This is a genomic window from Microbulbifer sp. JSM ZJ756 (assembly GCF_044383805.1).
Taxonomy (GTDB): domain Bacteria; phylum Pseudomonadota; class Gammaproteobacteria; order Pseudomonadales; family Cellvibrionaceae; genus Microbulbifer; species Microbulbifer zhoushanensis.
This window is the reverse complement of record NZ_JBISER010000001.1, coordinates 171,364-286,706: the sequence shown is the minus strand read 5'-3', so window position 1 is coordinate 286,706 and position 115,343 is coordinate 171,364. Positions and strand designations below refer to the sequence as shown.

The 115,343-nt window shown below is 61.6% G+C and carries 96 protein-coding genes and 1 tRNA gene (2 of these 97 only partly in view); 49 read left to right on the top strand and 48 right to left on the bottom strand.

The annotated features are described in order from the left end of the window. Positions 1-915, bottom strand: the start of a protein-coding gene (locus ACH6CX_RS01245) for a DNA translocase FtsK (RefSeq protein WP_396674384.1). Its footprint begins 1,428 nt before the window's first position; the window shows 915 of its 2,343 coding nt (coding positions 1-915); its start codon is at positions 913-915; its stop codon lies off the left edge, out of view. A 441-nt stretch (positions 916-1,356) separates the two neighbouring features. Here ACH6CX_RS01245 and trxB point away from each other — a divergent pair, with 441 nt between their 5' ends. The 4 genes from trxB (at position 1,357) to infA (ending at position 4,249) form a co-directional block, all read left to right on the top strand. Continuing rightward, a complete protein-coding gene (trxB, locus tag ACH6CX_RS01240; RefSeq protein WP_232942447.1) occupies positions 1,357-2,301 on the top strand; it encodes a thioredoxin-disulfide reductase in 945 nt (314 codons plus the stop codon). A gap of 156 nt (positions 2,302-2,457) precedes the next feature. Next, the gene (aat, locus tag ACH6CX_RS01235; RefSeq protein ID WP_232942445.1) at positions 2,458-3,186 is read left to right on the top strand and encodes a leucyl/phenylalanyl-tRNA--protein transferase; all 729 of its coding nucleotides are present in this window, start codon (positions 2,458-2,460) and stop codon (positions 3,184-3,186) included. After that, positions 3,183-3,902 carry an arginyltransferase gene (locus ACH6CX_RS01230; protein WP_396674381.1) on the top strand — a complete coding sequence of 240 codons (720 nt, stop codon included), beginning with the start codon at positions 3,183-3,185 and terminating at the stop codon, positions 3,900-3,902. The genes aat and ACH6CX_RS01230 overlap by 4 nt, the downstream gene beginning before the upstream one ends. 128 nt (positions 3,903-4,030) lie before the next feature. Beyond that, on the top strand, positions 4,031-4,249 hold the full coding sequence (infA, locus tag ACH6CX_RS01225) for a translation initiation factor IF-1 (RefSeq protein ID WP_010130378.1): 219 nt from the start codon (positions 4,031-4,033) through the stop codon (positions 4,247-4,249). A gap of 85 nt (positions 4,250-4,334) precedes the next feature. Here infA and clpA read toward each other — a convergent pair whose 3' ends face one another. Both clpA and clpS read right to left on the bottom strand, forming a co-directional pair. Continuing rightward, the gene (gene clpA, locus ACH6CX_RS01220; RefSeq protein WP_232942441.1) at positions 4,335-6,611 is read right to left on the bottom strand and encodes an ATP-dependent Clp protease ATP-binding subunit ClpA; all 2,277 of its coding nucleotides are present in this window, start codon (positions 6,609-6,611) and stop codon (positions 4,335-4,337) included. A gap of 112 nt (positions 6,612-6,723) precedes the next feature. Next, positions 6,724-7,101 carry an ATP-dependent Clp protease adapter ClpS gene (gene clpS / locus ACH6CX_RS01215; RefSeq protein WP_233006747.1) on the bottom strand — a complete coding sequence of 126 codons (378 nt, stop codon included), beginning with the start codon at positions 7,099-7,101 and terminating at the stop codon, positions 6,724-6,726. A gap of 276 nt (positions 7,102-7,377) precedes the next feature. Between clpS and cspD the strand changes: the two genes are divergently transcribed. Further along, a complete protein-coding gene (cspD, locus tag ACH6CX_RS01210) occupies positions 7,378-7,656 on the top strand; it encodes a cold shock domain-containing protein CspD (protein ID WP_305080392.1) in 279 nt (92 codons plus the stop codon). A gap of 267 nt (positions 7,657-7,923) precedes the next feature. Here the strand turns inward: cspD and icd are convergent, their stop codons facing one another. Continuing rightward, positions 7,924-9,174, bottom strand: coding sequence for an NADP-dependent isocitrate dehydrogenase (gene icd, locus ACH6CX_RS01205; protein WP_232942439.1), 1,251 nt, complete (start codon positions 9,172-9,174; stop codon positions 7,924-7,926). Positions 9,175-9,327: 153 nt separating this feature from the next. Here icd and ACH6CX_RS01200 point away from each other — a divergent pair, with 153 nt between their 5' ends. From ACH6CX_RS01200 to ACH6CX_RS01170, 7 genes are all read left to right on the top strand, one after another. Further along, entirely contained in the window at positions 9,328-9,915 is a 588-nt protein-coding gene (locus ACH6CX_RS01200) for a pseudouridine synthase (RefSeq protein ID WP_232942437.1), read from the top strand. Between the two features lie 106 nt (positions 9,916-10,021). Continuing rightward, positions 10,022-11,158, top strand: coding sequence for a tRNA 2-thiouridine(34) synthase MnmA (gene mnmA, locus ACH6CX_RS01195; protein ID WP_237061435.1), 1,137 nt, complete (start codon positions 10,022-10,024; stop codon positions 11,156-11,158). An 80-nt stretch (positions 11,159-11,238) separates the two neighbouring features. Next, complete coding sequence (gene hflD / locus ACH6CX_RS01190) at positions 11,239-11,874, top strand: high frequency lysogenization protein HflD (RefSeq protein ID WP_396674376.1); 636 nt, start codon at positions 11,239-11,241, stop codon at positions 11,872-11,874. Positions 11,875-11,889: 15 nt separating this feature from the next. Beyond that, positions 11,890-13,263 (top strand): adenylosuccinate lyase, encoded by a 1,374-nt coding sequence (gene purB, locus ACH6CX_RS01185; RefSeq protein WP_232942431.1) that lies wholly within the window; start codon positions 11,890-11,892, stop codon positions 13,261-13,263. Positions 13,264-13,273: 10 nt separating this feature from the next. Next, entirely contained in the window at positions 13,274-14,440 is a 1,167-nt protein-coding gene (locus ACH6CX_RS01180; protein ID WP_396674374.1) for a cupin domain-containing protein, read from the top strand. Positions 14,441-14,459: 19 nt separating this feature from the next. Then, on the top strand, positions 14,460-14,879 hold the full coding sequence (locus tag ACH6CX_RS01175) for a GNAT family N-acetyltransferase (protein ID WP_237061433.1): 420 nt from the start codon (positions 14,460-14,462) through the stop codon (positions 14,877-14,879). After that, the gene (locus tag ACH6CX_RS01170) at positions 14,872-15,396 is read left to right on the top strand and encodes a hypothetical protein (protein ID WP_396674372.1); all 525 of its coding nucleotides are present in this window, start codon (positions 14,872-14,874) and stop codon (positions 15,394-15,396) included. The genes ACH6CX_RS01175 and ACH6CX_RS01170 overlap by 8 nt, the downstream gene beginning before the upstream one ends. Positions 15,397-15,534: 138 nt before the next feature. Here ACH6CX_RS01170 and ACH6CX_RS01165 read toward each other — a convergent pair whose 3' ends face one another. Beyond that, positions 15,535-17,712 carry a malate synthase G gene (locus tag ACH6CX_RS01165; RefSeq protein WP_232942423.1) on the bottom strand — a complete coding sequence of 726 codons (2,178 nt, stop codon included), beginning with the start codon at positions 17,710-17,712 and terminating at the stop codon, positions 15,535-15,537. 335 nt (positions 17,713-18,047) lie between these two features. Between ACH6CX_RS01165 and ACH6CX_RS01160 the strand changes: the two genes are divergently transcribed. Then, positions 18,048-19,163, top strand: a complete 1,116-nt coding sequence (locus ACH6CX_RS01160) for a cyanophycinase (protein WP_396674370.1) — start codon at positions 18,048-18,050, stop codon at positions 19,161-19,163. A 78-nt stretch (positions 19,164-19,241) separates the two neighbouring features. Here ACH6CX_RS01160 and ACH6CX_RS01155 read toward each other — a convergent pair whose 3' ends face one another. After that, the gene (locus ACH6CX_RS01155) at positions 19,242-20,177 is read right to left on the bottom strand and encodes a LysR family transcriptional regulator (protein ID WP_232942420.1); all 936 of its coding nucleotides are present in this window, start codon (positions 20,175-20,177) and stop codon (positions 19,242-19,244) included. 115 nt (positions 20,178-20,292) lie between these two features. On the opposite strand from ACH6CX_RS01155, the gene ACH6CX_RS01150 reads away from it, so the two are divergent. Further along, a complete protein-coding gene (locus ACH6CX_RS01150; RefSeq protein ID WP_232942418.1) occupies positions 20,293-21,891 on the top strand; it encodes an isocitrate lyase in 1,599 nt (532 codons plus the stop codon). A 510-nt stretch (positions 21,892-22,401) separates the two neighbouring features. Next, the gene (aceA, locus tag ACH6CX_RS01145; RefSeq protein WP_232942416.1) at positions 22,402-23,736 is read left to right on the top strand and encodes an isocitrate lyase; all 1,335 of its coding nucleotides are present in this window, start codon (positions 22,402-22,404) and stop codon (positions 23,734-23,736) included. A gap of 56 nt (positions 23,737-23,792) precedes the next feature. On the opposite strand, the gene ACH6CX_RS01140 is transcribed toward aceA, so the two are convergent. From ACH6CX_RS01140 to ppsA, 5 genes are all read right to left on the bottom strand, one after another. After that, complete coding sequence (locus ACH6CX_RS01140; protein WP_396674367.1) at positions 23,793-26,018, bottom strand: acetyl-CoA hydrolase/transferase C-terminal domain-containing protein; 2,226 nt, start codon at positions 26,016-26,018, stop codon at positions 23,793-23,795. A 48-nt stretch (positions 26,019-26,066) separates the two neighbouring features. After that, the gene (locus ACH6CX_RS01135; RefSeq protein ID WP_232942412.1) at positions 26,067-28,310 is read right to left on the bottom strand and encodes an acyl-CoA dehydrogenase; all 2,244 of its coding nucleotides are present in this window, start codon (positions 28,308-28,310) and stop codon (positions 26,067-26,069) included. Positions 28,311-28,623: 313 nt separating this feature from the next. After that, complete coding sequence (rraA, locus tag ACH6CX_RS01130) at positions 28,624-29,103, bottom strand: ribonuclease E activity regulator RraA (RefSeq protein WP_396674365.1); 480 nt, start codon at positions 29,101-29,103, stop codon at positions 28,624-28,626. Positions 29,104-29,257: 154 nt separating this feature from the next. After that, positions 29,258-29,827: a L,D-transpeptidase family protein gene (locus tag ACH6CX_RS01125; RefSeq protein ID WP_232942408.1), complete on the bottom strand. Its 570-nt coding sequence runs from the start codon at positions 29,825-29,827 to the stop codon at positions 29,258-29,260. A gap of 530 nt (positions 29,828-30,357) precedes the next feature. Continuing rightward, positions 30,358-32,727: a phosphoenolpyruvate synthase gene (gene ppsA, locus ACH6CX_RS01120; RefSeq protein ID WP_232942406.1), complete on the bottom strand. Its 2,370-nt coding sequence runs from the start codon at positions 32,725-32,727 to the stop codon at positions 30,358-30,360. 170 nt (positions 32,728-32,897) lie between these two features. Between ppsA and ACH6CX_RS01115 the strand changes: the two genes are divergently transcribed. From ACH6CX_RS01115 to ACH6CX_RS01085, 7 genes are all read left to right on the top strand, one after another. Further along, positions 32,898-33,725, top strand: a complete 828-nt coding sequence (locus ACH6CX_RS01115) for a pyruvate, water dikinase regulatory protein (protein ID WP_232942404.1) — start codon at positions 32,898-32,900, stop codon at positions 33,723-33,725. Positions 33,726-33,810: 85 nt separating this feature from the next. Then, positions 33,811-35,148 carry an aminodeoxychorismate synthase component I gene (pabB, locus tag ACH6CX_RS01110; RefSeq protein WP_232942402.1) on the top strand — a complete coding sequence of 446 codons (1,338 nt, stop codon included), beginning with the start codon at positions 33,811-33,813 and terminating at the stop codon, positions 35,146-35,148. Between the two features lie 164 nt (positions 35,149-35,312). Then, complete coding sequence (locus ACH6CX_RS01105; RefSeq protein ID WP_237056531.1) at positions 35,313-35,615, top strand: hypothetical protein; 303 nt, start codon at positions 35,313-35,315, stop codon at positions 35,613-35,615. Positions 35,616-35,796: 181 nt separating this feature from the next. Beyond that, positions 35,797-36,447, top strand: a complete 651-nt coding sequence (locus tag ACH6CX_RS01100) for a TetR/AcrR family transcriptional regulator (RefSeq protein WP_396674362.1) — start codon at positions 35,797-35,799, stop codon at positions 36,445-36,447. After that, on the top strand, positions 36,440-37,492 hold the full coding sequence (locus tag ACH6CX_RS01095) for an HlyD family secretion protein (RefSeq protein ID WP_232942396.1): 1,053 nt from the start codon (positions 36,440-36,442) through the stop codon (positions 37,490-37,492). Before ACH6CX_RS01100 ends, ACH6CX_RS01095 begins: the two co-directional genes overlap by 8 nt. Further along, on the top strand, positions 37,482-38,435 hold the full coding sequence (locus tag ACH6CX_RS01090) for an ATP-binding cassette domain-containing protein (RefSeq protein WP_396674359.1): 954 nt from the start codon (positions 37,482-37,484) through the stop codon (positions 38,433-38,435). Before ACH6CX_RS01095 ends, ACH6CX_RS01090 begins: the two co-directional genes overlap by 11 nt. Further along, positions 38,432-39,538, top strand: coding sequence for an ABC transporter permease (locus ACH6CX_RS01085; RefSeq protein WP_232942392.1), 1,107 nt, complete (start codon positions 38,432-38,434; stop codon positions 39,536-39,538). Before ACH6CX_RS01090 ends, ACH6CX_RS01085 begins: the two co-directional genes overlap by 4 nt. A 10-nt stretch (positions 39,539-39,548) precedes the next feature. On the opposite strand, the gene cysB is transcribed toward ACH6CX_RS01085, so the two are convergent. The 5 genes from cysB to ACH6CX_RS01060 all read right to left on the bottom strand — a co-directional run bounded on the left by cysB (position 39,549) and on the right by ACH6CX_RS01060 (position 46,321). Then, the gene (cysB, locus tag ACH6CX_RS01080; RefSeq protein ID WP_232942390.1) at positions 39,549-40,520 is read right to left on the bottom strand and encodes an HTH-type transcriptional regulator CysB; all 972 of its coding nucleotides are present in this window, start codon (positions 40,518-40,520) and stop codon (positions 39,549-39,551) included. Between the two features lie 239 nt (positions 40,521-40,759). Continuing rightward, positions 40,760-41,644, bottom strand: a complete 885-nt coding sequence (locus ACH6CX_RS01075; RefSeq protein ID WP_370636828.1) for a 5'-nucleotidase — start codon at positions 41,642-41,644, stop codon at positions 40,760-40,762. Between the two features lie 20 nt (positions 41,645-41,664). Next, positions 41,665-42,351: a TetR/AcrR family transcriptional regulator gene (locus tag ACH6CX_RS01070; protein WP_232942386.1), complete on the bottom strand. Its 687-nt coding sequence runs from the start codon at positions 42,349-42,351 to the stop codon at positions 41,665-41,667. A gap of 132 nt (positions 42,352-42,483) precedes the next feature. Further along, complete coding sequence (locus tag ACH6CX_RS01065) at positions 42,484-44,844, bottom strand: TonB-dependent receptor (protein ID WP_334078898.1); 2,361 nt, start codon at positions 44,842-44,844, stop codon at positions 42,484-42,486. A gap of 169 nt (positions 44,845-45,013) precedes the next feature. Then, on the bottom strand, positions 45,014-46,321 hold the full coding sequence (locus ACH6CX_RS01060) for an FAD-binding oxidoreductase (protein ID WP_232942382.1): 1,308 nt from the start codon (positions 46,319-46,321) through the stop codon (positions 45,014-45,016). 220 nt (positions 46,322-46,541) lie between these two features. Here ACH6CX_RS01060 and ACH6CX_RS01055 point away from each other — a divergent pair, with 220 nt between their 5' ends. Together ACH6CX_RS01055 and ACH6CX_RS01050 are read left to right on the top strand one after the other, a co-directional pair. Further along, positions 46,542-47,876, top strand: a complete 1,335-nt coding sequence (locus tag ACH6CX_RS01055) for a glutamine synthetase family protein (protein WP_232942380.1) — start codon at positions 46,542-46,544, stop codon at positions 47,874-47,876. Positions 47,877-48,323: 447 nt separating this feature from the next. Further along, positions 48,324-50,465, top strand: a complete 2,142-nt coding sequence (locus tag ACH6CX_RS01050) for a pre-peptidase C-terminal domain-containing protein (RefSeq protein ID WP_334078899.1) — start codon at positions 48,324-48,326, stop codon at positions 50,463-50,465. Between the two features lie 91 nt (positions 50,466-50,556). On the opposite strand, the gene ACH6CX_RS01045 is transcribed toward ACH6CX_RS01050, so the two are convergent. The 21 genes from ACH6CX_RS01045 to ACH6CX_RS00945 all read right to left on the bottom strand — a co-directional run bounded on the left by ACH6CX_RS01045 (position 50,557) and on the right by ACH6CX_RS00945 (position 68,313). Beyond that, positions 50,557-52,215, bottom strand: coding sequence for a sodium:alanine symporter family protein (locus ACH6CX_RS01045; RefSeq protein ID WP_232942378.1), 1,659 nt, complete (start codon positions 52,213-52,215; stop codon positions 50,557-50,559). A 119-nt stretch (positions 52,216-52,334) separates the two neighbouring features. Continuing rightward, the gene (locus ACH6CX_RS01040) at positions 52,335-53,348 is read right to left on the bottom strand and encodes a D-cysteine desulfhydrase family protein (RefSeq protein ID WP_232942376.1); all 1,014 of its coding nucleotides are present in this window, start codon (positions 53,346-53,348) and stop codon (positions 52,335-52,337) included. Positions 53,349-53,465: 117 nt separating this feature from the next. Then, a complete protein-coding gene (yajC, locus tag ACH6CX_RS01035; protein WP_232942374.1) occupies positions 53,466-53,798 on the bottom strand; it encodes a preprotein translocase subunit YajC in 333 nt (110 codons plus the stop codon). Positions 53,799-53,904: 106 nt separating this feature from the next. Further along, complete coding sequence (locus ACH6CX_RS01030; RefSeq protein ID WP_232942372.1) at positions 53,905-54,351, bottom strand: helix-turn-helix domain-containing protein; 447 nt, start codon at positions 54,349-54,351, stop codon at positions 53,905-53,907. A 565-nt stretch (positions 54,352-54,916) separates the two neighbouring features. Continuing rightward, positions 54,917-55,393, bottom strand: a complete 477-nt coding sequence (bcp, locus tag ACH6CX_RS01025) for a thioredoxin-dependent thiol peroxidase (protein WP_232942370.1) — start codon at positions 55,391-55,393, stop codon at positions 54,917-54,919. A 184-nt stretch (positions 55,394-55,577) separates the two neighbouring features. Next, the gene (locus ACH6CX_RS01020; RefSeq protein ID WP_237061419.1) at positions 55,578-56,096 is read right to left on the bottom strand and encodes a DUF2244 domain-containing protein; all 519 of its coding nucleotides are present in this window, start codon (positions 56,094-56,096) and stop codon (positions 55,578-55,580) included. A gap of 187 nt (positions 56,097-56,283) precedes the next feature. After that, positions 56,284-57,264, bottom strand: a complete 981-nt coding sequence (locus ACH6CX_RS01015) for a malate dehydrogenase (protein ID WP_232942366.1) — start codon at positions 57,262-57,264, stop codon at positions 56,284-56,286. Between the two features lie 87 nt (positions 57,265-57,351). Continuing rightward, positions 57,352-57,981 (bottom strand): dUTP diphosphatase, encoded by a 630-nt coding sequence (locus ACH6CX_RS01010; RefSeq protein WP_233006746.1) that lies wholly within the window; start codon positions 57,979-57,981, stop codon positions 57,352-57,354. Positions 57,982-58,008: 27 nt separating this feature from the next. Beyond that, positions 58,009-58,785, bottom strand: coding sequence for a TatD family hydrolase (locus tag ACH6CX_RS01005; RefSeq protein ID WP_232942364.1), 777 nt, complete (start codon positions 58,783-58,785; stop codon positions 58,009-58,011). A 7-nt stretch (positions 58,786-58,792) separates the two neighbouring features. Beyond that, complete coding sequence (locus ACH6CX_RS01000) at positions 58,793-59,143, bottom strand: PilZ domain-containing protein (RefSeq protein ID WP_232942362.1); 351 nt, start codon at positions 59,141-59,143, stop codon at positions 58,793-58,795. An 80-nt stretch (positions 59,144-59,223) separates the two neighbouring features. Then, positions 59,224-60,249, bottom strand: a complete 1,026-nt coding sequence (locus tag ACH6CX_RS00995) for a DNA polymerase III subunit delta' (RefSeq protein ID WP_232942360.1) — start codon at positions 60,247-60,249, stop codon at positions 59,224-59,226. Between the two features lie 37 nt (positions 60,250-60,286). Further along, the gene (tmk, locus tag ACH6CX_RS00990) at positions 60,287-60,907 is read right to left on the bottom strand and encodes a dTMP kinase (protein WP_237061418.1); all 621 of its coding nucleotides are present in this window, start codon (positions 60,905-60,907) and stop codon (positions 60,287-60,289) included. Positions 60,908-60,909: 2 nt separating this feature from the next. Next, entirely contained in the window at positions 60,910-62,007 is a 1,098-nt protein-coding gene (mltG, locus tag ACH6CX_RS00985) for an endolytic transglycosylase MltG (RefSeq protein ID WP_232942356.1), read from the bottom strand. Beyond that, positions 62,001-62,762: an aminotransferase class IV gene (locus tag ACH6CX_RS00980; protein WP_237061417.1), complete on the bottom strand. Its 762-nt coding sequence runs from the start codon at positions 62,760-62,762 to the stop codon at positions 62,001-62,003. The genes mltG and ACH6CX_RS00980 overlap by 7 nt, the downstream gene beginning before the upstream one ends. 63 nt (positions 62,763-62,825) lie before the next feature. Further along, positions 62,826-64,067 (bottom strand): beta-ketoacyl-ACP synthase II, encoded by a 1,242-nt coding sequence (gene fabF / locus ACH6CX_RS00975; RefSeq protein ID WP_232942352.1) that lies wholly within the window; start codon positions 64,065-64,067, stop codon positions 62,826-62,828. A 196-nt stretch (positions 64,068-64,263) separates the two neighbouring features. After that, positions 64,264-64,500, bottom strand: coding sequence for an acyl carrier protein (gene acpP / locus ACH6CX_RS00970; RefSeq protein WP_067080870.1), 237 nt, complete (start codon positions 64,498-64,500; stop codon positions 64,264-64,266). Positions 64,501-64,723: 223 nt separating this feature from the next. Continuing rightward, positions 64,724-65,479 (bottom strand): 3-oxoacyl-ACP reductase FabG, encoded by a 756-nt coding sequence (gene fabG, locus ACH6CX_RS00965; RefSeq protein WP_232942350.1) that lies wholly within the window; start codon positions 65,477-65,479, stop codon positions 64,724-64,726. Between the two features lie 17 nt (positions 65,480-65,496). Beyond that, positions 65,497-66,441: an ACP S-malonyltransferase gene (gene fabD / locus ACH6CX_RS00960; protein ID WP_396674349.1), complete on the bottom strand. Its 945-nt coding sequence runs from the start codon at positions 66,439-66,441 to the stop codon at positions 65,497-65,499. A 24-nt stretch (positions 66,442-66,465) separates the two neighbouring features. After that, positions 66,466-67,500 (bottom strand): phosphate acyltransferase PlsX, encoded by a 1,035-nt coding sequence (gene plsX / locus ACH6CX_RS00955; RefSeq protein WP_232942346.1) that lies wholly within the window; start codon positions 67,498-67,500, stop codon positions 66,466-66,468. A gap of 3 nt (positions 67,501-67,503) precedes the next feature. Continuing rightward, positions 67,504-67,695, bottom strand: a complete 192-nt coding sequence (gene rpmF, locus ACH6CX_RS00950) for a 50S ribosomal protein L32 (protein ID WP_232942344.1) — start codon at positions 67,693-67,695, stop codon at positions 67,504-67,506. Between the two features lie 75 nt (positions 67,696-67,770). Beyond that, on the bottom strand, positions 67,771-68,313 hold the full coding sequence (locus ACH6CX_RS00945; RefSeq protein WP_396674346.1) for a YceD family protein: 543 nt from the start codon (positions 68,311-68,313) through the stop codon (positions 67,771-67,773). Between the two features lie 108 nt (positions 68,314-68,421). On the opposite strand from ACH6CX_RS00945, the gene ACH6CX_RS00940 reads away from it, so the two are divergent. Then, a complete protein-coding gene (locus ACH6CX_RS00940) occupies positions 68,422-69,030 on the top strand; it encodes a Maf family protein (RefSeq protein WP_396674344.1) in 609 nt (202 codons plus the stop codon). 15 nt (positions 69,031-69,045) lie between these two features. Here ACH6CX_RS00940 and ACH6CX_RS00935 read toward each other — a convergent pair whose 3' ends face one another. After that, positions 69,046-69,690 carry an HAD family hydrolase gene (locus tag ACH6CX_RS00935; protein WP_232942338.1) on the bottom strand — a complete coding sequence of 215 codons (645 nt, stop codon included), beginning with the start codon at positions 69,688-69,690 and terminating at the stop codon, positions 69,046-69,048. 39 nt (positions 69,691-69,729) lie between these two features. Further along, a complete protein-coding gene (gene rluC / locus ACH6CX_RS00930; protein ID WP_334078904.1) occupies positions 69,730-70,722 on the bottom strand; it encodes a 23S rRNA pseudouridine(955/2504/2580) synthase RluC in 993 nt (330 codons plus the stop codon). A gap of 770 nt (positions 70,723-71,492) precedes the next feature. Between rluC and rne the strand changes: the two genes are divergently transcribed. The 4 genes from rne (at position 71,493) to betA (ending at position 79,463) form a co-directional block, all read left to right on the top strand. Then, positions 71,493-74,663 carry a ribonuclease E gene (rne, locus tag ACH6CX_RS00925; RefSeq protein WP_396674342.1) on the top strand — a complete coding sequence of 1,057 codons (3,171 nt, stop codon included), beginning with the start codon at positions 71,493-71,495 and terminating at the stop codon, positions 74,661-74,663. Positions 74,664-74,819: 156 nt separating this feature from the next. Continuing rightward, positions 74,820-74,907: transfer RNA gene (locus tag ACH6CX_RS00920), tRNA-Ser, on the top strand. A 770-nt stretch (positions 74,908-75,677) separates the two neighbouring features. Next, the gene (gene betT, locus ACH6CX_RS00915) at positions 75,678-77,744 is read left to right on the top strand and encodes a choline BCCT transporter BetT (RefSeq protein ID WP_334078906.1); all 2,067 of its coding nucleotides are present in this window, start codon (positions 75,678-75,680) and stop codon (positions 77,742-77,744) included. Between the two features lie 9 nt (positions 77,745-77,753). After that, positions 77,754-79,463 (top strand): choline dehydrogenase, encoded by a 1,710-nt coding sequence (gene betA, locus ACH6CX_RS00910; protein ID WP_334078907.1) that lies wholly within the window; start codon positions 77,754-77,756, stop codon positions 79,461-79,463. Positions 79,464-79,540: 77 nt separating this feature from the next. On the opposite strand, the gene betB is transcribed toward betA, so the two are convergent. After that, complete coding sequence (gene betB, locus ACH6CX_RS00905) at positions 79,541-81,004, bottom strand: betaine-aldehyde dehydrogenase (RefSeq protein ID WP_334078908.1); 1,464 nt, start codon at positions 81,002-81,004, stop codon at positions 79,541-79,543. Between the two features lie 127 nt (positions 81,005-81,131). Then, entirely contained in the window at positions 81,132-81,893 is a 762-nt protein-coding gene (locus ACH6CX_RS00900; RefSeq protein ID WP_334078909.1) for a TorF family putative porin, read from the bottom strand. A 221-nt stretch (positions 81,894-82,114) separates the two neighbouring features. Between ACH6CX_RS00900 and ACH6CX_RS00895 the strand changes: the two genes are divergently transcribed. The 9 genes from ACH6CX_RS00895 (at position 82,115) to ACH6CX_RS00855 (ending at position 91,057) form a co-directional block, all read left to right on the top strand. Further along, positions 82,115-82,825 carry a TVP38/TMEM64 family protein gene (locus tag ACH6CX_RS00895; RefSeq protein ID WP_237061415.1) on the top strand — a complete coding sequence of 237 codons (711 nt, stop codon included), beginning with the start codon at positions 82,115-82,117 and terminating at the stop codon, positions 82,823-82,825. After that, on the top strand, positions 82,825-85,086 hold the full coding sequence (locus ACH6CX_RS00890; protein WP_396674338.1) for a hypothetical protein: 2,262 nt from the start codon (positions 82,825-82,827) through the stop codon (positions 85,084-85,086). The genes ACH6CX_RS00895 and ACH6CX_RS00890 overlap by 1 nt, the downstream gene beginning before the upstream one ends. After that, on the top strand, positions 85,083-86,357 hold the full coding sequence (locus ACH6CX_RS00885) for a glycosyltransferase (protein WP_232942320.1): 1,275 nt from the start codon (positions 85,083-85,085) through the stop codon (positions 86,355-86,357). The genes ACH6CX_RS00890 and ACH6CX_RS00885 overlap by 4 nt, the downstream gene beginning before the upstream one ends. A gap of 19 nt (positions 86,358-86,376) precedes the next feature. Continuing rightward, complete coding sequence (locus ACH6CX_RS00880) at positions 86,377-88,836, top strand: endonuclease/exonuclease/phosphatase family protein (protein WP_396674336.1); 2,460 nt, start codon at positions 86,377-86,379, stop codon at positions 88,834-88,836. 66 nt (positions 88,837-88,902) lie between these two features. Continuing rightward, on the top strand, positions 88,903-89,580 hold the full coding sequence (locus ACH6CX_RS00875) for a Bax inhibitor-1/YccA family protein (protein WP_237061406.1): 678 nt from the start codon (positions 88,903-88,905) through the stop codon (positions 89,578-89,580). Between the two features lie 91 nt (positions 89,581-89,671). Continuing rightward, positions 89,672-90,064: a sulfurtransferase complex subunit TusD gene (gene tusD, locus ACH6CX_RS00870; RefSeq protein ID WP_232942314.1), complete on the top strand. Its 393-nt coding sequence runs from the start codon at positions 89,672-89,674 to the stop codon at positions 90,062-90,064. Positions 90,065-90,074: 10 nt separating this feature from the next. Further along, positions 90,075-90,437, top strand: a complete 363-nt coding sequence (tusC, locus tag ACH6CX_RS00865; RefSeq protein WP_232942312.1) for a sulfurtransferase complex subunit TusC — start codon at positions 90,075-90,077, stop codon at positions 90,435-90,437. A gap of 3 nt (positions 90,438-90,440) precedes the next feature. After that, positions 90,441-90,722, top strand: coding sequence for a sulfurtransferase complex subunit TusB (gene tusB, locus ACH6CX_RS00860; protein ID WP_232942310.1), 282 nt, complete (start codon positions 90,441-90,443; stop codon positions 90,720-90,722). After that, positions 90,722-91,057: a TusE/DsrC/DsvC family sulfur relay protein gene (locus ACH6CX_RS00855; RefSeq protein ID WP_232942308.1), complete on the top strand. Its 336-nt coding sequence runs from the start codon at positions 90,722-90,724 to the stop codon at positions 91,055-91,057. The genes tusB and ACH6CX_RS00855 overlap by 1 nt, the downstream gene beginning before the upstream one ends. Before the next feature lie 216 nt (positions 91,058-91,273). Here the strand turns inward: ACH6CX_RS00855 and ACH6CX_RS00850 are convergent, their stop codons facing one another. Together ACH6CX_RS00850 and ACH6CX_RS00845 are read right to left on the bottom strand one after the other, a co-directional pair. Further along, positions 91,274-92,356, bottom strand: coding sequence for an alkene reductase (locus ACH6CX_RS00850; RefSeq protein ID WP_396674332.1), 1,083 nt, complete (start codon positions 92,354-92,356; stop codon positions 91,274-91,276). 395 nt (positions 92,357-92,751) lie between these two features. Further along, positions 92,752-93,156, bottom strand: a complete 405-nt coding sequence (locus ACH6CX_RS00845; protein ID WP_232942304.1) for a secondary thiamine-phosphate synthase enzyme YjbQ — start codon at positions 93,154-93,156, stop codon at positions 92,752-92,754. 176 nt (positions 93,157-93,332) lie between these two features. Between ACH6CX_RS00845 and trmA the strand changes: the two genes are divergently transcribed. Further along, a complete protein-coding gene (trmA, locus tag ACH6CX_RS00840; protein ID WP_334078954.1) occupies positions 93,333-94,421 on the top strand; it encodes a tRNA (uridine(54)-C5)-methyltransferase TrmA in 1,089 nt (362 codons plus the stop codon). On the opposite strand, the gene bla is transcribed toward trmA, so the two are convergent. Genes bla through rmuC form a run of 4 tightly spaced genes read right to left on the bottom strand, consistent with a single transcriptional unit; the run spans position 94,422 to position 98,219 of the window. Next, positions 94,422-95,297 (bottom strand): subclass B3 metallo-beta-lactamase, encoded by an 876-nt coding sequence (bla, locus tag ACH6CX_RS00835; RefSeq protein ID WP_396674330.1) that lies wholly within the window; start codon positions 95,295-95,297, stop codon positions 94,422-94,424. It lies immediately after the preceding gene. A 43-nt stretch (positions 95,298-95,340) separates the two neighbouring features. Then, positions 95,341-95,805, bottom strand: coding sequence for a DUF2489 domain-containing protein (locus tag ACH6CX_RS00830; RefSeq protein WP_232942300.1), 465 nt, complete (start codon positions 95,803-95,805; stop codon positions 95,341-95,343). A gap of 11 nt (positions 95,806-95,816) precedes the next feature. Next, positions 95,817-96,749, bottom strand: a complete 933-nt coding sequence (locus tag ACH6CX_RS00825; RefSeq protein ID WP_396674328.1) for an AEC family transporter — start codon at positions 96,747-96,749, stop codon at positions 95,817-95,819. A 6-nt stretch (positions 96,750-96,755) separates the two neighbouring features. Further along, a complete protein-coding gene (gene rmuC / locus ACH6CX_RS00820; protein WP_396674326.1) occupies positions 96,756-98,219 on the bottom strand; it encodes a DNA recombination protein RmuC in 1,464 nt (487 codons plus the stop codon). 87 nt (positions 98,220-98,306) lie between these two features. Here rmuC and murI point away from each other — a divergent pair, with 87 nt between their 5' ends. The 7 genes from murI to ACH6CX_RS00785 all read left to right on the top strand — a co-directional run bounded on the left by murI (position 98,307) and on the right by ACH6CX_RS00785 (position 109,157). Next, complete coding sequence (gene murI / locus ACH6CX_RS00815; protein WP_396674324.1) at positions 98,307-99,239, top strand: glutamate racemase; 933 nt, start codon at positions 98,307-98,309, stop codon at positions 99,237-99,239. A 46-nt stretch (positions 99,240-99,285) separates the two neighbouring features. Next, positions 99,286-102,054, top strand: coding sequence for a PD-(D/E)XK nuclease family protein (locus ACH6CX_RS00810; RefSeq protein WP_396674322.1), 2,769 nt, complete (start codon positions 99,286-99,288; stop codon positions 102,052-102,054). Then, complete coding sequence (locus tag ACH6CX_RS00805) at positions 102,051-105,569, top strand: UvrD-helicase domain-containing protein (RefSeq protein ID WP_396674320.1); 3,519 nt, start codon at positions 102,051-102,053, stop codon at positions 105,567-105,569. The genes ACH6CX_RS00810 and ACH6CX_RS00805 overlap by 4 nt, the downstream gene beginning before the upstream one ends. A gap of 202 nt (positions 105,570-105,771) precedes the next feature. Further along, a complete protein-coding gene (locus tag ACH6CX_RS00800; protein ID WP_232942289.1) occupies positions 105,772-106,845 on the top strand; it encodes a 3-deoxy-7-phosphoheptulonate synthase in 1,074 nt (357 codons plus the stop codon). A 133-nt stretch (positions 106,846-106,978) separates the two neighbouring features. After that, positions 106,979-107,434 (top strand): thioredoxin TrxC, encoded by a 456-nt coding sequence (gene trxC / locus ACH6CX_RS00795; protein ID WP_232942287.1) that lies wholly within the window; start codon positions 106,979-106,981, stop codon positions 107,432-107,434. Between the two features lie 137 nt (positions 107,435-107,571). Beyond that, entirely contained in the window at positions 107,572-107,715 is a 144-nt protein-coding gene (locus tag ACH6CX_RS00790) for a DUF3096 domain-containing protein (protein WP_232942285.1), read from the top strand. Positions 107,716-108,164: 449 nt separating this feature from the next. Next, complete coding sequence (locus ACH6CX_RS00785) at positions 108,165-109,157, top strand: endo alpha-1,4 polygalactosaminidase (protein WP_396674317.1); 993 nt, start codon at positions 108,165-108,167, stop codon at positions 109,155-109,157. A gap of 74 nt (positions 109,158-109,231) precedes the next feature. Here ACH6CX_RS00785 and nfuA read toward each other — a convergent pair whose 3' ends face one another. Then, positions 109,232-109,834: a Fe-S biogenesis protein NfuA gene (gene nfuA / locus ACH6CX_RS00780; RefSeq protein ID WP_232942281.1), complete on the bottom strand. Its 603-nt coding sequence runs from the start codon at positions 109,832-109,834 to the stop codon at positions 109,232-109,234. 296 nt (positions 109,835-110,130) lie between these two features. Between nfuA and metH the strand changes: the two genes are divergently transcribed. The 3 genes from metH to ACH6CX_RS00765 all read left to right on the top strand — a co-directional run. Next, complete coding sequence (metH, locus tag ACH6CX_RS00775) at positions 110,131-113,826, top strand: methionine synthase (protein ID WP_232942279.1); 3,696 nt, start codon at positions 110,131-110,133, stop codon at positions 113,824-113,826. A 23-nt stretch (positions 113,827-113,849) separates the two neighbouring features. Continuing rightward, positions 113,850-114,107, top strand: a complete 258-nt coding sequence (locus ACH6CX_RS00770; RefSeq protein ID WP_237061390.1) for a DUF2970 domain-containing protein — start codon at positions 113,850-113,852, stop codon at positions 114,105-114,107. Between the two features lie 510 nt (positions 114,108-114,617). Beyond that, positions 114,618-115,343: the 5' portion of a nitrite/sulfite reductase gene (locus tag ACH6CX_RS00765; RefSeq protein ID WP_237061388.1), read on the top strand. It continues 933 nt past the right edge of the window; 726 of the gene's 1,659 nt are visible here — the first part of the coding sequence; its start codon is at positions 114,618-114,620; its stop codon lies beyond the right edge, outside the window.

The following is a 115,343-nucleotide window of genomic DNA, read 5'->3' as shown; positions in this document are numbered from 1 at the left end:
CAGCGCTTCCAGTGACTCGCGGGAGAAACCGGCTTTCTTGTTCTTGTCCGGGGGGTCCAGCAGCGACAGCGGCGGCAGTGTGCCGGTCACCGGTCCGCTGGAGAACAGCTCGCCCTGCTTTTCCTTGGCGGCCCGCGGACTGGGCTTGGGCGCTGGCAACGTGGGTTCGATTTTCGGTGGGATACGTTTCGCGGTGCGCTGCTTCTCCTCAGCCACCGCCGCTTTGCGCACCACGACAGCCTGCTGCGCCGCCCGCTTCTCCGCACGTTCCTGGCGCGCACGCTGGTAACGCTGGCCAAGCCAGGCGAGCAAACCCAGCAGGTTGCGGCCAATACTGTCCGCCAGCTTCAGCCAGGACAGGCCGGTAAATACGGTAATGCCAATGGCGAACAGCGCCAGCAGCAGGATGGTGGCGCCGACATACCCGAGGCTGGTTTCCATTGACTGGGCCATCGCCGCCCCGACAATCCCGCCATTGGAGAACGGCAGGGGATCCTCGGCCTGGGCAAAACAGAGGGTGGCGAGGCCGGCGCCGGTGGCCAGCAACACCGCCAGTCCGGTGACGCGCAGCGTGAAGAGGGGCCCGTGAAAGCGGGCGTTGCGATCCCGCAGGATCCCGAATGCGCGCCAGCCGATCAACAGGGGAAAGAGGTAAGCCATCCAGCCCAGCAGGGACAGGCACACATCCGCCAGCCAGGCTCCGGTCGGGCCGATGGCGTTGTGTACCGACCCGCCCTGCCCGGTGTGGGACCAGCCCGGGTCCTGGGGGCTGTAGCTTGCCAGGCTGATGGCCATCAACAGGGCCCCGGCCAGCAGTGCGATCAGGGCACCCTCGCGCAAAAGCCGGGCGATCAGCGACTCGGGCAGGCTTCCGTCCTCGGTTTCTGTTTTATCGGTTGCGCTCTGGGCCTTCACTGGCGTACCTCGATGATTCTTGTATTGGCCCCGGGGCATCGCCTGCCCCGAGGAAGTGCTCTGTGTACTACAGAGACGCCTGAAATACCACTCTCATGCTGCCTGAGAGTTTACTTTAAGATAGTTTTAATTCATACAAATCAATACGTTAGGGGATTTTCCTAAGCAGAATTGTGAGACAGTTCAACAAGTCTCTCGCCTGGCCCCACTGCTGCCCCGGGCTGCGGCCCCGAATGCGGCCATGCCGGCTGGCGCCGGGTTACCAACAGCGGGATAGTGGCGTGCAATCATTGAAATTGAGGCAAACTATTTCGCTACCCCCTGCCCTTCCCCTATGATACCGCTCAACCTGATAGCCTCGGCTGATCAATTATTGGCCGACTGCCGCCCGCATAACGGAGCGGATACACTGTTGTTAACGGATTTGTTGAAGAGCCATTTATGAGTGACAAGCATCATCAGCTGATTATTCTCGGTTCCGGCCCGGCCGGTTACACGGCGGCAATCTACGCCGCTCGCGCCAACCTGAAGCCGGTGGTAATTACCGGCATGCAGCAGGGTGGCCAGCTGACCACCACCACAGAAGTCGAGAACTGGCCGGGCGGTGTTGCCGAGCTACAGGGCCCCGACCTGATGGTGCAGATGCAGCAGCATGCCGAGCGCTTCGAGACCGAAATCATTTTTGACCATATTGATTCGGTAGACCTGAAGCAGCGCCCCTTCACACTCAAGGGCAATGAGACCTATACCTGCGATGCCCTGATCATCGCAACCGGCGCCTCCGCCCAGTACCTGGGCCTGCCGTCGGAGGAGGCGTTCCAGGGCCGCGGCGTTTCCGCCTGTGCGACCTGCGATGGCTTCTTCTACCGCGACCAGAAGGTCGCCGTGGTGGGCGGCGGCAATACCGCCGTGGAAGAGGCGCTCTACCTGTCCAACATCGCCAGTGAAGTTACCCTGATCCACCGCCGCGACGAACTGCGGGCCGAGAAGATCCTGCAGGATCGCCTGATGGACAAGGTCGAGAACGGCAATATCAATGTCTGCTGGCACAACACCCTGGACGAGGTACTGGGCGACGACAATGGTGTGACCGGTGTGCGCCTGCGCAGCACCAAGGACGACAGCACCCGGGAGCTGGAGGTTTCCGGTGTGTTTATCGCCATCGGCCACAAGCCGAACACAGACATCTTCGCCGACCAGCTGGAAATGAACGGTGGTTACATCATTGTCCAGAGCGGCCTCGACGGGAATGCTACCCAGACCTCCATCCCGGGCGTATTTGCCGCCGGCGATGTGTCGGACCACATCTACCGCCAGGCGGTCACCTCTGCCGGGACCGGCTGTATGGCTGCGCTCGACGCGGAGCGCTTCCTCGACAGCCTCTGAGCGCATCCCGGCGGCGCCGGTAAACGCAAACCAGTTAAAGGGCGATCTTTGTGATCGCCCTTTTCTTTTGTACGCTTTAGGTAATACAACGCCAGGTAATACAACGCCGCCAGCTGGCATTGTGCGACCAGTCCCGAGGAGCACATACGGAAAGAGATGACCGCGAACAGTGAAGAGCGCCTGAGCCTGCTGGGAGATGGGCAGCCGGAGTTCCCCCCCACCCACCTGGCACTGCGGGAGCCGAATGGCCTGCTGGCCGTCGGGGGGCGACTGAGCCCGGAATGGCTGCTGGCCGCCTACCGGCGTGGAATCTTCCCTTGGTATTCGGATGGCCAGCCAATCCTGTGGTGGTCCCCGACCCCGCGCTGCGTGGTGCTACCCGACCAGTACTCGATCGGCCGCAGCCTGCGTAAGACCCTGCGCCGGGGCCGCTATTCCGTAACCTTCGACCGCTGTTTCAGTGATGTGATCGATGCCTGCAGTGAGCCCCGCGCGGACGATGAGGGCACCTGGATAACCGGCGAAATGCGTGACGCCTATGTTGAGATGCACCGGCTTGGCCACGCCCACTCCGTGGAGACGTGGGAGGGAGACCGCCTGGTCGGCGGGCTTTACGGGCTTGCCATCGGCCGCGTATTCTTCGGTGAATCCATGTTCCACCGGGCTACCGATGCCTCCAAAGTGGCTTTTGCCCACCTGGTCCGCCAGTTACAATCCTGGGACTGCCCACTGATTGATTGCCAGGTAAGCAATCCGCACCTGGCCAGTCTCGGCGCAGTGGAAATCGAGCGCACGGCATTCGAACGGCTTCTGGCCAGGGGAACAGCAATGAGTGGGTTCCCGCGCCCCTGGACACTGTCGTGGAATATTGAGCAGGACTTATGAGCACGTACTCCCAGCTGGATTCGGTGCGGTTACTGGCCACCCTGCCCCACCCCTGCGGCTACCTGCCGGGGCGGGAAGCAACCACGGTATTTATCGACCCCCAGACGCCGGTCAACCAGCGACTGTACAGCCAGCTCTCAGAGCTGGGCTTCCGGCGCAGTGGCGAGTACCTGTACCGGCCGCAGTGCGCCAGCTGCAAGGCCTGTGTCCCCGCCCGGGTACCCGTAGGCCTGTTCGTGCCCGACCGCAGCCAGCGACGCTGCTGGAAGCGCAATCGCGACCTGGATGTCTTCCATGTCGACACCATCGATACCGACGAGCACTACCAGCTGTACGCACGCTACATTGAGCAGCGCCACCGGGATGGGGAAATGTACCCTCCCAGCCTGGACCAGTTCCGCGACTTCCTGTCCCCCGCCTGGGGCAGCACCCGCTATATCGAGTTCCGCGCCCGCGGACGCCTGGTGGCCACTGCGGTGACCGACCTCCTCACCGCGGGGCTGTCAGCGATCTATACTTTTTTCGACCCGGACGAGACCCGGCGCAGCCTGGGCAGTTACTGCATCCTCTACCAGGTCGAATGGGCCCGACGCCTGGGCCTGCCGAGCCTGTACCTGGGCTACTGGATCGAGGAATGCCAGAAAATGGCCTATAAAACCCGCTTTGAACCGGTGGAATTGCTGCGGGATAACCGCTGGCGCCTGAAGTCGGGCTAGCGGTCCCGGCACGGGGTTTTGCCCTGCCGTCTTTTTTCGTGCAAAATACGCGCCCGTCGCACCGCGGCCCGGCCTGTGTGCCGCCGGGGTAAAAGGTCAGATAAAGTTATTTTGAAGGTTACTGCCGCATGGCGAAAGACGATTACATTGAGATGGAAGGCGAGGTGATCGACACCCTGCCGAACACCACTTTCCGCGTAAAGCTCGAAAACGGACACGTGGTGATCGCGCACATCTCCGGAAAAATGCGCAAGAACTACATCCGCATCCTCACTGGCGACAAGGTCAAGGTAGAGCTGACTCCCTATGACCTGAGCAAGGGCCGCATCACTTACCGCGCCCGCTGAGGAAGCCGGTAACAGGCATGAAAAAGGCCACCCCTGGTGGCCTTTTTCGTTTGGGGGGCGTCGCCCCGCCCGGTCCGGGACCGGTTCAGGCGGGCACAGCGGTCTTGATCTGCAACTCGTCGTTCTCGACAGTGACCTCGACGCGACCGCCCTCCTCGGACAGGTCCCCGAACAGCACCGCCTCTGCCAGGGGCTTGCGCACCCTGTCGCGGATCAGCCTGGCCATGGGCCGGGCACCCATTTTCTCATCGTAGCCATGGCGCGCCAGCCACTCCCGGGCCTCCTCGCTGACTTCCAGCGTAACACTGGACTCATCCAGCTGGGCCTGCAGCTCCACAATAAACTTGTCCACCACGGTCTTCACAACATCGAAACTGAGTGCGCCGAACTGGATGATACTGTCCAGGCGGTTGCGGAACTCCGGGGTAAACATCTTCTTGATCTGCTCCATACCGTCGCTGGAGTGATCCTGCGAGGTAAAGCCGATGGACCGGCGGCTCATCAGCTCGGCACCGGCATTGGTGGTCATGATCAGGATGACGTTGCGGAAATCCGCCTTGCGGCCATTGTTGTCGGTCAGGGTGCCGTGATCCATGACCTGCAGCAGCAGGTTGAAGACCTCCGGATGGGCCTTCTCGATCTCATCGAGCAAAACCACACTGTGCGGGTGCTTGGTGACCGCATCGGTAAGCAGGCCACCCTGGTCGAAGCCCACGTAACCGGGAGGCGCGCCGATCAGGCGGGACACCGTGTGGCGCTCCATATACTCTGACATATCGAACCGGATCAGCTCGATACCCATCACCTTGGCCAACTGACGGCACAGCTCGGTCTTGCCCACACCGGTGGGGCCGGCGAACAGGAAAGAGCCGATGGGCTTTTCTTCTGCACCCAGGCCGGCACGGCTGAGCTTGATCGAGGTGCCCAGTGCACCGATCGCCTCGTCCTGCCCGAACACCACCATCTTGAGGTTGTCATCCAGGCGCGCCAGCTGCTCCTTGTCGGATGCAGACACACTCTTCGCGGGGATCCGGGCAATCTTGGCAATGACCGCCTCGATATCCTCTACCCCGATGACCTCCTTGCGCTCTTCCGCAGGGAGCAACGCCTGGAAGGCGCCTGCCTCATCGATGACGTCGATTGCCTTGTCGGGCAGGAAGCGCTCGGTGATATGGCGGCTGGACAGCTGGGCTGCCGCCTCCAGGGCGCCATCGGTGAAGTGCACCCGGTGATGATCCTCGAAGCAGGTCTTCAGGCCGCGCAGGATCTGTACCGTTTCCTCGATCGACGGCTCATTGACGTCGATCTTCTGGAAGCGCCGCGAGAGGGCCCGATCCTTCTCGAAGATGCCTCGGTACTCGGTGAATGTGGTTGAACCGATGCAGCGCAGGTGGCCACTGGAAAGCAGCGGCTTGAGCAGGTTGGATGCATCCATTACCCCGCCCGATGCCGCACCGGCACCGATGATGGTGTGGATCTCGTCAATGAAGAGGATGGCCTGGTCCCGCTTGCGCAGCTCGGCCAGCAGGGCCTTGAAGCGTTTCTCGAAATCACCCCGATACTTGGTGCCGGCCAGCAGCGAGCCCAGGTCGAGGGAGTAGATGGTGGCATTGCGCAGCGTCTCGGGCACGTCCTCGTCCACAATGCGGCGTGCAAGGCCTTCGGCGATGGCTGTCTTGCCCACGCCGGACTCGCCCACCAGCAGCGGGTTGTTCTTGCGCCGGCGTGCCAGCACCTGGGTTACCCGCTCTACCTCGGGGCCACGCCCGACCAGGGGGTCGATACGGCCCAGTATTGCCTCCTGGTTGAGGTTGGTAGCATAACTTTCCAGGGGGTCGGAGCCACCGGGCTCGCCGCCCGGAGCCAGATCCTCGTCCGTCTGCTCGGGAGAGGGTTCGGCGCTGTGGGTGTTGTTGCCACTGGAGCCCACCCGGGAAATGCCGTGGGTAATGTAATTCACCACGTCGATCCGGGCCACGCTCTGTTGCTTGAGGTAGTAAACGGCCTGGCTCTCCTGCTCGCAGAAGATCGCCACCAGCACATTTGCACCGGTCACCTCTTTCTTGCCCGACGACTGCACGTGGAACACCGCCCGCTGCAGTACACGCTGGAATCCCAGCGTGGGCTGGGTCTCGCGCTCGGTGTCGGACTCTGGAATCAACGGCGTGGTAGAGTCCACAAACTCCAGCAGTTCGCGGCGCAACGCACTCAGGTCGGCACCACAGGCGTGCAGCACATCGGCAGCGGATTCATTGTCGAGCAGCGCGAGCAGGAGATGCTCCACCGTCATGAACTCATGCCGTTTGGCGCGCGCACCTTTGAACGCCAGATTGAGCGTTACCTCTAAATCCTTGCTGAGCATCTAAACCTCGAACCCTCGTATGCCTTAATCACCCGCCATTCACCTGTCCAGTGCGCGCCGCGGAACGGCGGTTGTGAATGCGCCCGATTCCTTTCGGGCAACGGGACCTGAATCAATCTTCTTCGCTCTCATCAGCTTCGATCTCACACAGCAGAGGATGCTGGTGGTCCCTGGCAAATTGATTGACCTGTGCTGCCTTTGTTTCCGCTATATCTCGAGTATAGACACCGCAGATCGCTTTTCCCTCTGTATGTATCTGCAGCATCAGGCGAGTGGCGCGCTCCCGGTCAGCCCCGAAAAACATCTCCAGAATTTCCACTACGAAGTCCATCGGGGTGTAGTCATCATTGAGCATGACGACCTTGTACATGGGAGGACGCTTGACTCGCGCAGGCGCCTCTTCAAGCGCCAGATCACCGTCAAAATCGTCTTCGTAGGGAATGTCATTCCCGTCACCGGAACTGAGCTCAATCACACTATTCCTGCTCATAGCTATTTTCAATATATTGGTGGCAACCTTAAGTGCCACGGGCATTCCGGGCACCTTGCTTTATGGCGGCATTGTACCCTCATTTGCCTTGCCGGGCAGGCATCCACACCCCTTGACATTAGCAGGTCAGTTAGCTACAAGAGGTAGTGCATGCCTCTCACTGAGGCTGCGCTACCGCAGGGACGCAAGCGGTAATCAAGCAACAAGCTTCGATAACGATAAAAGACACTCTGTAAGGCGGCCTGCAGTCGCCCCGGCAATTAGAGGGATTTCGCCATGCCTACCGGTACCGTCAAATGGTTCAATAATGCCAAAGGCTACGGGTTCATTCTCGCGGACGAAGGGGGTGAAGACCTGTTCGCGCATTACTCCGCGATCCAGATGGAGGGTTACCGAACCCTGAAGGCAGGCCAGCAGGTCAGCTTCGATATCATCAAGGGTGACAAGGGATTTCATGCGGCCAATATCAATGTTGGCGCAGCGGCCCAGCCCAGAAAGGACAGCTCCAGCGAAGAGAGCGGCCAGAGAGAGAAAGAGGCTGAAGCACTCGGCTGAGCCCGGGCGCATCACGCCCCGCCAACCCCACACCTTTTGCCACGAGCAGTGACTGCCGCAGGAAACCCGGCGGGCATCTTACAGCCCCGCCGGGATGAAACCCGCATCAGGCACCGCCCTCCTGGCAGGCCAGGTCACTGCACCCGGATATGCCGGGCAAGCCCGCACAACCCCCGCCCCGGCCAAGCAGGTAAATAACAGGCAAACAAAAAGCCCCGCCTCTCACGAGGCGGGGCTTTTTCGTCAGTCACTGTCGCGACTTACGGATCAGGCCATATGCTTGATCACTTCGTCACCAAACTCGGAGCAGGACTTCAGGTCGGCACCATCCATCAGGCGCTCGAAGTCATAGGTCACGGTCTTGGCAGCGATCGCACCTTCCATACCCTTGATCACCAGGTCGGCGGCGTCGTTCCAGCCCATGTGGCGCAGCATCATCTCGGCAGAGAGAATCAGGGAGCCCGGGTTCACCTTGTCCTGGCCGGCGTACTTGGGCGCAGTGCCGTGAGTTGCCTCGAACAGGGCCACTTCGTCGGAGATGTTCGCACCCGGGGCGATACCGATACCGCCAACCTGGGCTGCCAGGGCGTCGGACAGGTAGTCACCGTTCAGGTTCAGGGTCGCAATCACGTCGTACTCGGCCGGGCGCAGCAGTACCTGCTGCAGCATGGCGTCGGCGATTACGTCCTTGACCACGATCTCCTTGCCGGTGTTCGGGTTCTTGAAGCTGTGCCAGGGGCCGCCGTCCAGCGGCTGCGCGCCAAACTCGTCACGGGCCAGCTCGTAGCCCCAGTCGGCGAAGGCACCTTCGGTGAACTTCATGATGTTGCCCTTGTGTACCAGGGTCACGGAGTCGCGGTCCTGGTCTACGGCGTACTGGATCGCCTTGCGCACCAGGCGCTTGGTGCCTTCGGCAGAAACCGGCTTGACGCCGATACCGCAGTGCTCCGGGAAGCGGATCTTCTTGACGCCCATCTCTTCCTGCAGGAACTTGATGACCTTCTTGGCTTCGTCGGTATCCGCTTTCCACTCGATACCGGCGTAGATGTCCTCGGAGTTCTCACGGAAGATCACCATATCCACTTCGTTCGGCTTCTTGACCGGCGAAGGTACACCAGTGAACCAGCGAACCGGGCGCTGGCACACGTACAGGTCCAGCTCCTGGCGCAGGGCAACGTTCAGTGAGCGGAAGCCACCACCAACCGGGGTGGTCAGCGGGCCCTTGATGCCCACAGCGTATTCTTTCAGGGCTTCCAGGGTCTCAGCCGGGAACCAGTCGCCAGCGTAGGTCTCGGCAGCCTTCTCGCCGCAGTAGATCTCCATCCAGGAAATGGCCTTGTCGCCGCCGGAAGCCTTCTCGACCGCCGCGTCGATGACCTTGCGCATTACCGGGGTGATATCCACGCCGATGCCGTCACCCTCGATAAACGGTACGATCGGGCGATTCGGAACATTCAGCGAACCGTCGGAATTGACTGTAATTTTCTCGCCGTCTGCCGGCACTTGGATATGACCCATATCGTTTAAACTCCCAAAACTCTTTGACTATTTCGGTCGGGTGTTGCTTGCCCCGCCCTCTTCTTCTCCGCTGGCGGGATGAAAAATCGGCGGGATTATATCAGTATCCACTCATTTTTGTAGTTGGATTACAATACTCATTTAAACCGGCTTATGAGCAACATCATCCTTTTTAACAAACCCTACGGCGTTTTGAGCCAGTTCACGGACGAGCGGGGCCGCCCCACCCTGGCGGATTTCATCCGTCGCAAGGGGGTCTACGCCGCAGGCCGGCTCGACTTCGATTCCGAGGGGCTACTGCTGCTCACCGATGACGGGCGCCTGCAGCACCAGATCGCCCACCCGCGCCAGAAGCTGCCGAAGACTTACTGGGTACAGGTGGAGGGCGATATCGGTGCCGAGGCCCTGTCGGCCCTGCGCCGCGGTGTCGAACTGAAGGACGGTCGCACCGCCCCGGCTCGCGCGCGGCGACTGGACCCGCCGGACCTGTGGCCGCGGAACCCACCGGTACGCGAACGCAAGTCGGTCCCCACCAGCTGGCTCGAACTGACCATCCGCGAGGGACGCAACCGGCAGGTGCGGCGCATGACCGCTGCCGTGGGGCACCCGACCCTGCGCCTGGTCCGCACGGCCATCGGCAGCTGGCAACTGGGGACACTGCAGCCGGGCGAGCACCGCCAGGAAGAGGTATTCGCCGCACCGGTTGCGGCACCGGCGGCAAGACGACCCCGCCGCCGCTGAAGGATGGCCGGCTATAAGGGTAGAACAACCCAAACATGGCCACAGCGGCTTTTCGCGGTTAAAATTGCGCCCCTTTTTCAAGCAGTAACAGCCAGTCCCATCCAGCATGCCTGAATCTACAGTCAAACAGCCCCAGCGCGTCATCGTCGGCATGTCCGGCGGGGTAGACTCATCCGTGGCCGCCCTCCTGCTTCTGCAGCAGGGCTACCAGGTTGAGGGCCTCTTCATGAAGAACTGGGATGAGGACGACGGTACCGAATACTGTACGGCCAAGGCCGACCTCGCCGATGCCGAGGCCGTGGCCGCGCGCCTGGGCATCAAGCTGCATACCGCAAACTTCGCCGCCGAGTACTGGGATCACGTGTTCGAGTACTTCCTCTCGGAGTACCGCGCGGGCCGCACACCCAACCCGGACATCCTCTGCAACCGGGAGATCAAGTTCAAGGTCTTCCTGGAGTACGCGGAGATGCTGGGCGCCGACGCCATCGCCACGGGCCATTACGCCCGCCGCCGGGACATCGACGGCCACACCTACCTGCTGAAGGGCCTGGATGCCAACAAGGACCAGAGCTACTTCCTCCACGCTGTGGGCGAGGAAGAGTTCGCCCGCTCGCTGTTTCCACTGGGCGAGCTGGAGAAGCCTGAGGTGCGCCAGATCGCGGAAGAGAACGGCTTTGTAACCCACGACAAGAAAGACAGCACCGGCATCTGCTTTATCGGCGAACGACGCTTCAAGGACTTCCTGGAGCAATACCTGCCGGCCCAGCCCGGGGATATGGAAACGCCGGAGGGTGAGGTTATGGGACGCCATGCCGGCCTGATGTACCACACCATCGGCCAGCGCCAGGGGCTGGGTATCGGCGGCGTCAAGGGTGGCGGCGATGCCCCCTGGTACGTGGTGGGCAAGGACCTGGAGCGCAATGTGTTGATCGTGGCCCAGGGAGCGCACCATCCCCTGCTCTATGGAACCGGGCTGCACGCCTCCCAGACGCACTGGATCAACGGCAGCGCGCCCGGTGAGCAGTTCCGGGCCCGGGCCAAGACCCGCTATCGCCAGCCGGACCAGGACTGCAACGTCCGGGTCCTGGAAAATGGTGAGCTGGACGTCAGTTTCGATGAGCCCCAGCGGGCTATCACCCCAGGCCAGTCCCTGGTGCTTTACGATGGCGATATCTGCCTCGGCGGTGCCGTGATCGAGCGCGCCACCGGCGTCGGCGAGCGAGTGCCGGAGAAATACCGGTAAGCCCCGGGGAGCAGCAAGCAACGTTGGAGTGCGGTCGCCATGGCGATCGCCAACAGTACAGAGCAGTCTAAGGAGAGAACTTGAGCAAGTGGCGGGACCAGGCAATTGCCCTGGCGGGGATATTCCAGGCATCCATGCTCGTAGAGCGCCTGGCGAAAACCGGCAGTGCCCCCGATGAGCAGCTGCAGACGGCGGTTTACAGCCTGTTCCAGGTCAACCCCGATCGGGCCGACGATATATTCGACGGCGCCGACAAGCTCCTGCCCGGACTGCGGGTCTCCAGCCAGTTGCTGCGGACACGCCAGCATCCGGAATATACCGACTGCCTGCGCTATGCCCTGTCCATACTGTACCTGCAGCGACAGCTGGCCAAGAAACAGGACCTGCTCGCCATCATTGGCAGCCGCCTGGACAAGGCGCGGGTACAGGCCGAGCATTTCAGCCTGACTCACGAGAACGTGTTTTCCAACCTGGCGAGCATCTATACGGACACCCTGAGCACTTTCCGTTTCCGTATCCAGGTACTGGGCGATTTCAATTTCCTGCAGCAACAGCGAATTGCCAACGAGATTCGCACCATGCTGTTTGCCGGCGTGCGCGCCGCGACCCTGTGGCGCCAGCTTGGCGGCAGCAGGCTGCACCTGATTTTCCAGCGCAAGAAGCTGCTGGCCGCGACCGAGCAACTGATCGCGGAACTTGAACAAGCCAATATGTAATTTCGGAGAAATATCATGACAGTCGAGTTATCCGCGCTGACCGCGGTCTCACCGATCGACGGCCGCTACGAAAGCAAGACCGCGGCCCTGCGCGACATCTTCAGTGAATACGGCCTGATTCGCGCGCGGGTTGAAGTTGAAGTGCGCTGGCTGCAACAGCTGTCACGCCACGATGAAATCGCCGAGGTCCCGGCTTTCAGTGCTGCCACTGACCAGTTACTCGACGACATCATTGCCAGGTTCTCGGTGGAAGACGCTGAACGCATCAAGGAAATCGAGCGCACCACCAACCACGACGTAAAAGCGGTGGAATATTTCCTCAAGGACAAGATCGCCGGCAATGAGGAGCTGGCCCAGGTCAGCGAATTCGTGCATTTCGCCTGTACTTCTGAGGATATCAATAATCTCTCCCACGCGTTGATGCTGCGCGCCGGCCGCGACCAGGTGTTGCTCCCCGCGATGAACCAGATCGTCAGCAAGGTGGCCGAACTGGCCCAGGACTTCGCCGACGTCCCGATGCTCTCCCGCACCCACGGCCAGACCGCCAGCCCCACCACCGTGGGCAAGGAGCTGGCAAACGTGGTGGCGCGCCTGCGCCGCCAGCTGAAACAGATCCATGAGGTGGAGCTGCTGGGCAAGATCAACGGTGCCGTGGGTAACTACAACGCCCACCTCTCCGCCTACCCGGAAATCGACTGGGAAGCCAATGCCGAACAGTTTGTGACCTCGCTGGGCCTGTCCTGGAACCCCTACACCACCCAGATCGAACCGCACGACTACATTGCCGAACTGTTCGATGCAGTCTGCCGCTTCAATACCATCCTGATCGACTTCGACCGGGATATCTGGGGCTATATCTCCCTGGGCTATTTCAAGCAGAAAGTCGTCGCCGGCGAAGTGGGCTCCTCCACCATGCCGCACAAGGTCAACCCCATCGACTTCGAGAACTCCGAGGGCAACCTGGGCCTGGCCAATGCGGTATTCCAGCACCTGGCGGCAAAACTCCCGATTTCCCGCTGGCAGCGCGACCTGACCGACTCTACCGTACTGCGCAATATGGGTGTGGGTGCGGGCTACGCAGCCATTGCCTACGCCGCCACCCTCAAGGGCCTGGGCAAGCTGGAGATCAACCCGGCCCGCCTCGAGGAAGACCTGGACAACGCGTGGGAGGTCCTGGCAGAACCGATCCAGACGGTAATGCGCCGCTACAACATCGAGGAACCCTACGAGAAGCTCAAGGCGCTGACCCGCGGCCAGGGTATCAACCGTGAGACCCTCAAGGCGTTTATCGACAAGCTGGAGATCCCCGAGGAAGCCAGGCAGTCCCTGCACGAGCTGACGCCGGCCGGCTATATCGGCAACGCCGTCGCCCAGGCGAAGAAGATCTGAGGAGCCTGCTGTGACCACTTCCCTGCCCCGGCCGCTCACCCATCTCGGCGAGATGCCGGTGGCGGAGTTCCTGCGCGATTACTGGCAGCAGAAACCGCTGCTGATTCGCAATGCCTTCCCCGATTTCGAGCCGCCAATCACCGGAGAGGAGCTGGCGGGGATGGCGCTGGAGGAGTCCGTAGAGTCGCGGCTGGTGCTGGAGCACGGTGACGAGGGTCCCTGGCAGCTGCGCAATGGACCGTTCACCGAGGAGGACTTCCTCTCCCTGCCCCGCAGTCACTGGACCCTGCTGGTACAGGCGGTGGACCAGTGGATGTCGGAGGTGGCGGACCTGAAGGAATACTTCCAGTTCCTGCCCGACTGGCGACTGGACGACGTGATGATCAGCTACGCCGCCGACCAGGGCAGCGTGGGCCCCCACTTCGATTACTACGATGTCTTCCTGCTACAGGCTGAGGGAAAGCGCCTCTGGCACCAGGGCCCGCGCGTGGACGACCAGAGCCCCCGCGTCGAGGGAACGCCGTTGAATATCCTCAGGGAATTCGAACCGGAAAACAGCTGGCTGCTGGAGCCCGGTGACATGCTGTACCTGCCACCGCAGTACAGCCACTGGGGTATCGCCGAAGGCGGTTGCACCACCATCTCCATCGGTTTCCGTGCCCCGTCCGCAAAAACCATTCTCGAGGACCTGGCGGCGGAGCTGGCCCACGCCCTGCCGGACCACCTGCGCTACTCGGACCCCGGCCTCAAGCCCGCGACAGTGCCGGCTGAAATTGATCCCGCCGCAGTGGCACGCCTGCAGGGGCAGCTGGCGGAGTGGCTGCTGCAGCCGCAGAATATTGCCCAGTGGTTCGGCGCGGTGATGACTGAAGCCAAGTACCCGGATACGGTCGCGCTGGATGCCGGTGAAGCCACCGACTGGCGCGAACAGCTGCCCGATGGCGCCATGCTGGTACTCAACCCGGCCTCACGCTGCGCCTTCTGCCGCGACCCGGAAACGCTGTACGTCGATGGGGAGTCATTCCCGGCACCGCTGGCCTTTGCCGAGCGCTTCTGTTCGAGCCACCAGGTCGACCAGGGAGATATTGACAATTTCCCCGAAATCGGCAGCGTGGACGGTCTGGTCGACCTGCTGGTGGCCCAGGGTACGCTGATCTATCCGCCGGAGGACTTCTGAAGTGGCAAACGGGGAAACAATGCTGGAAATCCGCACCGCCGACTGGGATAGCGACCGGGAGCACCTGCGCGCAATCCGCGACGCCGTGTTTATTCGTGAGCAGGGCGTAGACCCTGCTATCGAGTGGGACGACCAGGAAGATGCCGCCCAGCATTTCCTGGTGCTGCAGGATGGCGTTCCCGTAGGGACCGGCCGGATTCTGCCGGCCGGGAAGATCGGTCGCATGGCGATCCTGCCGGAGTTGCGGGGCACCGGGCTGGGCCTGAGGCTGCTGCAGAGCATCTGCACTTTTGCGCGGGGCAACGGCCTGCCGAAGGTCTACCTGCATGCCCAGCGCCATGCCGAGGCGTTTTACCGCAAGGCCGGGTTTGTCCCCGTCGGTGAAGAGTTCGAGGAAGCGGGCATCGCACACATCCGGATGGAGCGGACACTTGCCTGACCGCGACACGGAAGAACCTAACAGCGAAGCGGGACCCACTGTAGCTGCCAGGCCGCTGGAAAACGCCGGCGATTTCCGCACTGCTCTGGTCGAGCTGCTGCAGGGCGCCCGTCGCCGCGTGTTTATTTTCTCTGGCCACCTGGCACACGAGCTCTACAGCGACCACCTGGTGGCCGGGGCTATCTCCGAATTTGCCCGACGCAGCCGCTATGCCCAGCTGCAGATCCTGGTGCGGGACAGTGACAGGCTCGCCCGAGAATTCAACCGCACCCACAACCTGGCGCAACGACTCAGCAGCCGCATCCAGTTACGTTGCATCAATGCCACGGCGGAAACACCGCAGATGGAATTTGTGCTCGGTGACACCCGGGACGTATTGCTGCGCGAGGATCGCGAACAATGGCTTGGGGTTTACGCGGCGGATGACCGGGTGCGTGCCCGCCGGCTCGCAGAAACATTCCAGCAGCAGTGGGAACAGGCATCAGAGGATCCCGCCCTGCGCAGGCTGTTTCTCTGACTGGTGCGGGATAACAGGACGGTGGCCTGCCCGATGCCCATCCCTGGACGTCAGCCCCCGTTTTTACTGCAGAGCTTTCACCGTCCCCGCCCACACCGGCCGCAGCCGGTGCATCCGGGCAGGAAAAAGCCGGGGTTATCAGGCGCGCTGCCTGGACTTGAACTCCCGGCGGCGACGATGCAATACCGGCTCGGTGTAACCATTGGGCTGTGCACAGCCCTCGAACACCAGTTCACAGGCCGCCTGGAATGCCACGCTCTGGTCAAAGTCCGGGGCCATATTGCGGTAGTTGTCGTCACCGGCATTCTGCCGGTCAACCACCGCTGCCATCCGCTCCATGGTTTCCCGGACCTGCGCCTCGCTGACAATGCCCTGCTTGAGCCAGTTGGCAATATGCTGTGAGGAAATACGCAGGGTAGCGCGATCTTCCATCAGCCCGACATCGTTGATATCCGGCACCTTGGAACAACCCACGCCCTGCTCCACCCAGCGCACCACGTAACCAAGGATGCCCTGGGCATTGTTATCCAGTTCGCGCTGGATCTCTTCGGCGCTCCAGCCGGTATCCTCTGCCACCGGCACCGTGAGGATATCGTCCAGACTGGCCGGCTCGCGCGCCGCCAGCAGTTCCTGGCGCTCGGCCACATTCACCCGGTGGTAATGCAGGGCGTGCAGCGTCGCGGCGGTGGGCGATGGCACCCAGGCAGTATTGGCTCCAGACATGGGGTGGCCAATCTTGGCCTCCATCATGGCCGCCATCTTCTCGGGCATGGGCCACATGCCCTTGCCGATTTGCGCTCGCCCCTTGAGGCCGGTAGCAAGGCCTACATCCACGTTCCAGTCTTCATAGGCATTGATCCAGGTGGACTGCTTCATGTCGCCCTTGCGGATCATCGGGCCAGCCAGCATGGAGGTATGGATTTCGTCCCCGGTACGGTCGAGGAAGCCAGTGTTGATAAATACCACTCGCTCCCGCGCGGCTGCAATACAGGCCTTGAGGTTGACGGTAGTGCGGCGCTCCTCGTCCATGATGCCCATTTTCAGTGTATTGCGCTCCAGGCCCAGGGCATCTTCGATACGGTCGAACAGGGTGTTGGCAAAAGCCACTTCCTCCGGGCCGTGCATCTTCGGCTTGACGATATAGATGCTGCCGCTGCGGGAATTCTTCTGCTCCCCGCTGCCGCGGATATCGTGCAGCGCGATCAGGCTGGTGATCATGCCGTCCAGGATCCCCTCAGGCACCTCATTGCCATCACCATCGAGGATCGCATCGTTCGTCATCAGGTGGCCGACATTGCGAACAAACATCAGACTGCGCCCGGGCAGGGTGAAGCTGCTGCCATCCCGCGCCTTGTATTCGCGGTCTGCGTTCAACTTGCGGACAAAGGTCTTGCCGCCCTTGTCGATGGACTCCTCAAGGTTGCCTTTCATCAGGCCCAGCCAGTTGCGGTACACCACAACCTTGTCTTCGGCGTCCACTGCTGCGACGGAATCTTCGCAATCCATGATGGTGGTCAGTGCCGATTCCATCAGGATATCTTTCACGCCCGCGGCATCTGTCTTGCCGATCGGGCTGTCCCGGTCAACCTGGATTTCAAAGCGCAGGCCATTCTGCTGCAGCAGGATGGCATCGGGAGTGTTGGCATCGCCGTTAAAGCCAAGGAACTGGCCGCGGCTCTTGAGCGTGGCGATATCACCGTTGCGTAACAGAACCTCAACCAGGTTCCCATTAATCCGGTATTCCACTGCATCGCGGTGGCTGCCCTCGGTGAGTGGTGCCGCCTGGTCGAGGAACTCCCGGCCAAAGGCAATCACCTTCTCGCCCCGCACCGGGTTATAGCCTGTACCTTTCTCTGCCCCACCCTCTTCGCTGATTACATCGGTGCCATACAGGGCATCGTACAGGCTTCCCCAGCGTGCATTTGCGGCATTGAGGGCATAGCGCGCGTTCATTACCGGCACCACCAGCTGTGGTCCGGCCATGGTTGCGATTTCCTCGTCCACGTTCTCGGTAGCGGCACTGAAATCAGCGGGCTCAGCGACCAGGTAGCCGATTTCGCGGAGGAATTCTTTATACCGATCGAGGTCCCGGTAAGCGCCGGGATTGTCGGTGTACCACTGGTCGATCTGCTCCTGGATTCTGTCGCGCTTGTCGAGCAGGGAGCGGTTAACCGGTGCCAGGTCCCGGACTATTTTTTCAAGCTCGGCCCAGAAATGGCCAGCTTCGACTCCCGTATCCGGGATCACTTCCTCGTCAATCAGTTGTTGAAGCTCCCTGGCTACCAACATCGTCCCGACTTTCACTCGCTCCGTCATTTCCAGGCCTCCTGCGGGTTAATGGCGATGGCATATTCTAAACAGTCACACCCACATAACACTAATTTATTGACCATATGCCCGCTATTCATGATGTGAATTCCAGTGAGAATGGGCTACCGGCGTACTGTTAAATTTTCGCCCCATTCTGTCGAATTTTTTCCCCCGTGTGGATGGGCGCCACTCCTTCCCACTCCCTAATGCTAGCTTCTTCTCGATCCGGTCATGCATCCCTGCGGTGCAGGGGAGCAAAGACCACCGGAGGAGGACGGCCATACACGGCCGCCGCGCGAGAGAAGGCAAACTTAAAATAACTTGATAAGAAAGGTACCTCTATGAACCAAGGCAAGAAGCAAGTGACAATCGCTGCGATGGTAGCCCTGATGGCCGCCGGCGCCTGGGCCAAGCCGCCCCACGATGGCGGTGGCGGAAACGGCGGTGGAGGTGGCGGCGGTGGTGGCGGTGGCAGCTCCGAGTATTACCAGGCCTGCGGTACGCCCGACAACAGCACTTCCGTTTCCCGGGCCTCACTACTCATCGGGGGTGCTGAGGCCGGGGCCACCGGCGAGATCGCCGCTACCCAATGGCTGGTTGACCACGCCCGCGGCGGTGACTACCTCGTACTACGCACCGGCGGTACTGGTGGCCAGGCAGACTGGATGTGCGACACTTTCGGCCCGGACCTGGGCTCGGCGGCAGAGCTTTCAATCGACGACAGGAACTCCGCCAACGATCCCTCCCTGGTTTCATACATCCAGAATGCCGAGATCATTTTTATCGCCGGGGGCGACCAGAATGAGTATGAAGACTTCTGGAAGGATACCCTGGTCGAAGATGCCCTCAATGACCACCTGAACGTGAAGCGGGCGCCGATCGCCGGCACCAGCGCGGGCCTGGCCGTTCTCGGCCAGTCTTACTATGCGCCTGCCAACCTGGGCGTCCTGTCGAAGGAAATCCTCGACGACCCGTATCACGCCAACACCCAGGACATCAATCACGGCGATTTCCTCTTGCACCCGCAACTCGCCGGCGTGATCACCGACACCCACCTGGACCGGGTCACCGGAAATGGCCGCAAGGCTGAGACGCGCCATGGACGCACATTCGGGTTCCTGGCCCGCAGCGTCCAGGACCGGAGCACCCTGGGCGCACGAGCCATCGGGCTGGAGGAAGCGACCTTCGTCGCCCTGGACGGCAACGGTGTGGCCACAGTCTACGGGGAAGGCGCGGCCTATTTCATGGAGCCCAACAGTTTTCCTGAGCGCATCACCGCTGGCGCCCCCCTGGTCTGGGACAACGGTGGCCAGGCCGCTACGGTCTACAGGATCCAGGGCGACGCGGACGGCCATGGCAGCTTCGACCTCAGTAACTGGAGCGGCTCTGGCGGTAGCAACAGCAGCTGGTATACCACTTCCGGCTACGACAACTTCAACTGCCAGACCGGCTGCTGAAGCGCCAGCCTCCAGGCCGGCCCGGGCGCTCGTAGCTCCGATGCCCCGGGGATAAGTGGCGAGGCTGGCGACTGCGCCCTATAGCTGCCGCCCGATATCCAGGATCAGCCGCCGCAGCCACCGATGCGGCGCACTCTGCTGCAGCAGCGGGCTCCAGGCCATCTTCAGCTCCAGTGGGGGGATATCCAGTGGCGGCTCGCGGCGCGCGATCCGGGGGTTGTCGCTGGCCAGCTGCGCCAGCCGGGTGGGCACCGTCACAATCAGGTCGCTCTGCTCCGCCAGCAGCATGGCAACCTGGTAGTGGCGGGTAAACACGGAGATATCGCGTTTCTCCCCCTGGCGCCCGATGGCCTCGTCGACCCAGCCCAGGCGCTGCACATCCTCGGGATTGACCCCCACGCCAACACCCATACCAGTCTTGCTGACCCAGATGTGCTGCGCCTTCAGGTACGACTGCAGGGTGTAGTCCTCCAGGATGGGGTTATCTGCCCGCATTACGCAGGAGAAGCTGTCCCGCCACACGGTGGCCTGGTGGAAGCTCTGGGGCATGCTGTCAAAGCGGTTGATCACCATATCCACCTTGCCCTGCTCCACGTCGACAAAGCTGACGTCACTGGGCGTCATGATGTCCAGGCTGATGCCCGGCGCCTGGTCCCGCAGGCGCCGCAGCAGCGGCGGGATCAGCGTGGACTCGGCGTAATCGCTGGCCATGATGCGGAAGGTCCGGCGGGCGCCGTCAGGCTTGAAGTCGCGGTTGGGCTGGATTACCCGGTCGATGGACGCCAGAGCTTCCCGCACCATCGGCTGCAGTTCCAGCGCCCGCTCGGTGGGCATCATGCCCTCGCGGGTGCGGACCAGCAGCGGGTCATCAAACAGCTCCCGCAGTCGCTTGAGGCCGTTGCTCATGGCGGGCTGCGACAGCCCCAGGTAATTGGCGGCGCGGGTGACATTGCGCTCCCGCAACAGCACATCCAGGTAGACCAGCAGGTTCAGGTCGGCTCTTTCCAGGCTCATAGTATTTATCTGACTGATAGTGAAAATAATGGCAATAAATTAGCCAAATTATGCCAAGGCCTCTAGCATATGCAACAACAAATCGCAGTCATCTCTTTTCGAGGAAACAAAGCCAATGTCTACTTACTCGCAAGAAATCGAAGCGGCAGCCAAGCTCCGTAAAGCCAATGGCAGCTCCTGGGATGCCATTAACCCGGAATCCGTGGCACGTATGCGTCTCCAGAACAAATTCCAGAACGGCCTCGAGATCGCCAGGTACACCGCCAATATCATGCGTAAGGACATGGAGGCTTACGACAAGGATTGCACCAAGTACACCCAGTCACTGGGTTGCTGGCATGGCTTTATCGGCCAGCAGAAAATGATTTCCATCAAGAAGCACTTTGAAGGCAACACCGATCGCCGTTACCTGTACCTGTCCGGCTGGATGGTCGCAGCACTGCGCAGTGAATTTGGCCCCCTGCCCGACCAATCCATGCATGAAAAGACTTCCGTCGCGGCCCTGATCGAAGAGCTGTACACCTTCCTGCGCCAGGCTGACGCCCGTGAGCTGGGCGGCCTGTTCCGCGAGCTGGATGCTGCCCGTGAGGCCGGCGACAAGGACGGCGAGAAAGCGATTATCGACAAGATCGACAATCACGTGACTCACGTTGTCCCGATCATTGCCGACATCGATGCCGGTTTCGGCAACGCGGAAGCGACTTACCTGCTGGCCAAGAAAATGATTGAAGCCGGTGCCTGCTGTATCCAGATCGAAAACCAGGTTTCCGACGAGAAGCAGTGTGGCCACCAGGACGGCAAAGTAACCGTTCCCCATGAAGAGTTCCTGGCCAAGATCCGCGCGGTACGCTACGCGTTCCTGGAACTGGGTGTAGAGGACGGCGTGATCGTCGCCCGTACCGATTCCCTCGGCGCCGGCCTGACCAAGCAGATCGCGGTGACCAAGGAACCGGGCGACCTGGGTGACCAGTACAACTCCTTCCTGGATTGCGAGGAAGTGGCCGCGGGCGACCTGGCCAACGGCGATGTAATCATCAACCGCGACGGCAAGCTGCTGCGTCCGAAGCGCCTGGCCTCCAACCTGTTCCAGTTCCGCCAGGGTACTGGCGAGGCCCGCTGTATCCTCGACAGCGTGACATCCCTGCAGAACGGCGCTGACCTGATCTGGATTGAAACCGAGAAGCCCCATGTCGGCCAGATCGGCGGCATGATGGACGAAATCCGCAAGCAGGTGCCGAACGCGAAGCTCGTTTACAACAACAGCCCGTCGTTCAACTGGACCCTGAACTTCCGCCAGCAAGTGTTCGACGCCTGGCAGGAGGAAGGCAAGGACGTTTCTGCCTACAACCGCGAAAACCTGATGAGTGCGGAATACGACGATACCGAATTGTCCCGCGAGGCCGACGACAAGATCCGTACCTTCCAGGCAGATGCAGCCCGTGAAGCCGGTATCTTCCACCACCTGATCACCCTGCCGACCTACCACACTGCCGCGCTGTCTACCGACAACCTGGCGAAGGAGTACTTCGGTGAAAAAGGCATGCTGGGTTACGTGGAAGGCGTGCAGCGCAAGGAAATTCGCCAGGGTATCGCCTGCGTCAAACACCAGAACATGGCGGGCTCCGACATGGGTGACGATCACAAGGAATACTTTGCCGGTGAAGCTGCCCTCAAGGCAGCAGGTAAAGACAACACCATGAACCAGTTCAGCTAAGCGCTGTCATCAGGCAGCAGCCCTGGCAGGCCCAGATACTGCCAACTGCTGCAGCTTATTCACTCACTTTTGGGGCCACTTGGTGGCCCCTTTTTTATGGATGGTGAAAAACCGGCCTTCTCCGGGAACCAGGCCACAGCAGCGGCCTTTTGTGTTTGCCTGCCCGAATCGGGGGGATATCGCGCCAGATTCGACTAGCCTTATGGGAGGACAGTGCCTATCTGGCGGAAGCTATGGCCACGCCAGGCCGTGTTCTGGTCTTTAATTCTGGCTGTTACCTGCTCAAGTTTGCCCTGCTCAATCCTCCCGGCGACATGCAGTGGCTGAGCGGTATCAGCAAGGCGCAGGCAAGTCCGGGCCTCTGCTCATGAGGAAGCACCCTGCGCCAGGAGCGCAGCCGGGTGCCGGGCGACGGCGCGACAGAGACCATGGAGACTGGCCAGCCGGGCCGTCCCGGCGCCAGATGCTCAATACCTAATTCGCAGCCACCATTTCGAGGGAAAGCAACCGATGACTACCGGCAACTATGACCGCAAGGCCGAAATCGCGGCCATCGAGAAAGACTGGGCGGAGAACCCCCGCTGGAAAGGTGTTGAGCGCACCTACAGCGCCGAAGATGTGGTACGCCTGCGGGGCTCCATCAAGCGGGAGAACACCATCGCCCGGCGTGGCGCGGAGCGGCTCTGGAAGCTGATCAACGAGGGTGGTCGGCCGGATTTCCGCCCGGAAAAGGACTTTGTCAATGCCATGGGCGCCCTGACCGGCGGCCAGGCGGTACAGCAGGTGAAGGCCGGCGTCCAGGCCATCTACCTGTCAGGCTGGCAGGTAGCCGCCGACGCCAACAGCTCGGAGACCATGTACCCGGACCAGTCCCTGTACGCCGTTGACTCGGTCCCCACCGTGGTGCGCCGCATCAACAATGCCTTCGAGCGCGCTGACCAGATTCAGTGGAAGACCGGCAAGAATCCCGGGGACGACGGCTATATCGACTATTTCGCGCCGATTGTCGCCGATGCCGAAGCGGGTTTTGGCGGCGTCCTGAACGCCTTTGAGCTGATGAAGAACATGATCCGTGCCGGCGCCTCCGGCGTGCACTTTGAAGACCAGCTGGCTTCCGTGAAGAAGTGTGGCCACATGGGCGGCAAAGTCCTGGTGCCGACCCAGGAGGCCATACAGAAGCTGGTAGCAGCACGCCTGGCGACAGATATTGAGGGGGTTCCCACTATTGTCCTGGCCCGTACGGACGCCAATGCCGCGGACCTGATGACATCCGACCACGACGAGCGCGATGCGCCCTTCCTGACCGGGGAACGCACCGCCGAGGGTTTCTACCGGGTCAAGGCCGGTATCGACCAGGCCATAGCCCGCGGCCTCTCCTATGCACCCTATGCCGACCTGCTGTGGTGTGAAACCGCCACCCCGAACCTGGAGGAGGCGAAGAAATTTGCCGAGGCGATCCGCAAGGATTACCCGGACCAGTTGCTGTCCTATAACTGCTCGCCCTCCTTCAACTGGAGAAAAAACCTGGACGACGACACCATCGCCAGGTTCCAGCGGGAACTGTCGGCCATGGGGTACAAATTCCAGTTCATCACCCTGGCCGGCATCCACAACATGTGGAATAGCATGTTCAACCTGGCTTACGACTATGCCCGTGAAGACATGTCTGCCTATGTGCGCCTGCAGGAGAAGGAGTTTGCCGACGCCGATAAAGGCTATACCTTTGTCGCGCACCAGCAGGAGGTGGGTACCGGCTACTTCGATGACATGACCAATGTCATCCAGGGCGGGCAGTCCTCAGTAACCGCGCTGACCGGCTCCACCGAGGAAGACCAGTTCAAGTAAGCCCCGTGCTGAAAATATCATTTCACTCACTTTCCGGGCCGCCCTGCGGCCCTTTCTTATGCATCACTGCCCTGGGGCGGCTCATCCACAGTCAGCGGTCGGCGCAAGTCCACAAAGCGACGCAGGGCCCCGGCAACCAGGTAACCCTCGAGGCGATGTTCGAAGGTATCCGTATCCTCGAATGCCATCCGCTCCAGGCACCGGTGGATGTAGTCCGCCTCCTTTGAGCGGTCCGCAGAGGCGCCCCGCCCGGCCAGCGCCAGGGGCACGACCTTCCACCATTTCTTGCTGTGCACTTTGAGCCGCCCCAGGGCCACTGCCAACAGGGCTTCTTCCTCCGTGAAATCGGTCCCCAGTGGAAAATAAGGCAACTGCGCCAGCCGCTCGTCAGTGTTATAGGCCGCGCGGATACGCTCAGGGGTGTTTTCCGTAAACTCCAGCGGAATGGTGAAGTCGGCCTCGATCTTGCCGGCCGACCTGGCCTTTTCCAGCAACTCTTCCTGGAAGCGTGAATCGCAGATGGCCAGCATTGCGGCAATCACGTCGCGGTCGCTTTTCCCCCGCAGGTCAGCAACGCCATACTCGGTGACCACAATATCGCGGAGATGCCGGGGAATGGTACAGTGGGGGTATTCCCAGACGATATTACTGCGTGTTTCGCCATGACTTTCCCGGGTGCTGGCCAGGGCGATTGCAGAACGGCCACCTGGTAGCTGGTGCGCCTGGGCAACAAAATTATATTGGCCGCCCACACCACTCACCACCTGGGCGTCCGCCAGCCCATCGGAAACCACTGCCCCATTCAGGGTTACCATCATCGCTGCATTGACGAAACGCGCCTGTTGCCGCTGTGCAATTTTAAGCTCGGTGTCGCCCAGCAGATCATTGATGAAATCGATTGCGGTCATATTGATGCCGGCAAGCTCGTCTTCCGGCATCTGGCGAAGTTCCGCATACATGGAAGACGGGCCCAGGTAAAAACCGCCGTGAAGCCAGGTGCCGCCGCGTAGCTTCTGTCCTGCACGGCTACCCAGCAGCCGCCGCCGGCCATGCGCACTATGGAGATCGCTCTCCTCCTCCTCGCCTTCCGGGCTCAGCAGCCTGTGACCACGCCAGCTGTAACTGGGATCGATGGCACCAATGGACTGCAGGAATTCAGTGTCCGCCTGCGTCAACGGGCAGCTGATCCTGCCGCAGTCCCTGAGCGCCAGCAGCAGCTGCTCATCGGCAATCGCTTCTACCGCTCCGCTGTCCAGCAGGGACTGCAGGCTGGCATCCGGGTACACCTCCCGGGTCAGTATCCCCTCGCGGCGCAGGTGCAGGAACCCGGGTGGAACCATCTCGCTGGCGCCGTACAGCCCCCGGTCAAAGGTCCCGGTCTCCATGGGCAGGCGCTGGCGATATTGCAGCGAGTCGTCCGAGGTCAGGTCCTGCAGGATGCCCCGGTAGAGATCATTGTGTTCATGGCGCAGGCGCAGCGCATGGCAGACAGCATCACCGATTGCGCCGATCCCCACTTGCAGGGTTCCGCCATCGGGTACCAGGCTGGCCACGTGGAATCCCAGGCTGTACTCGGTAAAGTTCACCGGCGTGGTGGGCGCGCAGAACAGCGGGGTATCAAAGGCATCCCCTTCCAGCAGAAAATCGAAATCACCGGCCTCCAGCACCGAGTCACCGGGCATAAAGGGCAGCTGCGGATTGACCTCACCGAGCATGTAGAGCTCATAGTCCTTCCGTGCCGCCGCCTCCCGCAGTATTGGCAGAGTCAGGTCGGGATTGCTGCTCAGGCTGTACGCGCCTCCAGAACCGTCCGGATCCGGGGCCACCATTTGCGCAACCACGTTCACCCCACGGTCGAAGAGGTCGCGGGTCACATGGGTATAGTTGGAGCTGACGTAACTCTGCTGCGCCGTGGCGTTGTGCACGTAGGCCCCGGGCTGCATAAAAAACTCGCAGACTTCTATGTTGGGCGGCAACTGGCCACGGTGGCGGGGATCTGTGAAAGCGAGATCCTGGTAATGGTTGTAGAGGCGGTCCAGCAGCGGCTGGATAAAGCGCCGCTGGATTTCCCCCTTGCCCCGGGGACGCTCCAGGGTCAGGGCAGTAAAAATCGTCAGGGAAATGGACCGGTCTGCGGCAGCCCTGGCATACAGGGCATTGGCAAAGTGGTTGGCCTTGCCGATACCCAGCGGCAGGCCCAGCACGATTCGTTTGCCCACTTTTTCCAGCACTGCATCGACGCAGGCCTCGGCGCAGTCTAGGCGCCGTGTTTCTTTCTCCACGGAATTGCTCCTGCCCTGCCCCGCCCGGTTTACGGGCGGGGTGCGGATTTACTCCTCGTGCTTCGCCTTGTCGCCGCAGGGGCTGAGGTGGTCGAAGTGATCCACCTGAATTGCCAGGTTGACCGCTTCGGCGGCTTCCTGCAATGCGCTGGCCTCTTCTTCGCTGATCACCTTCTTCTCCAGCGCCTTGTCGATACAGTCTGCGTTCAATTGCCGCAGCCCGGCTTTCTTCATCTTGTCGCGGGCTTCCTGGGTCGCACAAACTTTGTTGAAAGCCTGTTCCATGATGTCCACGCCGTCTCCCGGGTTACCCAGGAAGACTCCCCGGGTAAGCCGGTCCCGGGTCTCGGACGGCTCCATCAGGAGCTCGGCGCAGGCCCGGGCCTGGCGGTCTGATGCGGTATGCACGCTGTGGCCCCAGGGCATGGTGAGGAAATGCATCAGGTGGCCGAGGAAACGACGGGGGAAATTCTGGTAGACCTCCATCAGGCTGACCTCAATCTTGTGGAGACCGGCGCGCATGGAGAATTCCAGCAACGGCCTGTCTGCCTCCGGGCTGCCGTCGTCCTTGAATCGCTTCAGTGTCGAGCTGAGCAGGTAGAGCTGGCTGAGCACATCACCGAGGCGCGCAGAGATCAGCTCCTTGCGCTTCAACTCGCCGCCCAGGGACATCAGGGATATTTCAGTAGCCAGGGTCAGGATGGCGGAATAGCGGTTCAGCTGTCGATAGTACTTGGCCGCCGCGCCCACGCCGCGCGGGCTGCTGGCAAACAGGCCGACGGTCCAGCCATGGAAAAAGCCCCGGGCCAGCGTCTTGACCTGGAACCAGGCGTGCTTGGGCAACAGCTCGTCCAGCTCTTCCGTGCCGGCTTCCGTATCCTCATTTTCCGCCGCAAGCATCTCGTCCAGCAGGTAGGGATGGCAGCGGATGGCTCCCTGGCCGAAGATCATCAGGCTGCGCGTCAGGATGTTGGCCCCTTCCACGGTAATGGCCACCGGCACGGCCCGGTAGACATTGCCGATATAGTTAAGCGGTCCGTCCATGATCGCCTTGCCCGCATGGATATCCATCGCGTCATTGATGGCATTGCGCAGCCCGTAGGTAGCGTGGGCCTTCATGATTGCCGAAACGACCGCGGGCTTGAGCCCCTCGTCCAGGGCGCGGGTGGTGGTCTTGTGGGCGGAATCCAGCACGTAGGCGATGCTCGCGATCTCGGCCAGGCGGTGCTGTACACCCTCGAACTTGCCGATCGGGATGCCGAACTGCTCCCTCACCCGCGCATAGGCACCGGTGAGGCGTGCAGACATCTTCGCGCCACCGGTAGAGAGTGACGGCAGGGAAATACCGCGACCCGCAGCCAGGGCGCTCATCAGCATGTGCCAGCCGCGCCCCACATTCTCCTGCCCGCCAATAATCCACTCCATGGGGATAAAGACATCCTTGCCCCAGTTGGGTCCATTCTGGAATGCCTGCATGGCCGGCAGGTGGCGCTGGCCAATGGTGACACCCTCGGTATCGGTGGGTACCAGGGCCACGGTGATCCCCAGCTCCTCCTCGTCTCCCAGGAGGTGATCGGGATCATAAAGCTTAAAGGCAAGTCCCAGGATCGTTGCCACCGGCGCCAGCGTAATGTAACGCTTGTGCCAGTTGACGCGCATCCCCAGCGTCTTCTCACCATTGTATTCGCCGTAACAGACCACCCCGCGGTCGGTCATCGAGGCGGCGTCAGATCCGGCCTCCACACCTGTCAGGCCGAAACACGGGAGTTCCCGGCCGTCGGCCAGGCGCGGCAGAAAATAATCCTTCTGCTCCTCGGTACCGTGTGCCATCAGCAGCTCACCGGGGCCGAGGGAGTTGGGGACCATTACGGTGACGCCCACAGTAGTGCTGCGGGTAGAGATCTTGGTGACAATCTCGGCATGGGCCGTAGGCGAGAAACCGAGACCGCCATATTCCTTGGGAATAATGATGCCGAAAAAGCGCTCTTTCTTCAGGAACTCCCAGACCTCGTCGGGAATGTCGCGGTCCTCGAAGCTGATCTGCCAGTCGTCCACCATCTGGCAGAGCTCTTCAGTCGGGCCATCGAGAAAAGCCTGTTCTTCCTCGGTAAGTTTCGGTGGCCCCATGCTCAGGAGTTCGTCCCAGTTGGGCTTGCCGGACAGCAGTTCCGCATCCCACCACACTTCGCCCGCTTCCATGGCCTCACGCTCGGTTTCGGAGATGGGCGGGAGAACTTTTTTAATCAGGTTTAACAGTGGGCCGGTGAACCATTTTTTTCGCAGGTCGCTCATTGTTTCCTTCCGGGTGCTGGATGGGCGGGCACTGAAAGCCCCCGCGTATGCATGACGGTGTCAGCTCACATGATAGGCGACCGGGGCGCATTGCATCGCAGCGGAGGTCCGCGGCCTAACACATTTGACACTTATTTCGACGACGAAGGACGACAGACATCAGCGTCCTCCCGGGGATAAGGCCGCTCAAGGCCAGTTGGGGGAAAACATCCCCCGGGCACAACCATCCCCAGCCATGAGTCAGGCTAGGGAATGCTACGCCAGGGGTCAAATAACAGATCAGGTGCCAGCAAAGCTGGCCGCAAACAAGCTATTACAGAAGTGCTCCAGCACTCACAATCACACCGTTGTTATCCGCATAAACGAACTCACCCGGCGTAAATGTAACACCGCCGAATGTCACCGGAAGGTCCCGTTCACCGATTCCCTTTTTCTCGGTCTTCATCGGATGTGCACCGAGTGCCTGCACACCCAGGTCCAGCCCGCCAATCTCATCCACATCGCGGATACAGCCATACATCAATATGCCCTCCCAGCCATTGACCACGGCTTTCTCTGCCAGCTGGTCGCCAAGACAGGCCCTGCGCATGGATCCGCCAGCGTCGACCACCAGCACCTGCCCACGTCCCGGCTCCGCCACCAGCTCCCGCACCAGGGAATTGTCCTCGAAGCACTTGATGGTGACGATTCGGCCGCCGAAACATTCACGTCCACCGTAGTTCACCATCATGGGCTCCAGTACCTGAAGCCCATCTCCATGTTCATCACAAAGGTCCGGTGTGGAAATTTTCACAAGCTGCCCCCTTCCGCCTAGTCAGGAAAATACAGTAATTGCACTCCAGTATGCCGCCGCACCCGGCACTTGCAAGCAAGCACAAAAATACCGGGCATTATCCCCACGGATAGTACCCGGTATTGCAGCCGCTGATAGGTGTGCAGAGGCCCGATCAGTAGCTGACCCTCACCGGCGTTCCGATCCTGGCGTAGCGATAGAATATCTGCGCCATATGCCGCGGCATGCGAACACAACCGTGCGAGGCCGGGTAATTGGGTACGTGCCCCGACGCGTGCAGCCCAATCCCGCCATTAAAGCGAATGTAATAATGCATCTTCGCGCCACGGTAGTAAGTACCGGGAGGGCGGCGATCGGTACGGGTATTCACATCGGCTTTAACCACTCGCCCGGTCTGCTTGTCGACATAACTGCCGTAAATAGTGGAGCGATGGCGGGGATGTTTGGACAGCACCCGGAAATGCCCCGGGCTGGTCCTGTAGCCCTTCTTGCCCGAAGACACTTTGGACACCCCGACAAGGCGTCCGCCCTTGTAGAAGTAGGCGCGCTGCTCACTCAGGTTGATCTTGATTGATGGTGCACCGGAACTCGATGCCGCGGCCTGCTCATCGAACCAGTTTACGCCTCGCTGGTTAGCTGTGGCCGGAACCGACAGGAATGCGAGCAGTAAGAGCATCAGTCCCGCGTAGGCGAGTGGGGGCCATTCTCGTCTGATCGTGTGCATACATCACCTCACTTGACTCGACGCGGACATTGATCGCGCCTGCACGGGCGTCATCAGTTTTCATTCCCTGGTCCCTTCCGCGTATTCGTTGGCTTCTTCTTAACCCCACTGCCTGTTTGGCAAAAGTAAAGCGGCAGCAGGTCCATTCACTATTCGATTCTATTGCCGCCAGACGAGACCCTTAGACAGATTCCTTCTGTCACGGATGGCCGTTATTGAGGTGGTTTGGGGCACTGGTAATTACGACCGGGGAATGGCTTTCCACTGGTACAGGTTTCGTCGCCAGGGGGTAAAGAATGGGAAATTGGGTCGCTACCTGTCCCGGGCTGGTAACATTGGTATGACTCAGTGCCGGAATTTTTAACGGGGGGAAAGGAAAGGGGTCGGCAGGCTACTTTGTGGGCCCAGGATAAAACTTTGATCCCCGCCGGTAATGCAGTGTGAATGTCCCGGGTAACACCGGGATCCGAACCTGGATTGATGTCAGGAATGCAGGCAAAAAAAAGCGGCCCTTAAGGGCCGCTTTTGGGTTATTGCGCTTCAGGGTCACTGGCAAGGAACAGCCAGGTATCCACCGCGGTATCCGGGTTCAGGGATACGCTGTCGATACCCTCATCCATCAGCCAGCGGGCAAAGTCCTTGTGATCAGACGGGCCCTGGCCGCAGATGCCCACGTACTTGCCGGCCTTCTTGCAGGCGCGGATCGCCTTGGAAAGCAGCAGCTTAACCGCCGGGTCGCGCTCATCAAACAGCTCTGCCACCAGACCGGAATCCCGGTCCAGGCCCAGGGTAAGCTGGGTGAGGTCATTGGAGCCGATCGAGAAGCCATCAAAGTGCTGCAGGAAATCCTCCGCCAGCAAGGCATTTGAGGGCAGCTCGCACATCATGATCACTTTCAGGCCGCGCTCACCACGCTTGAGACCGTTGTCCGCCATCAGGGACACCACTTCGGCGGCCTCTGCAGGTGTGCGCACGAACGGCACCATGATTTCCACGTTATCCAGCCCCATCTCTTCGCGCACCTTCTTCAGTGCACGGCACTCCAGGGCAAAGCACTGGCGAAAGTCGTCAGAGCGATAGCGCGCGGCACCACGGAAGCCCAGCATCGGGTTCTCCTCGCTGGGCTCGTAGAGCTGCCCGCCCACCAGGTGTGCGTACTCATTCGACTTGAAGTCTGACAGCCGCACGATCACCCGGTTCGGGGCAAAGGCCGCAGCCAGGGTTGAGATGCCCTCCACCAGCTTTTCGACAATAAAGTCTTCCGGGGAATCGTAGCCGCCAATGCGCTCGCGAATCGTTTTCTGCAGGTCTTCCGGCAGCTTGTCCAGCTCCAGCAGCGCTTTCGGGTGAATGCCGATCATGCGGTTGAGGATAAACTCGAGGCGCGCCAGGCCTACCCCTTCGTTAGGCAGGTGGCTGAACGCAAACGCGCGATCGGGGTTACCGACGTTCAGCATGATCTTGAACGGCAGCTCGGGCATATCCTGCACTTCGGTCTGCTCGCGCTCGAACTCCAGCTCACCGGACATTACAAAACCGGTATCACCCTCTGCACAGGAGACGGTAACCGGGGTGCCGTCCTGCAGCAGTTCGGTGGCGTTGCCGCAACCGACCACAGCGGGAATACCCAGCTCGCGGGCGATGATCGCAGCATGGCAGGTACGGCCGCCGCGATTGGTCACGATAGCGCTGGCCTTCTTCAACACCGGTTCCCAATCCGGGTCTGTCATATCGGTAACCAGGACCTCACCGTCCTGCATTGCAGCCATATCCTCGACTGAATCCAGCACCCGCACACGACCGGCGCCAATACGCTGGCCGATTGCACGGCCCTCGCACAGCACATCGCCGCGCTCCCGCAGGTGGTAACGCTCGATACTGGTGCCTTCGTCCCGGGAGCGGACCGTCTCCGGGCGTGCCTGGACAATAAACAGCTTGCCGGTTTCCCCATCCTTGGCCCACTCGATATCCATCGGCCGGCCGTAGTGTTCCTCGATCTTGCAGGCTTGCAGGGCCAGGCTGGTCAATTCCTCGTCAGTCAGCGAGAAGGTGAGCCGGTCTTCCTCGGCCACCTGCTCGGTTTTGACGGAACGGCCGCATTCTCCCCCCTGGTCATAGACCATCTTTATCGCCTTGCTGCCGCGGTTGCGGCGCAGGATTGCCGGGCGACCAGCCAGCAGTGCCGGCTTGTACAGGTAAAATTCATCCGGGTTCACTGCGCCCTGCACCACGGTCTCACCGAGGCCGTATGCGGAAGTGATAAATACCGCATCGCGGAATCCGCTTTCAGTATCCAGCGTGAACATAACACCGGCGGCACCGATATCGCTGCGTACCATATGCTGGATACCCGCGGAGAGGGCAACGCCGGCATGGGCGTAACCGGTGTGGACCCGGTAAGCAATGGCGCGGTCATTGTAGAGGGAGGCGAAGACCTCCTTCACCGCGGTCAGCACAGCGTCGATACCGCGAATATTCAGGAATGTCTCCTGCTGGCCCGCAAACGAGGCATCCGGCAGGTCCTCGGCGGTGGCAGAGGAGCGCACTGCCACGGCGGTTTCACCACCGCCCAGCTTTTCGTAGCCATCGCGGATCTGTTGTTCCAGCTCCGCCGGGAACGGGGTCTCGATAATCCATCCGCGGATTTCCTCCCCGGCTTCCGCCAGCGCCCTGACATCCTCGACATTGAGGGTCTGGAGGCGGGCGGCGATGCGCTCCTCGAGCTTTTCGTGGGCGAGGAAGGCGCGGAAAGCGTCAGCCGTGGTGGCAAAGCCACCGGGCACACTGACTCCGGCACCGGCGAGGGAAGAGATCATCTCTCCCAGGGAGGCGTTCTTGCCGCCGACCTTGTCGACATCGCCCATGCCCAGTTGCTCGAAGCTGATGGTAAAACTCGTCACTTGTGCGCCCTCTGCAGCAGGATTTGAGGCGCTGATTATAAGGATGGGTTTTGTAAAAAATACCCCGCAATTTGCGCCGAAAATGTTGTAATTTTTCTACAAAAACGCGCGCGAGACTACAAACAGGAAAAGCCGTAGCATGACCACCCAAACAGCTCCCGGGGACCCCCATGGCAAAGGATAAACGCACCGCATTCTTCGTTTCCGATGGCACCGGCCTCACGGTCGAGGCCATTGGCCACAGCCTGCTGGCCCAGTTTCGCAGCGAGCATGTGGAGCAGGTGACCCTGCCCTATATCGATTCCGCGGATAAGGTGGCACGGGTGATGGAGAGGATCGAGCGCGCCGCCCACGAGTCCGGGCGCCAGCCTATTGTCATCAGCAGTATCGTCGCTGATGAGTTTCGCGCGCAGCTCCACCAGAGCCCCGCGTTGATGCTGGATGTCTTTGAAAGCTACCTGACGCCACTGGCCAACCTCTTCGGCAGCGACCCCGCCCAGACGGTCAATGTGTCCCACGGTATTGCCAACGACAGCCGCTATACCGACCGTATCGAGGCCGTGCACTACGCTATGGACAACGACGACGGGCGCCGGGTACGGGAGTTTGACCGCGCCGATATCATCCTGGTGGGAGTCTCCCGTTCGGGCAAGACCCCCACCTGCCTGTACCTGGCGCTGCAGTTCGGCCTCCGCGCTGCCAACTATCCCATCACCGAGGAGGATATGGACTCCACCTCGCTGCCTAAAATCCTCCGCCCCTACCGGCGCAAGCTGTTCGGCCTCACCATCGATCCCGACCGGCTGATGTCAATCCGGCAGGAGCGCCGCGCCAACAGCCGCTACGCTTCACGGGAACAGTGCGAATTCGAGGTGCGCCAGGTAGAGCAGATGTTGCGGCGGGCGCAGATCCCCTACCTGGATGCCACCCAGCTGTCCGTGGAGGAACTGGCAACCCAGCTGATGTCCCAGGCCGGAATAGAGCGGCGCGTCGGCTGAATTTACGGTAAAGTAGCCGCCTTTTTTGGCCTGGGCAGCCCCAAAAGGGAAACCCGGGTCCCGCGTGGTGCGTATAGAAGCCTGAATGAAATCACTGCAGATCGTCGCCATTCCCTACTCGATCAACACGCCGATGGCCTTTCAGGCCATTGCGGACCTGCCCGCGCCTGTCTGGCTGGACAGCGGGCGCCCGGTAGCACCCGGCGGGCGCTTCGACATTATCAGCGCGGACCCGCTCGCGACGCTGGAGCTCGACGCCCACACCCGTGAACCCTTTTCCGAATTGGACGACCTGTTGTGCGAGCTGGCGCCACAGGACAGCGATGCGCAGCTGCCATTCTGCGGTGGCGCAATCGGCTACGCCGGCTACGAGCTGGGTATGGCGGAGAATTTTCTCGCCCCGGACCCGCGTCCCACCGGCCTTCCCGCCGGTTTTTTCGGGCTCTACAGCTGGGCGCTGATCGTCGATCACCAGCTGTGTGCCAGCCACCTGGTATTCCATCCGGCATGCACAGATATCCAGGTCCGCGACCTGATAGCGCGCTTTAACGCCGTGTCCTGGCAGGATGAAGCCAGCACCGGGCGCTTTGCCCTGGGGGCGCCGTTTGCCCATGAGTTCAGCCGCGATGATTACTGCCGGCGCATCGAGCGGATCCTCGACTACATCCGTGCAGGCGATATCTACCAGGCCAACTTTACCCAGCGTTTTACCGCTCCCTTTGAGGGGGATCCGCTGGCCGCCTACCTGGCGCTCCGCAGCCAGGTGGCTGGCCCCTTCTCGGCCTACCTTGACCTTGCGGGCGGGCAGATACTCAGCCTGTCACCGGAGCGATTTATCCACGCCGACGGCAGCAGCGTGCAGACGGAACCCATCAAGGGTACCGCACCCCGGCACCCGGACCCGGTCGAGGATACCCGGGTGGCCGAAGCGCTACAGCACAGCGTCAAGGACAGGGCTGAGAACCTGATGATCGTCGACCTGCTTCGCAACGACTTCAGCAAGCGCTGCCGCAGCGGCAGTGTGCGCGTGCCGGAGCTGTTCGAACTGGCCACCTTTGCCAACGTGCATCACCTTGTCAGCCGCATTACCGGCGAACTGCCCGAGGGCAGCTATTTCACCGACCTGCTCGGCGCCTGTTTTCCCGGGGGCTCGATCACCGGGGCGCCCAAGCGCCGCGCCATGGAGATAATCCGGGAGCTGGAACTGAGCCCCCGCGGCATCTACTGTGGCAGCATCGGCTACCTGAGCAGCTGCGGCCGTGCGGATACCAATATTGCGATCCGCACCTTCAGCACCAGCGACGGACTTGTCACCGGTGCCGCCGGCGGGGGGATCGTGGCGGATTCAAGCCCCGCTGCGGAACACGACGAGTGCCTGAACAAAATCGGCATGCTGCTGGCCACGCTCGAGACGATGGCCTGACAAACGCTTTCAGCCCCCATAAAACCAGTAGTTATTACCGTATCTCACTTTGATATTTCCAGGTTATTAAAGCCTCTGCTAGATTCTGCGCCAGACAATGGATAGATACGCCCTACCCCTGCGGGAGGGAAGTTAGCCCTAAGGATGAAAGCAGGAGCCGGTTTATGCGCATTACCCTGGTAAAGAAGATTCTCAGTGACGGCTCCCCCTGCGCCAAGTGCCGCGACGTGGAGCAGAAGCTGCGCGACAACGACCAGCTGAGACTGATCGACGAGACCCTGGTTGCCGACGAGCGGGACCAGGCCAGTCCCGGCATGGTCCTGGCGCGCCAATACGGTGTTTCCCGCGCTCCCTTCTTTGTCGTCGAGGACAGTGCAGCTTCCGGGGAACCCCAGGTCTACACTGTCTATTTCAAGTTCGCCAAGGAAGTCCTGCAACCTCTCCAGCGTGCCGCCGAAGCGTCCTGACCGGGACGGGTTTCGTTTAAGTCCCTGACTCTCCCCCCCCAGCCCCGGGGCTTCCCCCTTTTCTCTCCAGGCGGGAAGCCCAGGGCCTGCGACATTGACTATAATTAAATTCAAATTTAATATTAAGCGGTCAGCTCCGGGTAGCACTGCTCAATTTCCATGCCGGGCTGGGGAGACACTGATGACCGGGAAGCGAACACCAGGAAGACCGCTACACCGCACCAGCACGGACCTCCGCCCGGCGATCATAGATGCCGCAGTACGGTGCTATTCCCAACGCGGGGTCGCTGCGACCGCACTGAAACATATCGCCGGGGAAGCCGGTGTCACGCCCGCCCTACTCCATTATTACTTTGGTTCTCGCGAGCACCTGCAGCAGGCGGTGTTGGACGAGCGTGTTCTTCCCCTCCTGAAGGAAGTCCAACAGCAGTTGGGCCCGGGGGGCCTCAGCGGCTCTCCCGAGGCCCTTGTGCGCCGGTTTATCTCAGCGGTGTCAGCAACCGTCGATCGGCATCCCTGGTGGCCGCCACTATGGACCAGGGAAGTACTTCTTGAAGGCGGCGTACTCCGTGCCCCCTTGATCGAACGAACCGGTAAACAGTTCTTCCAGCAGATCGTCGCGGCATTTTCAGCTGCAAAAGATCGGGGCGAACTCCCCCCAGACATCGATCCGCGACTACTCCTGGTATCACTGGTTGGCCTGACCCTGTTTCCGGCCGCGGCCGCCCCTGTCTGGCGAAACCTGATGGACACCAGGGATATCGATTCACAGGCCATGGAGCGGCACACACTGGCGCTGGTTTCACAGGGAATCGGGGGTCACCATGCCTGAGGGCTTTTTCAGCGGCTCAAGAACACTACGTGCGGCATTGGCCATGGCCGTGCTGGCCATTGCAGCCTGTGATAACAAACAACCGGGTGCCCTTGGCACACTGGAATGGGACCGCATCTCGGTACCGGCTCCCGCGGCAGAAAAAATCGAGGAAACCCTTGTAGTTGAAGGGCAGGATGTAGCCACAGGACAGCCTCTGATGCGCCTCGACGAGCGCGCCACCCGCGCCCGGCTGCAGGTTGCCCGGGCCGAGGTTGCGCGACTGCGGGCACAGTTGGATGAGCTTGAGGAAGGGCCGCGGATTGAGGAGATAGAGCGTGCCGAGGCTGCACTGGAGTCCGCCCGGGCGACACGCCAGGAAGCATACGACAACCATCACCGCCTGCTGGCACTGAAGGAAGAGGATTTTATTTCCCAGGCCGATATCGACCGGGCCCGCACGGCGCTGGATACCGCGGCGGCCGAGGTGGAATCGCGCACTGCCGCCCTGCTGGAGTTGCAACGTGGCTCCCGCGCGGAGCAACTCGCACAGGGGCGCGCAGCGCTGGAGCGGGCCGAGGCCGAGGCGCGCCTCCAGGCGGTATTGCTCGATAAGCTTCAGCTCCAGGCGCCCCGCAACGGGCGCATCGACGACCTGCCTTTCCGGACCGGCGACGAGGCTCCGGTTGGTGCCCCCCTGGTCAACATGCTGGTTGGAAAAGCACCCTATGCCCGGGTTTACGTCCCGCAGTCGCTACGCCCCGGCGTCCAGACCGGTGACCGCGCACTGGTTTACATCGACGATGTCGCCGGAAGCTTCGAGGGACGGGTACGCACGATTCGCAGCGAGCCAAGCTTTACGCCCTACTATGCCCTCAGCGGCAAGGATGTCTCCCGCCTCAGCTACCTGGCGGAGATCCAGCTCGGTGCTGACGCAGCGCAGCTACCCTCCGGGCTGCCGCTGCGCGCCGAATTCACCTCCGGCGTGGCAACGACTGGCAACGCAGCGAAAGTGACGACGAAACCGATGCAAACTGACGGGGGGCCGCAGCCCGATGGCAAGTGAGGAGGCGGCCGTGATCGCCCGCGGGCTGACCAAGGTTTTCGGAGACCTGGTGGCAGTGAATGCAGTGGACCTGCGCATCGATAAACGGCAGGTATACGGTTTCCTCGGCCCCAACGGCTCGGGCAAGTCCACCACTATCCGGATGCTCTGCGGCTTGCTCACCCCGAGCGGGGGAAATATTGATGTACTGGGCATGGAGATCCCCAGGCAGGCAGAAGCGCTGCGGCGCCGTATCGGCTATATGACCCAGCACTTCTCGCTGTTTGGCGACCTGACGGTGCGGGAGAACCTGGAGTTTCTCGCCGCTGTCCAGGGCCTCGCGGCCGCCCCGGCACGGCGACGCGTGGCGGAACTGCTGGAGGAGTTCCACTTCTCCGGCATGGAGCGACAACTGGCAGCCACCCTGAGCGGCGGGCAGAAGCAGCGCCTGGCACTGGCCGGCAGCATTGTCCACGGCCCGGAATTATTGTTCCTGGATGAACCCACCAGCGCGGTGGATCCCGAGTCCCGGCGCGACTTCTGGGAGAAACTGTTCGAACTTGCCGACGCCGGCACAACCATACTGGTGTCCTCCCACTACATGGATGAGGCTGAACGCTGTCATCGCCTTGCCATCCTGGACCGCGGCACGCTGGTGGCCGACGGCACGCCCGCGGAACTTACCGGCTCACTGGAAGGGCGCACTATCGCCGTGGAGGCCCAGCAGCCACGCCGGGCCAAGGCCACCGTGCTGGGCCTGCCCGGAGTCATCAGCGCGGCACAGATCGGCAACAGCCTGAGGATACTGTGCGAGTCAGGTGACGGTATCGAGGAGCACCTGTCCCGGGCGCTCGAGGAGGCTGGCCTGCAGGCGCGACTCACGGCGGCGCGCCCCACGCTCGAGGATGTCTTTGTCGCCGTCACCACTCACCGGGCACCGGGAGAGACCGCGAAAACACCATGAACCTGCGACGCCTCTGGGCGATTGTGATCAAGGAATTGCGACAGCTGCGCCGCGACCGGGTAACCCTGGCGATGATAGCGGGCATTCCCGTGATGCAGCTGGTCCTTTTCGGTTATGCCATCAACCTCAACCTGCGCCACCTGCCGACGGCAATCGTCGACGAGGCACAGACCTCTGCGTCGCGGCAGCTGGCAATGGACATGCTGGCGACGGATATCATCCGACCAGCGGCACACGCCACCACAGCCGAGGACGTCATGGCCCTGATCCACCGCGGCGAGATCAGTGTCGGCATCGTAATACCGCGGGACTTCGAGCGCCGCCTGGCGCGGGGAGAACCTGTGGCGCAGGTGCTTGTGGATGGGAGCGATACCGTTGTCCAGAGTGCGGCTGCCCAGCTGGCCCAACTGCCGCTGACAACGCCGGCCACAGAGCGGGACCGGGCCTCGATTCCCCTGCCCCGTGCACCAATCAGCGTAGTGAGTTTTTATAACCCCCAGCGCGTTTCTGCCATCAATATCGTACCCGGCCTGATCGGCATCATACTGACCATGACCATGGTGATGTTTACCTCGGTTGCGATTGTGCGGGAGCGGGAGCGGGGGAATATGGAACTGCTGATCGCCACCCCGGTGAGCCGCAGCGAACTGATGCTGGGCAAGGTACTGCCCTACGGCATTATCGGCCTGGTGCAGACCACGCTTATCCTGTTGCTGGGGATGTGGCTGTTCGGGGTGCCGGTGCGAGGGAGCGCCATCGACGTCTACTGGGCAGCGTTGTTGCTGATCCTCGCCAACCTGTCCCTGGGGCTGCTGATCTCGACCCGGGCCCAGTCGCAGTTCCAGGCCATGCAGATGACGTTTTTTGTCTTCCTGCCATCGATATTGCTATCGGGATTTATGTTTCCCTTCGAGGGCATGCCGCTACCGGCGAAATGGATTGCAGAGATCCTGCCGTTGACACATTTCCTGCGCCTGATCCGGGGCATCATGCTACGGGGCGCCGACCTGCACGAGTTGTGGCCTGAAGTGCTGGCGCTGCTGGCATTTATCACCCTGATGATGACCCTTGCAATCAGCCGCTTCAGCAAGCGCCTGGACTGAACCCGGCGGCTCAGTAAACCGGCAGTTCGAGGTTGGCGAACAGCTCATCCAGCTCTGCCCGGGAGCTGGCATGGGCCGCCTGGTCCACCAGCTCGCGGGTCAGGTGCGGGGCGAACTGCTGGATAAACTCATACATGAAGCCCCGCAGGAAAATGCCCTTGCGGAAGCCAATCTTGGTCACACTGGACTCGAACAGCTCACTCGCATCCAGCGCGACCAGGTCCTCGTCCGCCTCGTCTACCGCCATATCGGCGACGATCCCGATCCCCAGGCCGAGACGCACATAGGTCTTGATGACGTCGGCATCAGCCGCGGTGAAGACCACCTTGGGCGACAGGCCTTTCTCCATAAAGGCGTCATCGAGCTTGGAGCGGCCGGTGAAGCCGAACACGTAGGTCACGATCGGGTACTGTGCCACTTCCTCCAGCGTCAGTTTGCTGAGCTGGCACAGGGGGTGGTCCCTTGGCACCAGCAGGCAGCGGTTCCAGCGATAGACCGGCATCATCACCAGGTCACTGAACAGCTCCAGTGCCTCGGTGGCAATGGCGAAATCCGCAGTGCCATCCGCCGCCATCTCGGAAATCTGCATCGGCGTGCCCTGGTTCATGTGCAGGGAGACTTCCGGGTAGCGATTGATAAAGGACTTTATGACCGGTGGCAGCGCGTAACGCGCCTGGGTATGGGTGGTGGCAATCGAGAGACTGCCCTTCTGGTCGTTGCTGAACTCCTGCGCGACCTGCTTGATGTTCTCCACCTTGTGCATGATCTCGCCGGCGGTCTTGAGGATCGCCTCGCCGGCAGGCGTGATACGCGTCAGGTGCTTGCCGCTGCGCGCGAAAATCTCCACGCCGAGCTCGTCTTCCAGCAGGCGGATCTGCTTGCTGATCCCGGGTTGTGAGGTATACAGGCTCTGCGCGGTAGCGGAGACATTCAGGTCGTGGTGGGCAACTTCCCAGATATATCGCAACTGCTGCAGCTTCATGGTTTCTCCCTGGCATCAGGCCCCGGCACCCGGCATCAAGCCCGGACTCCCCCGGCCGCTCTCACGGCAGTTATAAAAACTATAAAAGTTTATGCGAGAAAAGAATAGCAGCGAATTCCCGGGACGGGCAAAGCCAATAACCGGCCGATCGGCCATGGTGTGACAGCAGACACGGCAAGTGTGGTTCCTGCCGCCATTCAGCGGCCCCGCCCGCGTCCCGGACGCTAATCAACAGGCTGTCAGGACTGCCCCTCGAGATTGGCGATGCCGTGGGGCACATGGCCGGTGGCGACATGCTCGGCGGCCGAAGCACAGTGTGCCGGCTGGTCATCAAAAAAGACATCCGCCCCAAAGGCGCGCAGGAATTCACCCTTGGGCAGGCCACCGAGGAATACTGATTCGTCGATCCGCACGTTCCAGGCCCGGAGGGTGCGGATAACCCGCTCGTGTGCCGGCGCCGAGCGGGCCGTCACCAGGGCAGTCCGTATCGGGCAGTTGTCAGGGGCAAATTCGGCCTGCAGCTGCTGCAGGGCTTCCAGGAAGCCCTTGAACGGCCCACCACCCAGCGGTTGCTGTGCCGAGGCCCGCTCTGAGGCTGCGAATGCGGCGAGCCCATCGCGCTTGAAAATCTGCTCGGCTTCATCGGAGAAAATCACCGCATCGCCGTCAAAGGCGAATCGCAGGGTGTCATCTTCCCGCCAGCGATCGCCACCCGCCACCAGGGTCGCGGCGGCCACGCCCTGCTCCAGCGCCCGGCGCACGTCCTGACCGTCAGTGGACAGGAACAGGTGGCAGCCAAATGGGGCGATATAGCGATAGGGACTGTCGCCGTTGCAGAAGGCCGCGCGGGTAATATCGAGACCGTAGTGCTCGATGGAATTGAATACCCGCAGCCCGGTGTCCGCACTGTTGCGAGACAACAGGATCACCTCGACCCGCGGATTCCCTTCCAGGCGCTGGTTGATCTGCAGGAACTTTTCCACCAGGGGAAAGGCATCGCCCTTCTCCAGCACGTCGTTCTCATGTTCCACCTGGTAGGCAGAAAACGCCTCCAGCCCCTGCTCTTCAAACACCCGGTGGCTGTCGCCCAGGTTGAACAGCGCCCGGGAGGAAATCGCAATCACCAGCTTGTCGGTGCGCGGCATTACGGCCCCTCCACGTCTTCGAGGCCGTTGGGGCGGCTGTCGTCGCGCCGGTCGCTGAGCAGGGTGAACAGCATTCGTTCCAGGTCCTCGCGGGTGCGATCGGAGCGCACGCCGCGCTGGTTGACGATCACCAGGAAGACCGCGTGGCAGGTTTCCAGTGTGGCCCGGGCCAGGCGGTTCATCTCATTGTCCGGACAGGCGAAGCCCATTCGCCGGAACATATCACTCAGGTGGGTGATGATCAGCTCGTCGTGGCGCTCGTCGAGTTCATGCAACTCGGGAATACCCCACATTGCCTGCACCAGCGGCAACAGGCCCCGCTGCTCGCGATAGACCTTCAGCAGGCGATCGACCAGCTCGGCGATAAACTCCTGCAGTGACATATCCTCCACACCGGACTGGCCGAGCTCTTCCAGGGCGGTGGTCATACTCGCGAGCCACTGCTCCCCCATCGCGTAGAGGATCGCGTGCTTGTTGGGAAAGTAGTGGTACAGGGAGCCCACCGAGACCCCCAGGTCCTTGGCGATCAGGATGGTGGTGAGGTCATTCAGGCCCACTTCTTCCAGCAGCCGCCCGGTGGTATCCAGGATCCTGCGGGTGCGTTCGCGGGCACGCGCCTGGACCGGCTCACGGCGTGGGGCGAGCTGGCTCTTGCGCTTGCGTTGTTCAGAGTTAGACAAATCCATGCCCCCATTCTCAGGTAACCGCAGTTTACCATCAATAGCTCCGGCGTCAGTCCCGACTGCACCATTCACGGGCATAAAAAAACCGGCGCGTTGCGCCGGTTTTTACACTCCCATCCTGTGAGCAATGGGGGATCAGAAGCGATAGTCCAGGTTGACGCCCAGTACGCGGCCCCGCGACGGGTCGGTCTTGGTTGCCGGCAGGTTGTACAGCGCCTCGGCGTAACCCCAGTGGTAGTACTCCTCACCGGTGAGGTTCTCGGCGTACAGGCCCGCGGTCCAGCTGTCATCCTGGGACGTGAGCGACACTCGCATGTTGAACACATTGCGGGCGTCCAGGCGCACTGCCTTGGTGTTCTCCAGGTCGGACCACTGCTCGCCGGTGTAGGTGTATTCACCGGAAACCGAGACTTCACCCATACCGGTCATCAGGTGGTAGGTGAGCACCGTGGCCGAGGAGAAGGCCGGCGAGAACGCCATCTCGTTGCCGTCACAGGTTTCACACAGCTCCGCCGGGGCACCGGTAAACTCGGTATCCAGCCACGCCAGGCCCATGTACAGGTCCAGGTTGTCGGTCAGCAGCCACTGGGCATCCACTTCCAGGCCCTGGCCCGTGGACTCGCCCACATTGCGGGTAATGGCCGCCGCACCGACGAAGAAAGCCTGCTGCAGGTCATCATAGGTGTACTGGAAAGCCGCGGCATTCAGGGCCAGGCGGTTGTCCAGCAGGCGCGCCTTCACGCCCAGCTCGTAGGACAGGACGTTCTCCTCGTCGAACTTGCTCGGTTCGGCATTGCTGGCGTCTACCTCATAGCCCTGCTCGTCCAGCCACTCGTACTGGCTGTCGGCATCAGTGCCGTAGGCGGGATCTGTAACGTTGTAGCTCAGGTAATCAAAACCGCCGGACTTGTAGCCGGTGGCCACGCTGGCGTAAGCGGTGAGCTCGTCGCTCAGCACCTGGGTCAGGGTCGCTCGACCGGAGACGTTGCTCCAGGTGTTGTCCCCGATAATGGCACCGTTGGTGTACATGGCCTGGTAGTTCCAGCCGCCGGTCCAGGTATCGGGCCACGGGGAGTCCACGCTGTACATCTTGTCGTCTTCGGTGTAACGGACACCCAGGCCCAGGGTGGTGGATTCACCCAGGTCGTAGGTGGTATTGGCGAAAACGCCCCAGCCGGAGTATTCGCCGACAGTGTAGGCCTCTTCGATAGAGAGCATACCCGGGGCGTATTCCCAGGAATCGCCCTCGAAGCCGAAGGCTTCGTCCAGCACATCCTGCGGCAGTGCGTCACAGGTGACGAAGCTGTCGAGGCCCTCTTCCCACTCGTCGGCATAGATGCCGTCGCAGATAAAGTCCTCGTTGTCGACACCGGCAAAGTAGGTATCCAGCTCTTCCTTGTAGTAGGAGGCACCCAGCACGTAATTGAACGGGCCGCTGCTGTTGGAGGTCAGGCGGAATTCCTGGCTGAAGAAGTCACCGGACTGGTCGCGGTAGTAGGTATCGATCGGGAAAGGCGTCCCGTCGAAATCCTCTACATAGCTGTAGTCATGGGTCTTGTAGCCGGTAATCGAAGACAGGGTGGAGCCACTGGCCAGATCGTGCTCGATGGTCAGGATCACATCGCCGATCTGCGACTCATCCTTGCCCCGCTCGTCGTTATAGACCTGGTCATAATCCCCTTCCGGGATCGGGTAGTTGTAACCTGCATCGGTGTCGAAAGCGCGGTAGATGGTGCCGTCGCTGATGCGGTCCTCATACTGGGCCAGCAGGGTTACCGTGGTGTTATCCATGCCGTCGTAGACAGTGGTAATGCGCATGGCATTCAGCTCACTGGCGCCCAGGTCGGGACCACCGGCGAGGTTCTCCACATGGCCGTCTTCCTGGAAGTGCTTGCCGGCGAACCGGACCGCGAGGTCCTCTCCCACGGGCATGTCGAGCCCGCCCTCGATCTCGGTGCGCCCGTACTGGCCCGCGCCCACGGAAACCTCGCCGGCGACAGTATCACCGGGCTTGCGGGAAACCATGGAGATGGCACCAGAGGCGGTGTTACGGCCAAACAGGGTGCCCTGCGGGCCCTTCACCACCTCGACCCGCTCCAGGTCGTACATGCTCGGGGTGGCACCGGTGCGGCTCTGGTAGACACCATCGAGGAAAATCCCCAGCGCCGGGTCACTGCCGCTGCCGAAGCTGTTGTTGTTTACCCCGCGCACGGAGACCGAATCGAAATAGGAGTCGGTGGTCTCGCCGGAAATACCGGGGGTCAGGGAGAACAGGTCCTTGAAGTCGCTCAGGTTACTGTTCTTGACCGTCTCACCGGTAAAGGCGCTCACCGCCATCGGCACGTCCTTGAGGGACTCGGCACGCATCTGGGCGGTGACGGTCACCTCCTCGATCTGCGCCGCGCCGGCACCGGTACCGACAGCGAATACGGCGGCACCAACGGCCGAGGCCAGCAGGTGTTTCCGCGTGGAAAGTGTTTTATCTGTAACAGGCATGGTCGTCCCCGTCTTTGTTGTTATTCAGGGTTGCTCATCCAATACCGCCGATGGCAGTACCCCATCGAAAAGCTTGAGAGTGTGTTATCCCACAAACCGAATATTTATTCAAATTTCTATTTGGCAGTCAGTCGGTCCCCGGATCCCGGCGACCGTGAACGCACCAGAATCAGGCACCCAGCTTGTCTTTGAGGCTGTAGTAGAGCATCCCCGCTACCAGCCCCGGCCAGCGCAGCAAGGTGCCGCCCGGGAAGGTCGGTGTTGGAATTTGCGCCAGTATATCAAAACGCTCCTCCGTACCCGCGATCACCTCGGAGATTAATTTGCCGGCGAATGTCGCCGTGGGGACACCGTGACCGGAATAGCCCTGGCTGTAGTAGACATTGGGCTCCAGCCGTCCCAGGTGCGGCATCCGGTTCATGGTGATCGCCAGGGTGCCGCCCCAGCCGAAATCGATCCGCGTGTCCGCCAGCTGCGGGTAGACCGCCAGCATATACTTGCGCACAAACGCGCGGATATCCTGGGGGAACCGGGAGGTGTAATTCTCGCCCCCGCCGAAGATCAGCCGGTTATCACCGGACAGCTTCCAGTAGTCGATCACGAACAGGGTGTCCTGCAGTGCGTAGTCATTGGCGATCAAATCCTGTGCCAGCGCGTCCGGGAGGGGCTCCGTCGCCAGCACGAAATTGTTGATAGGCATGATCTTGCCTGCCATGCGCGGCTCCAGCTTGCCCAGGTAGCCGTTACAGGCAAGCACTACATTCCTGGCCCGCACCTGCCCTTTTGCGGTCTCGACCAGGCACGGGGAGCCTCCGCGGTAGCCTGTGACGCGGCTGTTCTCATAAAAGGTGACCCCCGCAGCAGCGGCGGCGTCCGCCAGGCCCAGGGCAAAGTTCAGCGGGTGCAGGTGCAGTGAGCCATCATCCACCTGGGCCCCGAAGTACCGCTCGGAACCCACCATCGTCCGGGCCTCGGCTTCATCGGCGTAGCGGATCTGCTTGTAGCCGTAACGCTCGCGCAGCAGCTCCACCTCCTGCTTCAGGTGCTCATTGTCGCTGCGCTTGGCCGCCAGGTGCAGGATGCCCCGCTTGAGGTCACAGTCGATTCCATGCCTGTCGATCAGGTGCTCCACCAGCTGTACCGCCTCGACGCTCATGTCCCACAGCTGCCGCGCGGTGTCGAGCCCGAGCATCTTTTCCAGGTCCTCCTGCCCCTTGCGCTGGCCGACACCCACATGGCCGCCATTGCGCCCCGAGGCCCCCCAGCCGACCCGTTCCGCTTCCAGCACCACCACCTTGTAGCCCCGCTCTGCCAGGTGCAGCGCCGAGGAGAGCCCGGTGTAGCCGGCGCCAATCACGCAGACGTCTGCCTCCACATTCCCCTCCAGGGCCGGGTACACCGGTGCCGGGTTGGCGCTGGCTGCATAGTATGAGTCGGTGTGCCCGATCAACTTGTTCACTGTGCCGGTGGCCGTCATTTCATCATCTCCGCAGGTGGTCTCCGGGCATTGCCCGAAAACCGAATAATCGTTCAATTTATATTGAATAATAATTCGGTTTCTTGTCATAATCAAAGCCTGTGGCGAAACAGCGATTTCGCCGCCTCACTCAAGCCCCGGTGTGATGCTACCTGTCTCACACCGGGCGTATACTAATGCAACTCCACCAAGGGGCAGATCTTTTAGATCAAGGTGCAAAATGGACAAGATTAAACAGTGGCTCGCAGAACACGATATTTCCGAAGTGGAGTGTCTGGTGCCCGATATGTCCGGAAACGCGCGGGGCAAGTTTACCCCCACGGACAAATTCCTCACCCAGGACAGCCGCCTGCCGGAAAGTATCCTGGTACAGACCGTTACCGGGGATTACGTCGACGAGCATAACGAGCTCGTGGACCCGGCGGATACCGACATGCTGCTGGAACCTGATCCGGACTCAATCCGCCTGAACCCCTGGGCCAACGAGCCCACAGCACAGATAATCCATGACTGCTACACCCGGGACGGCAAGCCGCACCCCATCAGCACACGCAATATACTCAAGTTTGTATTGGAGAAATACGCTGAAATGGGCTGGAAGCCGGTGGTGGCACCGGAGGTGGAATTCTACCTGGTCAAGCGCAACCTCGACCCGGACGAGAAACTGTCAGCGCCGATCGGCCGCTCGGGCCGCACGGAGAAAACCCGGCAATCCTACAGTATTGATGCGGCCAACGAGTACGAACCCATCATTGAGGACATGTACGACTTCTCCGAGGCACAGGGACTGGATGTCGACACCCTGATCCACGAGTCCGGTACCGCCCAGATGGAAATCAACTTCCTCCATGGGGATGCGCTAAAACTGGCGGACCAGGTCTTTACGTTCAAACGCACCGTGCGCGAGACGGCCCTGCGCCATGGCATCTATGCCACCTTCATGGCAAAGCCGATGGAACAGGAACCCGGCAGCGCGCTGCATATCCACCAGAGCATTGTGGATATGGAGTCCGGGCGAAACATATTTGTCGACGAGGACGGCAGGGAAAACCAGACATTCATGCATTTTATTGGCGGGATGCAGAAGTACACCCCGGGCTTTATCAGTTTCTTCGCGCCCAATGTGAACTCCTATCGCCGCTTCACGCCGGAAATTGCCGCCCCCACCAGCCTGCACTGGGGGTATGACAACCGCACAACCGGCCTGCGGGTACCCGACAGCTCACCGCAGGGCAAGCGCCTCGAAAACCGCTTCCCCGGTGCGGACTGCAACCCCTACCTGGCGATCGCAACGTCTCTCGCCTGTGGTTACCTGGGCATTATCAATCGTATCGAGCCGAGCGAGCCCTATGCCGGGGATTGCTCGTCCGAACCCATTTCCCTGCCCCGCACCCAGGAGCATGCCCTCAGCCTGTTAGCGGAGTGCAAAGAGGCAAAGCAGATGTTCGGGGAAAAGTTCGTGCGTGCCTGGAGCGCCATCAAGCGCGACGAGTACGAGGAATTCAACCGGGTAATCAGCTCCTGGGAGCGTGAATACCTGCTGCTGAACGTCTGATTGACACGACAGCAGACACTTCCTGAAAAAACGCCAATGCCGGAAAGGCCCCAATAAAGGGGCCTTTTTTGATTATAAATTTAATTTTTTTGCTGACTATTCGTGAAAATTAGGCAGATTTTTACGGAAAGATCCTTTCAGCGCAAAAAAACTTGACCCACTTTCCAAACCGCGAAATAGCTCTCCCGAGCCAATTGCCCCCCCTGTAATGCCCGCTAATCTGGATCACGCCTGTCACCAACAGGTGAACCGATCGGGATGTGGGATCAGGGAAATGGAGCCAGGGCCTCCTTGCGCTGGTGCCCTCGTTCCCACAACCCCGGCCCAACCCAATGGCGGCGATATCGCAGGCGGCTGGCATTGCCGTTCCCCGCCTGTGCGTTGCGTGCGGAGGCGATCCCACCAAACGCAGCCTCGTCCTTCCGGATAGAAAAGGAATAATAAGCAATGAAGCACTTAATCGGTTTTAGCTGCGCGATTTCAATGACCCTGGGTGCCCATGCGGCCGACCGCATCCCGGCAACCCCGGACCTGCTGTCGAAAAGCATCCATTCAGCACAGGCTGCCCAGGACGTCACCCTGGAAGAGGTAAAATCCCGGACCCTGCCCAATGGCAAGACCGTGACCCGCTACCGCCAGACCCACCGGGGTATACCGATATGGGGCGCTACCGTCACCAGCTCCGGTAAGGGCAACACTGCCCGGGTCACTGGCGAGGTGATTGCCGGACTCGACCTCGAAGTCCCCTCGACTCGCCCTACCATCAAACCGGAAAATGCCCTTGCGCGGGCCATGTCCCGGAGCATTGCACTGCGCATGGAATCCGGGCAGGCAACCCCCCAGTCTGCCAACGCCCTGAAGCTATCAGCAGCCAACCAGCGGCAGAAATTATACGTTTACCTGGATGAACAGGATCGGGCGCGCCTGGCCTACCTGGTGAGCTGGGTGGAGTATGGCGAGAACCCTGCCCGCCCCTTTTTCTTTATCGACGCGCTTACCGGGGAGGTACTCTCGCAATGGGACGGTCTCACCAATCGGGACGCAAACGGCCCCGGGGGTAACGAGAAAACGGGTCGCTACGACTATGGCAGTGACTTCCCCACCCTGCTGGTATCCAGTGACTGCCGGTACGATTCGCCAAACGTGGAAACCGTCGACATGGACAACCGCACCAGCGGCGGCAGTATTTTCGCGATCGACAGCTGCCCGGCAAGCGGCACCCCCTACAACGACTACCGCTACATCAACGGGGCCTTTTCCCCCCTGAACGACGCACACTATTTCGGCAACGTGGTGTTCGACCTGTTCAGCGACTGGTATGGCACCGCGCCCCTGACCCAGAAACTGCGCCTGCGGGTCCACTACGGCAACAGCTACGAAAATGCTTTCTGGGATGGCAGCCAGATGACCTTTGGTGACGGGGCTTCCCGCTTTTACCCCCTGGTCAGCCTTGACGTCACCGCCCATGAAGTGAGCCATGGCTTTACCGAGCAGAACTCGAACCTGCGCTACTCGGCACAGTCCGGCGGCATCAACGAGGCATTTTCAGATATGGCCGGTGAGGCTGCAGAATACTATATGCGTGGCAGCAACGATTGGCTGGTCGGGCAGGAGATTTTCAAGTCGAGCGGTGCACTGCGCTATTTCGAGGACCCCACCCGGGATGGCAACTCCATCGGTAATGCGGCCGACTACTACTCCGGCATGGATGTCCATCACAGCTCCGGCGTATTCAACCGGGCCTTCTACCTGCTGGCCAATAGCACCGGATGGGATACACGCAGGGCTTTCGACGTCTTCGTTCTGGCCAACCAGAGCTACTGGGGCAGCACTACAGACTTCAACCAGGGCGCCTGTGGCGTGGTTGAGGCCACCCGCGATTACAGTTACGACGAAGCCGATGTAATTGACGCGTTTGATGCGGTCGGCGTCTCCACTTCCGCCTGCACCGATACACAGCCACCGGTGGGATCAGAACTGGAAAATGGCGTTCCCGTCAGCGGCCTTTCGGGCAGCCAGGGGCAGGAGATTTTCTACACACTCGAAGTTCCCGCCGAAGCTACCAGCACCAGCTTTGAGATTTCCGGCGGTTCCGGCGATGCCGACCTGTACGTTAAATACGGTTCGGCGCCCACCACCTCCAGTTACGATTGCCGTCCCTACCGCAATGGCAACAACGAAAACTGCTCGTTCAACCCGGCCCAGGCCGGCACCTACCATGTGATGCTCAGGGGTTACAGCAGCTTCAGTGGCGTGGAGCTCGTGGGCAGCTACAGTGATGATGCCGGGGACAGCTTGACCCGGACAGAGCTTTCCGGCGGCCAGGGGTCCTGGCAGCACTTCACCCTGGACGTCGGTGAGGGGCGCTCCCTGCTCGAGGTGCAGATGTCCCAGGGCAGCGGTGACGCCGACCTTTATGTTCGCTATGGCAGCCAGCCCACTACCAGCAGTTACGACTGCCGTCCCTACCGGAACGGCAACAGCGAGCTGTGCTCGTTCAGCAATCCCCAGTCCGGGACCTGGCATATCAGCATCCGCGGCTACCGTTCCTATAACGGTGTAACCCTGGAGGCCTCAGCCACACCATGATGCGGGCATTTACGACCGGCTTGCACAGCGGCCAGGCCTGAACGAAAAAGGGGCAGCTTGTCGCTGCCCCTTTCCTCGTCCAGTCCCGTGCTTACTTGTGACTGGGATCTTTCCAGTAATCCTTGACCGTATCTTTCATCTCCTTCGCAAGGATGCTGATACCAAACAGGTTGGGCAGCGTCATGATCACAATCGCTACAGCTGACAGGTTCCAGATGACCGTGGTGTCCTCAATCGCCGCCCAGAAGAAGGCAATGACATAAACCAGGCGGTACGGCATTACAGCTCTGGGACCAAACAGGTAGATCATGGAGCGGTCGCCATAGTAAGACCAGGCGATCGCGGTCGAGAAGGCGAACAGCAGGATCCCCAGCGTCACGATCAGGCTGCCGTAGTCACCAAAGAAACCGCGCTGGAAGGCAATATTGGTCAGCGCTACCGAGTGCACCAGTGAATTGCCCCAGATCTCAACATTCGGGTTGACGAAGCGCCCGTCGCTTACCGTCAGCACACCGCTGAAAGTGTCATCCCCTACCCGGAACTCAACATCCTCAGCCACCGAGCGCGCATTGATCAGGGTGAACTCGCCCTCATTCAGTGCACGGCCATCGGCAACCACGACAGAGCCATTGAACCGCTTCACCTCGCTGCCGCCGTTACTCAGGAAATTGAACAGTGTCTTCACATCCTCACTGTTCTGGTCAGTGTACTGCCCGGCCACAGCGACCATATCGGCGCGCTCGAAGCGATTGAAATGTTTCTCGGTCCATACGCCAGAGGAGAGGATCACCAGGCCGGTCAGGGTACAGATGATCAGCGTATCGATAAAAGGCTCGAGCAGCGAGACCATGCCCTCTGACACCGGCTCATCGGCACGGGCCGCGGCGTGCGCGATCGGCGCCGAGCCCTGCCCAGCCTCGTTGGAGAAGAGCCCGCGGTTGACGCCCCGGTTGAACGCGTAGGCGAAGCTCGCACCGAGGAAGCCACCGGCTGCAGCAGAGCCGTTAAACGCGTCACTGAATACTGCCGCGAACGACGGAATGATGTTTTCATAGTTGTACAGGATCACCGCCAGGGCGCCGATGACGTAGAGCAGGGCCATCAGCGGCACAATGGTTGAGGTCACCTTGGCAATCCGGGTAATCCCGCCAATGATCACCATCCCCAGCAATATCGCCAATACCCCACCAGTCAGGGCCTTGTTGAGGCCGAAGGTGTCGTACATCGCCTGGGCGATGTTATTGACCTGCGGCAGGCTGCCGGTACCGAAGGAACAGATTACTGTGGCAACGGCGAACAGCACCGCCAGCCACTTCATGTTGAGTCGCCGTTCCATATAAAACATCGGGCCACCGGCATAGTAACCATCAGCGGCCTTGATACGGTATTTGTGTGACAGCGTCACCTCGACGAACTTGGTCGTCATACCCAGGAAGGCCGTCACCCACATCCAGAAAAGCGCAGCCGGCCCACCCAGGAAGATCGCCAGGCCAACACCACCGATGTTACCGGTACCCACGGTGCCGGATAGTGCAGTGGAAAGCGCCTGGAAGTGGGAGGTGTCACCAGGATCCCCCGGCTTGTCGTACTTGCCCCGTACAATCTTGATCGCATGACCAAAATACCGCACCTGGGGAAAGCCCAGGAAGATGGTAAAGAAAACGCCGACGCCAAGCAGGACATACGGGAACCACCATGCCGAACCGAGCATGCCGTCCAGTGACAACAGCAGATGATTGAAGGATTCCAAGTTGACCCCCACTACTCTGTATTATTTATTTCCGATTATTTTTACAGCTTAAGCTGCAGATAGCTGCGCAGATTAGCAGTTTCCGGGATGCTAGGGAAACTCTGAACAGCGATGCCACTTCATCCCAGGAATGAGAAATGCTCCCGGTGCGGGAAGAGCCCGTAATGCCCACCGGTGTGTACGAAGACCAGGTTCTCGCAGTCCCGGTAGCGGCCGCGGGCAAGCTCCCGCAGCAGCCCATCGAACGCCTTGCCCGTATATACCGGGTCCAGCAGCAGTCCCTCCAGCGCCGCGGCCTCAGCAATTGCCCGGTACACAGGTTCCTCGGCAATCCCGTAGCCCGGGCCGATATAATCGGCGTTCACGGCGATCCTGAGTGTTTTTTCATCAAACTGTTGATTATTACTACTCGCCCACTGGGCCACGTCTTCCTGTACCTTGCGGACAAAGTAGGACTCATCGTCGCACACCGCGTAACCGGTGACCTGCGTTTTCGCTCCCGCCAGGTGAAAGCCGAGCGTCAGGCCCGCCTGGGTTCCCCCGCTGCCGGTGGCGCAGACAACATGCTCCGGCTCAAAACCCTCCCGCCGGCAGTCTTCGAGCAACTCCCGTGAACCGTCGAGGTAACCCCAGATACCCAGGCCATCGCTGGCACCGGTCGGTATCAGCAGCGCCCTGTGGCCATGGTCTGCATAGACCTTTTCCCAGTGAGCGAAGATCTCCTGCTGCTCACGAAAATACTGGCGCTGGGGATAGAAGGACACTTTTGCACCGGCAAGCCGGTCCACCAACAGGTTCCCGTCCATCTCGCCGCTATGCTCGCCGCGCAGGATAAGGTGCACATTCAGTCCCAGCCGGGCCCCCACCAGGGCAGTGGTACGGCAGTGATTGGATTGCAGGCCCCCGCAGGTAATGAGCGTGTCACAGCCCTGCTCCAGCGCTGCACCGGCGATAAACTCCAGCTTGCGCAACTTGTTGCCGGACATCGCCGCCTCTGTCAGGTCGTCGCGCTTGACCCAGATACGCGGGCCGTCAAAGGGGGTGGAGTACTTTTCGGTAATACGGTCGAGGGGTTGCAGCGGGGTGGGCAGGCGCGCCAGTTGCACGCGGGCAGGAAAGTTCAGCTGGTCCATATGCACTCCCGGAAGGCATCAAAAATATTGTTGTTGATTACAAATCCGGCAACCCCCTGACATAAAAAACCCGGCTGAAGCCGGGTTTTCACGGAACCGTAGGGGGGCCCGCGCGCACTAGATCTTCTTGATCGTGCCCTTGGGCAGGATAGCGTGCACGGCTACCTTCTGGAACTTCAGCTGCATGTTGTCAGCCACTTCCAGAACGAGGTAATCCTCATCCACCTTCTCAACACGGCCCAGCATGCCACTGGTCATCACCACCTCATCACCCTTTTTCAGGGCGCTGACCAGCTCCTGATGCTCTTTCTGGCGCTTGCGCTGCGGCCGGATAATAAAGAACCACATAAACGCAAACAGGCCAGCAAACATCAGCAGGGTAACCATAGGATTTCCCTGGGGTGCCGGTGCGGCCTCCTGGGCAACCGCGGCAGGAATGAAAAAGCTCATTAATCAACCTCGAAAAGTCAGCCAATAAATTGTGGCCAACTCTAACGGGTTTATCCTGCCGAGGCAATCGGCGACCCCGCGGCAGTTGCCGTGGGGTCGGCCGGCATCAGAAGCGCTGGCGGACCTGGCGTCGATAACCGGTCGGGGACATACCGGTCCAGCGCTTGAAGGCGCTGGTAAAACTGGTCCGGTCGGAGAAGTCCAGGATCCGGGAAATGCCATCCACGCTCAATGCGGTGTCCTTGAGGAAATGCACGGCATGGCGGAAACGCACATGGTCGCGCAGGGCCGCAAAGCTGAGATTGTGCTCCTGCAGCCGTCGCTGCAGCGTGCGGGTGGACATGCTCAGGTCCGAGGCTACCGGCCGGATCGCCAGCGAGGCTTTACCGATCCGCTGTTCCAGCACATCGATCACGCGCGCGGCAATTCCAAAGCTGGTGGCTTCCGGCGGTGCCAGTAACTGGTCCAGGATATTGGGATCACCCGAGAGACGCGCCTGCTGCAGGGGCTTGTCCTCAGAGAGAGACGACTGGTCTGGCTGAATATGGTTCATGAGCTGCTCCTTAAATAAGTTCCGTGAGCCGCGGTTATTTTTCTACGCCCGCTTCCTGCGAACCCCAAACTTTCTAGCCCCTACCACTGACCTCAAGAGCCGAATACCACCCGTTGCGGGGATACACTTGAAACAGACCTCGAATCCATCGCAGAACTGTACAAAAACTAACCTTACCTCCGGCAACATCCTTCCAGGGAGGCTCCCTGTGCCGGCGCTTCTTTACACAAGCCAGTATAGACCAATCACGGAGAATGCAAGGCGCGACAGGCAACTTTTTTTTTAAAACACATAAATGACATCTTACTGGCTGAAATCCACGTGAGCTGGGGCGCCAGAAAGACAATAACGGTAGGAAAAAAGACCCACTGACAGGGCGACAACAGGTTCACTGAACCTGAAAGCAGGCTCGGGAAAGTCAGATGAATGCGCGCCGGACCAGCTTATCAAGGAAAGTCAGGAATGATCGAACGCTTGCGATATTGCCGGGACGATACTGCGGGGGAACCGGGCGCCGGGCCGGGACCGCGGCGCCCTACTCAACCCTGCGGCCCCGCGGTTGACCTCAGGCCAGGTTTTCGTCAATCCAGCCCAGCACGTCTTCATGGTGGGTCTTGGTCTTGACCTTATCGATGATATGGCGGAGCCGGCCACTCTTGTCGATGATAAAGGTGGTACGCAGCAACCCCATGTACTCCCGGCCCATAAATTTCTTCAGGCCCCAGCAGCCATACTTATCGGCTATCTTGTGGTCCTCATCGGCCAGCAGGTCGAAATTGAGCTCATGTTTCTCGATGAACTTCTGCAGCTTGGCCTCGGGGTCCGGGCTGAGTCCCAGCACCACCGTGTCACGGCTGGCAAACTCTTCCGCACTGTCACGGATTCCGCAGGCCTGGGTAGTGCAGCCGGGTGTCAGGGCTTTGGGATAGAAATAGAGGACCACATTTTTTTTATCGCGAAAGTCCTTCAGTGAAACCTTTTCGCCGTCCTGATTTTTCAGCGTAAACGCCGGTGCCAGATTGCCGATTTTGGGAAATGCCACAGATACCCCCTGAATTAAACATGTTTATTTTAGCGCAGCGGGATTATAACGGAGCCGCGCATGCGGCTCACGGAATTCGTTTTCACCCGCCATGTGAAACCCCGCTAGGCCCCTGCCCGGCAGCCCTTATCCACCCGACACATGTATTTTTGGATTGAACGCCCAGGGGGATACAGCGGTGGCGTCACAGCTCCAGCAGGCTGTATCCCCGCTCCCGCCGGGCAAAAATCCCACACTGGCTGAGCTTTTCCACCAGGGCGGCGCGCTCGGCATCTGTCAGGAAGTCACCTATCTCAAGGCACCCTTCCGGACCACTGAAACTGATTGATGCCGGTTCCGTATCACTGTCGATACGCACCAGGACTACCAGGCTGTCCCGCTCAAACTCCCGGTGATAGACAGACTGCTCCCGGTGCCCCCTGGAGCAATCCAGCACCACGCGCTCCCCGTTAATGCGGATCACCTCGCGACGCGAGCCCTCGGTGTAGACATAAAACAGCACAATGCCCAGCAACAGCATTTCCAGGCCCGCGAATGGCAATATCATCCATGCGCCGGCCAGTGCAAAGGCGGCACTGATCCCAAAGGATACGGCCAGCAGGGAGATAAATACCCACAGGTTTCCGGAGCTTGAGAGTGACTGGTTGGGCTGCAGCAGGATGCAGGCATTGGCACGGGAGACGCGACCGACTTCAGTAACCATGGTTCTGGGTTCCTGATACTACTTATCCCCAAGTGTAGTCAGGACGAACCGGGAGCCAAAAATGCCGCCGGTAGCGGGTCTGTATCCCTGCCGGGCAGGCATAAAAAAGCCCGCAACAGGTGCGGGCTCTTCTCTGTCCGATACCGGGCCGGTGCCATGCTGATGGCGGCCGGTGGCGTTGGACAGGTTACGGCAGCAGGTGCGCTACAGCGTCGCGCTCTTCCGCCAGTTCCTGCTCGGTGGCAGACATCTTCTCGCGAGAGAAATCATTGATGTCGACGCCCTGGACAATTTCCCAGTCACCGTTCTTGCAGGTGCACGGGAAGGAGTAGATCAGGCCTTCCTGGATGCCGTAAGAACCGTCACTGAAGACACCCATGCTGGTCCAGTCACCCTCGGCGGTGCCCAGCGCCCAGTCGCGCATATGGTCAATCGCCGCATTGGCAGCGGACGCCGCGGAAGAAGCACCGCGAGCCTTGATGATCGCCGCGCCGCGCTGCTGCACGGTGGGGATAAAGTCGTTCTCGTACCAGTCCTGTTCCACTTTATCCATGGCGCTGGCCCCACCGACCTTGACCTGGTGCAGGTCCGGGTACTGGGTGGAGGAGTGGTTGCCCCAGATAGTCATGTGGGTAATGTCGTTGACGCTGGAATCAGTCTTGTTAGCCAGCTGCGACAGGGCCCGGTTGTGGTCCAGGCGGGTCATGGCGGTGAAGTTGCGGGGATCCAGGTCCGGCGCGTTGCGCTGGGCGATCAGCGCATTGGTGTTGGCGGGATTGCCCACCACCAGCACTTTCACGTCGCGGGCAGCCACGTCGTTCAGCGCCTTGCCCTGTGCGGAGAAAATCGCCGCATTGGCTTCCAGCAGGTCCTTGCGTTCCATGCCCGGGCCACGGGGACGGGCACCGACCAGCAGGGCGTACTGTGCGTCCTTGAAGGCGACGTTGGCGTCATCAGACTGGACAATGCCCGCCAGCAGCGGGAAGGCGCAGTCTTCCAGCTCCATGGCCACGCCCTTGAGCGCTTCCAGGGCCGGGGTGATTTCCAGCAGTTGCAGGATAACCGGTTGGTCTTTGCCCAGCATTTCGCCAGAGGCGATGCGGAACAGCAGCGAATAGCTGATCTGGCCGGCGGCGCCGGTCACAGCAACACGTACAGGTGCTTTCACGATAGTTCTCCCTCGTCTGTAAGCGGCCCGCATTATAGAGACTTACGGATAAATTTCACCTGCGGCCCGCCGGGAATGTTCCCGGGTTCATACCAAAGCAGCAGTGGATTCCGCGTAGCGGCTGGCCAGGGCCCGGTAAAGCTGGTCACTGTAATCACTGCTGGCAGCGTCCAGGGCCGTGCTGAGTTCTGCCAGGTGCTCGTTGTCTTCACGCCCATCCCAGTTCTTCACGTAGCTGCCATCCTGGTAGCCGTTGTCCTGCCGGAAACGGTTGAGGACGTTCTTGCCGACATAGCGGCGGTAGAGCTCGTCGAAGGTCATACCGGTGTCCGCCAGTAGCTGGGCAAAGCCAACCAGGTCAAATTGCCTGCTGGCCAGGGTGTTCAGCGTGAAAGCCTCCAGATGCTCGCGAAAGTCACCCTGCCCGGGACGCGTTGCGGCCAGCTCGGCTGCCATATCGGTGGCAACTTTCTCCGGCGCCCCTTGCTGGAGCTCCAGGCTTAGGCCGAAATGCCAGATATCCACCAATTCGAGCTTTACCTGGTCCATATCCGGCTGCTGCTTTTTCCACCACTTCCAGCCATAGTGATCCAGCAGTTCGGCGCTCTCTATCCAGATAGCGCGGTACCAGGCAAAGTTCTGCTCACGCCAGTTATTGTTAACCAGCGTATTGATCTCGTCTTGCAGGGCCAGCATGGCCTGCAGCTGTTGTTGCATCATCGGGGATATTTCCTGCGTGCGGGCTCAGGCAGCCCGGGGGAAAAGTCGGTTAAAGTTGTCCGTGGTGATTTCGGCCAGTTCTTCCAGCGCCAGGCCGCGCAGGTCGGCAATAAATTCCGCTACCTCGCGCACATAGGCCGGGATATTCGGCTTGCCGCGATAGGGAACCGGCGCCAGGTAGGGAGAATCGGTCTCCACCAGCAGTCGTTCCAGCGGCAGCTTGCGGGCCACATCACGCAGCTCTTCGGCATTCTTGAATGTCACGATACCGGAAAGCGAAATGTAGTAATTCAGGTCGAGCGCCGCCCGCGCCATTTCCCAGCTTTCGGTGAAACAGTGCAGGACACCGGCATGGTCCGGGTCACCATGTTCGCGAATCAGCTCCAGGGTATCCTCGCGCGCATCGCGGGTGTGCACAATCACAGGCAGGCCGGCGCGACCGGCAGCCCGCAGGTGGGCAGCAAAGCTCTCGCGCTGTGTCTCCCGGGTATCGGTGCTGTAGTAATAGTCGAGGCCGGTCTCACCCAGCGCCACCACATTGGGCTTCTTTGAAAGCTCGATCAGCCGCTCTTCGGTGGCCAGTCCCGAGTCCACATCCAGCGGGTGGATGCCCACCGAGCAGACCACATCGGGATACTGGCCGGCAATCTCCACCACCCGGTCGACATTGTCCAGGCTGATCCCCACGCACAGGAACTTGTGCACGCCGCGCTCGCGGGCCAGGTCCAGTACGGCACTCAGGTCACCGTCGAACTTGTCGAGTTTCAGCCGATCGAGATGGCAATGGGAGTCAACAATCATGTATCAGTTACAACGTGTGGGTTGGCCGGCTGGATTCCAGTGAGCCGGCCAGGTAAGTTTCGATCTTGCTCTGCGCCTGGTTGTCCTTGTCTGTGAACTGCAGCCCCACACCCGGGGACCGGTTGCCCTGGGCACCGGCGGGTGTGATCCAGACCACCTTGCAGGCCACCGGGACCTTATCTGGCTCGTCCATCAGGTTCAACAGCAGGAAGACTTCATCGCCCAGGTTGTAGGGCTTGTCCGTTTTCAGGAATAAGCCACCGTTTTTCACGAACGGCATATAGGCAGCATAGAGCACCGACTTGTCCTGGATCTTGAGCGTCAGGATACCCCGGGCTCCCCCTCCCATGGCGGTCATAGTCCATCCTCGATTGTTGTCGTTGTATTTGCCGCTACGTTAGCCGAGCACGCCAAAGCTGTCCAGAAGCGGCCGCCCGGTCAGGCGGAAAAGAGCCTGGACCAGCGGATCATCAGTTCTTCAAGCAACAGGCGCTTGTTCGGGTTACTGCCGCCCACCAGTCCCTGCCGGGCCTGCTGCAACTGGTCGCTGAAGGCAAACAGGGATCGCAGGCTTTCGGTCCCTGTACCGGGCAGCCGCTGCAACAGGGCAACGACCTGTTCATCGGCGGTGAGGTCACAGCTGCGAGCGCGCATCATCAGCGCCACCCAGTGTTGCCAGAATTGCAGTAACTGCGTCAGCGCCACGCCCTCCGGGGGATTCTCCCAGCGCCCGGCAAGGGATACCGCACTCGCGCTAGCGCGGGTGAGCTCAGTCAGGTCGGTGAGAAATTGCTCGCGCGCCTCCCGTGCTTCGGGATCCGCCAGTTGCAGGGCCAGCAGCGGAGCACCACCAGCAAGATCTAGGGCGCGCTGGGCACCCTGCCCGTCCAGGCCGCCCTCTCCCAGCCAGCGCAACGCTACGTCCGGGGATGGTGCCGGGAACGGCACGGTCTGGCAGCGGCTGCGGATAGTGGGCAAAAGGCCCGAGGGAGCGTCCGAGATCAGCAGGAACAGCACAGCGGGTGCCGGTTCCTCGAGGTTTTTCAGGAGCGCATTGGCAGCGTTGACGTTCATTGCCTCGGCTGGTGCCAGCCAGACGACGCGCGCGCCTTCCCGGCCGCTGGTGCGGCTGACAAAACTGCCCAGCTGGCGCACCTGCTCGACTTTCAGCGGACCGCCGGGTTTTTCCGGTTCCACCCTCAGGAAATCAGGATGCGAGCCGGCCTGCCACAGGCGACAACCACGGCAATCCCCGCAGGCAAGCCCGTCCCGGGGCTGTTCGCACAGCACCAGTGCTGCAAAGGCTTCGGCAAAGCGCCGCTTGCCAAGGCCACCCGCGCCGCTCAGCAGCAGCGCATGGGGGCATCGCCCGGCGCGCCACTGGGCGCCCAGCCGCTGCCATTGCTCCCCCTGCCACGGCAGGGGAGATGGAATACTGGTGCTCGCTGATGTGGTGTCTGACACGCGTGTGCTGCTCCCGCGAATAATCCTCTGCCCGCCCTCAGGAGACGAGCGCTTCCAGGTGCTGCCGTAGGCCCGCCTGCACCTGCTCCAGTGGCTGGCTCGCATCGATCACCGCATAGCGGTCCGGGGCAGCATCCGCGCGCGCCCGGTAGGCATCCCGCACCCGGCGAAAGAAGGCAAGCTGTTCGCTCTCAAAGCGGTCAGCGGCGCCCGTGCTGGCCGCACGCTCAAGCCCCAGCTCTGGATCCAGGTCCAGCAACAGTACCCGGTCGGGGCGCAGGTCGCCCTGGACAGTCTGTTCGAGCTGCGCGATAAGTTGCCGGTCCAGCTGCCGGCCACCGCCCTGGTAGGCATAGGTGGCGTCGGTAAAGCGGTCACAGATCACCCACTCGCCCCGTGCCAGGGCCGGCCGTATGACCTCGGCCAGGTGCTGTGCCCGCGCGGCGAAAACCATCAGCAATTCTGCTGTGGGGTCCACCGCTTCCTCGCGGTGGCTAAGCAGCAGCTCTCGCAATTGCTCTGCCAGCGGCGTGCCACCGGGCTCCCGGGTCTGCACGAAGGGAATACCCTGCTCCTCCAGCCAACTGGTCACAAACCGGAGGTTGGTGGACTTGCCGACGCCCTCACCGCCTTCGAGCGTGATGAACTTTCCCCGCACGATTACTCTCCCTTGTCCGGGCTTGAGCGATAGTCCGCACGGCGCTTGAGCTGGTACTCGCGCACTGCCCGGTTATGCTCGGCTAGCGTCGCGGAGAAGTGGTGATAGCCGTTGCCCTTGGCAACAAAGTAGAGGCTGTCACCGTCCTTCGGGTTCAGGGCCGCACGGATGGCCTCCCGGCCCGGCAGGGCTATGGGAGTGGGCGGCAGCCCGTCGATTACATAGGTATTGTACGGGGTCGCCTGGCGCAGGTGCACGCGCCGCAGGTTTCCATCGTAATCCTCACCGAGGCCGTAGATCACCGTGGGGTCTGTCTGCAGGCGCATGCCCTTGTTAAGGCGGCGCACGAATACCCCGGCAATCTCATCGCGCTCGGATGGCTGCCCGGTTTCTTTCTCCACCAGCGAGGCCATGATCAGTGCCTCATAGGGACTGCTGTAAGGCAGGTCCTCGTCCCGTGCCTGCCACTCCTCATCCAGCACTTTCTGCATACGCTGGTAGGCCTGGCGCAACAGCTCGATATCGCTGGTGCCCGAGCGATAGATGTAGGTATCGGGGAAAATCCAGCCCTCAGGGCTCTCGCCCTCAAAGCCGAGGGCTTCGGCCGCGGTCCCCGGCTCGGCCGCTACCTCGGTCTGGACTATATTGCGACCGGCCCGCACCTGCGCCAGGGCCTGGGCGAAAGTCCAGCCCTCCACCAGGGTCACGCGGTAGCGGGTGACATCCCCGGTGTGCAGCCGCTCCACCAGGTCCATCGCGTTGCTGCCATGCGGAAGCAGGTATTCCCCGGCGTGGATTCCGGTCTTGTCCATGTAGTAGGCATAGAGCAGAACCACTTTGGGCAGGCTGACCACACCCTCACTGTGCAACTGGTCGAGCGCTTTCGACAGGCTCCCACCGCTGGCCACCTCAAAACGCAGGCCCTCTTCGCCCACGGCCAGTGGCTCAACCAGGCTTTTCTGGTAGGCCCAGAGGGCACCACCTGCCGCCACCAGCGCCAGGACTGTACCCAGCAGAAGGTAACGCCAGGCCCTTCCACCTCGCTTTGGTGTGGCCTTTGCCGGCTTTTCCTGCTTCGCACGCTTGTTTTTCTTTACCACAATTCTTCCGTCACTAACTGCTGTAACCTGCGGGTCTCCGGCCCGGCCGGCCCCAGTACCTGCCCATCCAGCTCTACTACCGGCAGCACACCGCGCACACCGTTGCAGAGCGCCAGTTCATCGGCCTGCTCGAGCGCGGCCCTATCAATATCGACCTCGTGCAGCGCTATCCTCTCCGCGAGCCAGTCTCGCATCACCCCCCGCACACCGCAACGGCCCAGGTCGGGCGTCAGCCAGTCGCCAGCCAAATGCACCAGCAGGTTGCAGCGGGTAGTCTCAATTAGCCTTCCGGCGCGGTCTCGCAGCAGGGCATCAACCGTAATCCCGGAATCGTGCAGCTCGGCGCTGGCACGATTATACAGCCCGCGCTGCAGCAATTTGCAGCCGGGGTTGGCAGTTTCAGTGGCTTCCAGGCGTGTTTCGCTCAGATAGAGCCGTACTCCCTGCATCCCCTCCCGCGGATCCAGCGGATGAACCGCGAGGTCCCAGTAGGGAGGCGCCGCCCCGGCAGCCAGCCGCAGGCGCAACCTGGCTGCGCCGGGCACCTCGCCCAGCTCCTGCAACAGGGCCTCGACCTCACGGAGAGATTCAACCGTAACCCGGCCACTGCGCAACAGCCGCCGCCGGTGCAGGTACCAGAGCGGGACGCAACCGCGGTCGAGCCGCATGGTTTCCAGCAGGCCATCCCCCAGCCCGGCATCCGGCGGGAGCTCGCTGGCGGGGATTCCATTGCGGAAATACAGGGGCAGGTTCACAGGGAGGGCACCGGGCCAGGGAAAGCGTCGCCCCGCCGCCTCGCGGCGACGGGGACAACAGGATCAGGCACGCTTGAAGACGAGCGAGCCGTTGGTGCCACCGAAACCGAAAGAGTTGGACAGCACAGCGTCAATGTCCATCTTCTGGGCCTCCCACGGCACCAGGTTGATACCACTGCAGGCTTCGTCGACATTGTCGAGGTTGATGGTGGGCGGCGCCACCTGGTCGCGCACGGCGAGGACAGAGAATATAGCCTCGATAGCGCCGGCCGCACCCAGCAGGTGACCGGTCATGGACTTGGTGGAACTTACCGCAAGCTGCTCCGCCACATCGCCGAATACCGAGCGCACCGCCGCTACTTCCGCCTTGTCGCCGAGTGGGGTGGAGGTGCCGTGGGCATTGATGTACTGCACCTGGCCTGCCGTCAGGGCGGCGTCATGCAGGGCGTTGCGCATCGACAACGCGGCACCGGCGCCGTCCTCGGGCGGTGAAGTCATATGGTGGGCATCGCCACTCATGCCAAACCCGGTAAGCTCGGCATAAATCCTGGCACCACGAGCCTTGGCACGTTCGTACTCCTCAAGCACCAGGACACCGGCGCCCTCCCCCAGGACGAAACCATCGCGATCGCGATCCCAGGGACGGCTGGCGGACTTCGGATCGTCATTGCGCGTGGAAAGTGCACGCGCCGCGCAAAAGCCGCCCAGTCCTACCGGGGTGGTTACCATTTCTGCACCGCCACAGACCATCACATCAGCGTCGCCGTACTGGATCGTGCGCAGGCCCAGGCCAATGGCATGGGTACCGGTAGTGCAGGCAGTAGTGGTGGAGAGATTGGGCCCCTTGAGGCCGTACTTGATCGACAGGTTGCCGGACACCATATTGATGATGGCTCCCGGCACGAAGAACGGGGAGACGCGGCGCGGGCCCTTTTCCGCGATCAGGAAAGCATTATCCTCGATCGCGCCAATGCCGCCCATACCGGAGCCGATGCAGGCTCCCATGCGCGGCGCATCCTCTTCAGTGACTTCCAGGCCGCTGTCCTCGATTGCCTGGATACCCGCAACCATGCCGTACTGGAGGAAGTCGTCCATCTTGCGCGCTTCCTTCGCGGGCATGTAGGGCGTCGGGTCAAAATTCTTTACGGTCGCCGCGAAACGTGTGGAAAACGCGGAAACATCAAAAGACTCGATCGGTCCGGCACCGCTGGTGCCCGCCAGCACCCCGGCCCAGGTCTCGTCTACGGTATTGCCCAGCGGGCTCACCATGCCCATGCCGGTTACGACTACTCTTCTGCGCGACACTGTTGCTCCCCCGAAAATCAATACTGCACTGACGGACTTTCTACGTGCGGCCTACGGACGAAGATCAATCCGGCAGTCACATTTTCCTAGTGGCAATAAAAGGAGAGCCGAACTATGGGACATAGAACGGCTCTCGCGATATTCAAGCGACCGGGACGATCATGTGTCGACCCGGCCTTATTCCATCCAGCTCGGATTAACCAAGGTTTTCCTTGATGTAATCGATGGCGAGCTGAACAGTAGTGATCTTTTCGGCTTCCTCGTCCGGAATCTCGGTCTCGAATTCCTCTTCCAGGGCCATTACCAGCTCAACTGTGTCGAGGGAGTCAGCGCCCAGATCTTCAACAAAAGAGGCTTCAGGCTTTACGTCTTCTTCCTTTACGCCCAGTTGTTCAGCAACAATCTTTTTGACGCGCTCTTCAATGCTGCTCATGATTCAATTTAACTCCTAGTGGATGAAAATCTGTATTAGTCGTTATTCTTTTAAGCCGCTGTTTGATGCGGTTATAACGACCGGCTCACACAGCTTATGGTTAATGCGAGGCGGCATTGTACCCTGATTTCTCCGGTATGTAATGCACCGCCGGCCCCAGCCATAAACTACTCTATAAAATCTTTATCAATCAATCAGTTAGGGTTGGTTTTTGAGAACCAACTCAAGCCATGTACATGCCGCCATTCACATGAATGGTCTCACCGGTCACATAGCCACCGGCTTCACTGGCTAAAAATGCGACAACCGACGCAATCTCTTCGGGCTGCCCGAGGCGACCCAGGGGAATCTTGCTCATCAGCACTTCGCGCTGCTCCTCCGGCAGGACGCGGGTCATGTCGGTATCGATAAAGCCGGGCGCCACGGTATTGACGGTGATACCACGGGAACCGACCTCGGCAGCCAGTGAGCGGGCAAAACCAGCCACACCGGCCTTGGTGGCGGCGTAATTGCTCTGGCCCGCATTGCCCATACTGCCGACAACGGAACTGATATTGATGATGCGTCCCCAGCGGGCCTTGGTCATATCCCGCAGGCACCCCTTGGTGACACGGTAGACGGCACTCAGGTTGGTGTCGATGACCGACGCCCACTCTTCATCCTTCATCCGCATCAGCAGGTTGTCCTTGGTAATACCTGCATTATTGACGAGGATGGTGGGCGCACCAAACTCCTCTTTAATCGCCGCCAGCAGGCTGGCAAGGCTGTCGGCACTGGTCACATCCAGGACCTTGCCCGCACCCTTTATGCCTTTTTCCGCCAGGCGGGCACTGATCTTCTCAGCGCCGGCCTCGCTGGTCGCGGTGCCGATCACCGTGGCGCCCAGGCTGCCCAGGGTATCGGCGATCGCGGCGCCAATGCCGCGGCTCGCGCCGGTAACCAGGGCAACCCTGTCGTTAAGGGACGTTGTTATTGTCATTACTGCTCCAGGATCGCTTATTCAGCGGTTGCCAGCGCCGCCTCGGAAAGCTGCGCCGGGGTTTCAATATTCATTGCGGTAAGGCCGCGGTCGATTCGCTTCGCCAACCCGGCAAGAACCTTGCCCGGGCCGCACTCCACCAGCTGCTCGGCGCCATCCGCCGCCATCGCCTGCACGCAGGCGGTCCAGCGGACAGGGCTGTAGATCTGCTCAACCATCAGGGACTTGATGGCCGCGGGATCCATTTCCCTGCGCGCATGCACATTGTGTACCACCGGGATTTCCGGCACGTGAAACTCAGTCTGCTCGATCTTTGGGGCCAGCTTTTCCGCCGCTGGCCGCATCAGCTCGGTGTGGAACGGCGCGCTGACCGGCAACGGCATGGCGCGCTTGGCACCCGCGGCCTTGCAGCCCTCGATTGCCCGCTCGACGGCAGCCTTGCTGCCGGCGATTACGACCTGGCCGGGCGAGTTATAGTTCACAGCCGTGACGACTTCACCCTGGGCAGCCTCGCTGCAGGCTGCTTCCACCGCGGCATCATCCAGCCCGATCACCGCCGCCATGGCGCCCTCGCCCGCCGGCACGGCTTCCTGCATCAGGCGCCCGCGCTCACGCACCAGGGCCACCGCATCGGTAAACGCCAGGGTGCCGGCACACACCAGCGCGGACCACTCACCCAGGCTGTGGCCCGCCATCAATGCCGGGCGGGCACCACCCTTCGCGCTCCAGGCGCGATACAGGGCGACACTGGCTGTCAGCAGCAGTGGTTGCGTACGTTCGGTGAGATTGATTGCGGCCTGTTCGCCGTTCTGGCAGAGATCCCAGAGGTCGTAACCGAGCACCCCTGAAGCCTCTTCGAAAGTGGACCGGATTTCCGGAAATTCAGCCGCGGCCTCGGCCAGCATGCCAATCTGCTGGGAACCCTGGCCGGGAAAGACGAATGCGAGCCTTGCATTGGTCATGGGACATCCTTACACCTGGTTGCATTATTGGTGCGGGACCTGCCGGTGCATCTCTGACATGGCGCGGCCTACCCGGCCGGCGAGATCCGCATCAGCGCACTCTTTGGCGGTAATCATGGCCCGGAAAAATGCCTCACTGCTGGCACCACCGTGGCTCTTGATTACGTTGCCCCTCACCCCTAAAAAGCTGGCGCCATTATAGCGGGCGGGTTCCACCTGTGTACGCCATTTTCGCAACAGCTTTATGGCTAACTGGCCAAAAAAACGCTTAAACGGCGTCTTTTTCTCGATCGTAAACGCTTTTTGACCCATAAGTCTAATGACGCCCTCGGCGGACTTCATTGCCACATTTCCCAGCAGCCCGTCACAGACCACCACATCCACGCGCCCGGTGAAAATATCGTGCCCCTCGACGAAACCCGCGTAATGGATTTCCGGGTCGGCCTCGAAAAGTTCTGCCGCGCGGCGAATCTCCTCGGTACCCTTGTGCGCCTCGGCACCAATATTGAGCAGCGCCACCTGCAGGTCGCACTTGTCCGCATGCACACGCTGGGCCTCAATACCCATGCGCGCGAACTGGAGCAGGTCCTCGGCAGTACAATCGATATTGGCACCCAGGTCGAGCAGGAAGCACGACCCCCTCTCAGTGGGCAGGGACTTGCCCAGCGCCGGCCGGCGGACGCCGTCAATGGTCCCCAGGATACTGCGGGAGAGCGCCAGCAGTGCACCGGTGTTGCCAGAGCTGACCACGGCCTGCACCTCGCCATCCGCGAGCGCCTGTAACGCGCGCCCCATGGAAGAATCACGCTTGCGGCGCACCGCCTGGATGGGATTGCATTGCTGGGTAATGACCTGCTCGCAGTCCACCACCTGCAGGCGACGGATCAGGGAAGGTTTGTGCTGCTCCTCAAGGAGCCGGGTAAGGAGTTCGCGGGGGCCGAAGAGCTTCAGCTCCGCCTCGGGGAAACGCTGGAGAAACCTGACGCAGGCCGGAACGACAGAGCGGGGACCTAAGTCCCCGCCCATCGCATCCACGGCCAATCGTAATTGGCTGGACAAGACTTACTCTTCTTCAGAGCCGCCGACATCAATCACCTTGCGACCACGGTAAAAGCCGTCTTTGGTCACGTGGTGACGACGGTGCTTCTCACCGGTAGTCGGGTCGACGGAAAGAGCCGCACCAGAGTCCAGGGCGTCGTGTGAACGACGCATACCGCGACGGGAACGGGTCTTTTTGTTTTGTTGAACAGCCATGGCTTGCTCCTAAAATCAACAAGTTACACTGGAACCGGGGCGCCTACCGGCGAGCCCAAACTCGGCGGGAGCCTGTTACGACTTACCCGACGAACCCTTCAACTGTTCCAGCACTTTAAAGGGGTTTTCACGCTGCTCATCCTCCCCCGCTGACTCTTCACCAGCGTGGAAGTGCTCGCTGGCGACACACTCCTCATCGTGGTAAGCCACCATCGGCAGGTTGAGCAAAATCTCATCTTCCAACACTTCATACAGTTCCAGTTCGTCACTGTCCTGTATGACCGGGTCGAGGTCCTTGGGCAGCGCCTTGCCCCGCTCCTCGGACCAGACAATCCCCCAATGGAACTCTCCCTCCACCGGCACCGGCATGGGCTGCAGGCAGCGCTGGCAAAGCAGCGTGACCGCGCCGTGCAGATGCCCGGTTACGGTAAAGTGACCGTGCAGGTCCCTGGCGAACTCCAGGTCTGCCTGCACACCCTCTTCCACAGACTCCACCGCTGCCTTCAGTCGCTCCAACTGGGCCAGGGGAACCGTGCCCGAAAGCTTCTGCTCTCGCTGCGCCAGCTTGCGTGCGTCCAGGCGGCGCGGCAGCTCTGATTTAGAGGGGGGTATCGACATAAGCGCGCAATTCTATGGACTCGCCCCACCCTTGTCAAAACAATTCAGTCCGCCCAATATCCGGACTGCAAACCGACTCCGGCAGCCATGCAAGGACCAACCAAAGCCATGCCCCACTCCCTGATTCTAGCCTCCAGCTCACCTTACCGGCGCGCCCTGCTCCAACAACTCCAACTGCCTTTCGAAAGCGCCTCGCCCCATATAAATGAAGCAGCACTGCCGGAAGAGACTGCAGCCGCGCTCGCCGCCCGGCTGGCAGCAGAGAAAGCCAGCGCCCTTGCCGGCCGCTACCCCCGCGGACTGATCATCGGCTCGGACCAGGTGGCCGAGTGCGCCGGCACCCTGCTGGGCAAGCCCGGCACCGGCGATAACGCCATCGCCCAGCTCACCGCCTGTAGCGGCCGCCGCGTGACCTTCCACACCGGCGTCAGCCTGCTGGAACCAGGCAGCGGCCGCCAGCTGACCGAAGTGGAAGCCTTCACCGTAACCTTCCGCAACCTGTCGCAGGAGCAAATCCGCAGCTACGTAGAGCGCGAACAACCGCTGGATTGCGCCGGTTCGTTTAAGGCGGAAGGTCTGGGGATAGCACTATTCGAAAAAATGGAAGGGTCAGACTACAACAGCCTGATTGGCCTTCCATTAATTCGACTAATTAAATTGCTGGGGGAGTTTGGCATCGACCCACTCTCCGGCCCTGAAGCCCCCACAGGGGAGTAACCATGGCGCCGGAATTCAGGGTACGAGGGGCGGCCAGCGCAATAATTCTGAGAAATGATCGATAATGGCGCGGGGCTTCCAGGCCTGGAGGCGCTCGGGCTCATGCACCCCATAGCTGACCCCGATGGACGGCATCTGCAGGGCCGCCGCCATCTCGAGGTCATAGACGGTATCTCCCACCATCACCGCCTCTTCCGCCCGGCAACCGGTCTCTTGCAGGATTTCCTGTAGCATCCGCGGGTCCGGCTTGGAGGCCGTTTCATCGGCACAGCGACTGGAGCGAAACAGATCGTGAAGGCCGCGCTCACCGAGTTCGCGATCCAGGCCCCGACGACTTTTCCCGGTCGCCACCGCCAGGTGGTGACCACTGCCCAGCAGCCTGTCCAGGGTCGGCAGCACGCCATCGAACAGGGGGAGCGGCTCGCCACGGGCAGCAAGCCACTCTTCCGAGTAAAACTCGCGCATCTGCTGGCGCTGCCCGCTGTCAGCCTCGGGGAACAGCGCCGCCAGCGCCTCCGGCAGGCCCAGGCCAATAATATTGCCAATCGCCTCCGGGGCGAGAACCGGCAGGCCGGCACGCTCGGCCGCCCGCTGCATACACAGCACGATCCGCTCTGCGGAGTTACAGACAGTCCCGTCCCAGTCCAGAATTACCAGCATTCCCGTCACCTGCTCTACATCTTTTAGCCAACTGCCGGGTCAGTCCCGGCGCAGTGTCGCCAACACCGCCTCCAACTCCCCGGAAAGCGGAGCTTCAACTTTTACCGACTCCCCACCAGGCAGGGAGCAGGACACGCTCGCCGAGTGCAGGAACAGGCGCTTCAGGCCCAGCTCCCGGAATCGGCGATTATCCTCATCCGGCGTGTACTTGGAGTCCCCCGCCAGCGGGCAACCGACAAATTGCGCGTGTACACGAATCTGGTGAGTGCGCCCCGTGACCGGCTCCGCAGACACCAGGGTCGCCCCGGCAAATCGCTCCAGCACCTGGAAGCGCGTCTGGGACGGCTTGCCATCCGCAGCCACCGACACCATGCGCTCGCCGCTCTTGAGGGTATTCTTGCGCAACGGTGCTTCCACCAGCTTGCGCCCACGCGGCCATTTACCACAGGCCAGCGCCAGGTACGACTTGCCCACCCGGCCGGCACGGAGCTCCGCCTGCACGTGCTGCAGGACCGAGCGCTTGCGCGCCACCATAATGGCGCCACTGGTATCCCGGTCCAGCCGGTGAACCAGCTCGATAAAGGGGCTCTGCGGAAACATCTGCCGCAGGACCTCAATCAGGCCCAGGCGCACACCGCTGCCACCGTGTACCGCAAGGCCGGACGGCTTGTTGATCACCATCAGGCCCTTTTCATCATAAAGTATGGATTGCTCCACGAGGCTCCGCAGGGACTCCCCGGCCACGGCGGGCGGGGCCTGCTCGGCGGTCCGGATCGGCGGCACGCGCACCTGGTCACCCGCCTGCAGCCGGTATTCCGCCTTTACCCGCCCCTTGTTTACGCGCACCTCGCCCTTGCGCAGGATCCGGTAGATGCGGGAGCGCGGCACCCCCTTCAGGCGCGCCTGCAGGAAGTTGTCGATACGCTGGCCCGCAAGGTCGGGCGGAACTGTCAGGAACCGGACGCCAGGAGAGCCTGCACTGGTGGAATCGGTGGCCGGGTTGGCCTTGCCGGAGGGGTCATTACTTCGCATGGGGCGCATGATAGCCGCAGAGCGACCGCAATTGAAGCAACATCCGGGCCATGCTATATTCGGGCAGCCTGAATTGGGCTGGTTTTCGGCGATGCGCGGCTCCCGTAGTTGTGGGCTCAGGCATCGCTCAAGAGAAAATACCGCCAATCGGCCGGTGCGCGGACAACCGCGACATCAACAAAACTCTGTCGATGAGGCAAGCCCCACTACCAGAATGTATCGGGCACCTCGTCGGCTTTTGACCCCCGCCTGACCGGCGGGCATTTATCGCGAAGGTAAGACGGGCTGAGGCCCGCAGCGCTTGAAGAAAGACTCAGGACACTTTACGTCCCGCTCTGTTTCAGCTGGCCAGCGATCGAACTGGCCCACCGGGCAGCATATGAAGACCAGGCATGCCCGGGCGACACAAATACAGAAATGAAGGGGCCCGGCCACAAGCCGGAAACAACAGAGCCAGACGACAAAAGTTATCCCCGCCGCCCGGTTAGCGTGTGACACACCAGCTACAGGGCGGTCCTGCCGGTAGCGGAAATCCCCGCGGCCCGGCGGGCGGTGCGCATTACAGCACCGGAGGTCCGAAGGCTGCACAGCCAATTGCGTGTGGCCCGAGGTACGGCAGTGAGACCAGCGGGTCATCGCCACCCTGCCCCTGCGGCAGAGGCGCACCCCTGTACCCTGCGACGCTATGCGGACGGTTCTGCATCGCACCTGACAACAAGCCTGCGACCCCAGTGTGTCCCCTTTGCGCAACGCAAGGATACAAGACACGCATGAAGAGAATGCTGATCAACGCAACTCAACCTGAAGAGTTGCGCGTAGCCCTGGTCGACGGCCAGTGGCTGTACGACCTGGATATCGAAAACCGCACCCGCCAGCAGAAAAAAGCCAATATCTACAAGGGCAAGATCACCCGCGTCGAGCCCTCCCTGGAAGCTGCCTTCGTCGACTATGGCGAGGAGCGCCATGGCTTCCTGCCCTTGAAAGAAATCTCCCGCGAATACTTCGTAAAGCAGCCCAAAGACATCGAAGGCCGCATCAAGATCAAGGATGTGGTCAAGGAAGGCATGGAAGTCATTGTCCAGGTGGACAAAGAGGAGCGCGGCAACAAGGGTGCCGCCCTCACGACTTTCATCAGCCTGGCGGGCCGCTACCTGGTCCTGATGCCGAACAATCCCCGCGCCGGCGGCATCTCCCGCCGCATCGAGGGTGACGAGCGCTCCGAGCTGCGCGACGCCCTCTCCAGCGTGGAAGTCCCCTCCGGTATGGGCATTATCGTCCGTACTGCCGGCGTTGGCCGCAGCGGTGAGGAACTCCAGTGGGATCTCAACTACCTGCTGCAGCTGTGGGAAGCAATCAAGACTGAAGCAGATGAAACCAAGGCGCCCCACTTCCTGTTCCAGGAAAGCAACGTCATTATCCGCGCGATCCGCGATTACATGCGTGACGATATCGGTGAAGTCATCGTTGATGACAAGGGTGCTTACCAGCTGGCCGCCGAATTCGCGCGCCAGGTAATGCCCCACTACAGCAACAAGGTGAAGTACTACGAAGACGCAATCCCGCTCTTCAACCGTTACCAGATCGAGAGCCAGATCGAGACCGCCTTCGAGCGCGAAGTGAAGCTGCCCTCCGGCGGTTCCATCGTTATCGACGTGACCGAGGCCCTGATTTCCATCGACATCAACTCCTCCCGCGCCACCAAGGGCGGCGACATTGAGGAGACCGCACGCTCTATCAACCTGGAAGCCGCGGACGAAATCGCCCGCCAGCTGCGTTTGCGGGATATGGGCGGCCTGGTGGTGATCGACTTCATCGACATGCAGAACAAGTCCAACCAGCGCGAAGTCGAGAAGCGTATGGAGAAGGCACTGAGCATGGACCGGGCACGTGTCCAGATCGGCCGCATCTCCCGCTTCGGCCTGCTGGAGATGTCTCGCCAGCGCCTGCGCCCGTCCCTGGGTGAAACCACTTTCCGTGTCTGCCCGCGCTGTAGCGGCCAGGGCACCATTCGTGGCACCAAGTCCCTGGCGCTGTCCATCCTGCGCCTGGTGGAGGAAGAGGCCAAGAAAGAGCGCAGTGCCGAGATTCGCGCGATCTGCCCGGTCAATGTCGCCACCTACCTGCTGAACGAAAAGCGAAAGGCGATCTCCCAGATCGAATCGCGCAATAACACCCGCGTGGTGGTAGTACCCAACGCCGACCTGGAAACCCCGCATTTCGAGGTGCAGCGCCTGCGCGACGACGAAACTGCGACGCTGGAGACCTCCTACAAGATTGCCGGCACTCTGGAAGAGGCACCGGACAAGGAAGAGGAACCGGCTCGCGCCCCGGCCCAACCGGCGGTTCAGCAGATTGCCCACACCGCACCTGCGCCCACGCCCACCGAGAAGCCGGCAGCTCCCGCCAAAAAGGCAGAGCCGGGCCTGGTCGCACGCCTGATCAGCGCGATCTCCGCCCTCTTCTCCGGTGGTGAGGAAGAGGACAAGACCAAGAAGCACAAGAAGACCAAGGGCGGCGGCAAGAACTACCAGAAACGCGGCCGCGGTGGCAGCCAGCGCGGTAACCGTGGGGGCCGCTCCAGCCGTGGTGGTCGCCGTCGCGACGACTCCCGCCGCGAGGAAAAGCAGCCCGAGAAGCAGGCTGAAAAACGTGAAGGTAAACGCCAGGAAAAGCGCGAAGAGAAGCGCGAGGAAAGGCCCGAAACAGCCAAGCGTGATGAGGCCCAGGGCGCCGAGCGTCCGCAGCGTCGCCGCCGCCGCCGTCGCGGTGGTGAAGGTCGCCGCCGTCGCGAGGAAGGCCAGCAGCAGACCGCCGAGAAGGCAACGGTAGAGGAAGCGGTAGAAGCTCCCGAGACTACAGCTGAAACCGAAGGCCAGGAACGTCCCGCACGCCGCCCCGGCAATGTGCGCGGCCGGCCCCAGCCCCGTCGTCGCGGTCGCCGCGGTGAAAACAAGGCAGCAGCTGCCGTAGCCCAGAGCCAGGAAGAGCTGGATCGTGAAGTCAATGAAGCCATTGACGAAGCCGAGGGCGAAGCCAAGAAATCTGCCGACAAGCAACAGCAGGCCACTGTAGAGGCTGCTGCCGGCCAGAAGCCGGAGGCCGCTACGGAAGGCAAGCGTGAGCCGAAGGCAGAGCGCCAGCCCCGGAAGTCGAAGGAAGCCCGGGCGGAAGAGACTTCCAAGTCCGAGAGCGACAAGGGCAAAGGTAAAGCCGAGGGCGAGGCCGCGGAAGAAAAGGTCGAGCGGAAACCCCGTCGCCAGCGGGAAGCACGCAAGGATTCCGGCGAGGAGGCGGAGCGCTCCGCGAAAGCCGCTGAGCCCAGTGGCGACAGGGACGAGCAGCGCCCACAGGAGGCTCCAGCGCCGAGCCCGGCAACTGCCGAGCAGGAAACTGCAGGTGCGCCCGCCAAGGCTCCGGAAGCCGAGAGCAAGGTCACCACTGCCGAGGTCACTGCCGAAGAGGAAGCCGCCAAAGCGCCGCGTGCCGATACCGCGCAAGCCGAAGCGCCTGAAGCAGCCGCAATGGCACCTGCGCAGCCCGAGCCTGAGGAAGCTGCCGAATCGGCGGCAGAGGTCCAGCAACCGGAAGCAGTGGCTCAAGAAGCTGCTGAGGCACCGGCACCCGCAGCTGCAGAGCAGCCAGAGGAGCCGGCTGCTGAAGCACCCACAGCAGCCCCGGTTGCAGCTGAGCCGAAGCAGGCAGCCCCGACCGGTGCTACGCCCGCTCGAGCCAGCAACGATCCGCGCGTGAACCCGAAACCGCTGGGTACACTGGCGATCGTAACGGAGCAGCGCGATATGGGACTCAAGCAGCCGCTGGACACGTCCACCCCGGCCGCTATTGAGCACAAGCCCCGCACCATCGCCCGCCCGGCCAACGACCCACGTGTTGCCCGGGAAGGAAGCCAGGCGAACGACGACGGTTCAGCCCAGGCGAGCTAAGCAGACAGGAGGCCCGTGCCCGCCACGGGCCTCCAACGTCACTCGCGCCAGGCGCCGAAATTGCTCAAAAATACAGCTAACTTATTGAACTACTTAAAAAAATTATCCACGCCCTTGTACCCGACAACCACGTCGGTATAATGCGCCGGACAATCTGGTGGGGTGGCTGAGTGGTCGAAAGCGGCGGTCTTGAAAACCGTTGACTGTAACAGGTCCCAGGGTTCGAATCCCTGCCCCACCGCCATATAAAGAAACCCGGCTTCATGCCGGGTTTTTTTATATGGTGGCGGGGTAGATCTGGATGAGAGCCCCCGTTCGAGCCGGAGCGGGCGCAAGCCCGCGGAGACCAGTGAGCGCAGCGAGCTCATCCCTGCCCCACCGCCATACAAAAGAGCCCGGCTTTATGCCGGGCTTTTTTGTGTGGTGCTGGGGTAGTTCTGGATGAGAATCCCCTTCGACTCGGAGGGCGCCAGCCCGGAGAGCCGCGAGAGAAGCGAAGCGCATCCCTGCCCCACCGCCATACAAAAGAGCCCGGCTTTATGCCGGGCTTTTTTGTGTGGTGCTGGGGTAGATCTGGATGAGAACCCCGTTCGACTCGGAGGGCGACGCCCAGAGAGCCGCGAGAGAAGCGAAGCGCATCCCTGCCCCACCGCCATATAAAGAAACCCGGCTTCATGCCGTGTTTTTTATATGGTGGCGGGGTAGATCTGGATGAGGCCCCTCGTTCGACCCGACCAACTTGTCTCGCAAACTGGGGCACCGAAGTTCACGACGACAGGACACAGTCCCGAGCGAATTTTTCGAGGCCACTGCACAGCCAGCGAAGCCGCCCACTCCCGGCCCATATTCACGCCACTTCCGCGGGCAGGGAACCATCAGGCACCCCAGAGCCCACATCCTGTAATGAAATACTCCCGCCATCGTCTATAAAGTAAGTTTGTACCCTATTCCCATGCCCTCTCGCCAAGCGGGCATGGTCTATCCTCATGTCACCCAATATCGCGAGTAGCGTATATGCACGATCCCAAGTCCTCCGAGGCGTCCTCAAAGGCGACAGCTGAAGAAGCAAAGATCAAGTGGCTCGTGTTTCTGAGCTCGGTCATCGGTATCTTCCTGTTCTCACTCTGGGCGATGATCTTCACGGAACAGGCCAGCAACGTAATTTACGGTGTGCTGGCATGGATCTCCGGCAGTTTCGGCTGGTTCTACTTCCTGGCCGTGGTGGCGTACCTGGTCTTCGTTATTTTTATCGCCGTATCCAAGTATGGTGATATCAAGCTGGGGCCGGATCATGCAGAGCCGGAATTCAATGTTGTCACCTGGGCCGCAATGCTCTTCGCCGCCGGTATCGGCATTGACCTGATTTTCTACTGTATTGTGGAGCCGGTAACGCAGTTTATGACGCCTCCTGTCGGTGAAGGCGGGACCGAGGAAGCCGCTCGCAATGCCATGGCCATCACTTTCCTGCACTGGGGCCTGTCCGGCTGGGGCGTGTACACGCTGGTGGGGATGTCACTGGCGTTTTTCAGTTACCGCCATGGACTGCCCCTGACAATCCGCTCCTCGCTTTACCCCCTGTTTGGCAACCGGATATACGGACCAATCGGGCATGCCGTGGATATCGCCGCCGTACTGGGTACCGTGTTCGGCGTCGCCACCAGCCTGGGCATTGGTATCATCCAGCTTAACTTCGGTCTCAAGTACATGTTCGGCGTACCGGAGGGCACGTTCACCCAGTCGGTCCTGGCCATCCTGATTGTTGTGTTTGCGGCAATCTCTGCAGCCACCGGGGTGGAACGCGGCATTCGCCGCCTGTCGGAATTCAATATGTTGCTGGCCATCATCCTGATGCTGTTCGTGCTGTTCAGTGGCCAGACGCGCTTCCTGCTGGACGCCTTTGTTACCAATATGGGCGACTACATCCAGAACTTTATCGAGCTTTCATTCAATACTTTTGCCTTCGACCCGCCGCAGGACTGGTTGAATGCCTGGACCATCTTCTTCTGGGCCTGGTGGATTGCCTGGGGCCCGTTTGTCGGCCTGTTCCTGGCACGAATTTCCCGGGGCCGCACCATCCGCTCGTTTGTCGCCGGCACCCTGATCCTGCCCTTCCTGTTCATGGCCGCGTGGATGGCAATCATGGGTAACTCCGCGATTGACATGGTGCTGGGCGGGGCCACCGAGTTTGGCGCCCAGGCAATTGAGAAGCCCGGGTCTGCCATCTACCTGTTCCTGGAACAGATGCCGTGGACCATGCTGACCACCATCGCAGTCACTATTCTCTCAATCGTTTTCTTTGTCACTTCAGGTGACTCCGGGTCACTGGTACTCTCCAACCTGACCTGCCGGCTCGCCGACCCGAACCACGACGCCCCCCCATGGATGCGGATCCTCTGGGCCGCAATCATTGGTATCGTTACTGTAGCGCTACTGATGACCGACGGGCTGGCAGCCCTGCAGAGCGCAGTAGTGATCATGGGCCTGCCATTCGCATTTGTGTTGATCATGATGATGATGGGCCTCAACAAGGCGCTGCGCCTCGAGAGCCTGAAATCCGAGAGTATGCAGGACGTGCTGGCAGGACACCTTTCGGGCCGTACCGTCGCGGGTGAGGGGGCGACCAACTGGACACAGCGGCTCTCCCGGGCCATCAGCTTCCCCACCCTCAAGCAGGTAGAGCAGTTTATTGAACGGACCGCGAAGCCCGCGTTCGAGGCCGTCAAGGAAGAGCTTGAGGAGCGCGGGCACCCGGTGCGTATTTCGGGCGGGAGTGGCGATGAGTTGCACCTGTCACTGGATGTGGACATGGGTGATGAAGTCGACTTCACCTACCAGATCTGGCCACGCCAGTGCTCGATGCCGGCGTTTACCATGCGGGCGGAAAAACCACGCTCCAGTTACTACCGCCTTGAACCACACCTGCGGGTCGGCGGCCTGACATACGACCTGATGGGCTATTCAAAAGAGCAGATGATTGGCGATATCGTCGACCAGTTCACCGCCCATATGCAATACCTCCACATGAAGCGGGAACTGGCAAACCGTACACCCGGTGAAGAGGGTGAGCCAGGTCCGGCCTAGGGGAAAGTGATGACAGAAAAGAAGTTCGACCAGACCTTTGACTACATCGTCGTCGGCGCCGGCTCGGCGGGCGCCGTGGTCGCAACCCGGCTCACCGAGGACAGCGATACCAGTGTGTTACTGCTGGAGTATGGCGGCAAGGATAACTCCATCTTTATCCGCATGCCGTCTGCCTTCTCGATACCCCTCAATATGCCCAAGTATGACTGGGAGTTTTACACCGAGCCTGAGCCCGGCCTTCACGGGCGGCGTATCCACCAGGCCCGGGGCAAGGTGATCGGTGGTTCCTCCTCGATCAATGGCATGGCCTTTGTCCGTGGATGCAAGGGCGACTTCGACGAGTGGGTAGAGCACGGCGCCGAGGGCTGGGGCTATGCCGATGTGCTGCCCTATTTCCGCCGCTCGGAAGACTGCGTCTATGGCGCTGACGAGTACCGTGGCGACAAGGGCCCGATAACCGCCTGTAACGGTAATAACATGAAGAACCCCCTGTATCGCGCCTTTATCGAGGCCGGCAAACAGGCGGGATACGGCTATACCGAGGACTATAACGGTTACCGCCAGGAAGGATTCGGGCGCATGGACATGAGCGTGCGCGACGGCGTGCGCTGCTCAACAGCCCTGGGCTACCTGAAGCCGGCCTTAAGCCGCAGTAACCTTGAGCTCAAAATGCACGCCCTCACCACCCGGGTGATCATGGATGGCAAGAAGGCAATCGGCGTGGAGTACCAGCAGGGCGGCAAGACATTCCGCGCCCGTGCCAACCGCGAGGTGATCCTCTCTGCCAGTGCCTTCAACTCGCCCAAATTACTGATGCTTTCGGGTATCGGTCCGGCAGAACATCTCAAGGAACATGGTATTGACGTGGTGCACGACCTGCCGGGCGTGGGCCAGAACCTGCACGACCACCTGGAGGTCTGGGTGCAGCAACGCTGCAAGCAGAACATCACACTCAACGGCTCGCTGGGTCCGCTTTCCAAGGCTTGGATTGGTATCAACTGGCTGCTATTCAAGCGCGGGCTGGGTACTTCCAATCAATTCGAGTCCAACGGCTATATCCGCAGTCGTGCCGGCCTCAAGTATCCCGATATCCAGTACCACTTTCTCGCCGGCGCCATCGCCTATGATGGCTCCAGTGCAGTCAAGGGGCATGGTTTCCAGGCACACCTGGGCTGTAACAAGCCACTCAGCCGCGGCTGGGTCAAGCTCAAATCCGCAGACCCCAGGCAGGCACCGGAGATGGTCTTCAACTACTTTGCCCGCGAAGAGGACAAGCAGGCATTCCGGGCCGGCCTGCGGTTTACCCGCGAGATCTTCGCCCAGCCAGCGATGGACCCCTATCGTGGTGACGAGGTTTCACCCGGCCCGGATGTGCAATCCGATGACGAGATCGATAACTGGCTGGCCGAGACCGCGGAAACCGCTTATCACCCGGCGGGGAGCTGCCGCATGGGCACGGACGAGATGGCCGTGGTAGATCCCGAATGCCGGGTGCACGGTGTGGAAAACCTGAGGGTGGTGGACTCATCCATCATGCCAACAGTAACCAACGGCAACCTGAATGCGCCAACTATCATGATTGGTGAGAAAGGCGCGGACCATATCCGCGGCAAGGGTATGCTGGCCCCATCCAGGGCCGACAGCTATTTTGCAGAGGGTTGGGAGGACAGCCAGCGGGAGGGGAGTGCCGACCGCGCGCTCGATAAAAACTCTGGCTGATCGCCCTGGTTGATCGCTGGTACAGGGCACCGGGGCCGGCCAGTGCAATAGGACGGGCCCCGGCAACGCGCTGATATTCAGTATGGTGCTTCCACGTCCCCTTCCGCGACATACACTGTTTTCAGCCGGGTGTAATGTTCGAATGCACGGCGACTGTTTTCCTTGCCAATGCCGGATTGCTTGAACCCCCCGAATGGCATCTCCACCGGGGTCAGGTTGTAATGATTGATCCATACAATACCCGCATCCAGGGCCGCGGCCACACGGTGTCCCCGCTGGATGTCGCGGGTAAAGACTCCCCCGGCCAGGCCAAACTCGGTATTGTTGGCCCTCTGCAACACTTCTTCCTCGCTGGAGAAGCTGAGCAGTGACAGCACCGGCCCGAAGATCTCCTCCCGTACAATCGTCATGTCATCGTTAAGGCCGTCAAAAACGGTCGGTTCGACAAAATTGCCATTCTCCAGCCCATCCACCTTTGCCCGGCCGCCACCTATCAGCAGCTTGCCGCCCTCTTCCTTGCCTTTCTCCATATAGGCCAGCACGCCTTCCATATGCTCGGCACTGACCATGGGCCCAACGTCTGTTGCAGGATCCAGGGGATCGCCGACTCGCATTTTCCCGGTGCGCTCCAGCAGCTTCTCCACAAACGCATCGTGGATGGATTCCTGCACAAAAACACGGGTACTGTTGGTACAGATCTGTCCCTGCGTGTAGAAGTTACCCAGCAGCGCGGCACCTACAGCGTTGTCCAGGTCGGCATCGTCAAACACGATCAATGGCGACTTGCCGCCCAGCTCCAGGGTCACCGCCTTGAGTGAGTCAGCGGCTGCGCGCATTACCGCCTTGCCGGTGCCCACTTCACCGGTCAGCGAAACCTTGGCAATGCCCGGATGTGCGGTCAGCGCCTTGCCGGTCTCGGCAAAGCCCTGTACCACATTGAAGACACCGTCAGGCAGTCCCGCCTGCTTGAACAGCTCAGCAAGCCGCAGGGCTGACAGCGGCGTTAGCTCAGCCGGCTTGAATACCATCGCGTTTCCCGCTGCCAGTGCCGGCGCCGATTTCCAGGCTGCGATCTGGATCGGGTAATTCCAGGCACCTATACCGGCACAGATGCCCAGGGGTTCTGGCCGGGTATAGAAAAAGCCTCCGGGCACAGACTGGTACTCGCCATGCAGCGACGCCGCCTGCCCGCCGAAATACTCCAGGCAGTCTGCTGCAGAGCCGACATCCGCCTCCGGGGTTTCCGCGATCGGCTTGCCGCCATCGAGCGACTCCAGGCGGGCAAGCTCGTCGCAGTGTTCTCGCAGCAGGTTCGCGGTCTCCACCAGCACCCTGCCCCGCTCTGCGCCACTCATGGCCGCCCATTCGGCCTGCCCCTTCCGTGCAGACTCCACAGCACGGTCAACATCCGACTCGCCGGCCTGCGCGACCCTGCAGATCACCTCACCGGTGGCCGGGTTTAGGGTATCGAAAAATTCCCCCTCGACAGGGGCGACATATTCACCATGAATCCAGAGTAGGCGATCATTGGAATCCGACATTGGCTGCTCCCGGAGGCCAGAGTAGTTTCATGTGAAGAGTTTAGGAGAGTAAACAGGAATTGCCGGCAACAGGCCGGCGTACCCTGGGCCATCCGGGCCAGGAGTCCTGTGCCGATAACAGGGCCGACTAGAAGCTGCGGGTGATACTAAATACCCATTCGCCATCAGCCAGTTTGGGATTGGCGAGGAATGGGTCTACGCCGTCCGTGTCATACCAGCGCAGGTCCATCGTCCAGTCCTCGATCGTATAATCCATGCCCAGGTCGTAGTAGACATAATTAAGGTTGTCAAATGCAGACTCGAATGTCTGCTCACCCACCCGCACAGACGCGGAAAAGTTATCGGGAAGCTGGTAAGCGAGGGTCACCTCATACGCCAGGGCCGAAACCTCATCGAGGAAGTCTTCACCAAAATAGTTGTCCGCGTACCAGACACTGGGGGTAATGGAGAAATCATCCAATGTCCAGGTGACATAGACATAAACTTCCCCGTAGTTCAGAGAGAACTCGGAGCCGGGATAGTTGTACGACCAATAGCCGATGTCGTAACTGAAGTTGCTTTCGCCGAAATTACCGGCCATGCCCACATAGGGATCCAGCTCCATGCTGTTTCCGGCGCCACCAAAGTCGGTATTGGAGGCCCACACACCCAGGTAAAAACCCGCATCGTGGGACCAGTTCATATCCGCCTGGACCTGTGGCCGCAGGTTGGAGTTCGAAATGCTCCGGAACATGTAGTCACTGGCAAGCATGGCACTACCACCGAAGGTGCCAAAGGAGGGCTCTTCACTTTCCTCCTCTTCAGGCTCCTGGGCGAAGGACGCCAGCGGCAGCAGCGCTGCGATCAGGGCTACCGAAACGAGTAAATTGCGGCCTGTTGAGAGATGCATGCGTGTCTTCCTTGATATGCCTGCCGTCATGCGGGAACGCCTTTCTCTGGCAGGTAGGCTACATATAGGCAAAGGAGGCAATTTTTCAAGGAACTGGCGACGCCCTCCTCTTTTTTCAGCTCCAGGCGGGATATTGCTGCCAACAAAACAGCCGTCACTTGGCTAGGCTTATGTGGAAGAGCGCGAAAGTTGTTCTTCCGTAATCCTTTTTGAGCGAACCTATGGCAGTCAAGTACGCACCCGTCTGGATCATCGTGCTCTGCACCATCGGGGTGGGGATTGGCCTTGGGCTGCTTTTTTACTTTGACCTGGACGACCGGCTGATTGAGCTGCTGCAGTGGATGGAGAGCCGTGGCTGGCAGGCCAGCCTGCTCTTCATCCTGGTCATTGCACTGGCCATCGTGGTGCTGGCCCCGGGCGTGATATTCACCATGGGAGCGGGATTTGTTTTCGGCGTAATCAAGGGAACCGTACTGGTAGTCGTGGGTACCGTCCTCGGCGCCACCATTGCCTTCCTGATCGCCCGCTACCTGTTTGGCCCACGGCCATCAAGGTGGCTGATGTCACATGTGAAGCCACCCCACCTGGGGGAGGTGATCAAGGATGAGGGCTGGCGCCTGGTAATGCTAACCCGGCTGGTGCCTCTTTTCCCTTTCAAGCTGTCAAACTATTTTTTCGGTTTGACGCCAGTGCGGTTAAGGGATTTTGTCATTGGTAACTCCATCGGCATCATCCCGTTGACCGTTCACAATGTATATGTCGGCTCCATCGCTTCGGACCTGGCCACACTGGGAGCGATGGAGTCGGAGCGCACGCCGGTAGAGTGGACACTATATGGTATCGGCTTTGTACTGGCGGTCGTGGCGCTGATCGGCATCACCCGTATTGCAAGGCGCGCCCTCGCACAGAAAATCGAACGGGAGGATCTGTAATGCCCTGGATGAAATGGCTGCCCTGGCGTTTCTTTGTCCGCAAATTTGCCACCTCCCACGGCTTTCTAGACCCGCTGTCAGTCATGGCGCACCTGCAGCGTTTTGCCCAACCGTCAGAGGTAGCTGAACCGATCGAGCTATTGCGTGCCGGGGTGATCTTCCATGCCCGCGCACTGATCAACAGCAAGGTAATCCAGCATAACCTGGACTGGGTCTGGCCCTACTGGGTCGAACGCCAGTTCGACCCGCTGGACCAATCATTCATACCCCGCGCGTTTTCCATTACGCACTGCAACCTGAGTCACCGGAACTGGACCGCCGTGGGCCTGCCGGACTACGAGGAAATGCCACTGGTGGATCCGCGCGGGCTGCTGACCCCCCACTACGACGGCTGGTCAATCGACACATGGGTGGTCAGCGAGAGCGGTGAACAATTGATACCCTCGCGGCTGGAACAGTGCCGCCAGGAGCTGTTGCTGGGCGACAACATCAGCGTCCTGACCGAGTCCAGCCATGCTGATATGCACCTGCGCAACCACGCCATGGTGGAAAGTTCCAACGGCGACAACCAGTGCCTCCTCGACCTCCAGGCAGAGAGCGGCGCCGGCGGCTGGCTGGTAGTGGCGCTGCGTCCCTATAACCCGGAAGGGGTGAGTTTCGTCCACAAGGTGCGGCTGGATAATGACCGGCGCAAATGGCTGATTGAGAAAAAATTCGCTGTCGAGTTCGATCGTGCCCTGGAACGACACCTGGCTTCGGACTACCACCATGGTGATATCTACCTGCACCTGCACGATGAGGGCGGCCGCACCCATGGTGAGTGCGAAGTGGGCATGGCGACGGCCGCCGCCATGTTCCGCATCGAGCCCGGTAAGCCCCTCGATGTACAGGTGAAAATTCCGCTGGAACCTGACCCGGTGAGCCGGTCTGGCAGCCCCGCCGCCACTAAACCCGGCAACTGGGGTGAGACCCTGGCCAACCACTGCGCAATGGTGGTGCCGGACCAGAAGATGCAATTCCTTTACGACGCCGCCATCCGCACGCTGATCCTGCACTCACCCAAGGATGTTTACCCCGGCCCCTATACCTACAAGCGCTTCTGGTTCCGGGACGCGGCATTCATGATCCAGTCCCTGCTGTATGCCGGCCTCGTGGACCGGGCCGAGCGGGCCCTGGACCAGTTCCCGCACCGGCAGAAACGGGATGGCTTTTTCCATTCCCAGGATGGTGAGTGGGACTCCAACGGCGAGGCGCTGTGGATCTTCGATCTCTTCTGCCAGCTTACAAACCGGCGGCTCAAGCCCGGCTGGAGGGACGCCGTGCTGCGCGGGGCCAGCTGGATCGACGACAAGCGCCTGCCCAAAGATGGAAGCCGTTGCGGTGGACTGCTGCCCGCAGGCTTCAGTGCCGAGCACCTGGGTCCAAATGACTGCTATTACTGGGATGATTTCTGGGGCGTGGGCGGCTTGCATGCCGCCGCCGACATGTGCGAGCGCGAGGGGCTTCACAACGACAGCACCCGCTTTGCCGCCCAGGCGAAGGATTTCCAAAAAACCATCGATGACAGCCTGGCCGCAGCTGCCGAGCGACTCGGCCGCCCGGCGATGCCGGCGTCGCCCAACCGGCGACTCGACCCTGGCGCCATCGGCTCCATCGCCGCCGGCTACCCGCTCTCACTCTACCCAGCGGAGGACCCCCGACTGCTCGACCTGGCGGAATTCCTGATGGAAAAGTGCTTTGTCAGCGGCGGCTTTTTCCAGGATATGATCCATTCCGGCATTAATGCCTACCTCACCCTGCATATCGCCCAGGTCCTGTTGCGCGCCGGCGATGCCCGTTGTGTGGAGCTGATGCGCAATGTCGCCCAGCTTGCGTCCCCGACTGGCCAGTGGCCCGAAGCCATCCACCCGCACTCGCTGGGCGGCTGTATGGGCGACGGCCAGCACGCCTGGGCCGCAGCCGAGTGGGTGGCAATGCAGCGCAACTGTTTTGTGCGCGAGGAGGGAGACACACTGGTGCTTGTTTCCGGCCTGCCCCCCGAGTGGCTGAGCGACCAGACCGCCACTGCGCCGGTCCGTTTCGGGCCCGCACCAACACGCTTCGGACGCATTACTGTCGAGGTGATACCCGGTATTGTCCCGCGGGTCAGCTGGATGGCCGAATGGCACGGTGAAGAGCCCCCGATCGAAGTCCGGGCGCTGGGGTTTGCCCCCGCCAGGGTAGCGCCCGGCTCCCAGGAAGTGGAGCTCACCGCCCAGTGAACATTGTCATGCTCACCAATACCTACCTGCCCCATGTAGGCGGCGTGGCGCGCTCGGTAGCGGCATTTGCCGCAGAGTACCGGGCGCGCGGGCACCGGGTATTGATCGTCGCACCGGAGTTTTCCCAGTACATCAAAGGTGAACAGGATGTAATACGCATCCACGCCATCCAGAATTTCAATGGCAGCGACTTTTCCGTGGCCCTGCCCTTCTCCGGCCACCTGAGCGAGCGCCTGGACGACTTCCAGCCGGATATCGTCCACTCTCACCACCCTTTCCTGCTGGGCATGACAGCGGTGAGGATTGCCCGCTCCCGCGGGCTTCCCCTGGTGTTTACCCATCACACCCTGTACGAGCGCTACACCCATTATGTGCCGGCGGATTCCCAGGCCCTCAAGCGATTTGTGATCGAGCTGGGAACCCGTTACGCAAACCTGGCAAGCCTGGTTTTCGCACCCAGCGAGAGCATTGCGCACATTCTGCGCGAGCGGGGTGTTACAACCCGGATCGAGGAGATGCCCACGGGCCTGCAGGAAGAGCAGTACCTGCCAGGTAACGGCGCGAGCATACGGTCCGAACTGGGCATACCGGCCGGGGCTTTCGTAGTCGGCCACCTGGGCAGGCTTGCGGCGGAGAAGAACCTCGAGTTCACCGCAGCAGCGGTTGCAGACTTTATGCAGGCACATGCGGACAGCCATTTCCTGCTGGTGGGCAGTGGTCCAAGCAGTACAGTCATCGAAAACCTGTTCAGTGCCCGCGGTATGGCCGACAGGCTCCATATGCCCGGAACCCTGCAGGGTGAACGCCAACGCGATGCCTATGCCGCGATGGACACCTTCGTCTTCGCCTCCACTAGCGAAACCCAGGGCATGGTCCTGACCGAGGCCATGGCAGCCTCGGTGCCGGTAGTCGCTCTGGATGCCAACGGCACCCGCGAGGTGGTTCGCGATGGCATCAACGGGCGCCTGGTAATGGCCGAAAACCGGGAGGAATTCCGCCGGGCCATCGATTGGCTCCACAGTCGCGGGGCCGACGATCGCCGGCAGCTGTGTGCGGGGGCCCTGGAAACCGCCCGGGGATTTTCCATGGACCGCTGCGCGAGCCGGGCCCTCGACCTCTACCAGCCACTGCTGAAAAAAAGCTGGTCCCTCGACGACTCCGTTTACGACCAGTGGATGCGGCTGCGCAACCTCATCGCCGCCCAGTGGGATATTCTCGAAGGCGTAACCAGTGCCGCAGGTGCCGCCTTCGGCCAGCCGCCGCGCCGCTAGTGCCAGGTTTTTATTGCCTATGATGAGCCGTATCGAGACAGCCCTGCGCCGCCTGCGCCGCCGCTTCAGCCGCAGCGCCTGGATGGCCCGGCTGCTCAAACTCCCCACCAGCGACAGCCATCCCAGTGACCACGGCCTGATCCTGATCCAGGTAGACGGACTGGCCTACCCGCAGCTGCAGAAGGCGCTCGCCAGAAAAAGAATGCCCTTCGTGCAGAAACTGATTCGCAAGGAACACTACCAGCTCGATCACCTGTTTCCCGGCGTGCCCTCAACCACTCCCGCCGTACAGGCGGAGCTCTTTTATGGCGTGCGCGCAATTGTGCCCGCATTCGGCTTTATGATGCGCGACACCCAGCAGCTGGTGCGTATGTACGATCCCGATGCCGCCTGCGCCGTGGAGGAAAAACTCGAGGCGCGTGTAGACGACCCGTTGCTGAAAGATGGCAGCTGCTACCTGAGCCTGTTCCGGGCTGGCACGTCTGACGGCGAGGCACACTTCTGCCCGGCGTCCCGTGGCTGGGGCCCGGCCCTGCGGGAGGCCGGCCCACTCACGGTGGTCCTGCTGATCCTGAGTAACCTCTGGGGCCTGGTCCGTACCGGCGCACTGCTGCTGGTGGAACTGGTACTCGCGGTGATCGACTCGATTCGCGGTGTTTTTGCCGGGGAGAACTTCTGGCGCGAGCTGATGTTTATTCCCACCCGTGTGGCGGTCACCATACTGATGCGCGAGCTGTGCACTTTCGGGGTCAAGATTGATATCGCCCGGGGCCTGCCGGTGATTTACGTCAACCTGCTCGGGTATGACGAGCAATCACACCGGCGCGGTCCCAATTCTGCTTTCGCCCACTGGGTGCTGAAGGGTATCGACGATGCCATCGCGCGAATCTGGCGGGCCGCACACCGCTCTGATAAGCGCCAGTACGATGTGTGGATCTTCTCCGACCACGGCCAGGAACAGGCGGAACCCTACGAGGTGCGCCATGGCCGCAGCCTCGGTGAGGCCCTGTCCGAATCACTGCGCGACCTTCCCGGAGACAATGCCAGCTATCGCAGCACCGGACGCCGCGGGGTGCAGCTGGAGCGCGCGCGCATGTTCGGCAGTGAGTGGATCGAGAAAATCATTCCCCCGGACGACTCCGACGTATCGGCCTCCGAGCCTCCGCTGGCCCTGGCGGCGCTGGGACCGGTGGCCATGCTCTACAACCTGCGCACCAACGGCACGCCCAGGGCCGAGATAGCGCGAATGATTGTGGAGCGCGCAGCGGTGCCGCTGGTACTGTACCGGGCTTCTGACGAGGACGATGCCCCGGTGCATGGCTGGTGGCGCGATGGCGCCGTGGAGTTGCCCCGGGACGGCCTGCGCCTGATGGGTGACGAGCATCCCTTCGCTGAGCAGACCGCCATCGACCTGGCGCGCCTGTGTCACCACCCGGATGCCGGCGACTTCATCATGTGTGGCTGGTGCGCGGGTGAAAAGCCCATGACCTTCGCGGTCGAAAACGGCAGCCACGGCGGCCCCGGTCCCAATGAGACCAATGCCTTTGCCCTGTTGCCCAAGGATATCCGGCGCCCCTCCCAGGGCTACTGGCGTGCCGGGGACCTCCGCCGTGCCGCACAGCAGTTCCTGCATCACTATTACCCGCTGGTACCGGTACTCCGGCCACAGGCGGTGAAAACCCTGCGGGTGATGACCTACAACGTGCACAGTTGCCTGGGCATGGACGGCAAGTATTCGGCCCGCAGGATCGCCCGCGTAATCGCCCGCTACCAGCCGGACGTGGTGGCATTACAGGAGCTGGATGTCAGCCGTCCCCGCAGCGGTGGCGAGGACCAGGCGGAACGGATCGCGCGCTACCTGCAAATGGATTTCCAGTTCCACCCGGCGATCCACCTGGAGGAGGAGCGCTACGGCGATGCCATCCTGTCCCGCCTGCCCATGCGAGTGATCAAGAAGGATATATTGCCGGGCCCGCCGGAAGCAGCGCCCCTGTCCCTCCTGCCCACTGTGGACGAGCCCCGCGGGGCGGTCTGGGTAGAGGTGGACCACAACGGGGAGAAAGTGCAGATCGTTAACACGCACCTGGGCCTCAGCAAGGCGGAGCGGCTGCGCCAGGTGGACGCGCTGCTGGGCCCGGACTGGCTGGGTCACCCGGAATGCACCGGGCACAAGGTGCTGCTGGGCGACTTCAATGCCCTACCCAATTCCGCGGAACACAAGCGCCTGACAGAGCACCTGCATGATGCCCAGGTGCACCTCGCCAACCACCGTCCCCGTGGAACCTTTCCCAGCCGCCTGTCCCGGGCAAGGATTGACTACATATTCATTGGCAGGCGCATGAAAGTGTCCAAGGTACTGGTCCCGCGTACAGAACTGACGCAGGTTGCGTCGGATCACCTGCCACTGGTGACCGACCTGGCCTTCCCCGGACAGGGAGACGACAAGGGCGCCAGCGACACCGCGACGGAAGAAGCGTGAACTAACTTGATGGTCCTACCCAGCACCTATATGATTTGGCCAATCGTTCAATAGCAGGAGAAGCTAATGCAACCGCAAGTATATTCACCCTCAGGCGCCCTGGACCGCGCTGAATCGGCCAAGGTGCTGCGTAATACCTACGCACTGCTCGCCATGACCGTGCTGTTCAGTGCCTTCACCGCGGGTGTCGCCATGGCCCTGGGCATGGGCCGCGGTATGGGGCTGATGTGCTCCATCGCCGCGATTGTGCTGGTATGGTTTGTCCTGCCGCGCACCGCCAATTCCGGTGCAGGCGTGGGCGTGGTATTTGCGTTCACCGGCCTGCTGGGGGCCTCTCTGGCACCGCTGCTGAACTATTACGTTGCCGCCGGCATGGCCCAGGTGATCACCCAGGCGCTGGGTACCACCGCACTGATCTTCTTTGCCCTGTCCGCCTACGTGCTGACCACCCGCAAGGATTTCAGCTTTATGGGCGGCTTCCTGTTCGTGGGCCTGATCGCAGTCCTCGTATGTGCCCTGGGCATGATGATTGCCGGCTTCTTCGGCGTGCATATGCCCCTGGCCAGTGTGGTACTGAGCGGTGTTATCGCCCTGCTGTTCTCAGGCTTCATCCTGTATGACACCAGTGCGATCATCAATGGTGGTGAAACCAACTACCTGATGGCCACCACCCGCCTGTACCTGGATATCCTGAACCTGTTCACCGCACTGCTGCACATCATCGGCTTCGCTTCCGACGATTGATCCAGCCACTGGCTGAACAGTTCCAACGGGGCCCCGCTTTGAGCGGGGCCTTTTGTATCCGGCCATTTCTGATACCCCCAACCGAGCTGCCATGAAATTCTCCCTCGCCGTCTATGCCGCCCCACACTCAAGCCAGTCTGCCGCCAGTGCACTGCGCTTTGCGCAGGCGCTGCTGGGCCAGGGGCACGAGCTGTACCGGGTGTTTTTCTACTGCGACGGGGTCCACAACGGCAGCAGCCTTGCCACCCCACCTCAGGATGAGCCCGACTTGCTGCCCGCCTGGCAGGCCCTGCAGGCCGAGCACGGCCTGGACCTGGTAATCTGTATCGCCGCCGCCCAGCGGCGCGGGGTGCTGAGCGACAGTGAGGCGAGGAGGCTGGAGCGGCCCGCCGCCAACCTGGCCGAGGGCTTCGTGCTGGCAGGACTGGGACAACTGGCCGATGCGGTAGCCCATTCCGACCGCCTGGTGACATTCGGCAGCTGAGGAGAACCCCATGGCCCGACGAACCCTCGCCCTGTGCCGCCAGGCACCCTACGGCAACGCCCTCGCCCGCGAGGGCCTGGAGGCCGTGCTGGCAGCATCGGCGCTGGAACAGGCTCCGGACCTCCTGTTCTGCGGGGATGGCGTGTTCCAGCTGGTGCCCGGCCAGCAACCGGCCGGGATCGACCAGAAGAGCCTGCAACGCAACCTGCAGGCGCTACCCATCTTTGATATCGAGCGTGCCTTTGTCTGCCAGCGCAGCCTGGCGCAACGAGGCCTGTCCCTGGATGACCTGGCAAAGGATGGCCCAGCACTGCACCCCGTAGCCGACACCGGCAGGCTGATCGCCGGCTACGACACCGTACTGAGTTTTTGAATCATGACCCTGCACATTGTCAGCAAGTCGCCCTATTCCAGCACCGCGCTCGCGGACTGCATTGCCGCTTTTGCCGAGGGGGACGCCCTGCTGCTCATCGAGGACGGGGTTTACGCCCTGGCCGGAGCCCTCACCGATACACCAGTGGTACAACCGGTTTACTGCCTCGGCGCCGATGCGCGGGCACGTGGCCTGGCAATTCCTGGTAAAATCGAGGCAATCGACGACGCCCAATGGGTGTCCCTGTGTACCGAACACAACCCAATCGTCAGCTGGTTCAAGTGATGGGCAAGATAACTATTGAGGGGCGGGATATCCCGCTGGACAAGGAAGGTTTCCTGCGCAACCGGGACGACTGGAGCCCGGCTGTGGCCGAGGCCCTGGCACAGGCCGAGGGAATTGAGCTCACCGGGGAGCACTGGGAGGTTATCCGCCTGCTACAGGACTTCTATCGGGAGTTCGAACTGTCCCCCGCCATGCGACCGCTGGTGAAATATGTGGCCCTGCACCTGGGTCCTGACAAGGGCCGCAGCATCTACCTGATGCGCCTGTTCCCGGAGAGCCCGGCCAAGCTCGGCAGCAAGATCGCCGGCCTGCCCAAGCCCACCAATTGCCTCTGAGGCGACTTACTCCCTATACCCGAATTTGCGCTGTGCGTGCGGAAAGCTAGCAACTTCCTCAAGGGCTTCCCGGCCTGGTTCGCCGGGTACCCACAGGACCTGGATGCACTGGACAGCGTCATCCCTGTTACCGGGGCGTGTCTTGATCATTGGCAACAACATCAAGCGTCAAAATGCCCCGGAACTGCGGGAGACACTTGTCTCCCGCAGGCTCGATCAAGCCTCGACCAGCTCTTCCAGCGCCGGATAGTCGATATAGCCTTCCCCGCCCTGGGTGTAGAAAGTCGAAGGATCCGCCTCACTCAGCTCCGCGCCTTCGCGCAGGCGACGGGGCAGGTCCGGATTGGCGATAAACGGCACGCCAAAGGCCACCGCATCCGCCTGGCCCCGGGCGATTACGGCATCGGCCTCCACACCGCTGTATCCCATATTAACAACCAGGTTGCCACGGTAGTGATCCCGCACGGGCGATATCACATCTGCCTGCTGTTCACCGAAAAAGTCGGCACGCATCAAGTGCAGATAAGCGAGGCCATATTCATTCAGGCGCTGCGCCAGCCAGGTGACCAGGCCGACAGGATCGCTGTCTTTCATGCTGTTGAAGCTGTTCAGCGGCGACAGGCGAAGCCCGACCCGGTCCGCGCCCCATACGTTACAGACGGCATCGAGTACTTCCAGCAGCAGGCGCGCGCGGTTTTCAATCGGGCCACCATAGGGCCCCTCCCGGAGATTCGCGCCATCGCGCAGGAATTCGTCCAGCAGGTAGCCGTTGGCTCCGTGTACTTCAACGCCATCAAACCCCGCGCGTTTGGCATTCTCCGCGGCGATCGCAAAGCCCTCGACAATTTCCGGAATCTCGTCATCGCGCAGCTCACGGGGGACCGTGTAGGGCTTTTTACCGGCCGGGGTATGGACTTCATCGTTGGTAATCGGCAATGCACTTGGGGCGACCGGCTCACGGTCGTCGTTTAGCAGTGGATGACAGGCGCGACCACCGTGCCAGATCTGCAAAAAGATTTTGCCACCCTTCGCGTGTACGGCATCGGTAACCTTCCGCCATCCGGTCACCTGAGCTTCGGAGTAGATGCCCGGCTCGCGCCAGAACGCCGAAGCCCCCTCCATTGCCATGGTGGCTTCCGCAATGATCAGGCCGGCAGTGGCCCGCTGGCTGTAGTATTCCACCATCAGGTCCGTAGGCACATGCTCTGCATCGGCACGGCAGCGTGTCAATGGCGCCATCAGGACCCGGTTTTCCGCCGCAACGGCGCCAAGTTTCAGGGGAGTAAAGAGATCGCTCATATCTGTTCTCATCCTCGATAATGCGCCCTGCCCCTCCAAGCCCTGTTCGGGACAGAGTGGCACAGAGACTTCTTCGACCTTAACGGTGCTGGAGAGCACTGGTGCAGTGCTCACCGGGTCAATCGAAGGTATTCACGGTAAAAAAGGATTGTGGGCGATAGAGCGAAATTTTCGGTAACTGGAACCTGCCCCATGATTGCTCAATTCTACAACTGGGATGCTCTCTGAAAAGCTGCTTATCGAGCCTGCTGCAGTGGTAAGCAGTGAAAGCCATGGGTGATTTTATTTTGCCGCTTCAGAACGGTGACCGCAGGAATCGTCCAATTGCATTGCGGGCGCTCTCGCAAAGCTACGGCATGCCCTTCTTCACAGGGCAATGTTCAGGCCTCCTGCTATTAAACATGCAGGATCACCCGGCGCCGTCCCCGATGGTGGCGGTGTTCCCACAGGAAAATCCCCTGCCAGGTACCGAGCATCAGGCGGCCATCCTTCACCGGCACCGACAGGCTGGTGGCGGTCAACGACGCCTTGATATGGGCCGGCATGTCGTCGGGGCCCTCCATGGTATGGGTATAGAGCGGGTCATTCTCCGGCACCAGGCGGTTCAGCCACTGCTCCAGGTCATGGCGGGCCGAGGGGTCCGCATTTTCCTGGATCAGCAGGCTTGCCGAGGTGTGCTGGATAAAGAGAGTGCACAGCCCCTCGCTGGCTCCCTGTGCCGCCAGCCAGCGCTCTGCCTCGGCGGTGAATTCATGCAACCCCTGTCCACTGACTGCGACTTCTATCTCTCCTACTGCCACGGGCAACCTCCTTCCTGTCGTGGAACGAATTTACTGGTACGGGGCCATTCATACGGGAACGGCTCCTGCGCCGGACTATCTTTATGGGGGATTATACGGCCGGGCTGCAGATCGTTATAATCCGCGCCCCTGTTCCCGGCCACAGCGACTGGCCCCTGTTTGAGACTGTTACCGGTATGGCCCTGCATCGAGTAAACACCGACGATTATCCCGCCCAGCTGCAAGAGAAGGCGGAACGGCTGCGCGAGCGCTACAGCGCCTATACCGACCTGGCCCCAGAGGTGTTCCCCTCCCCGCCCAGTCACTACCGGCTGCGCGCGGAATTCAAGGTCTGGCAGGAAAAGGGTACTGCGAACTATGCCATGTACCGCCAGGGGGAATACAAGCAGCCCTTTATCATCGAGGAGTTCTCGGTTGGTTCTGAACTGATGAACCGCCTGATGCCTCAGGTGCTGGAAGCGGTGAATGCCAGCGAGATACTGCGCAAGCGCCTCTTCTCGGCGGAGTTCCTCACCACCCTGAGCGGTGATGCACTGGTTACCCTGATCTACCACAAGAAGCTGGATGAGGAATGGGAGCGCGAGGCGCGGGCCCTGCAGGAGCGGCTCGGCTTCCCCATCCTGGGCCGCTCACGTAAGCAGAAGCTGGTGCTGGAACGGGATTACGTCATCGAGAAGTTGCAGATCGGGGACAGGACCTACCAGTACAAGCAGGTCGAGGGCAGCTTCACCCAGCCCAACGGGGAAATCTGCCGGGCCATGATCGGTTGGGCCAGGGATGCCTGCCGGGACAGCGAAGGCGACCTGCTGGAACTCTACTGTGGTAATGGCAACCTGACCATTCCCCTGTGCGAGCACTTTGACAAGGTACTGGCAACGGAAATCTCCAAGGTCTCGGTCGCTTCCGCACAGGAAAACATTCGCGCGAACGGCATCACCAACCTGGATATCGTGCGCCTGTCCAGTGAGGAGTTCACCCAGGCGATTGACAAGGTGCGACCGTTCCGCCGCCTGCGGGATATCGACCTCGACAGCTATGACTTTTCCACCGTGCTGGTGGACCCGCCGCGCGCGGGGCTGGACGCGGACACCTGTGCCATGGTCGCGCGCTTCCCGCGCATCCTGTATATCTCCTGCAATCCCGACACCCAGCTGGAAAACCTGGCGGCGCTGAGCAAGACCCACCGCATAGAGCGTTTCGCGCTGTTCGACCAGTTTCCCTACACCGACCATACCGAGACCGGCCTGCTGCTGGTGCGGCGTTAGTCAGCGGCCGTCCTGTGCCTGCGATGCCCGTTGCAGGCGTTTTTCCAGCCGCTGCCGGGCCGCCGCAGCGTATTCCTCACAGGCAGACTGGTTCACCAACGGCTCGGTGGCGCCGGGACCCAGCCGTTGCCACAGGCGGCTGGCGGAGGGATGCGTTGTCACCAGGATATCGCAGTCCAGCTCCCCTACCCGCTCAAGGGTCTCCCTGAGCGCCGGCAACAGATCGGAATCCGTGTAGCGGAATACATCGTCCGAAATCGCGGTAAGGCTGTCGGCATAGACCATCGACCGGCAGTTGCCACTGCCATCGCAGCTTTGCCAGGTCCAGCTGGTGCCGCCCGGGGTATGCCCCGGGGTCGCAACTGCCTCCAGCTCCAGCGCTCCCAGCCGCAGGTGGTCCCCGTCCGCGATGCGGCGTACGGATGAAACCGGGGCGAACTCTTGCAGGCTCAGTAACTGCGGGTCACTGCGATCGCTGGCGCCCCGCTCGAGCACCTCTGCCGCGGGCGCCCGCGCCACCACAGTGGCACCCGTGCGCCGCTGCAACTGTGCGATCCCACCGGCGTGATCGAAATGTTCGTGGGAGTTCAGAATAAAGCGGACATCCCCGGGACGGAATCCCAGCGCGCGGATATTGTCCTCAACCAGCGGCGCGGCGCCGGCGGTGCCACCATCCAGCAGGATATGACCATCTGCCGAGGTGACCAGCACCGCACTCAGCCCACAGGTCCCCACATACCAGGTATTGGCAAAAATCCTTGTTGCCGGTGCCGGGGACTCCCAGCCATCATCATTCCGGCACTTTTCACTGGCCGCCTGCACAGTGCCGGCCAGGCAGAAAGTCACACAGATCGAAACCAGCATTTTCGGCAACATAGGATTTCCCTTTTTCTTATTTATTTCGGGCCAGTGGCAATTGTCAGAACTGCCTGCCCAGGATCCGCTTGGCCGCGTCCAGGGCAAAATCCCGGTATTCCTCTTCCAGCGCCACCATTTCATTTTCAAACCTGAACCGCTCTTTCGGCGAGAGCTTTTTCCACTCCTGCAGGATGGGGATATGGTCAGTCTTGTCGGCAATGGTGTAGAAAGCCACAAATTCATCTTTCACCGCCTGCTCCACCTGCAGCGCGTCGAGCAACACGCGAATACGGATTGCGGCCTCGGTCATGCCGACCCCCTCGTCCAGCAGTGTCCGCGCGATGATCTGGATACTGTCGTTGACCCGCTGGCGCTGCTCTTCTGCCGCCTGCTCCAGTTCGGCCAGCTGCTGTTTCTGTTTCCGGGTCGCTAACTGCAGGCGGCGCACGTAGTAGCCCGCCACCGCGGCCAGCGCAAAGATGATCAGCGCTGCCAGTACCAGCAGCCAGGTGGGAAACTCGGTCATAACAACCCCTTCTACGACAGGATGGATTCCAGGATCGCCAGCCCCAGGCTGGCGGTGATAATCGACAGCAATGTGCTGAGCGCGACAATATTGGCGGCCAGCTGGCTGTTGCCGCCGAGCGCGCGCGCCATGATAAACGAAACCGTGGCGGTGGGGGCGGCAGCCATCAGGAACAGTACCCCCAGTGACTGTGATGGCAACGCCAGCAGCCAGCCACAGCCGAGCAGCACCAGCGGCACCAGCAACAGCTTGAATGCCGATGCGCCCACCGCCCCGGCGGAACTCTGGCGCAACTGGCTCAGGTCCAGGCTGGCGCCGATGCACAGCAGGGCCAGTGGCAGGGTGATGGAAGCCAGGTAATCCCCGGTCTGCAGCAGGATTTCCGGCAATCGCAGGCCCAGCTCGCGGAAAGCCAGTGCCAGCACAATGGCGATGATCAGCGGGTTCTGGGCAATATCCCGCAACAGGCGCCGCCAGCTGAAGCGGGTTTGCAGGCTGTAGGCCGCAAACAGTGTCACGGCCGCCAGGTTGTACAGGATCGTGACCACTGCCATCAGCAGTGCCGCCTGCGCCAGGCCACTGTTGCCGTAGGCATTCAGCGCCCAGGCCAGGCCGATAATCCCCAGGTTGCCGCGGAAGGCGCCCTGGATAAATGCGCTGCGGTCCCCGTGTGCGAGCGGTCGTGCCGCCAGCCATGCCAGCGGCATCGTCAACAGGGTGCCGGCGGCCCCGGCCAGCAGCAGCGGCCACTGCTCGGCCAGCTCCGCACCGGAAGTGAAAATATTGATAAACAGCAGCACCGGCAGCGTGATCAGGTACACCAGCTGCGACGCATCGTCGACAAACGATTCCCGCAGCAGGCCCACCTGCGCCAGGCAATAGCCGATCAACAGGGTAAGGAAGATGGGGCCGGTAACCGACAGCGCAAAGGCGAAAGTTTCCATCGGCAATCAGCTTTCCAGCTCGGGCGATTCCCCGGTACTCACTTCCAGCTCTGCCTCTGCCTCTGCTTCTGCCTCCGGTTCCGGTAGCGCGGCCCGGTGGGCGTCTTCCGCCTTCTCGCGCAGGGCCGGGTCGATTTGCTTGCGGGTCTTGGCACCCAGCTTGCGCAGGCTGTCGATTCGCTTGACCGCATTGCCGCGCCCGCTGGCAAGCCGCTTGTAGGTCTGCTGGTAGGCTTCCTCGGTCTGGCGGATGCGGTTGCCCAGCTCGTCCAGGGCCGCCAGCACCATAGAGAACTGGTCGTGCAGCTTGCCCGCCTCGGCGGCAATCTTCTCCGCGTTTTTGTTCTGCTTCTCGTAGCGCCAGATGTTTTCCACCGTGCGCAAGGTGGCCATCAGGCTGGTGGGGCTCACCAGCACGATATGGCGGTCATAGGCATAGCGGAACAGGCCCGGGTCGGCCTGCATGGCGAGCATGTAAGCGGCTTCGATGGGCACGAAGATAAAGACGAAGTCCAGCGAGCGCACACCCTCGAGCTGCTCGTACGCCTTCTTGTTCAGCCCTGCGATATGGGCCCGCAGGGAGTTCACGTGCTGCTTCAGGGCCTGGGTACGCTGCTCGTCGGTCTCCGCCGAGGCGTAGCGCTCGTAATCGGTCAGTGAGACCTTGGCATCGATGATCAGGTCCTTGTTTTCCGGCAGCCGTACGATCACATCCGGCTGGCGACGCTTGCCGTCACTGGTAATGGTGACCTGGGTCTCGTATTCACGCCCCTTCTGCAGGCCGGACTCCTCCAGCAGGCGCTCCAGCACCACCTCGCCCCAGTTGCCCTGGACCTTGCTGTCCCCCTTGAGGGCCGAGGTCAGGTTGAGGGCCTCATCGCTGATACGCTGGGTCTGCTCGCGCAGCGCCTTGATCTGGCCCAGCAGGGAGTTGCGCTCGGCATTCTCCCGGTCGTAGACATGCTCCACCCGCTTGCGGAAATCCCCCAGCTGGCGCTCCAGTGGGTCCAGGCTCTTGCGCAGGCTGTCCTCGCTGCGCCGCACGAATGCCTGCTGTTTTTCCTCAAAGATCCGGTTGGCCAGGTTCTCGAACTGCTCCGCCATTGCCTTGCGGGTCTGCTCCAGCAGCTGGCGTTGCTCCGCCAGCGCCGCCTCACTCTTTTCCACCAGTACCTGGCTGCGAACCAGGCGCTGGGACTTGTCCGCCAGTTCCGCCCGCAGCTTGTCCTGCTCGGTTACCAGCTGTGACTCGCGCTCGCGGCTGCCCTCCAGCCGCGCCCGGGCCACACCCAGCTCGTTGCGGCAGGCCTCCAGCTCCGCCCGCTGGGTTTCAGTGTCGCTGCGCACCTGCTCGAGTGCGCGCAGCGGCCCGCGGCGCACCAGGGCACAAAGGCCAATGGCTAACACCAACACCACCAGTGCGGCGGCCAGGACCTGTTCCGCGTTCAACTGCAGGGGAAATACTTCCATAGGGGGACTCTGTTTCTGGTTTATTGCGTCCGGATGGAATGGATCCTTGCGGGAGCCGAAGCCGCGTGGACACGCCGGGATTTTGGTATGCTTTCGGCCAAGCGGACCCGAGTGATGCAACTGGATGCCATTCCATTGAGCGACGCACATTCTAACAAGGGCGGCAATCGCCCCCCAAGTGCCTTGATTTTCGATTCCGGGGTGGGTGCCATCAGCATCGCCCGGGAGATACGCACCCTGCTGCCGGGCCTGACCCTGCACTTCGGGGTGGATAACGGCTTTTTCCCCTACGGCGACAAGAGCGAGGAGCAACTGCGCCCGCGGATCGTGGCCACTGCGACTGCGATGATGCAGCGCTGCGGGGCGGATATCCTGGTAGTGGGCTGCAATACCGCCAGCACCCTGGCCCTGCCGGAGCTGCGCGCCGCCCTGCCCGGCCCCGTGGTCGGCGTGGTGCCGGCAGTCAAGCCGGCGGCCCGGGCCAGCCACACGGGCACTATCGCCCTGGTGGCGACCGAGGGTACGGTGAATCGCGACTACACGCGCGGGCTGATCCGGGATTTTGCCGATGGCGCACAGGTCATTAACGTCCCGGCACCGGAACTGGTACGCCTGGCCGAGGCGAAGCTGCGCGGCGAACCGGTCTCCCACAACCAGCTGGCGCCGGTGCTGGCGCGAATCTTCGACGTGCCGGGCGGCGACCGGGTTGATACGGTAGTGCTGGCCTGTACCCATTTCCCGCTGCTGCGGGAGGAACTGGATCGCTACGCGCCGCAACCGGTAGAGTGGCTGGATTCCGGTGCCGCGATTGCCCGCCGGGTACAGTGGTGGCTGGGGGAACTGGAGCTTACCCTGGCCGGGACAGCCAGCGACGGCGCCCTGCTGATGACGGCCGCGGACACCGGGGGCCGGATCGCCACCGCCTTCAGCGAGTTCCCGCTGCACAGTGAGACCATCGGCCCGGGACCCGCTGCGCCCGCTTCGGCGCCGGATCGCAAACCACAACAGAAACACCAATAACCCACCGGTCGGGGACCATCCCATGCTGCAACCGGCGTTTCCCGCGTTGGACATCCTATCCCAGCTGCCCGAGGGCGGGCTGCTGCTGACACCCAATAATCGACTGCGCAATCGCTGCCAGCAGGTCTATGCGAGCAGCCAGCGAGACCGGCAGAACTGGGCGCCCCCGGCTGTGGAATCGCTACAGGGCTGGCTCGACAGCACCTGGTTCCGGCTGCAGCAACAGGGCTGGCAACCCGCGTGGAAACCGGTACTCAACCCGGAACAGCGCCAGCTGCTGTGGCAGCGCGCCCTGGACCAGACCATCGAGCGCCAGCTGCTGAACAGCCAGCAGCTGTGCCGGGACGCCGATGCCGCCCTGTCGCAGCTGCTCCAGTGGCGCATCCTCGACCTGGGACAGCTCCAGGGCGAGGCGTTGGAAGACGCCATCGGCCCGCACCTGGAACAGTTCGCCCTGGCCCGCGACGCCTTTCCGCTGTTCGACCTGGTGCAGGCCTTTATCCGCGAACTGGGTGAGCGCGATGCCATCACCCCCGACATGCGCGACCTGCTGCTGGCGCGCGCGTTTACCGAGGGCGTGCTGCCCCCCCTGCCCCGCATCGCCATGGCGGGATTTGCGCAGGTCTCACCGCTGGCTGAACATATCATTGGCTCGGCTGCCGCTACCGTCGAGCGCCACCCGGTTACACGCCTCGACAGCCGGGTCAGCATCGTCCCCTGCGCCGACCTGGAGGAGGAGCTTTACAGTGCCGCGCGCTGGGCCGCCCGGCACCTCTCCCGGGATTCCCATGCCAGCCTGGGCATCGTGGTCAATAACCTGGGCCAGTGCCGGGCCCTGGTGGAAACCATCTTCGCGCGGGTACTGGAACCCCAGGCCCTGGACCCCGACCAGCCCCGTTACACCCTGCCCTTCAACTTTTCCGCGGGTACTCCCCTGGCCCAGACGCCGGTTGGCGCCGGTGCCCTGCAGTTACTGGAGATCCTCCAGGACCAGTGGGACTACTCGCAGCTGCGCAACCTGCTGTTCAACCCCTTCTGGGGCGCAGCCAGCGAGGTTCAGGATGGCCAACCCCGCCCCGCGGCTGCCGATGAGGACAGCGAGACCGCCCTGCGTTGCGCCCTGTTCCGCCAGCTACAGAAACGCGAGCTGTGGCAGGTGCGCGGCGACACCCTGCGCTACTGCGCCGAACAACTGGCGGAAAAGCTGGAACTGGCGCAGCCGGTCCTGCCCCGGCAGCTGGAGACGGTTGGGGACTGGGCGCGCCGCTGGCACAAAGCCCCGGCGGAAACCTGGGCAGAGCGATTCTCCCGCGTGCTGGGTGCCCTGGGCTGGCCCGGGCCGCGCAACCCGGACAGCCAGGAGTACCAGCAACTGAGCCTCTTGGAGCAGGTACTGGAAGAGCTGGCGGCACTGTCGCCCTTCACCGGTATCCTGACCCTCAACCAGGCGCTGCAGCACCTGCGGCGCATTGCCAGCCGCACCCCCTTCCAGGCGGAAACCCGCGACGGGCCGGTACAGATCCTCGGGGTCCTGGAGGCCGGCGCCCTGTCCTTTGACCACCTGCGGCTGGTGGGATTTGGCCAACAGCAGTGGCCGCCGGCCCCGGCGCCCAATCCACTGTTGCCGGTACAGTGGCAGAAACACTGGCAGATGCCCCGCGCCAGTGCCGAGCGCGAACTGGAACTGGCGGCGGAACTCACCGCCGACCTGCTGGGCGCCAGCGGTGAGGTCGACGTCAGCTATGCCCGCGAGGCCGACGGCGTTGAGCAGGGTTTGAGCGCCCTGTTCCCCCCGCAGCCCCCCTCCACCCGGCAACCGGAAAGCGGAGTGGCCTGCGACAGCGACGCTGCAAGCGGCTATACGCTGGCGCAACACTACCGCGCTCTGGCGCAGTCCGCCCAACTGGAAACCGTGCCGGACCCTGTGTTTCCCGCCCTGCGCCCTGCCGAGTGCGCCCCGGTACGGGGCGGCTCCGGGGTGCTCAAGGCCCAGGCCCTGTGCCCACTCAACGCGCAGCTGCATTACCGGCTGGGGGCCGTGACTTACAACGCACCGACCCTGGGCCTCAACCCGGCCGAAAGGGGCAAGCTGATGCACGAGGCGCTGGCGGAATTCTGGCAACGCTGCGGCGATTCTTCGCAGCTGCACCAGCTTTCCGATGAAGCGCGGGACAGCACCATCAGTGCGTCCGTCACGGAGGCAATTCGCCAGGTCCGCCGTCACCAGGCGCACCTGCCGGAAGGCTTCTGGCGCCTGGAACAGCAGCGCCTTGAGCGCCTGCTGGCACAGTGGCTGGAGCTGGAAATGACCCGGCCGGGATTCCGTGTGGAGGCCACCGAGTTCCAGCAGGCAATGGAAATCGGCGGGCTGCGCTTCGAGCTGCGCCTGGACCGCCTGGATCGCCTGCCGGATGGGGCTGCCATGGTGATCGATTACAAGAGCCGCCAGCCGTCGGTAAGGGACTGGCAACAGGAGAGGCTGCGCGAGCCACAGCTGCCCATGTACGCACTGGCCCGGCCCGATGCCCGTGCCATCGCCTTCGGCCAGGTACGCTTTGGCGAATGTACCTGGAGTGGCACCGGCGAACTGGAGCAACCGGTGGCCGGCATCAAGGCCGTGGGCGACCTGGAGAAAGACGGCCCCTTCGGCAACTGGGCACAGCTGGCGGAGCACTGGCAGCAGAGCCTGGAAATGCTCGCCACCGAATACCGCACCGGTCATGCCTCGCTGCAGTTCGACCGCATCAAGAGTGACAATTACGAGAACCTCTGGCCGCTCAACCGCTGGCCGGAACGGGAGCAGTCCCAATCATGAGCGAATTCGACCTGGTACAACCGGGCCCTCAGGCACCGGAAGGGAGCGATACCCAGGCAAGCACAGCCGGTGAGACCCGCCGGCCGGCCGATGCCGACGCCCGCGCCGCCGCCCTGGATATCACCCGCAGCTTTGCCGTGTCGGCGCCGGCCGGCTCCGGCAAGACCGGGCTGCTGACCCAGCGTGTACTCAAGTTGCTGGCCCACAGCCGCCAGCCCGAGGATGTCCTCGCCATCACTTTCACACGGAAAGCCGCTGGCGAGATGCGCGAGCGCCTGGTCCGGGCGCTGCTCCAGGCCCGCGATGAACCGCGCTCGGGCAACCCCCACGACGCCGTCACCTGGGACCTGGCCCGGCAGCTGCTGGAGCAGGACCAGCGCCATAACTGGCAACTGCTGAAGGCGCCCCAGCGGCTACGCTTCCAGACCATCGACGGCCTGTGCCGCAGCCTGGCCAGCCAGCTACCACTCGACAGCGGCCTGGGTGCGCCCGGGGAGCCGCTGGAACAGCCGGCTGTCGCCTTCCAGATGGCCGTGGCAAAACTGCTGGAGGGGCTCGCCAGCGAATCTCCCGACCCGGCATTGCAGCGACTGCTGCTGCACCTGGACAACGACCTGGGCCAGCTCGACAAGCTGCTGCAGATGCTGCTGGAGAAACGCGAACAGTGGCTCGGCCAGCTGGTGGGTATTGGCAGCAGCGACAGTGCCGACGCACGCGAATACTTCCATTTCGTCGTGGACGAAATGACAGCGGAAAACCTCGAGCGGCTGCAAGGCGCACTGGGTAGTGTCACCGGCGAACTGCTGCAACTGGCGGACTACGCCGGCGGCAACCTGCAGCGGGACAACCCGGCCCATCCGCTGGCCCGCTGCGCCGGCATCAGCGGCACCCCACCGACCGACCACGGCGGGCTACCCACCTGGACGGCGCTGACAGAGTTACTGGTGACGGCCAGGGGCGAGTGGCGCAAGGGCGGCGGCCTGAACAAGAAACTGGGTTTTATCTCCCCCGCCAAGACCGACCCGGGGTACGACCGCGCCCAGGCGAACAAGGCACGCATGAAGGACCTGCTGGCAGAACTGGCGGACAACGACGCACTGCTGGCGGCAATCAATGAAGTGCGCCGCCTGCCCTCGGCACTGCCGCAGCAACAGTGGGACCTGCTGGAAGCCATGGCGGAAGTCCTGCCACGGCTGGTGGCCCAGCTGAAGCTGGTATTCCAGCAGCTGGGCGCCACCGACTATACCGAAGTGGCGCAGGCGGCACTGGTAGCACTGGGTGACAGCAATGCGCCCACCGACCTGGCGCTGAAACTCGACCTGCAGGTGCAGCATATTCTGGTCGACGAGTTCCAGGACACATCGCAGATGCAATTGCAGCTGCTGGAAAAACTCACTGCCGGGTGGCAGCCGGAGGACGGTCGCACCCTGTTTATCGTCGGCGACGGCATGCAGTCCTGTTACGGCTTCCGCAACGCCAACGTGGGAATCTTCCTCGAGGCCCGTGCCCACGGGATTGGCGAGGTAGCGCTGGAGCCGCTGGACCTGCAGGTAAACTTCCGCTCCGAAAGCGCGGTGGTGGACTGGGTGAACCACGTATTCCGGGGTGCTTTCCCGGCGCAGGACAATATCGGCCGTGGCGCCGTGCGCTACCTGGATTCCATCGCCTTCCGCGGCAATGGCTGGCCCGCCCCTGCGGTTCAGTTCTACGGTTGTATCGAAGACCCGGACCGGGCGGCGGAAGCTGCGCAGGTAACCCGGCTGGTGCAGCAACTGCAGCAAAATGATCCCGGCGGGCGCATTGCCATCCTGGTACGGAAGAAAAAACACCTCGACCAGGTACTGCCGGCACTGGCCGCTGCAGGCATCCCCTACCAGGCTCCCGAACTGGCGCCGCTGGCCAGCAAGATGGTGATCCTGGACCTGCTCAGCCTCACGCGTGCGTTGCTCGACCCCAGCGACCGGCTCAGCTGGCTCGCTGTGCTGCGCGCCCCCTGGTGCGGGCTCAGCTGGGCCGATCTCCACACCCTGGCCAACTGGGGCAACGGTGAGCGCCCGGCTACAGATGCCACAGCCCTCCCACTGCTCGCGGCCATTGCCAGTGCAGGCACCATCGAGGGCCTTTCCAGTGACGGGCGCGAACGCCTGCAGCAGGCGGGCAATGTGCTGCTGCGTGCCCGGCAACAGCGTGGCCGCAAACCCCTGCGCCTCTGGATTGAGGGCCTGTGGCTGGCATTGGGTGGACCCGCCTGCATTGCCAGGACCACCGAGATCGAGAACGTGGAGGATTATTTCCGGCTGCTGGAACGACACGACCAGGGTGGGAACATCGGAGACTGGCAGCAGTTCCAGCTGGCGCTGGAGAAGCTTTTCGCCCGCCCGGGCGAGGACGCGGCAGTCCAGGTAATGACGATCCACAAATCCAAGGGACTGGAATTCGAACATGTGTTGATTCCCGGACTGGACCAGGGCGGCAAACCCGGCGGCGACCAGTTATTGCGCTGGGCCGAGTGGCTCAACAGCGACGGTGACAGCCGCTTCCTGCTGGCCCCCAAGAGTGCCCGCGGGGAAAAGGACCCACTGTTCGATTACCTCAAATACGACAATAACGAACGCGAGCGCCTGGAGGGCACACGCCTGCTCTACGTGGGTTGCACCCGGGCCATTCGCTCCCTGCACCTGCTGGCCTGTGTCCAGCGCGAAGACAAGAAACCGGGCTTCAAGGCCCCCGGCAGCGCCGCGCTACTGGCTGGTATCTGGCCCGCTTTGTCAGAGTCCACGGAATGGTGTCACTGGATTGAGCCGGATGAAATAACGGCGAACGAGCCTGGCGGCGACAGTTCGTCCGGCGACCGGGACTTTTTCCTGCGCCTCCCGGCACGCTGGCAGGCACCAGCAATCCCGGCAACCGAATGGCTGGCGCCCTACCGCATGCCAGACTATCGCCCGCGAGAAAGTGACGAACCCAATATCCCGGAGCTCGGCCGGGTCGCGCAACGCTGGCTGCGCCACGCCGGCACCGTCGCCCACGAAACCCTGGCCACCATCGCCGAAACCGGACCCGGTCAATGGGATGACAACCGTATCGAGGCGCAACGCCCGCTGTGGGACCTGCGCCTGCGCCAGCTGGGCCTGCAGGGTAACGGCCTGGCGACGGCGCGGGAAAAGGTGGAGCTCGCCATCCGCAATGCCCTGGGGTGCACCCAGGGCCGCTGGCTGCTGGACCACAACCACCGCGATGCGGCCAGCGAACTGGAAATTCACAGTGGCGGGCGACAGTTGCGACGCCATATTGTGGATCGCACCTTTATCGATACCGATGGCATCCGCTGGATTGTGGATTACAAGACAGCAGAACCGCTGGACGGGCAGGATGAAGCGGAGTTTATTGCGGCCCAGGTAGAGCGCTACCGGGGCCAGCTGGAGAATTACCGACGGCTATTCTTCGAGCGGGGCGAGCGGGATATCCGCTGCGCCCTGTACTTCCCCCTGCTGCGACGACTGGCGGAGTTCTGATCCCGGCTGCGCCACAATACCGGCATGGAGCCTAAAGGTTCATCCTAATCAACGGCGCAAAACTGGTTTCACCTGAAACACTCGCCCTTGTCGCCGGCTGTGAGTAGGATATGCCTTCCCTGGGGGTCGCGGCGCGGCCCTGTATAACAGGCACGGTTCAACAGGGCCGGTTCCACAGAGAGTAACAGCGAAAGTTAGTACCATGACCACACAGCAGTTCGACGACCTGAATGTCGTCTCCCAGGAAATCCTGATCAGCCCCGAACAGCTCAAGGCCGAGCTGCCGGTGTCCCCGGCCGCCGAGGCAACCGTGGCAGCCGGTCGCGCCGCCGTACGCGATATCCTTGACCGCAAGGACCATCGCCTGATGGTGGTAATCGGCCCATGCTCTGTTCACGACGTCGACGCCGCCATCGACTACGCGCAGCGCCTGAAAAAAGTGGCCGACCAGGTCTCCGATACCCTGCTGATTGTCATGCGTGTCTACTTTGAAAAGCCCCGCACGACAGTTGGCTGGAAGGGACTGATCAACGACCCCTTCCTGAACGATTCCTTCAAGATCCAGGACGGACTGCATATCGGTCGCAAGCTGTTGCTGGATATCGCCGAGCTGGGCCTGCCTACCGCCACCGAGGCGCTGGACCCGATTTCCCCGCAGTACCTGCAGGACCTGATCTCCTGGTCTGCCATTGGCGCGCGCACCACCGAATCCCAGACCCACCGGGAAATGGCCAGTGGCCTGTCTTCCGCTGTGGGCTTCAAAAACGGAACCGACGGCAGCCTGGATGTGGCCATCAATGCGCTGCAGTCCACCGCGAACCCCCACCGCTTCCTGGGTATCAGCAAGGACGGCCAGGTTTCCATCATCCATACCGCCGGCAACCGCTATGGCCACGTGGTACTTCGTGGGGGCAACGACAAACCCAATTACGATTCCGTCAGTGTCGCCATGTGCGAACAGGAACTGGAGAAAGCCGGCCTGGTCCCCAACATCATGGTCGACTGCAGCCACGCCAACTCCAACAAGAACCACGAGTTGCAGCCACTGGTGGTGGAGAATGTCGCGCACCAGATCATCGACGGCAACAATTCCATCATTGGCATCATGGTGGAAAGCAATTTGAAGGCGGGTAACCAGAAGATCCTGGAGGACCACAGCCAGATGGAGTACGGCGTCTCTGTTACCGACAAGTGCATCGACTGGGAAACCACGGAATCGCTGCTGCTCAAGATGGCGGAACAACTGCGCGATCCCCTGCAGGCGCGGAACAGCTAGTGCCTCCCGTGCGGGCCCGCCAACGGGCCTGCCCCCTCCCTCAACCGCCTTCCCATATCTCGCCCGGGGCCGACTTGAACCCCCGGGGCTGGCTTGCCATTATTTGCCTGGCTGCGCCAACAGGGACCCCGGCATGACAGACAAATCTCCCCTGCAAATACTCTGCCCCGCATGCGGTGCCATCAACAGGATTCCCCCACAGAGGCTCGCTGACCGCCCCCTGTGTGGTAAGTGCCGCACGAGGCTGCTCACCGGTAAACCCATAAGCGCGGGGGACGCCAATTTCGGCCGCCTGGTCGGCGAAACCGGACTGCCTCTGGTGGTGGATTTCTGGGCCTCCTGGTGTGGGCCCTGCCAGCAGTTTGCACCGGTCTTCAGTGACGTAGCCAGCCAAATGGCGACCCGCGTCATATTCGCCAAAGTCGATACGGAGGCCAACCCCCGGACCTCCACGAACTACCAGATTCGCTCCATTCCCACACTGGTGCTGTTCTATGGTGGGAAGGAATTCACGCGGCTTTCCGGCGCCCTGCCCCGGGCACAATTCCAGCAATGGCTGGAGCAACAGCTGGCTACTCTCGGCCTATAGCACTGCAGGAACGATTGCCCCACCTTGCGGGTAAACCCGCCCCTTGCGAAATTCCGTGATCACCACACGGTCGCTTGCTTCATTTACGAATCAGCGTTTACCCTCTTGGCACATAACAACACCAAAGGGTATTTGATATGACCTTACACCTCGAACTCGCTCCTGTTCTCGCACTGTTGGCTGGCGTGGCTATCCTGATCAAGCCGAAGTTACTGAATTACATCGTTGCCGGTTACCTCATTGCCATCGGCCTGATCCAGATTCTCAACATCCACATCTGACCCACCTGCGTCCTACAGCTTGTTCAGCAACCGTGTGTACCGGGTCCACAGTCCCGGTGCATGCCGGTTGGCGGGAGCCGTAACAGCTCCCGCATAGCCAAACCCCGCTGGTGCTTTCCCGGACTACTGGCGCCATCCCCCTCCAACCCAACCTCTCGCCCCTTGCCGTACTGCGCTACCTGGAATCCCCACGACGCGGTAACCAGAGAGCAGCGAGCGGCCTGGCCCGCACCCCCGGGTTCCGCCGGGACCAGAAATGTGCACCGCATCAGGTATCACCACGCTTCTCCTGTTAGTGTTTCAGGCAGCTATGATGTCGAAACCGGGGTGCTGGCAATAGCGCGCCAACGACGAGCCCGGAACACTGCCAGACAGCCACGTGAGCGCCCGCAAATTCTGCGTGGGGACGGAGAGGCATTAACCGGGGCGGAACAGGGAGGATAGGAGAATTGAAAAGATACCTGGTGTTACTGCTGGTACCACTGCTACTGGTCGCCTGCGATTTCGACGATCTGCCCGAGTTCAGATTCCAGACCGAAAAACGCAATTACCGCATCGACATGCGCAACCTGGTGCGGGACATCAGCACCTACGCCAGGGATATCGAAGAGGACTTTATTGTTGTCCCACAGGGTGGCACCGGACTGGTTACCAGTGACGGGCGGAGCACCGGGACAATCCAGGAAGCCTACCTGGAGGCGGTCAACGGCCTCGGGGTTGAGGGACTGTTTTTCGGTGCCCAAAACGTCGACCAGCCAACGCCCGATGAGGAAAGCCAGCGGCTGCGCGACCTGCTCGACCTGGCGGTCGACAATGCCAGTATCACTGTCCTGGTAACCGACTTCGCCAACAGCCAGCGCAATATCGACGAAGCGTATCGCCTGATCGAGGATGCCGGTTTTACCGGCTTTGTGGCCCCCAGTCGCCAGCTGGATAGCATCCCGGACTACCCGGCCGAGATCCCCGGCCTGAATCGCCGCGATATCGATACGCTGGCGCAGGCCCGCAACTTCCTGCACCTGACCAACCCCCGGCTTTATTCCACGCGCCAGGAGCTTATCGATGCACTCGCCGCAACGGACTTTGACCTGCTGATCCTGGATTTCTTTTTCAACGGCCAGCCGTATACCGCCGCCCAGCTGCAACAGCTGCAACTCAAGCCCGATGGAGGCCGGCGACTCCTGCTGGCCTACATGAGCATCGGCCAGGCCGAGAGCAACCGCTTTTACTGGCAGAACAGCTGGCCCACCAACCCGCCAACCTGGCTGGTGGAGGAAGTGGCCGGTAACCCGGGGAACTACCACGTGCGCTATTGGGAGGACGGGTGGCGGGACATCCTGTTCGGTTCAGGCGATGACTATCTCGACCGGATCCTGGATTCCGCGTTTGACGGGGTCTACCTCGACTACGTGGATGAATACGAGTTCTTTGAGGAGGAATAATCCCGGAGGCATGAACCGGCAAAAAAAAGGCGGGCCCCCTGGGGCCCGCCTTTCGTTTCATGCCTGGAGACGGCTCAATAGTAAGCCTGGGACTTGTCGGTGTGGTCAGTGATGTCCTTCACCCCGACCACTTCCGGAACCTTCTCCTTCAGCGTTTTCTCCACACCCTCTTTCAGGGTCATATCCACCATGCCGCAGCCCTGGCAACCGCCACCAAACTGCAGGACCGCATAGTTGTCCTCGGTGAACTCCACCAGGCTCACCTGGCCACCGTGGGCAGCGAGGCCAGGGTTGATATCGTTGTAGAGGACATAATTGATGCGGTCCTCGATCGGGCTGTCATCAGTGATCTTGGGCATGCGCGAGTTGGGCGCACGGATGGTCAGCTGGCCACCCATCTTGTCCGAGGAGTAGTCCACCTTGGCCTCGTCCAGGTACGGCACAGAACGGCCCTCGAAGAAGGCCTTGAGGCCGTCCAGCTCCATCATCACATCGTCTTCCTGTTCCTCGCCCGGGCGGCAATAGGCAATACAGGTTTCTGCGTTCGGTGTACCCGGATTGGAGACAAACATGCGTATGGCAATGCCCTCGCAATCCTGCTTCTCCAGCAGCTCGCGCAGGTACTCCCGGGCGGACTCTGTAATGGTGACATTCAGTTCTGCAGGTTCTTGTGACATATAACTTCTCAAATAACCGAGTTTCCTTGTCGGGTATTTTACTCTCACTTGCGCCCGAGTTAAACCTGGGCAGTCGCCAGATCGCACCAAATCCGCCCAAATAACCAGTAACTTCCCTTTAAGATCAAGCGGTTATATCGAACCCCAATCACTTTCCGGGCAATGCAGGCGGGCTCCTCCGTGTTAATATGGCCGCCCTGAAATGACTCAGCGACCACAAAGGTTCAGAGCCCATGGCCCAGAGCCAGGCAGCCCGAACACCGGTCCAGACCCGAATGCTTAGCAAGGAATCGTCAATGTCCCAGCAGTCCCGCCGTCAACGCCTCGAGCAACTCCAGTCTGCGCTCGCCCAGCGCATCGTTATCCTGGACGGCGGCATGGGCACCATGATCCAGCGGGAGAAACTGCAGGAAGACGACTTTCGCAGCGCCCGGTTCGCCGACCACCAGGGCGACCTCAAGGGCAATAACGACCTGCTGGTGATCACGCGGCCGGAGCTGGTCGAGCGCCTCCACCGCGACTACCTGGCGGCAGGCGCCGACATTATCGAGACCAACACCTTCAACTCCACCCGCCTGTCCCAGGCCGATTACGACCTGGAAGACCTGGTTCCCGAGCTGAACCGCGCCGCTGCAGAGCTGGCCCGGCGCGTGGCCGATGAGGTGGCGACACCGGACCGGCCCCGCTGGGTCGCCGGTGTACTGGGCCCCACCTCGCGTACCGCAAGTATTTCCCCGGACGTCAATGACCCCGGTGCCCGCAATGTGACTTTCGACGAACTGGTGGAGAACTACCGCGAGGCCGGGCGCGCGCTGATCGAGGGCGGCAGTGACCTGATCCTGATCGAGACCATCTTCGACACCCTGAACGCCAAGGCCGCCATCTACGCCCTGCACAGCCTGTTCGACGACCTGGGCCACGAACTGCCGATCATGATATCCGGCACCATCACCGATGCTTCCGGCCGCACCCTGTCGGGCCAGACCACCGAGGCATTCTATAACTCCATTGCCCACGCACGGCCGCTCAGTGTCGGCCTGAATTGCGCCCTGGGCGCCACCGAACTGCGCCCCTATGTCGAGGCCCTTTCCGGGGTCTGCGCCGAGCATGTTTCTGCCCACCCCAACGCCGGGCTGCCCAACGAGTTTGGAGAGTACGACGAAACACCGGAAGAGACCGCGGCGATCGTGGCGGAATTCGCCCGCAGCGGCTTTATCAATATCCTCGGCGGCTGTTGCGGCACGACCCCCGAGCACATCGCGGCCATCGCCGCTGCCGTGGCCGATATCGCGCCGCGCAAACTCCCCCAGATCAAGCCAGCCCTGCGCCTGTCGGGCCTGGAGCCCTTTACCGTGGACGAGGACTCCCTGTTCGTCAACGTGGGGGAGCGCTGCAATGTCACCGGCTCTGCGCGCTTCAAGCGCCTGGTCCTCGACGACGACTACGACACCGCGCTGGAGGTGGCCGCCCGGCAGGTGGAGGACGGTGCCCAGGTAATCGACGTCAATATGGATGAGGCGATGCTGGACTCGGTCGCCGCCATGCGCCGCTTCCTGAACCTGGCCGCCACCGAGCCGGAAATCGCCAAAGTGCCGTTTATGGTGGACTCCTCCAAGTGGGAGGTTATCGAGGCCGGCCTGAAGTGCATCCAGGGCAAGCCGATCGTGAACTCCATCAGCCTCAAGGAAGGCGAAGAGGACTTTGTCGACAAGGCCCGCCTGTGCCTGCGTTACGGCGCCGCTGTGGTGGTGATGGCGTTTGACGAGAAAGGCCAGGCGGACACATTCCAGCGCAAGCGGGAAATCTGTGAGCGCAGCTACCGGATCCTGGTGGACCGGGTGGGCTTCAACCCGGGCGATATCATCTTCGACCCGAACATCTTTGCCGTCGCCACCGGTATCGATGAGCACAACAATTACGCGGTGGATTTTATCGAGGCCACCCGCTGGATTCGCCAGAACCTGCCGGGTGCACAGGTGAGTGGTGGGGTCTCCAACGTTTCCTTCTCATTCCGCGGCAACAATCCGGTGCGGGAGGCGATCCACTCGGTATTCCTCTACCACGCCATCAAGGCCGGCCTGAACATGGGCATCGTCAACGCCGGCCAGCTGGCGGTCTACGACGACCTGCCGCAGGAACTGCGCGAGCACGTCGAGGACGTGGTCCTCAACAAGCGACTGGACGGCACCGAGCGGCTGCTGGAGATAGCAGAAAAATATCGCGGCGATGGTGCCGGCCAGGCGCGCAAGGAGGACCTGGGCTGGCGCGAGTGGCCAGTCAACAAGCGCCTCGAGCACGCGCTGGTCAAGGGCATCACCACCTATATCGAGGAAGACACCGAGCTTGCCCGCGAGGCCGCCAGCCGGCCACTGGAGGTGATCGAGGGCCCGCTGATGGACGGCATGAACGTGGTCGGCGACCTGTTTGGCGAGGGCAAGATGTTCCTGCCCCAGGTGGTCAAGTCGGCCCGCGTGATGAAACAGGCAGTGGCCTACCTGCAGCCCTATATCGAGGCGGAGAAGACCGCCGACACCAAGCCCAATGGCCGCATCCTCATGGCGACGGTCAAGGGCGATGTGCACGATATCGGCAAGAATATTGTGGGCGTGGTGCTGGCCTGTAATAACTTCGAGGTGATCGACCTGGGCGTGATGGTCCCCGCAGAGACCATTTTGCAGACCGCGAGGGAAAAACACTGCGACATTATCGGCCTGTCAGGCCTGATCACGCCTTCCCTGGACGAAATGGTCCATGTTGCCGCCGAGATGGAACGCCAGGGTTTCGACCTGCCCCTGCTGATCGGCGGCGCCACCACCTCCAAGGCCCACACGGCAGTGAAGATCGAGCCGCAGTTCAAGCGTAACCAGGTGGTTTACGTTCCCGACGCCTCGCGGGCAGTGGGCGTTGCCAGCAACCTGCTTTCGGACGAGCACCGCCCGGGTTACGTGGCGGGCATCCGCGCAGAGTATGAGAAAGTTCGCCATCGCACGGCCAACCGCAAGCGCAATGACAAGCGCCTGAGTTACGAAGAGGCGCTGGCCGCGGCGCCACAATTCGACTGGCAGGGCTACACCGCGGCGGCCCCCCGCAAGCCTGGCGTCACCGTGCTCGACGATATTCCCCTGGACGCCCTGGTGGACACCATCGACTGGACGCCTTTCTTTATCTCCTGGGACCTGGCCGGCAAGTACCCGGCCATCCTCAACGATGAAGTGGTCGGCGAGGCAGCCACAGACCTGTACAAGAACGCCCGCATGATGCTGCAGCAGATTATCGACAAAAAGCTACTGCGGGCCCGTGCAGTGATCGGCCTGTGGCCGGCCAACAGCGACGGCGATGACGTGGTGGTTTACAGCGATGAGTCCCGTACCACCGAGCTGGCACGACTCCACCAGATGCGCCAGCAGGTGCAGAAGCGCGGCGGCGATGGCTTGTGTCGCTCCCTGGCGGACTTCGTTGCACCTGTGGGCTCCGGCGTGGCCGACTATGTGGGCGGGTTCGCCGTGACTGCCGGTATCGGCGCCGACGAGCTGGCGGCGGAATACGAGGCTGCACATGACGATTACAACGCAATCATGGTCAAGGCCCTGGCGGACCGCCTGGCGGAATCCCTGGCCGAGCACCTGCACCGCCAGGTGCGCACCGACTACTGGGGGTACGCCCCGGACGAATCCCTGAGTAACGAGGAGCTGATCCGCGAGGCCTATACCGGTATCCGCCCTGCCCCGGGTTACCCGGCCTGCCCGGACCATACCGAGAAAGAGACACTCTTCCGGCTGCTGGAAGCCGGGGAAAACGCCGGTATCAGCCTGACCTCCCACTTCGCCATGATGCCGGCGGCGTCGGTGAGCGGCTGGTATTTCGCGCACCCGGAGGCAAAATACTTCAATGTTGGCAAAATCGGCCGCGACCAGCTGGCGAGCCTCGCCGAACGCAAGGGCATGGGCGAGCAGGAACTGGAGCGCTGGTTGCGCCCCAATCTCGACGATTAAGCAATGAACGGGAATCGAGCCCCATGCAGAACGAGCCACAGGAAAACCGGGACAGGGATGGGCAGCGTGACGCTGAAGCGCAAGGCAAGCCCCCCTCATTCGGCCAGGTCGTGCTGAGCACCCTGGCCGCCGCTATCGGAGTCCAGAGCAGCAGGAATCGCGAGCGCGACTTCCGCGGCGGGAATATCAAGACCTATATTGCCGCCGGCATTATCTTCACCGGCCTGTTCGTGCTGACACTGGTGCTGGTGGTGAAACTGGTGCTGGGAAACATGGGCTGATACCAGCGACGCGTGTCACCGGGCTTGCCAGCGGGAGGCAGGAATCGCAGGGGCGTGATCAGCCCACCCGGTACCGCAACTACCCGGGCGGCTGGGGGCTGTGGCAGCTTACTGGGAAGCTACCCAGTAAACACAGGTGACCACAAAAATGGCAACCAGCGCCACCGCGGCGATGGCATCTACAGCATTATCGCTATCATTTGATACAACTACTTCTTCACTCATCGGAAAACTCCGCTTACGCATTATTCTTATTCAGGTAGCTGTGGCCGTTTTGCAACGGTCAGCCAAGTAGAGCAAATAGCCACAGGCAGCGCAAGCGGGTGGCGCACAGCACCGGCCCCGGGCCTGTCCGGCCCCGTCTTGCATATAACCATTAGTTACTGATTTAGCAAAAAATATTGTTATTTTTTGCATAAGCGCGCTGGTATGTTATGCGCCATCGGAGAATCAGCGGAGCTTTTCCCGCTGCTCCGGATTGCGCAAAAAAGGCAATGGAATCAAGCTCTTATGTATCGATATGACGAACGGGACCGGACCATCATCGGCGAACGCGTGGCGCAGTTCCGCGGCCAGACCGAGCGTTACCTTGCCGGTGAACTGAATGAGGAGCAGTTCCTGCCACTGCGCCTGCAGAACGGCCTCTATATCCAGCGCCTGGCCCCCATGCTGCGTATTGCCGTGCCCTACGGGCTGTTGAACAGCGACCAGCTGCGACGCCTGGCGCGCATCAGCCGCGATTACGACAAGGGCTATGCCCACTTCACCACCCGCCAGAACCTGCAATTCAACTGGCCGCGCCTGGAGGATGTGCCGGAAATCCTGGCCGAGCTGGCGGAAGTCGAAATGCATGCGGTGCAGACCAGCGGTAACTGCATCCGCAATACCACCTCGGACCCCTACGCCGGCGTCGCCCGCGATGAAATCGCCGACCCCCGGCCCTACTGCGAGCTGATCCGCCAGTGGTCCACCTTCCATCCGGAATTCGCTTTCCTGCCGCGCAAATTCAAGATAGCCGTCAATGGCGCCAAGGCAGACCGGGCCGCGATCCGGGTACACGATATCGGGGTGCAGGTCATCGAGCGCGACGGCGAGATCGGTTTCCAGGTCTATGTGGGTGGTGGCCAGGGCCGCACCCCGGTGATTGCGGAGCTGATCCGGGACTTCCTCCCGGAGCAGGACCTGCTGTCCTACCTCGAGGCCATTGTACGGGTCTACAACCAGCTGGGCCGCCGT

Coding starts and splice junctions, on each gene's coding strand:
- ACH6CX_RS00805 (WP_396674320.1), top strand. CDS start 102,051: ATGAGCGAATTCGACCTGGTACAACCGGGCCCTCAGGCACCGGAAGGG.
- trmA (WP_334078954.1), top strand. CDS start 93,333: ATGGCCCTGCATCGAGTAAACACCGACGATTATCCCGCCCAGCTGCAA.
- betA (WP_334078907.1), top strand. CDS start 77,754: ATGACAGAAAAGAAGTTCGACCAGACCTTTGACTACATCGTCGTCGGC.
- infA (WP_010130378.1), top strand. CDS start 4,031: ATGGCGAAAGACGATTACATTGAGATGGAAGGCGAGGTGATCGACACC.
- fabD (WP_396674349.1), bottom strand. CDS start 66,441: ATGACCAATGCAAGGCTCGCATTCGTCTTTCCCGGCCAGGGTTCCCAG.
- icd (WP_232942439.1), bottom strand. CDS start 9,174: ATGGGTCATATCCAAGTGCCGGCAGACGGCGAGAAAATTACAGTCAAT.
- ACH6CX_RS00940 (WP_396674344.1), top strand. CDS start 68,422: ATGCCCCACTCCCTGATTCTAGCCTCCAGCTCACCTTACCGGCGCGCC.
- ACH6CX_RS01150 (WP_232942418.1), top strand. CDS start 20,293: ATGTCTACTTACTCGCAAGAAATCGAAGCGGCAGCCAAGCTCCGTAAA.
- clpA (WP_232942441.1), bottom strand. CDS start 6,611: ATGCTCAGCAAGGATTTAGAGGTAACGCTCAATCTGGCGTTCAAAGGT.
- ACH6CX_RS01230 (WP_396674381.1), top strand. CDS start 3,183: ATGAGCACGTACTCCCAGCTGGATTCGGTGCGGTTACTGGCCACCCTG.
- rpmF (WP_232942344.1), bottom strand. CDS start 67,695: ATGGCTGTTCAACAAAACAAAAAGACCCGTTCCCGTCGCGGTATGCGT.
- ACH6CX_RS01165 (WP_232942423.1), bottom strand. CDS start 17,712: ATGACGGAGCGAGTGAAAGTCGGGACGATGTTGGTAGCCAGGGAGCTT.
- ACH6CX_RS01115 (WP_232942404.1), top strand. CDS start 32,898: ATGGCAAAGGATAAACGCACCGCATTCTTCGTTTCCGATGGCACCGGC.
- rluC (WP_334078904.1), bottom strand. CDS start 70,722: ATGCGAAGTAATGACCCCTCCGGCAAGGCCAACCCGGCCACCGATTCC.
- betB (WP_334078908.1), bottom strand. CDS start 81,004: ATGTCGGATTCCAATGATCGCCTACTCTGGATTCATGGTGAATATGTC.
- ACH6CX_RS01175 (WP_237061433.1), top strand. CDS start 14,460: ATGCTGGAAATCCGCACCGCCGACTGGGATAGCGACCGGGAGCACCTG.
- trxC (WP_232942287.1), top strand. CDS start 106,979: ATGACAGACAAATCTCCCCTGCAAATACTCTGCCCCGCATGCGGTGCC.
- tusC (WP_232942312.1), top strand. CDS start 90,075: ATGGCCCGACGAACCCTCGCCCTGTGCCGCCAGGCACCCTACGGCAAC.
- nfuA (WP_232942281.1), bottom strand. CDS start 109,834: ATGTCACAAGAACCTGCAGAACTGAATGTCACCATTACAGAGTCCGCC.
- ACH6CX_RS00825 (WP_396674328.1), bottom strand. CDS start 96,749: ATGGAAACTTTCGCCTTTGCGCTGTCGGTTACCGGCCCCATCTTCCTT.
- fabG (WP_232942350.1), bottom strand. CDS start 65,479: ATGACAATAACAACGTCCCTTAACGACAGGGTTGCCCTGGTTACCGGC.
- ACH6CX_RS00900 (WP_334078909.1), bottom strand. CDS start 81,893: ATGCATCTCTCAACAGGCCGCAATTTACTCGTTTCGGTAGCCCTGATC.
- cysB (WP_232942390.1), bottom strand. CDS start 40,520: ATGAAGCTGCAGCAGTTGCGATATATCTGGGAAGTTGCCCACCACGAC.
- ACH6CX_RS01100 (WP_396674362.1), top strand. CDS start 35,797: ATGACCGGGAAGCGAACACCAGGAAGACCGCTACACCGCACCAGCACG.
- ACH6CX_RS01000 (WP_232942362.1), bottom strand. CDS start 59,143: ATGACCGCCATGGGAGGGGGAGCCCGGGGTATCCTGACGCTCAAGATC.
- ACH6CX_RS01155 (WP_232942420.1), bottom strand. CDS start 20,177: ATGAGCCTGGAAAGAGCCGACCTGAACCTGCTGGTCTACCTGGATGTG.
- ACH6CX_RS01050 (WP_334078899.1), top strand. CDS start 48,324: ATGAAGCACTTAATCGGTTTTAGCTGCGCGATTTCAATGACCCTGGGT.
- ACH6CX_RS01085 (WP_232942392.1), top strand. CDS start 38,432: ATGAACCTGCGACGCCTCTGGGCGATTGTGATCAAGGAATTGCGACAG.
- ACH6CX_RS00935 (WP_232942338.1), bottom strand. CDS start 69,690: ATGCTGGTAATTCTGGACTGGGACGGGACTGTCTGTAACTCCGCAGAG.
- ACH6CX_RS00790 (WP_232942285.1), top strand. CDS start 107,572: ATGACCTTACACCTCGAACTCGCTCCTGTTCTCGCACTGTTGGCTGGC.
- ACH6CX_RS01090 (WP_396674359.1), top strand. CDS start 37,482: ATGGCAAGTGAGGAGGCGGCCGTGATCGCCCGCGGGCTGACCAAGGTT.
- ACH6CX_RS01070 (WP_232942386.1), bottom strand. CDS start 42,351: ATGGATTTGTCTAACTCTGAACAACGCAAGCGCAAGAGCCAGCTCGCC.
- ACH6CX_RS01105 (WP_237056531.1), top strand. CDS start 35,313: ATGCGCATTACCCTGGTAAAGAAGATTCTCAGTGACGGCTCCCCCTGC.
- ACH6CX_RS01010 (WP_233006746.1), bottom strand. CDS start 57,981: ATGCAACAACAGCTGCAGGCCATGCTGGCCCTGCAAGACGAGATCAAT.
- aat (WP_232942445.1), top strand. CDS start 2,458: ATGACCGCGAACAGTGAAGAGCGCCTGAGCCTGCTGGGAGATGGGCAG.
- tusD (WP_232942314.1), top strand. CDS start 89,672: ATGAAATTCTCCCTCGCCGTCTATGCCGCCCCACACTCAAGCCAGTCT.
- ACH6CX_RS00830 (WP_232942300.1), bottom strand. CDS start 95,805: ATGACCGAGTTTCCCACCTGGCTGCTGGTACTGGCAGCGCTGATCATC.
- ACH6CX_RS01060 (WP_232942382.1), bottom strand. CDS start 46,321: ATGACGGCCACCGGCACAGTGAACAAGTTGATCGGGCACACCGACTCA.
- ACH6CX_RS00770 (WP_237061390.1), top strand. CDS start 113,850: ATGCAGAACGAGCCACAGGAAAACCGGGACAGGGATGGGCAGCGTGAC.
- aceA (WP_232942416.1), top strand. CDS start 22,402: ATGACTACCGGCAACTATGACCGCAAGGCCGAAATCGCGGCCATCGAG.
- ACH6CX_RS00850 (WP_396674332.1), bottom strand. CDS start 92,356: ATGAGCGATCTCTTTACTCCCCTGAAACTTGGCGCCGTTGCGGCGGAA.
- cspD (WP_305080392.1), top strand. CDS start 7,378: ATGCCTACCGGTACCGTCAAATGGTTCAATAATGCCAAAGGCTACGGG.
- rne (WP_396674342.1), top strand. CDS start 71,493: ATGAAGAGAATGCTGATCAACGCAACTCAACCTGAAGAGTTGCGCGTA.
- ACH6CX_RS01125 (WP_232942408.1), bottom strand. CDS start 29,827: ATGCACACGATCAGACGAGAATGGCCCCCACTCGCCTACGCGGGACTG.
- yajC (WP_232942374.1), bottom strand. CDS start 53,798: ATGAGCTTTTTCATTCCTGCCGCGGTTGCCCAGGAGGCCGCACCGGCA.
- pabB (WP_232942402.1), top strand. CDS start 33,811: ATGAAATCACTGCAGATCGTCGCCATTCCCTACTCGATCAACACGCCG.
- tusB (WP_232942310.1), top strand. CDS start 90,441: ATGACCCTGCACATTGTCAGCAAGTCGCCCTATTCCAGCACCGCGCTC.
- ACH6CX_RS01040 (WP_232942376.1), bottom strand. CDS start 53,348: ATGGACCAGCTGAACTTTCCTGCCCGCGTGCAACTGGCGCGCCTGCCC.
- ACH6CX_RS00800 (WP_232942289.1), top strand. CDS start 105,772: ATGACCACACAGCAGTTCGACGACCTGAATGTCGTCTCCCAGGAAATC.
- purB (WP_232942431.1), top strand. CDS start 11,890: ATGACAGTCGAGTTATCCGCGCTGACCGCGGTCTCACCGATCGACGGC.
- ACH6CX_RS01160 (WP_396674370.1), top strand. CDS start 18,048: ATGAACCAAGGCAAGAAGCAAGTGACAATCGCTGCGATGGTAGCCCTG.
- bla (WP_396674330.1), bottom strand. CDS start 95,297: ATGTTGCCGAAAATGCTGGTTTCGATCTGTGTGACTTTCTGCCTGGCC.
- ACH6CX_RS00890 (WP_396674338.1), top strand. CDS start 82,825: ATGCCCTGGATGAAATGGCTGCCCTGGCGTTTCTTTGTCCGCAAATTT.
- ACH6CX_RS00945 (WP_396674346.1), bottom strand. CDS start 68,313: ATGTCGATACCCCCCTCTAAATCAGAGCTGCCGCGCCGCCTGGACGCA.
- ACH6CX_RS00880 (WP_396674336.1), top strand. CDS start 86,377: ATGATGAGCCGTATCGAGACAGCCCTGCGCCGCCTGCGCCGCCGCTTC.
- rmuC (WP_396674326.1), bottom strand. CDS start 98,219: ATGGAAGTATTTCCCCTGCAGTTGAACGCGGAACAGGTCCTGGCCGCC.
- ACH6CX_RS00895 (WP_237061415.1), top strand. CDS start 82,115: ATGGCAGTCAAGTACGCACCCGTCTGGATCATCGTGCTCTGCACCATC.
- mnmA (WP_237061435.1), top strand. CDS start 10,022: ATGCCTGAATCTACAGTCAAACAGCCCCAGCGCGTCATCGTCGGCATG.
- ACH6CX_RS01135 (WP_232942412.1), bottom strand. CDS start 28,310: ATGAGCGACCTGCGAAAAAAATGGTTCACCGGCCCACTGTTAAACCTG.
- ACH6CX_RS01020 (WP_237061419.1), bottom strand. CDS start 56,096: ATGGTTACTGAAGTCGGTCGCGTCTCCCGTGCCAATGCCTGCATCCTG.
- ACH6CX_RS01055 (WP_232942380.1), top strand. CDS start 46,542: ATGGACAAGATTAAACAGTGGCTCGCAGAACACGATATTTCCGAAGTG.
- ACH6CX_RS01030 (WP_232942372.1), bottom strand. CDS start 54,351: ATGAACCATATTCAGCCAGACCAGTCGTCTCTCTCTGAGGACAAGCCC.
- ACH6CX_RS01065 (WP_334078898.1), bottom strand. CDS start 44,844: ATGCCTGTTACAGATAAAACACTTTCCACGCGGAAACACCTGCTGGCC.
- murI (WP_396674324.1), top strand. CDS start 98,307: ATGCTTTCGGCCAAGCGGACCCGAGTGATGCAACTGGATGCCATTCCA.
- ACH6CX_RS01200 (WP_232942437.1), top strand. CDS start 9,328: ATGAGCAACATCATCCTTTTTAACAAACCCTACGGCGTTTTGAGCCAG.
- metH (WP_232942279.1), top strand. CDS start 110,131: ATGTCCCAGCAGTCCCGCCGTCAACGCCTCGAGCAACTCCAGTCTGCG.
- ACH6CX_RS00875 (WP_237061406.1), top strand. CDS start 88,903: ATGCAACCGCAAGTATATTCACCCTCAGGCGCCCTGGACCGCGCTGAA.
- acpP (WP_067080870.1), bottom strand. CDS start 64,500: ATGAGCAGCATTGAAGAGCGCGTCAAAAAGATTGTTGCTGAACAACTG.
- ACH6CX_RS00855 (WP_232942308.1), top strand. CDS start 90,722: ATGGGCAAGATAACTATTGAGGGGCGGGATATCCCGCTGGACAAGGAA.
- ACH6CX_RS01005 (WP_232942364.1), bottom strand. CDS start 58,785: ATGATTGTTGACTCCCATTGCCATCTCGATCGGCTGAAACTCGACAAG.
- trxB (WP_232942447.1), top strand. CDS start 1,357: ATGAGTGACAAGCATCATCAGCTGATTATTCTCGGTTCCGGCCCGGCC.
- ACH6CX_RS01095 (WP_232942396.1), top strand. CDS start 36,440: ATGCCTGAGGGCTTTTTCAGCGGCTCAAGAACACTACGTGCGGCATTG.
- betT (WP_334078906.1), top strand. CDS start 75,678: ATGCACGATCCCAAGTCCTCCGAGGCGTCCTCAAAGGCGACAGCTGAA.
- clpS (WP_233006747.1), bottom strand. CDS start 7,101: ATGAGCAGGAATAGTGTGATTGAGCTCAGTTCCGGTGACGGGAATGAC.